The sequence below is a fragment of the Variovorax durovernensis genome (genome assembly GCF_977011995.1).
On record NZ_CDRNCW010000003.1, the window covers coordinates 220,855 to 332,447 of the forward strand.

General features: G+C 63.5%; 116 protein-coding genes, 13 tRNA genes and 1 pseudogene (2 of these 130 only partly in view). 66 read left to right on the forward strand and 64 right to left on the reverse strand.

The window, feature by feature from the left end:
* The 4 genes from ACWV14_RS38240 to ACWV14_RS38255 form a co-directional block, all read left to right on the forward strand.
* Nucleotides 1–278: the 3' portion of a Dabb family protein gene (locus ACWV14_RS38240; protein WP_341767570.1), read on the forward strand. Its footprint begins 28 nt before the window's first position; the window shows 278 of its 306 coding nt (coding positions 29–306); the start codon falls outside the window, past its left edge; its stop codon occupies nt 276–278.
* 166 nt (nt 279–444) lie between these two features.
* Complete coding sequence (locus tag ACWV14_RS38245) at nt 445–1,026, forward strand: TRAP transporter small permease (protein ID WP_279992356.1); 582 nt, start codon at nt 445–447, stop codon at nt 1,024–1,026.
* Nucleotides 1,023–2,354 carry a TRAP transporter large permease gene (locus ACWV14_RS38250; protein ID WP_454909782.1) on the forward strand — a complete coding sequence of 444 codons (1,332 nt, stop codon included), beginning with the start codon at nt 1,023–1,025 and terminating at the stop codon, nt 2,352–2,354. The genes ACWV14_RS38245 and ACWV14_RS38250 overlap by 4 nt, the downstream gene beginning before the upstream one ends.
* Nucleotides 2,355–2,407: 53 nt before the next feature.
* Nucleotides 2,408–3,442, forward strand: coding sequence for a TRAP transporter substrate-binding protein (locus ACWV14_RS38255; RefSeq protein ID WP_244387038.1), 1,035 nt, complete (start codon nt 2,408–2,410; stop codon nt 3,440–3,442).
* A 145-nt stretch (nt 3,443–3,587) separates the two neighbouring features.
* On the opposite strand, the gene ACWV14_RS38260 is transcribed toward ACWV14_RS38255, so the two are convergent.
* The 5 genes from ACWV14_RS38260 to ACWV14_RS38280 all read right to left on the reverse strand — a co-directional run bounded on the left by ACWV14_RS38260 (nt 3,588) and on the right by ACWV14_RS38280 (nt 7,598).
* Entirely contained in the window at nt 3,588–4,385 is a 798-nt protein-coding gene (locus tag ACWV14_RS38260; RefSeq protein ID WP_225782449.1) for an IclR family transcriptional regulator, read from the reverse strand.
* Between the two features lie 30 nt (nt 4,386–4,415).
* Nucleotides 4,416–5,426, reverse strand: a complete 1,011-nt coding sequence (locus ACWV14_RS38265; RefSeq protein ID WP_225785504.1) for a 2Fe-2S iron-sulfur cluster-binding protein — start codon at nt 5,424–5,426, stop codon at nt 4,416–4,418.
* A gap of 111 nt (nt 5,427–5,537) precedes the next feature.
* The gene (locus tag ACWV14_RS38270; RefSeq protein ID WP_225782447.1) at nt 5,538–5,867 is read right to left on the reverse strand and encodes a Rieske 2Fe-2S domain-containing protein; all 330 of its coding nucleotides are present in this window, start codon (nt 5,865–5,867) and stop codon (nt 5,538–5,540) included.
* A gap of 11 nt (nt 5,868–5,878) precedes the next feature.
* Nucleotides 5,879–6,352, reverse strand: coding sequence for a nuclear transport factor 2 family protein (locus ACWV14_RS38275; protein WP_225782446.1), 474 nt, complete (start codon nt 6,350–6,352; stop codon nt 5,879–5,881).
* Entirely contained in the window at nt 6,345–7,598 is a 1,254-nt protein-coding gene (locus tag ACWV14_RS38280) for an aromatic ring-hydroxylating oxygenase subunit alpha (RefSeq protein WP_225785502.1), read from the reverse strand. Before ACWV14_RS38280 ends, ACWV14_RS38275 begins: the two co-directional genes overlap by 8 nt.
* Nucleotides 7,599–7,734: 136 nt before the next feature.
* Here ACWV14_RS38280 and ACWV14_RS38285 point away from each other — a divergent pair.
* Nucleotides 7,735–7,998: pseudogene (locus ACWV14_RS38285) on the forward strand (IS6 family transposase); the annotation flags it as partial.
* Between the two features lie 82 nt (nt 7,999–8,080).
* Here the strand turns inward: ACWV14_RS38285 and istB (ACWV14_RS38290) are convergent.
* Nucleotides 8,081–8,884 (reverse strand): IS21-like element helper ATPase IstB, encoded by an 804-nt coding sequence (gene istB, locus ACWV14_RS38290; RefSeq protein WP_454901618.1) that lies wholly within the window; start codon nt 8,882–8,884, stop codon nt 8,081–8,083.
* A complete protein-coding gene (gene istA / locus ACWV14_RS38295) occupies nt 8,874–10,463 on the reverse strand; it encodes an IS21 family transposase (RefSeq protein WP_454901620.1) in 1,590 nt (529 codons plus the stop codon). Before istA (ACWV14_RS38295) ends, istB (ACWV14_RS38290) begins: the two co-directional genes overlap by 11 nt.
* Before the next feature lie 92 nt (nt 10,464–10,555).
* Here istA (ACWV14_RS38295) and ACWV14_RS38300 point away from each other — a divergent pair, with 92 nt between their 5' ends.
* A complete protein-coding gene (locus ACWV14_RS38300) occupies nt 10,556–10,963 on the forward strand; it encodes a DUF4326 domain-containing protein (RefSeq protein WP_454909783.1) in 408 nt (135 codons plus the stop codon).
* 11 nt (nt 10,964–10,974) lie between these two features.
* Nucleotides 10,975–11,763, forward strand: a complete 789-nt coding sequence (locus ACWV14_RS38305; RefSeq protein ID WP_454909784.1) for an 8-oxoguanine DNA glycosylase — start codon at nt 10,975–10,977, stop codon at nt 11,761–11,763.
* A 67-nt stretch (nt 11,764–11,830) separates the two neighbouring features.
* Here the strand turns inward: ACWV14_RS38305 and ACWV14_RS38310 are convergent, their stop codons facing one another.
* Nucleotides 11,831–12,502, reverse strand: a complete 672-nt coding sequence (locus ACWV14_RS38310) for a hypothetical protein (protein ID WP_454909785.1) — start codon at nt 12,500–12,502, stop codon at nt 11,831–11,833.
* A gap of 499 nt (nt 12,503–13,001) precedes the next feature.
* Here ACWV14_RS38310 and ACWV14_RS38315 point away from each other — a divergent pair, with 499 nt between their 5' ends.
* The 6 genes from ACWV14_RS38315 (at nt 13,002) to ACWV14_RS38340 (ending at nt 18,675) form a co-directional block, all read left to right on the forward strand.
* The gene (locus ACWV14_RS38315; protein WP_454909786.1) at nt 13,002–14,111 is read left to right on the forward strand and encodes a hypothetical protein; all 1,110 of its coding nucleotides are present in this window, start codon (nt 13,002–13,004) and stop codon (nt 14,109–14,111) included.
* A gap of 88 nt (nt 14,112–14,199) precedes the next feature.
* Nucleotides 14,200–16,197 (forward strand): hypothetical protein, encoded by a 1,998-nt coding sequence (locus ACWV14_RS38320; RefSeq protein WP_454909787.1) that lies wholly within the window; start codon nt 14,200–14,202, stop codon nt 16,195–16,197.
* Nucleotides 16,194–16,556, forward strand: a complete 363-nt coding sequence (locus ACWV14_RS38325) for a hypothetical protein (RefSeq protein ID WP_454909788.1) — start codon at nt 16,194–16,196, stop codon at nt 16,554–16,556. The genes ACWV14_RS38320 and ACWV14_RS38325 overlap by 4 nt, the downstream gene beginning before the upstream one ends.
* Nucleotides 16,557–16,615: 59 nt before the next feature.
* Nucleotides 16,616–17,149 carry a hypothetical protein gene (locus tag ACWV14_RS38330; RefSeq protein WP_454909789.1) on the forward strand — a complete coding sequence of 178 codons (534 nt, stop codon included), beginning with the start codon at nt 16,616–16,618 and terminating at the stop codon, nt 17,147–17,149.
* A gap of 9 nt (nt 17,150–17,158) precedes the next feature.
* A complete protein-coding gene (locus ACWV14_RS38335) occupies nt 17,159–18,301 on the forward strand; it encodes a hypothetical protein (protein WP_454909790.1) in 1,143 nt (380 codons plus the stop codon).
* Nucleotides 18,298–18,675 carry a hypothetical protein gene (locus tag ACWV14_RS38340; RefSeq protein ID WP_454909791.1) on the forward strand — a complete coding sequence of 126 codons (378 nt, stop codon included), beginning with the start codon at nt 18,298–18,300 and terminating at the stop codon, nt 18,673–18,675. The genes ACWV14_RS38335 and ACWV14_RS38340 overlap by 4 nt, the downstream gene beginning before the upstream one ends.
* Before the next feature lie 35 nt (nt 18,676–18,710).
* On the opposite strand, the gene ACWV14_RS38345 is transcribed toward ACWV14_RS38340, so the two are convergent.
* The 4 genes from ACWV14_RS38345 to ACWV14_RS38360 form a co-directional block, all read right to left on the reverse strand.
* A complete protein-coding gene (locus tag ACWV14_RS38345) occupies nt 18,711–18,965 on the reverse strand; it encodes a hypothetical protein (protein ID WP_454909792.1) in 255 nt (84 codons plus the stop codon).
* Entirely contained in the window at nt 18,966–19,682 is a 717-nt protein-coding gene (locus tag ACWV14_RS38350) for a hypothetical protein (protein WP_454909793.1), read from the reverse strand.
* A 170-nt stretch (nt 19,683–19,852) separates the two neighbouring features.
* Nucleotides 19,853–20,266 carry a hypothetical protein gene (locus tag ACWV14_RS38355; protein WP_454909794.1) on the reverse strand — a complete coding sequence of 138 codons (414 nt, stop codon included), beginning with the start codon at nt 20,264–20,266 and terminating at the stop codon, nt 19,853–19,855.
* Between the two features lie 199 nt (nt 20,267–20,465).
* Nucleotides 20,466–23,657: an error-prone DNA polymerase gene (locus ACWV14_RS38360; RefSeq protein ID WP_454909795.1), complete on the reverse strand. Its 3,192-nt coding sequence runs from the start codon at nt 23,655–23,657 to the stop codon at nt 20,466–20,468.
* A 118-nt stretch (nt 23,658–23,775) separates the two neighbouring features.
* On the opposite strand from ACWV14_RS38360, the gene ACWV14_RS38365 reads away from it, so the two are divergent.
* The 6 genes from ACWV14_RS38365 to ACWV14_RS38390 all read left to right on the forward strand — a co-directional run bounded on the left by ACWV14_RS38365 (nt 23,776) and on the right by ACWV14_RS38390 (nt 27,350).
* On the forward strand, nt 23,776–25,176 hold the full coding sequence (locus ACWV14_RS38365) for a type II toxin-antitoxin system HipA family toxin (protein ID WP_454909796.1): 1,401 nt from the start codon (nt 23,776–23,778) through the stop codon (nt 25,174–25,176).
* Complete coding sequence (locus ACWV14_RS38370) at nt 25,169–25,522, forward strand: helix-turn-helix domain-containing protein (protein WP_454909797.1); 354 nt, start codon at nt 25,169–25,171, stop codon at nt 25,520–25,522. Before ACWV14_RS38365 ends, ACWV14_RS38370 begins: the two co-directional genes overlap by 8 nt.
* A 44-nt stretch (nt 25,523–25,566) precedes the next feature.
* Entirely contained in the window at nt 25,567–25,869 is a 303-nt protein-coding gene (locus ACWV14_RS38375) for a hypothetical protein (protein WP_454909798.1), read from the forward strand.
* A 6-nt stretch (nt 25,870–25,875) separates the two neighbouring features.
* Nucleotides 25,876–26,502: a hypothetical protein gene (locus tag ACWV14_RS38380; protein ID WP_298705483.1), complete on the forward strand. Its 627-nt coding sequence runs from the start codon at nt 25,876–25,878 to the stop codon at nt 26,500–26,502.
* Nucleotides 26,499–26,750: a hypothetical protein gene (locus tag ACWV14_RS38385; RefSeq protein ID WP_454909799.1), complete on the forward strand. Its 252-nt coding sequence runs from the start codon at nt 26,499–26,501 to the stop codon at nt 26,748–26,750. Before ACWV14_RS38380 ends, ACWV14_RS38385 begins: the two co-directional genes overlap by 4 nt.
* A gap of 321 nt (nt 26,751–27,071) precedes the next feature.
* Nucleotides 27,072–27,350 carry a hypothetical protein gene (locus ACWV14_RS38390; RefSeq protein WP_454912939.1) on the forward strand — a complete coding sequence of 93 codons (279 nt, stop codon included), beginning with the start codon at nt 27,072–27,074 and terminating at the stop codon, nt 27,348–27,350.
* On the opposite strand, the gene ACWV14_RS38395 is transcribed toward ACWV14_RS38390, so the two are convergent.
* Both ACWV14_RS38395 and ACWV14_RS38400 read right to left on the reverse strand, forming a co-directional pair.
* The gene (locus ACWV14_RS38395) at nt 27,347–27,961 is read right to left on the reverse strand and encodes a hypothetical protein (protein WP_454909801.1); all 615 of its coding nucleotides are present in this window, start codon (nt 27,959–27,961) and stop codon (nt 27,347–27,349) included. The genes ACWV14_RS38390 and ACWV14_RS38395 overlap by 4 nt on opposite strands.
* A gap of 28 nt (nt 27,962–27,989) precedes the next feature.
* A complete protein-coding gene (locus ACWV14_RS38400; protein ID WP_454909802.1) occupies nt 27,990–28,505 on the reverse strand; it encodes a hypothetical protein in 516 nt (171 codons plus the stop codon).
* A gap of 93 nt (nt 28,506–28,598) precedes the next feature.
* Between ACWV14_RS38400 and ACWV14_RS38405 the strand changes: the two genes are divergently transcribed.
* Nucleotides 28,599–29,522, forward strand: a complete 924-nt coding sequence (locus ACWV14_RS38405) for an SOS response-associated peptidase family protein (RefSeq protein ID WP_454909803.1) — start codon at nt 28,599–28,601, stop codon at nt 29,520–29,522.
* Between the two features lie 74 nt (nt 29,523–29,596).
* Here ACWV14_RS38405 and ACWV14_RS38410 read toward each other — a convergent pair whose 3' ends face one another.
* Nucleotides 29,597–30,127 carry a hypothetical protein gene (locus ACWV14_RS38410; protein WP_454909804.1) on the reverse strand — a complete coding sequence of 177 codons (531 nt, stop codon included), beginning with the start codon at nt 30,125–30,127 and terminating at the stop codon, nt 29,597–29,599.
* Nucleotides 30,120–30,350 (reverse strand): hypothetical protein, encoded by a 231-nt coding sequence (locus tag ACWV14_RS38415; RefSeq protein WP_454909805.1) that lies wholly within the window; start codon nt 30,348–30,350, stop codon nt 30,120–30,122. The genes ACWV14_RS38410 and ACWV14_RS38415 overlap by 8 nt, the downstream gene beginning before the upstream one ends.
* Before the next feature lie 231 nt (nt 30,351–30,581).
* Between ACWV14_RS38415 and ACWV14_RS38420 the strand changes: the two genes are divergently transcribed.
* From ACWV14_RS38420 to ACWV14_RS38440, 5 genes are all read left to right on the forward strand, one after another.
* On the forward strand, nt 30,582–30,923 hold the full coding sequence (locus ACWV14_RS38420; RefSeq protein ID WP_454909806.1) for an H-NS histone family protein: 342 nt from the start codon (nt 30,582–30,584) through the stop codon (nt 30,921–30,923).
* Nucleotides 30,924–30,961: 38 nt separating this feature from the next.
* Nucleotides 30,962–31,774, forward strand: coding sequence for a GIN domain-containing protein (locus tag ACWV14_RS38425; RefSeq protein ID WP_454909807.1), 813 nt, complete (start codon nt 30,962–30,964; stop codon nt 31,772–31,774).
* A complete protein-coding gene (locus ACWV14_RS38430; RefSeq protein WP_454909808.1) occupies nt 31,771–31,971 on the forward strand; it encodes a hypothetical protein in 201 nt (66 codons plus the stop codon). The genes ACWV14_RS38425 and ACWV14_RS38430 overlap by 4 nt, the downstream gene beginning before the upstream one ends.
* A 183-nt stretch (nt 31,972–32,154) precedes the next feature.
* Nucleotides 32,155–33,186 carry a hypothetical protein gene (locus ACWV14_RS38435; RefSeq protein ID WP_455342753.1) on the forward strand — a complete coding sequence of 344 codons (1,032 nt, stop codon included), beginning with the start codon at nt 32,155–32,157 and terminating at the stop codon, nt 33,184–33,186.
* Nucleotide 33,187: 1 nt separating this feature from the next.
* Nucleotides 33,188–34,300 (forward strand): hypothetical protein, encoded by a 1,113-nt coding sequence (locus tag ACWV14_RS38440; RefSeq protein WP_454909810.1) that lies wholly within the window; start codon nt 33,188–33,190, stop codon nt 34,298–34,300.
* Between the two features lie 6 nt (nt 34,301–34,306).
* Here ACWV14_RS38440 and lysA read toward each other — a convergent pair whose 3' ends face one another.
* From lysA to ACWV14_RS38490, 10 genes are all read right to left on the reverse strand, one after another.
* Nucleotides 34,307–35,593: a diaminopimelate decarboxylase gene (lysA, locus tag ACWV14_RS38445; RefSeq protein ID WP_454909811.1), complete on the reverse strand. Its 1,287-nt coding sequence runs from the start codon at nt 35,591–35,593 to the stop codon at nt 34,307–34,309.
* Nucleotides 35,590–35,841 carry an LPS translocon maturation chaperone LptM gene (gene lptM / locus ACWV14_RS38450; RefSeq protein WP_298705527.1) on the reverse strand — a complete coding sequence of 84 codons (252 nt, stop codon included), beginning with the start codon at nt 35,839–35,841 and terminating at the stop codon, nt 35,590–35,592. Before lptM ends, lysA begins: the two co-directional genes overlap by 4 nt.
* Before the next feature lie 145 nt (nt 35,842–35,986).
* Complete coding sequence (locus ACWV14_RS38455; RefSeq protein WP_454909812.1) at nt 35,987–36,631, reverse strand: GmrSD restriction endonuclease domain-containing protein; 645 nt, start codon at nt 36,629–36,631, stop codon at nt 35,987–35,989.
* Between the two features lie 19 nt (nt 36,632–36,650).
* Nucleotides 36,651–37,001: a hypothetical protein gene (locus ACWV14_RS38460; RefSeq protein WP_454909813.1), complete on the reverse strand. Its 351-nt coding sequence runs from the start codon at nt 36,999–37,001 to the stop codon at nt 36,651–36,653.
* Nucleotides 37,002–37,083: 82 nt separating this feature from the next.
* The gene (locus tag ACWV14_RS38465) at nt 37,084–37,623 is read right to left on the reverse strand and encodes a hypothetical protein (protein ID WP_454909814.1); all 540 of its coding nucleotides are present in this window, start codon (nt 37,621–37,623) and stop codon (nt 37,084–37,086) included.
* Nucleotides 37,624–37,743: 120 nt separating this feature from the next.
* Nucleotides 37,744–38,448 (reverse strand): hypothetical protein, encoded by a 705-nt coding sequence (locus ACWV14_RS38470; protein ID WP_454909815.1) that lies wholly within the window; start codon nt 38,446–38,448, stop codon nt 37,744–37,746.
* Between the two features lies 1 nt (nt 38,449).
* A complete protein-coding gene (locus tag ACWV14_RS38475; RefSeq protein WP_298705543.1) occupies nt 38,450–38,800 on the reverse strand; it encodes a hypothetical protein in 351 nt (116 codons plus the stop codon).
* Nucleotides 38,797–39,672 (reverse strand): MqnA/MqnD/SBP family protein, encoded by an 876-nt coding sequence (locus ACWV14_RS38480; protein WP_298705546.1) that lies wholly within the window; start codon nt 39,670–39,672, stop codon nt 38,797–38,799. The genes ACWV14_RS38475 and ACWV14_RS38480 overlap by 4 nt, the downstream gene beginning before the upstream one ends.
* Nucleotides 39,673–39,700: 28 nt before the next feature.
* Nucleotides 39,701–40,264, reverse strand: a complete 564-nt coding sequence (locus ACWV14_RS38485) for a hypothetical protein (protein ID WP_454909816.1) — start codon at nt 40,262–40,264, stop codon at nt 39,701–39,703.
* Nucleotides 40,242–41,504 carry a 3-deoxy-7-phosphoheptulonate synthase gene (locus tag ACWV14_RS38490; protein WP_454909864.1) on the reverse strand — a complete coding sequence of 421 codons (1,263 nt, stop codon included), beginning with the start codon at nt 41,502–41,504 and terminating at the stop codon, nt 40,242–40,244. The genes ACWV14_RS38485 and ACWV14_RS38490 overlap by 23 nt, the downstream gene beginning before the upstream one ends.
* A gap of 303 nt (nt 41,505–41,807) precedes the next feature.
* On the opposite strand from ACWV14_RS38490, the gene ACWV14_RS38495 reads away from it, so the two are divergent.
* Genes ACWV14_RS38495 through ACWV14_RS38510 form a run of 4 tightly spaced genes read left to right on the forward strand, consistent with a single transcriptional unit; the run spans nt 41,808 to nt 43,064 of the window.
* On the forward strand, nt 41,808–42,173 hold the full coding sequence (locus tag ACWV14_RS38495; protein ID WP_454909817.1) for a hypothetical protein: 366 nt from the start codon (nt 41,808–41,810) through the stop codon (nt 42,171–42,173).
* A 26-nt stretch (nt 42,174–42,199) separates the two neighbouring features.
* Entirely contained in the window at nt 42,200–42,550 is a 351-nt protein-coding gene (locus ACWV14_RS38500; protein WP_454909818.1) for a hypothetical protein, read from the forward strand.
* The gene (locus ACWV14_RS38505) at nt 42,547–42,753 is read left to right on the forward strand and encodes a hypothetical protein (RefSeq protein WP_454909819.1); all 207 of its coding nucleotides are present in this window, start codon (nt 42,547–42,549) and stop codon (nt 42,751–42,753) included. Before ACWV14_RS38500 ends, ACWV14_RS38505 begins: the two co-directional genes overlap by 4 nt.
* 35 nt (nt 42,754–42,788) lie before the next feature.
* Nucleotides 42,789–43,064, forward strand: a complete 276-nt coding sequence (locus ACWV14_RS38510) for a hypothetical protein (RefSeq protein WP_454909820.1) — start codon at nt 42,789–42,791, stop codon at nt 43,062–43,064.
* A gap of 74 nt (nt 43,065–43,138) precedes the next feature.
* Here ACWV14_RS38510 and ACWV14_RS38515 read toward each other — a convergent pair whose 3' ends face one another.
* The 16 genes from ACWV14_RS38515 to ACWV14_RS38590 form a co-directional block, all read right to left on the reverse strand.
* The gene (locus tag ACWV14_RS38515) at nt 43,139–44,044 is read right to left on the reverse strand and encodes a hypothetical protein (protein ID WP_454909821.1); all 906 of its coding nucleotides are present in this window, start codon (nt 44,042–44,044) and stop codon (nt 43,139–43,141) included.
* 72 nt (nt 44,045–44,116) lie between these two features.
* Entirely contained in the window at nt 44,117–44,722 is a 606-nt protein-coding gene (locus ACWV14_RS38520; RefSeq protein WP_454909822.1) for a hypothetical protein, read from the reverse strand.
* A gap of 629 nt (nt 44,723–45,351) precedes the next feature.
* Nucleotides 45,352–47,823, reverse strand: a complete 2,472-nt coding sequence (locus ACWV14_RS38525) for a Helicase associated domain protein (RefSeq protein WP_454909823.1) — start codon at nt 47,821–47,823, stop codon at nt 45,352–45,354.
* Nucleotides 47,820–50,408, reverse strand: a complete 2,589-nt coding sequence (locus ACWV14_RS38530) for a Helicase associated domain protein (protein WP_454909824.1) — start codon at nt 50,406–50,408, stop codon at nt 47,820–47,822. The genes ACWV14_RS38525 and ACWV14_RS38530 overlap by 4 nt, the downstream gene beginning before the upstream one ends.
* 1,205 nt (nt 50,409–51,613) lie before the next feature.
* Entirely contained in the window at nt 51,614–53,977 is a 2,364-nt protein-coding gene (locus ACWV14_RS38535) for a hypothetical protein (protein WP_454909825.1), read from the reverse strand.
* Nucleotides 53,978–53,979: 2 nt separating this feature from the next.
* The gene (locus ACWV14_RS38540) at nt 53,980–54,936 is read right to left on the reverse strand and encodes a hypothetical protein (RefSeq protein WP_298705582.1); all 957 of its coding nucleotides are present in this window, start codon (nt 54,934–54,936) and stop codon (nt 53,980–53,982) included.
* Nucleotides 54,937–54,938: 2 nt separating this feature from the next.
* A complete protein-coding gene (locus ACWV14_RS38545) occupies nt 54,939–55,625 on the reverse strand; it encodes a hypothetical protein (RefSeq protein ID WP_298705584.1) in 687 nt (228 codons plus the stop codon).
* Nucleotides 55,626–55,725: 100 nt separating this feature from the next.
* A complete protein-coding gene (locus ACWV14_RS38550) occupies nt 55,726–56,244 on the reverse strand; it encodes a helicase associated domain-containing protein (RefSeq protein WP_454909827.1) in 519 nt (172 codons plus the stop codon).
* Between the two features lie 41 nt (nt 56,245–56,285).
* Nucleotides 56,286–56,576: a hypothetical protein gene (locus tag ACWV14_RS38555; protein WP_454909828.1), complete on the reverse strand. Its 291-nt coding sequence runs from the start codon at nt 56,574–56,576 to the stop codon at nt 56,286–56,288.
* Between the two features lies 1 nt (nt 56,577).
* Nucleotides 56,578–57,117 (reverse strand): helicase associated domain-containing protein, encoded by a 540-nt coding sequence (locus tag ACWV14_RS38560; RefSeq protein ID WP_298705592.1) that lies wholly within the window; start codon nt 57,115–57,117, stop codon nt 56,578–56,580.
* A gap of 88 nt (nt 57,118–57,205) precedes the next feature.
* Entirely contained in the window at nt 57,206–57,943 is a 738-nt protein-coding gene (locus tag ACWV14_RS38565; RefSeq protein WP_454909829.1) for a hypothetical protein, read from the reverse strand.
* 29 nt (nt 57,944–57,972) lie between these two features.
* A complete protein-coding gene (locus ACWV14_RS38570; protein WP_298705598.1) occupies nt 57,973–58,452 on the reverse strand; it encodes a hypothetical protein in 480 nt (159 codons plus the stop codon).
* Nucleotides 58,449–58,895 carry a hypothetical protein gene (locus ACWV14_RS38575; protein ID WP_454909830.1) on the reverse strand — a complete coding sequence of 149 codons (447 nt, stop codon included), beginning with the start codon at nt 58,893–58,895 and terminating at the stop codon, nt 58,449–58,451. Before ACWV14_RS38575 ends, ACWV14_RS38570 begins: the two co-directional genes overlap by 4 nt.
* Before the next feature lie 35 nt (nt 58,896–58,930).
* Complete coding sequence (gene gyrA, locus ACWV14_RS38580; RefSeq protein WP_298705604.1) at nt 58,931–61,411, reverse strand: DNA gyrase subunit A; 2,481 nt, start codon at nt 61,409–61,411, stop codon at nt 58,931–58,933.
* A 60-nt stretch (nt 61,412–61,471) separates the two neighbouring features.
* A complete protein-coding gene (locus ACWV14_RS38585; RefSeq protein ID WP_298705608.1) occupies nt 61,472–61,834 on the reverse strand; it encodes a hypothetical protein in 363 nt (120 codons plus the stop codon).
* Nucleotides 61,831–63,858, reverse strand: a complete 2,028-nt coding sequence (locus ACWV14_RS38590) for a DNA gyrase/topoisomerase IV subunit B (RefSeq protein ID WP_298705611.1) — start codon at nt 63,856–63,858, stop codon at nt 61,831–61,833. The genes ACWV14_RS38585 and ACWV14_RS38590 overlap by 4 nt, the downstream gene beginning before the upstream one ends.
* A gap of 120 nt (nt 63,859–63,978) precedes the next feature.
* Here ACWV14_RS38590 and ACWV14_RS38595 point away from each other — a divergent pair, with 120 nt between their 5' ends.
* From ACWV14_RS38595 to ACWV14_RS38655, 13 genes are all read left to right on the forward strand, one after another.
* Complete coding sequence (locus tag ACWV14_RS38595; protein WP_454909831.1) at nt 63,979–64,722, forward strand: hypothetical protein; 744 nt, start codon at nt 63,979–63,981, stop codon at nt 64,720–64,722.
* Nucleotides 64,723–64,894: 172 nt separating this feature from the next.
* On the forward strand, nt 64,895–66,142 hold the full coding sequence (locus ACWV14_RS38600) for a DNA methyltransferase (protein WP_454909832.1): 1,248 nt from the start codon (nt 64,895–64,897) through the stop codon (nt 66,140–66,142).
* A 133-nt stretch (nt 66,143–66,275) separates the two neighbouring features.
* Complete coding sequence (locus tag ACWV14_RS38605; RefSeq protein WP_454909833.1) at nt 66,276–68,132, forward strand: hypothetical protein; 1,857 nt, start codon at nt 66,276–66,278, stop codon at nt 68,130–68,132.
* A 301-nt stretch (nt 68,133–68,433) separates the two neighbouring features.
* Complete coding sequence (locus ACWV14_RS38610) at nt 68,434–68,970, forward strand: hypothetical protein (RefSeq protein ID WP_454909834.1); 537 nt, start codon at nt 68,434–68,436, stop codon at nt 68,968–68,970.
* A 1-nt stretch (nt 68,971) separates the two neighbouring features.
* Nucleotides 68,972–70,531, forward strand: a complete 1,560-nt coding sequence (locus ACWV14_RS38615; RefSeq protein ID WP_454909835.1) for a methyltransferase — start codon at nt 68,972–68,974, stop codon at nt 70,529–70,531.
* Between the two features lie 38 nt (nt 70,532–70,569).
* Complete coding sequence (locus ACWV14_RS38620; protein WP_454909836.1) at nt 70,570–71,076, forward strand: hypothetical protein; 507 nt, start codon at nt 70,570–70,572, stop codon at nt 71,074–71,076.
* Nucleotides 71,077–71,079: 3 nt separating this feature from the next.
* Entirely contained in the window at nt 71,080–71,811 is a 732-nt protein-coding gene (locus ACWV14_RS38625) for a hypothetical protein (protein WP_298705629.1), read from the forward strand.
* Between the two features lie 25 nt (nt 71,812–71,836).
* Nucleotides 71,837–72,532, forward strand: a complete 696-nt coding sequence (locus ACWV14_RS38630; protein WP_454909837.1) for a hypothetical protein — start codon at nt 71,837–71,839, stop codon at nt 72,530–72,532.
* A gap of 15 nt (nt 72,533–72,547) precedes the next feature.
* Nucleotides 72,548–73,231: a hypothetical protein gene (locus tag ACWV14_RS38635; RefSeq protein WP_454909838.1), complete on the forward strand. Its 684-nt coding sequence runs from the start codon at nt 72,548–72,550 to the stop codon at nt 73,229–73,231.
* A gap of 25 nt (nt 73,232–73,256) precedes the next feature.
* A complete protein-coding gene (locus ACWV14_RS38640; RefSeq protein WP_298705638.1) occupies nt 73,257–74,132 on the forward strand; it encodes a hypothetical protein in 876 nt (291 codons plus the stop codon).
* A 39-nt stretch (nt 74,133–74,171) separates the two neighbouring features.
* Complete coding sequence (locus ACWV14_RS38645; protein ID WP_454909839.1) at nt 74,172–74,753, forward strand: hypothetical protein; 582 nt, start codon at nt 74,172–74,174, stop codon at nt 74,751–74,753.
* A gap of 45 nt (nt 74,754–74,798) precedes the next feature.
* Nucleotides 74,799–75,581, forward strand: a complete 783-nt coding sequence (locus tag ACWV14_RS38650; RefSeq protein ID WP_454909840.1) for a hypothetical protein — start codon at nt 74,799–74,801, stop codon at nt 75,579–75,581.
* 206 nt (nt 75,582–75,787) lie between these two features.
* Nucleotides 75,788–76,438: a DUF6988 family protein gene (locus ACWV14_RS38655; protein ID WP_454909841.1), complete on the forward strand. Its 651-nt coding sequence runs from the start codon at nt 75,788–75,790 to the stop codon at nt 76,436–76,438.
* 8 nt (nt 76,439–76,446) lie between these two features.
* Here the strand turns inward: ACWV14_RS38655 and ACWV14_RS38660 are convergent, their stop codons facing one another.
* Complete coding sequence (locus ACWV14_RS38660) at nt 76,447–76,821, reverse strand: hypothetical protein (protein WP_075123338.1); 375 nt, start codon at nt 76,819–76,821, stop codon at nt 76,447–76,449.
* 625 nt (nt 76,822–77,446) lie between these two features.
* Between ACWV14_RS38660 and ACWV14_RS38665 the strand changes: the two genes are divergently transcribed.
* The 19 genes from ACWV14_RS38665 (at nt 77,447) to istB (ACWV14_RS38755) (ending at nt 86,878) form a co-directional block, all read left to right on the forward strand.
* Nucleotides 77,447–77,525 (forward strand) — tRNA-Gly (locus ACWV14_RS38665).
* Nucleotides 77,526–77,675: 150 nt separating this feature from the next.
* Nucleotides 77,676–77,760, forward strand: a tRNA-Leu gene (locus tag ACWV14_RS38670).
* Between the two features lie 10 nt (nt 77,761–77,770).
* Nucleotides 77,771–77,846, forward strand: a tRNA-Trp gene (locus ACWV14_RS38675).
* A 9-nt stretch (nt 77,847–77,855) separates the two neighbouring features.
* Nucleotides 77,856–77,932: transfer RNA gene (locus ACWV14_RS38680), tRNA-Thr, on the forward strand.
* A gap of 104 nt (nt 77,933–78,036) precedes the next feature.
* A tRNA-Met gene (locus ACWV14_RS38685) sits at nt 78,037–78,115 on the forward strand.
* A gap of 6 nt (nt 78,116–78,121) precedes the next feature.
* A tRNA-Gln gene (locus tag ACWV14_RS38690) sits at nt 78,122–78,198 on the forward strand.
* A gap of 16 nt (nt 78,199–78,214) precedes the next feature.
* Nucleotides 78,215–78,291 (forward strand) — tRNA-Pro (locus tag ACWV14_RS38695).
* A 94-nt stretch (nt 78,292–78,385) separates the two neighbouring features.
* Nucleotides 78,386–78,474: transfer RNA gene (locus ACWV14_RS38700), tRNA-Ser, on the forward strand.
* 16 nt (nt 78,475–78,490) lie between these two features.
* Nucleotides 78,491–78,566, forward strand: a tRNA-Ala gene (locus tag ACWV14_RS38705).
* 9 nt (nt 78,567–78,575) lie between these two features.
* Nucleotides 78,576–78,650: transfer RNA gene (locus ACWV14_RS38710), tRNA-Asp, on the forward strand.
* A gap of 7 nt (nt 78,651–78,657) precedes the next feature.
* A tRNA-Phe gene (locus ACWV14_RS38715) sits at nt 78,658–78,733 on the forward strand.
* Nucleotides 78,734–78,740: 7 nt separating this feature from the next.
* A tRNA-Ser gene (locus ACWV14_RS38720) sits at nt 78,741–78,830 on the forward strand.
* Between the two features lie 11 nt (nt 78,831–78,841).
* Nucleotides 78,842–78,931 (forward strand) — tRNA-Ser (locus ACWV14_RS38725).
* Between the two features lie 157 nt (nt 78,932–79,088).
* A complete protein-coding gene (locus ACWV14_RS38730) occupies nt 79,089–79,388 on the forward strand; it encodes a hypothetical protein (protein ID WP_454909842.1) in 300 nt (99 codons plus the stop codon).
* Between the two features lie 14 nt (nt 79,389–79,402).
* Nucleotides 79,403–80,545, forward strand: coding sequence for a tyrosine-type recombinase/integrase (locus ACWV14_RS38735; RefSeq protein ID WP_454909843.1), 1,143 nt, complete (start codon nt 79,403–79,405; stop codon nt 80,543–80,545).
* 199 nt (nt 80,546–80,744) lie between these two features.
* On the forward strand, nt 80,745–82,388 hold the full coding sequence (locus ACWV14_RS38740; protein ID WP_454909844.1) for a hypothetical protein: 1,644 nt from the start codon (nt 80,745–80,747) through the stop codon (nt 82,386–82,388).
* Entirely contained in the window at nt 82,378–84,321 is a 1,944-nt protein-coding gene (locus tag ACWV14_RS38745) for an integrase (RefSeq protein WP_454909845.1), read from the forward strand. The genes ACWV14_RS38740 and ACWV14_RS38745 overlap by 11 nt, the downstream gene beginning before the upstream one ends.
* A 174-nt stretch (nt 84,322–84,495) precedes the next feature.
* Entirely contained in the window at nt 84,496–86,085 is a 1,590-nt protein-coding gene (gene istA, locus ACWV14_RS38750) for an IS21 family transposase (RefSeq protein WP_454901620.1), read from the forward strand.
* Complete coding sequence (gene istB, locus ACWV14_RS38755; RefSeq protein ID WP_454901618.1) at nt 86,075–86,878, forward strand: IS21-like element helper ATPase IstB; 804 nt, start codon at nt 86,075–86,077, stop codon at nt 86,876–86,878. The genes istA (ACWV14_RS38750) and istB (ACWV14_RS38755) overlap by 11 nt, the downstream gene beginning before the upstream one ends.
* A gap of 67 nt (nt 86,879–86,945) precedes the next feature.
* Here istB (ACWV14_RS38755) and ACWV14_RS38760 read toward each other — a convergent pair whose 3' ends face one another.
* From ACWV14_RS38760 to ACWV14_RS38815, 12 genes are all read right to left on the reverse strand, one after another.
* The gene (locus ACWV14_RS38760; protein WP_454909846.1) at nt 86,946–87,395 is read right to left on the reverse strand and encodes a hypothetical protein; all 450 of its coding nucleotides are present in this window, start codon (nt 87,393–87,395) and stop codon (nt 86,946–86,948) included.
* The gene (locus ACWV14_RS38765; protein ID WP_298705685.1) at nt 87,379–88,020 is read right to left on the reverse strand and encodes a response regulator transcription factor; all 642 of its coding nucleotides are present in this window, start codon (nt 88,018–88,020) and stop codon (nt 87,379–87,381) included. The genes ACWV14_RS38760 and ACWV14_RS38765 overlap by 17 nt, the downstream gene beginning before the upstream one ends.
* 32 nt (nt 88,021–88,052) lie before the next feature.
* Entirely contained in the window at nt 88,053–88,475 is a 423-nt protein-coding gene (locus ACWV14_RS38770) for a hypothetical protein (RefSeq protein ID WP_298705687.1), read from the reverse strand.
* 357 nt (nt 88,476–88,832) lie between these two features.
* A complete protein-coding gene (locus ACWV14_RS38775) occupies nt 88,833–89,546 on the reverse strand; it encodes a hypothetical protein (RefSeq protein WP_454909848.1) in 714 nt (237 codons plus the stop codon).
* 60 nt (nt 89,547–89,606) lie between these two features.
* On the reverse strand, nt 89,607–90,620 hold the full coding sequence (locus ACWV14_RS38780) for a hypothetical protein (protein WP_454909849.1): 1,014 nt from the start codon (nt 90,618–90,620) through the stop codon (nt 89,607–89,609).
* A gap of 60 nt (nt 90,621–90,680) precedes the next feature.
* Nucleotides 90,681–91,157: a hypothetical protein gene (locus tag ACWV14_RS38785; protein WP_298705695.1), complete on the reverse strand. Its 477-nt coding sequence runs from the start codon at nt 91,155–91,157 to the stop codon at nt 90,681–90,683.
* 5 nt (nt 91,158–91,162) lie between these two features.
* Complete coding sequence (locus tag ACWV14_RS38790; RefSeq protein ID WP_298705698.1) at nt 91,163–91,714, reverse strand: hypothetical protein; 552 nt, start codon at nt 91,712–91,714, stop codon at nt 91,163–91,165.
* A gap of 37 nt (nt 91,715–91,751) precedes the next feature.
* Complete coding sequence (locus ACWV14_RS38795; RefSeq protein ID WP_298705700.1) at nt 91,752–92,936, reverse strand: hypothetical protein; 1,185 nt, start codon at nt 92,934–92,936, stop codon at nt 91,752–91,754.
* 10 nt (nt 92,937–92,946) lie between these two features.
* On the reverse strand, nt 92,947–93,957 hold the full coding sequence (locus ACWV14_RS38800) for a hypothetical protein (RefSeq protein WP_298705703.1): 1,011 nt from the start codon (nt 93,955–93,957) through the stop codon (nt 92,947–92,949).
* Between the two features lie 13 nt (nt 93,958–93,970).
* Entirely contained in the window at nt 93,971–94,381 is a 411-nt protein-coding gene (locus ACWV14_RS38805) for a hypothetical protein (RefSeq protein ID WP_454909850.1), read from the reverse strand.
* Nucleotides 94,374–95,477: a hypothetical protein gene (locus ACWV14_RS38810; RefSeq protein WP_298705709.1), complete on the reverse strand. Its 1,104-nt coding sequence runs from the start codon at nt 95,475–95,477 to the stop codon at nt 94,374–94,376. The genes ACWV14_RS38805 and ACWV14_RS38810 overlap by 8 nt, the downstream gene beginning before the upstream one ends.
* Nucleotides 95,478–95,484: 7 nt before the next feature.
* Nucleotides 95,485–96,018, reverse strand: coding sequence for a hypothetical protein (locus ACWV14_RS38815; protein WP_298705713.1), 534 nt, complete (start codon nt 96,016–96,018; stop codon nt 95,485–95,487).
* A 235-nt stretch (nt 96,019–96,253) separates the two neighbouring features.
* On the opposite strand from ACWV14_RS38815, the gene ACWV14_RS38820 reads away from it, so the two are divergent.
* From ACWV14_RS38820 to dnaG, 5 genes are read left to right on the forward strand one after another with little or no spacing between them, the layout of a single operon-like run.
* Complete coding sequence (locus tag ACWV14_RS38820; protein WP_298705716.1) at nt 96,254–98,779, forward strand: ATP-dependent DNA helicase; 2,526 nt, start codon at nt 96,254–96,256, stop codon at nt 98,777–98,779.
* 4 nt (nt 98,780–98,783) lie between these two features.
* Complete coding sequence (locus tag ACWV14_RS38825) at nt 98,784–99,509, forward strand: hypothetical protein (protein ID WP_298705719.1); 726 nt, start codon at nt 98,784–98,786, stop codon at nt 99,507–99,509.
* A gap of 30 nt (nt 99,510–99,539) precedes the next feature.
* Nucleotides 99,540–99,950: a hypothetical protein gene (locus ACWV14_RS38830; protein WP_454909851.1), complete on the forward strand. Its 411-nt coding sequence runs from the start codon at nt 99,540–99,542 to the stop codon at nt 99,948–99,950.
* Nucleotides 99,940–100,170, forward strand: coding sequence for a hypothetical protein (locus ACWV14_RS38835; RefSeq protein ID WP_298705725.1), 231 nt, complete (start codon nt 99,940–99,942; stop codon nt 100,168–100,170). The genes ACWV14_RS38830 and ACWV14_RS38835 overlap by 11 nt, the downstream gene beginning before the upstream one ends.
* A 6-nt stretch (nt 100,171–100,176) precedes the next feature.
* Entirely contained in the window at nt 100,177–102,033 is a 1,857-nt protein-coding gene (dnaG, locus tag ACWV14_RS38840; RefSeq protein WP_454909852.1) for a DNA primase, read from the forward strand.
* 370 nt (nt 102,034–102,403) lie between these two features.
* Here the strand turns inward: dnaG and ACWV14_RS38845 are convergent, their stop codons facing one another.
* From ACWV14_RS38845 to ACWV14_RS38885, 9 genes are all read right to left on the reverse strand, one after another.
* A complete protein-coding gene (locus ACWV14_RS38845; protein ID WP_298705732.1) occupies nt 102,404–103,423 on the reverse strand; it encodes a Bug family tripartite tricarboxylate transporter substrate binding protein in 1,020 nt (339 codons plus the stop codon).
* A gap of 183 nt (nt 103,424–103,606) precedes the next feature.
* Complete coding sequence (locus ACWV14_RS38850) at nt 103,607–104,791, reverse strand: hypothetical protein (RefSeq protein WP_455342754.1); 1,185 nt, start codon at nt 104,789–104,791, stop codon at nt 103,607–103,609.
* 33 nt (nt 104,792–104,824) lie between these two features.
* Complete coding sequence (locus tag ACWV14_RS38855; protein ID WP_298705738.1) at nt 104,825–106,321, reverse strand: hypothetical protein; 1,497 nt, start codon at nt 106,319–106,321, stop codon at nt 104,825–104,827.
* 12 nt (nt 106,322–106,333) lie between these two features.
* Nucleotides 106,334–107,530: a hypothetical protein gene (locus ACWV14_RS38860; RefSeq protein ID WP_455342755.1), complete on the reverse strand. Its 1,197-nt coding sequence runs from the start codon at nt 107,528–107,530 to the stop codon at nt 106,334–106,336.
* Between the two features lie 211 nt (nt 107,531–107,741).
* A complete protein-coding gene (locus ACWV14_RS38865; protein WP_454909854.1) occupies nt 107,742–108,092 on the reverse strand; it encodes a hypothetical protein in 351 nt (116 codons plus the stop codon).
* Between the two features lie 12 nt (nt 108,093–108,104).
* Complete coding sequence (locus ACWV14_RS38870; protein ID WP_298705747.1) at nt 108,105–109,418, reverse strand: hypothetical protein; 1,314 nt, start codon at nt 109,416–109,418, stop codon at nt 108,105–108,107.
* A 35-nt stretch (nt 109,419–109,453) separates the two neighbouring features.
* Nucleotides 109,454–109,987 carry a hypothetical protein gene (locus tag ACWV14_RS38875; protein WP_298705750.1) on the reverse strand — a complete coding sequence of 178 codons (534 nt, stop codon included), beginning with the start codon at nt 109,985–109,987 and terminating at the stop codon, nt 109,454–109,456.
* Nucleotides 109,950–111,311 carry a hypothetical protein gene (locus ACWV14_RS38880; protein WP_298705753.1) on the reverse strand — a complete coding sequence of 454 codons (1,362 nt, stop codon included), beginning with the start codon at nt 111,309–111,311 and terminating at the stop codon, nt 109,950–109,952. Before ACWV14_RS38880 ends, ACWV14_RS38875 begins: the two co-directional genes overlap by 38 nt.
* Nucleotides 111,308–111,593, reverse strand: partial view of a hypothetical protein gene (locus ACWV14_RS38885; protein ID WP_298705756.1) — the 3' portion only. Its footprint extends 206 nt past the window's final position; 286 of the gene's 492 nt are visible here — the last part of the coding sequence; the start codon falls outside the window, past its right edge; its stop codon occupies nt 111,308–111,310. Before ACWV14_RS38885 ends, ACWV14_RS38880 begins: the two co-directional genes overlap by 4 nt.

Below are 111,593 nucleotides of genomic sequence, written 5' to 3' on the forward strand. Positions count from 1 at the left end.
ATGTGCGCGGTGAGCGCAGCAGCGCCACGCATCGTGCCAACATGCGCACACTGAAAGAAACGTTTGAGGCGCTGCGAGGGCAGATTCCGGGTCTGCTGACAATAGAGGTTGGCCTCGACTTCAGCGCGGTCGATTATGCATGCGACGTAGTGCTGGTATCGGAATTCGAAAGCCTTGAGGCACTGCAGGCCTACCAGCAGCATCCGGCGCATCTGGCGGCCAGGAAGCACGTCGGCGACCTGCGCATAGCAAGACATCAGGTCGACTATTTTTTATGACGGGGCGCTTTCTCATGACAGTAGCGATCGGCTTCCTGTATGGAACGGGCGTCACGCGAACGCCATTCGGCAACCGATGGTCTATCTGGCAGGTTTGACCAGGTAAAGACCGCATATCCGCTGTGCCGTTGTGACGGCTTTCGTTAGGAAACAGGGAGGAGACAATATGCACTCGAGTGCAAACGCGGAACTAGAGGCAGACATCGTGAATTTGCATGATCCGGCAGGTCACAGGGAACTGTCGGCGCGCGGACCATTTGGGCAGCCGCTATATCAGCTTTCCAAGGGGTTTGCCTTGACGGGCGGCCTCCTTTTCCTCGCGCTGGTCGGAATGTCGCTGGTATCGATTGTCGGGCGCAAATTGTTTGCAATGCCAGTGCCGGGCGACATCGAGATGCTGCAGATGGGCACGGCTGTGGCGTCGGCGACACTGCTGCCCTACTGCGAAATGAACCGCAGCCATCTGCGAGTGGACTTCTTCACCATCAATATACGACCGCAAGCCAGGGCACGCCTGGACGCGATCGCCCACTCTCTTCTGGGCCTATTTGCCGCTATCATCGCGTGGCGCACCTTGGCGGCAACGGAGTCGCTCTACGAATCCGCCGAAACTTCGATGATGCTGGGGTGGCCGATATGGCCGGCGCTGGCATTCATTGTACCGAGCTTCATCCTGTTGACACTGGCCGGTTTCTATAATGCGTTCCAGCTGTTCAATGCAGGCAACGACAACGGAGGGTCGAAATGAGCGGGATGACAATCGGCCTCACCATGTTCGCCATCCTGATGATGCTGCTGGTCTTGCGAGTCCATATCGGCATTGCGATGTTCCTGGTAGGCGCCGGCGGCTATGTCGTGATGACTGGCGGTGAATGGTCGCCACTGCTGAATTCGCTGAAGAACCTTGCCTACGCGCGCTTCTCCAATTATGACTTGGCGGTGATCCCGCTATTCATGCTCATGGGGCAGTTCGCGACCAACGGCGGTCTTTCCCGCGCACTCTTCGGATGCGTCAATAATTTCATCGGCCACTGGCGTGGCGGCGTAGCCATGGCGTCGGTGGGGGCATGTGCTGCGTTTGGCGCAATTTGCGGCTCGTCGCTTGCCACGGCAGCGACCATGGGGCAGGTCGCTCTGCCCGAACTGCGTCGCTATAACTATTCAGGGGCCTTGTCGACCGGTGCGCTCGCCGCGGGCGGTACGCTAGGCATCATGATCCCGCCGTCCGTGCCGCTAGTAATTTATGCGGTGCTGACCCAGGAGTCGATCGGCAAGCTATTCATGGCGGCGATCATCCCGGGCATTATTGCCATGCTCGGTTACATGCTGGTGATCCGAATAGTGATCACGCTCAACCCATCGGCCGGGCCGGCAGGTCCCAAGGTTCCGTTCGCCGCAACCTTGCGCTCGCTGGTCGGCGTTATACCGATCGTACTCGTGTTCCTCGTCGTGATCATCGGCATTTACGGTGGATGGGCCAATCCTACTGAAGCAGCGTCGATCGGCGCTGCATGTTGCGGGATACTGGCAGTCATCACAGGCGGCATGCGCATGGAAGGCCTGGTCAAAAGCCTGCTCGGCACCGCCGAAGTCACAGCGCTTATTCTCCTGGTGCTGCTGGGCGCCGACATGCTCAACTCCGGTCTGGTCGTCACGCAGATGCCGGCCGAACTCGCCAATTGGGTCAAGGAAAGTGGTCTGCCGCCCCTGTCGGTGATGTTTGCCATCCTGCTGATCTATATTTTTCTCGGCTGCGTGATGGACTCGCTGGCAATGATCCTGCTGACCATCCCAATCTTCTACCCAGTTGTTATGGGCCTTGACTTCTGGGGTATGTCGCAGGGCGACAAGTCGATCTGGTTCGGTATCCTTGCATTGATGGTGGTCGAGATCGGGCTGGTGCATCCGCCGGTCGGGATGAATATTTACATCATTAACAGCCTGGCCAAGGATGTGCCACTGAAGGAGACTTTCAAGGGCGTGATGCCATTCCTAGTCTCCGACCTTCTGCGCATCCTGCTTTTGGTGTTCTTTCCGATTATTACGCTGTACCTTGTGCGCACTTTCGGTAACTAACCGGAGGCGCTTCTTCGATCTTATAACTAAAAACCAAACTTCTGGAGATGAATATGAATCTGACCCTGGCTTCCATATTTAAAGCGGTGCTGCAGATCTCGTTGCTTGCCCTCACGGCAGGTACGGCCATTGCTCAAGACGTGGTGACGTTGAAAGTGCATCACTTCCTGCCGCCCAGCTCCACTGCGCATGCGAAGTTCATCGTTCCATGGTGCGACAAGATCGCCAAGGAATCGAACAACAGGATGAAGTGTCAGATTTACCCAGCGATGCAGCTCGGTGGCACACCTGCACAGTTATTTGACCAGGCCAAGGATGGCGTAGCCGACATCATCTGGACGGTGCCGGGCTACCAGGCGGGGCGCTTCACGGTATCCGAAGCATTCGAGTTGCCGTTCATCGTGACGTCAACCGAAAAAGGCAGCCGGGCATTGTGGCATTACGCAACGAAGAATGCGATGCAGGAATTCAAGGGCGTGAAGCCGATCCTGTTCCATCTGCACGACGGCAATTTGCTGCATACAGCCAGGAAACAAATCAAATCACTCGAAGACTTCAGGGGCGCCAAGGTGCGTGCGGCGACACGCCAGTCGACCAAGATGCTCACAGCGCTCGGGGCGACACCAGTGCCAATGCCGCTGCCGCAGACCCCCGAATCACTGGCCAAAGGAGTGATTGATGGCGCGTTGATCCCATGGGAAGTTTCGCCCGCGTTGAAGTTGGAGGAAATCGCACAGTTCCACACCGAACTGGATCCATCGTCGGGCCAGATCTCAAACTCGGTATTCATCTTTGCAATGAACCCGGCCAAGTATAACAGCCTGCCGCCCGACTTGAAAAAGGTTATCGACGCAAACAGCGGGCCCGAGGCGTCGGCTTGGGTAGGAAGGGTGTTCGCCGAGTCCGGGCTGCCCGGACGCAAGATCGCCGCGGATCGCAAGAATATCTTCTACACAGTGCCGGCTGCGGAAGTTCAACGCTGGCAAGCGGCTTCTGAAGGTGTCGTGGCCGAATGGGTGAAGGACGTGACTGCTAAAGGCTATGACGGGAAAAAACTGCTCGAAGAAGCTAAAGCCTTAATGAAATAAACAGAATGCCGGTAGTCACGACACTCACGCGCGGCTGCCGGCGCAATCCCCGGCATCTCCAGCGAAACGGGACTGATGCAAGTCGCCGCCATCAATCGCGTGGTCTGACTCTGCCGGTGACGCAGGTCCTGTCCGAGATCCGCTTTCAAGCGTCTTTATACGGTTTATGGCCAAGGCTACGGGAAATCGATTCTGCTGTTCGCAAGGTGAGTGGCACAAGCGCTTCGATCTGCCCTTCTGTAATCCGTGCGGACGGTCCGACGACGGCAATTGCCGCAATAACCGTGCCGTTGAAGTCGAAGACCGGCGCCGCGATGCCCCGGATGTCGGCAATGAATTCTTCCCGTTCGATGCAGTAGCCGGCTTGTCGGATCTCGGCAAGCTGACTGCGAAGCACGGCCGGGTCGACGATCGTATTTTCCGTGTATCGGGCTCGGGGCGCGCGCAGCGCTTCTTCGATCACTTCATTAGGCTGAAAGGCGAGCAGGACCTTTCCGTTTGCCGTGCAATGCAGCGGCGCCCTTCCTCCTATGCGCGCCGCCACGCGCACCGGCTGGCTGCTCTCGATCTTTTCGAGGTAGAGCAGTTCGTTGCGATGGAGGATCGCCAAATGGGTTGTTTCGTTTGTCTCATGGGAAAGCCGGGCCAGATGAGGTCTTGCCACATGGGACAGCTCGCTTTGGGCCAGTTTGGTGCCCGCAAGCACGATGATGCCGTGACCAAGGGTATATTTCTTGGTGTCGGAAAGCTGCTCGACCAGGCTGTGTGCTTCAAGTGTCTTGAGCATATTGAAAACGGTCGCTTTGTTGAGGCCGAGCCTTGTCGCGAGCTCCGTGATCCCGAATGCCGGCGCCTCGGGGGTAAATTGCTCAAGAAGCGTCAATGCATTGTCAAGCGACTTCATGAGGGCGCCCTTTGCCTGGCCCTTGCTGTCCTGTTCCATATGCTTGTCCCATCATCTGATCCGTGAGGATTAAGCGAATTTGTCGAAGCGAATCTGGGATCGCTTAACCCGTGACTTGAGCAGCAAACGTACCATGGCATCAATCATGGCGGGCGGCCCCCCCATATAGACCTGGCGCGCAGAAAGGTCTCCCGCACTGCGGGCGACCACCTCATGTACATAGCCGCGTTCGCCTTTCCAATCCGCGAACTCGCCCGCTTCCGAAATGGCCCAGGTAACTCGCACCGCCCCTCCAGCCGCCTCAATGAGCTCTTGGAGGGACGCGGTCGCGAAAATGTCGGCGGGCGTCCTTACTCCGATAAAAATATCCAGACGCTGCTTGCGAAGCAGGCCGCGGGATAGCGCATCGCGCGCAATCGACAGGATAGGCGCGAGGCCGGTACCGCCGGCGACGCAGAGTATATCGCGCTGTGCGGTCGCATCGATGAATGCGTGACCCACCGGCACCACCAGGCGCAAGGGGATGTCGCGCGCCCCGAGCAGAATTGGCGATGACACGCCACCCGGGACGCGGCGGATATAGAACTCGAGAGTGGAGGTCAGCGTATTGCCGGTGTTTGCCATCGAGTAGGCGCGATATCCTGTGACGCCGGGCACTTCAAACAATGCGTATTGGCCGGCGAGGAAAGTAATCGGCTCGTCGAGTTGAACCATCACGCGTGCGATATCGCTCGTCTCAGTTTCCGCGCTTGCCCGGCCCTTCACGATGCGGACCGGGGGTAGACTCGCGTCCCGCGATTTACATAACGCGTCCGGCAATCTACAGTCACTCTGTGGTAATGCCTGGCACAGGAGCACATGGCCCTCTTGGCGCTTTGTCTCGGGCAGCCCGGGCGCATCCGGCCAGCGGACGACGACAGCACCTTCAATGATCTGGGTACGGCATGAGCCACAAGTTCCTGTCGCGCATTCATACGGAAGCGCATAGCCTGCCCGCAGGCCTGAAATCAGGAGCGGTTCGTCCGTTGCAGCGTCGAAGCCGTTGGCGGCGTCAAAATGGATTCGATGAGGCATGGTCATTAGTCGAGAGTCCGGCAGTTGGTGATGAGGATTCCACTAGTGCGGAAAGAAATGGGCGATATCCGCCTTTATTGCCTGGTCTTGCTGGTTCTATCCGGCAAGACCAGGCAATTACTCGGCCGCTTCCGGGAGTTCGACGAACACCTCGTCGCCGATGACGCTCACAGGATACTGTTGCAGTTTTGCGTCCTCGGGTTCAATCCCGGCGCCCGTCTGTGCGTCGAACTGCCAAAGATGTTCTGTACAAGTGATTACTTCACCATCAAAGGCGCCTTGGCAAAGCGGGATGTCCATATGTGGACACTTGTTCTGGAAGGCACGGATTGCTCCTTTGGTAGAGACCAAGAGCAGGCTGTTGTCAGTGCCCGGGACGGACATTTCGATCATCTCACCCTCCGGAATGTCGGTCCTGGCACATAGCTTGATCGGTTGCGTATTCATCAGTTATCTCGTTAAAGCGGCAAGGGGGTTGGCACTGTGAACATGCGCGTATGGAGCCGTACTGTCCGGCTGTCGATGAGCCAGGTGTCTCCGTTTTTCACGAGCCGATCCTCATAGTGGCCCACGGCGAACAGGTCGCTCTGTCCCTTCATGTCAGTACGGAACACTGAAAAGGTCGACCGCGCCAATGCCTCGCCTTTTTCGAGGCTGATTTGATCCACAGTGATCTGATGCGTCCGGTCGGCCAGGTCATGCACATGTTCCGCCGACTCCTTCAACAGGCGTAGAAGCTCGGCGCGTTTAACCGACATCCAAATCATTTCCTTGCCAATCTCGGGACTGTATGCGCGCAACACATAGCTCCCCGGTTCTGCAAAGGAAGCGATGACGGCAGCAAAATCCTTAGTGTCAAGCAGCCGCCCCACGCGCGCAATCAGCTCGCGTATCGCTTCACGCTCGAAGAGTTGGCTTGCGACGTCAGACATTGGTGATCTCCTTTATTGAATGAGAAACATCGGTATCCACATTACCGTGCCTGAACGGATCATTCGGCGCGCGTCCAAGGCACCGACCCCATTCCTGATAGAAGGCGCGGAGGTTGGCATCGTCCTGCGGTTTCAGCCCTTCTTCCCTGGCAAAGAGGCTGTATCGCGATCCACCCTGGACCATGGTCTCCCACTGCGTTTCGACGGCGGCGATATCCTCTGGGAGATTGCGACCGGCCGGTCCCCATACCTCATTGTGGTGCTGGATCCGCATTGCGCGGACGTCCGGTGTATCGGACTTGAGCCCTACGCCGCGCCATTCGACGAGGGTCTTGCCGGGTGCGAGTGGCGTCATTGTGTCTATACGCATCACGGTCGCGCGAATATTGAGCATCACGTCAGGAAACAGCAGCATGACGACCATGCCGTTCGGCTGCATTCCCGGCAATGCGCCCTCGCTCCGCTCCCCCAGCCCGTAACTGTCGTAGTGAATTACACCCTGCTGAATGATGTTGTGGGAATTCTGGTAAAGCAACCAATTGCGTTCGTGATAGCTCTTGTGTGCGACGGCGGTGCGCCGGTTCAGCACATGCAGGAATTCATGATAGAGCTCGGAGTTGTTGTCTACGAAGAGCTTCCAGTTCGTATTGATGATCGCGCGATGGTAATGGAATACCTCAAGCTCTTCCTGGCCAAGGTGGGTCTTCATATGGTCCGCCATACCACCCAAGAATTGCTCGAGTGGTGGCACGTCGTCCTTCAGGCAAACGAACACCATGCCGCAGAAGATTTCCGTTCGGACAGAGCGCAGTCCAACGTCGTCTTTTTTCAGACTGCAGCCGTCATATCCCTTGCTTCGGGTGATGCTTGTGCACTTACCGTCGAGCGCAAACGTCCATAGATGATAAAGGCACTGCAGGCCCTTCTTCGCATTTCCACGCTCGTCGCGCACTAGGCGCGCGCCCCGGTGTGGGCAAACGTTAAAGAACGCCATAATCGACCGGTCCTCGCTGCGCAGGATGACAACCGGTACCCCGGCGATTTCCTTCGCCCGGTAGTCGCCGGGTTCTGGCAGTTCCGATTCGTGACAGACAAGCCGCCACGTTGCAGCCAGGATTTTCTCTCGCTCTTCCTCGAAAATCACCGGATCCGTATAGATTCGGTTATCTACATAGTGCGTAGACGGAAGCTTAGGGGCAGTAGCCCAGGGACTGACATGATCCATTGCGTTCTCCACATGATCCATTGCGTTCTCCGTTTAGGTATAATAAACATCATTTATTTATAATAAATGATGGCATGTGTACCTCAAGCTGTCAACCACCACACGACGGTTGTGGTGCAAATAGCGGCATCGGTTAGAATCGGTCGATTTGACTGACATGGCCAAGCGCAAGACCATCGAAGAGCTGTTCAAGGGCAGACACTTTGAGCGGGAGATCATCATTCTGTGTGTGCGCTGGTACTTGCGCTTCAAGCTTTCATCGCGCGATCTGGTGGAAATGATGGCCGAGCGCGGTTTGACTGTCGCGCATACAACCATCCTGCGTTGGGTGCAGCGCTTCGTTCCCGAGTTCGAGAAACGCTGGAACCGGTATGCCACTGCAGCCGGCTCCGCTTGGCGCGTCGACGAGACATATGTGAAGGGCCTTGTCTGTTGAGTTCCATGGAATCCTGACCCGCGATTTCCATCGAATATTGACCCACCCTCTTTGCGAGCCAGCCGGCTCACGGTGTGGATAAGTTCTTGGCTTTCTCCTTTTTAGGTTGGACTGCTTGAACGGGTTGAGCCGAGCTGTGCTTGAAGCGGAAGCTGTCGTTTCCGGTCTCCAGAATATGGCAGTGATGCGTGAGCCGGTCCAGCAACGCCGTCGTCATCTTCGCGTCGCCGAAGACGCTGGCCCACTCGCTGAAGCTCAAGTTGGTTGTGATCACCACGCTCGTGCGTTCGTAGAGTTTGGACAGCAGATGGAACAACAGCGCGCCACCTGATGCGCTGAACGGCAGGTAGCCCAGTTCATCGAGCACCACCATGTCCGCGTACATCAGTCGGTGCGCGATGTGGCCGGGATTGCCACTGGCCTTCTCTTGCTCGAGTGCGTTGACCAGTTCTACCGTCGAGAAGAAGCGCACCCGGCGGTGTTGGTGCTCGATGGCCTGCACGCCCAGCGCCGTGGCGATGTGGGTCTTGCCGGTGCCCGGACCGCCCACGAGCACCACGTTCTGCGCATCGTCCATGAACTCGCATCGGTGTAGCTGACGCACCAGCGCCTCGTTGACCTCGCTGTTGGCGAAGTCGAAGCCAGCGAGATCGCGATAGGCTGGGAAGCGAGCGAGCTTCAACTGGTAGGCCACCGAGCGTACCTCCCGCTCGGCTGTCTCTGCCTTTAGCAACTGCGAGAGCATCGGTTGGGCCGCCTCGAAGGCCGGCGATCCCTGCTCGGCCAGCTCCGCGACGGCCTGGGCCATGCCGTGCATCTTGAGTTCGCGCAGCATGATCACGATGGCGCCGCTGGCAGGGTCATGTCGCATGGCGCACCTCCTGGCTACTCGACTTGGAGTTCAGCGGCCCGCGCAGGCCGCCAGCAGCGCTGGCACGCCCCCGGAGCGTGTCGTAGCGCAGCACATCGGCCTTCGGCTCGTTCATCAGGCGCAGTGCCTGCGGTGCCGTGACAGGCGCCGGCGCAATGGGCTTGGCATCGAGCAGTCGGTGCAGCACATTCAGCACATGAGTCTTGCTGGCCACGCCGGCTTCCAGCGCCAGTTCGACCGCGGTCAGCACTGCCTGCTCGTCGTGGTGCAGCACCAGCGCCAGGATCTCCACCATCTCGCGGTCTCCGCCTGGCTGCTTCAGCAGCGCGGCCTGCAGCCGCCGGAAGCCCTGCGGCAGCTCGCTGAAGGGCGCTCCGTTCCTGAGCGCTCCTGGCTTGCGTTGCAGCACTGCCAGGTAGTGCCTCCAGTCGTAGACGGTCTGACCTGCGGTGTCGTGGCGACGGTCAATGATGCGCGTGTGCTCGCACACGATCTGGCCCTCGGCCGCCACGACGAGGCGTTCGGCGTACACGCGCAGGCTCACTGGCCGGTTCGCGTAGGAGGCCGGAACGCTGTAACGGTTGCGCTCGAAGTGCACCAGGCAGGTGGGCGAGACGCGCTTGGTGTGTTCCACGAAACCATCGAAGGGTCTGGGGATCTGCAACAGTAGTGGCCGTTCCTGCGCCCAGACATCGGCTACGGTCCCTGGCAGCTTGCCGTGGACGATCTCGCCCCACAGCGCCTTGCAGCGGTCCTCCAGCCAGTCGTTGAGCAGCGCCAGCGTGGCGAACGCCGGCACAGGTTGCCACAACCGGTGGCGCGCATCACGCACGTTCTTCTCGACCTGGCCCTTCTCCCAGCCCGAGGCCGGGTTGCAGAACTCGGCCTCGAACAGGTAGTGACTGACCATGGCGCTGAAGCGCGCGTTGATGTCGCGCTCCTTGCCGCGGCGTACCTTGTCCACGGCGGTCTTCATGTTGTCGTAGATGCCGCGCCGAGGCACGCCCCCGAGTACCTCGAAGGCCCGGTTGTGCGCATCGAACAGCATCTCGTGGGTCTGCAACAGGTAGGCGCGCACGATGAACGCACGGCTGTGGCTGAGCTTGAAGTGCGCCACCTGCAGCTTGGTGCGTTCACCAGCGATGACGGCCCAGTCCTCGCTCCAGTCGAACTGGAATGCCTCGCCGGGACCGAAGGCCAGAGGCACGAAGGTGCCGCGCCCGGTCGTCTGCTGGACCTCGTGGAGATGCGCATGCCACGCTCGTGCAAAGGCCGCCACGCGGTTGTAGGAGCCCTGGTAGCCCAGCGCCACCAGATCGGCGTGCATCTGCTTGAGCGTGCGCCGCTGCTTGCGTGACTTAGACGCCTCGCTCTTGAGCCAGCCGCCGAGCTTCTCGGCGAACGCGTCGAGCTTGCTCGGGCTGATGCGCTTCGCGTAGCTGGGCGCCGCCTCGCCCTCGCGAAGGTACTTGCGGATGGTGTTGCGAGACAAGCCCGTGCGCCGGGCTATCTCTCGGATGGACAGTTGCTCTCGCAGTGCCCAACGCCTGATGACACTCAGTGTCGCCACGTCAATCACTCCTGTGCTCCTGCTGCTAAAAGCAGCAGGTTAGGGTTATCACGTGGGTCAGATTTAGATGGAAATCACCGGGCCAAGTGGGTCACTTCTGGATGGAAATCAACACCTACGAGGCATTGACTACTTCCCGCATCCAACTCAGCCGCGCGAAAGGCTGGCGCATGCCTGCGCGCGCGAAGAAGGTTGACCGCAGCACGCGCTGGGGCAATCCGTACCGCGTCGACGTCTTCGGCCTGGCGCGCTCTCTGGCTCTCTTCGAGAACACCTTGCGCGGGGTGTGGATGCCGGCGCTGGTCGATGGTGACCAGGACGCACTGCTGCGCGAGGCCTACGCCCTTCACCAGGCGTTTCTCAAGCGCCACCAGCACCATGCGCTGGAGAACATACGCCATGAGCTCGGCGGGTGGGATCTCGCCTGCTGGTGCAAGTTGCCAGTGAACGGCGAGCCCGACCTGTGCCATGCGGAGGTGCTCCTGAAGTTCGCACGGGGGCCCGGTTGACTGCGTCCGCCTTGGCCGAAGCACCCCAGCGGACAGCGATCTTTCTGGAGCGGGCGACAGTACACCTTGAGTTCCCGCCGCCGGCGCACGAGGTCCGTCCGGGGCTCGCCTGGGGCGCGATCGACGCATTCCCGACTCCAGCCTACTGGTCCTGCCAGGTGCTGAGCCGGCGAGTCACCGGCGCGAGCATGAAGTACCGACTCGGCGCGACACTCACTGAGGAGGTCGCTGCCTGCCTGCTCGGTGGCCACGGCATCCCTGCAAGCATCGGCCTTGCAGCATTCCAGCACCTGAGGCGGACGGGCCTGATCCAGGATGGCCGGGAGATGGCTAGCGAGCCGGAATTGCTTGAATGCCTGTCCGCCCCCATGGCGCTCAACGGAAAGCTGGTGCGTTACCGCTTCGCGCGCCAGAAGGCCCGGTACCTGCGATCGGCGCTCGAAAGGCTGGCTGCGGAGCCGGCACCAGAGGGCAGCGGCCGCACGCTGCGCGACTGGCTCCTGCCCGTGCAGGGGATCGGCTACAAGACCGCCTCCTGGATCGCCCGCAACTGGCTGGATGCAGACGACGTTGCGATCCTGGACATCCACATCCTGCGCGCCGGCGTCCTCGGGGGCTTCTTCGAGGAGGGTCTGAGCGTGGAGCGCGACTACCTGCTACTCGAGCAGCAGTTTCTTTCCTTCGCGCAGGCATTGGGTGTGCGAGCGTCGGAGCTCGATGCACTCATCTGGCACGAGATGGCTTCGTCGCCCCTCACTGTGCGCAGGCTCCTGCGGGATCGAGCTGCGTCCGCAGGATGATCAACCCTGGGGCCGCGAGGTGGCGTCCTGCTCAACTTCTTTTCAATGCGCGCCTTGGCCTTTGCGATTAGGCGATCGTGATGTGCCGCAGGTCGGGCGCGAGCTGCAGGCCCCCTGCCCTCTTAACTGCCTGGTTGACGATCGTGCGCACATTGCCGAGATCCATCTGCACCATGGTGTCCACGCAGTCGAGTAGCGCGTTGCGCTCCATCATGCCGGCATAGGGCTCATCGATGTGGCCCAGGCCGGCCACGAGCTCGCCGCCCGTGAGGCGGTACAGCAGGACGATCCAGTGGTGAAAGCTCGGCAGCGAGGCCTGCGGCACCTGGGCCATCGTCGCGCCGTACGCCGGCGACATCGCCACCGCCGTCAGCGCCGCGCCGAAGGCACTCAATGTCTCAGGGGTGGCGGTGGCCAGGCCGTTGACGCTGGCAGCCGCCAGAGCTTGTGCAGCGCGCTCGCGCTCTGGACTGCCGCCACCCTGCCCGGTACCACGTTCTTCGAGCAGCACGGCCAGCTGCTCGGGCGAGATCGCAGCGCTCGCGAGCCACATGTTGGCGGTGTCGACCAGGTAGATGAAGCTGTCGACAGACAACGGCGCACGGTTCGAGTTCAGGTCCAAGCCCCAGATCGGGCCCGCCTGGCTGAAGTTCGCCACCACGCCGCGCCAGAAGGCGTTCTCTGTCTCCGGCCCGTCGGCGTACCGGCGCAGCAACGCATTGATGTTCTGGGTGGTCACGTTAGCAGTCTGGTGTCAGGTGCCCGTATGGTACGTCGTGCGCCGCCGCTCACTTGCAGGGCAGTGCACAAGGATCGGGCCGGCGCCGGCCGCGGCGATCGCCGTTCTCGCCATCCAACGGCCCACTTCATCGTCAAGGCACACCTGCCCGCACATTCTGCGAGCTGGAGAGCGCAGATTTTGCGTACTGAACCTCAGGGAACCCGCATTGGCATTGGGTTTGCGGAGGGCGCCTCCGTTTTCGGCGGAATCGGAATGCGCGCGCGGCTTGTACAGGCCGCCATCGGACCTCCGCCACTTCCGCCGCTGCGCGAGTGGTCGCTCCGAATTTCATAGCGGCCAGATCTGCTGCTGAATTGAGCTCGGACGTTTTGAATCCCGGCTACAAAGCGGACCGTTTCCCCGACGAATTCAGAGCATGTGCGACCCCAAGTGCTGCTTTATCGTGAGTGCACCGAAATGACAAATTCCACCGCATGCGAAGGAGAGAGCAAAACATTTGCCCGATTTCGACGCCTCGATGATTCAATTCCAAGGGATGCAACCCGCCGACTTCCCCCTCTTGCGCGCCACGGCCCGCCGCCTCGAGCGGCTCGACTTGGCGATCTCCACCGTCGCCGAAGCCATGGCCTCCGGCAGCATTCGCAACGTCAAGCTGCAGGAGGTGAAGTCCACGCTGTCTGGCGCCGTCGAGCGTGCCTGGGATCAGCACGTCGGGACCAAGTTCTTCGGCGGTGATGCGTGGCGCGCGGGCCTAGTCACCGACGGGCTGCGCGATCTCTACTACAAGATCAGCGTTTACGGCCTGCATGACGTCCACGCGGCGGCAAAACGGGTGGCGGCGACCCAGGAAACGGGCCCCGCGATCGATGCCATGCGTGCGCTGATGGCCGAACTGCTGCCGCTGGCCGTGGCGGTCACCGGCCTCAAAGACAAGGTGGTGATGGGGCGCGCACCGGCACCGGTGAAGCCGCCGGCAAATCCCGATCAGTTGCGCATGACCTGCGGTTGCTGCACGCGGCCGATTGCAGTGCTGGGTGGCACACCCACCGGGCGAATGGCCCATCACGGGTATGAGCGTCCCGGAGAAGGCTGGCAGACTGCCAGCTGCCCCGGCATCGGCTTCATGCCGCTGGAGACGACCGATGACGGGCCGATCTACCTGAAGACCTCCTACGAGGCCCGCTTGGCTAAAGTGCGAGAGAGTCTCGCGAAGGCTCCCGGTCTCATCAGCCTCAATGTCGTCATCAGCTTGCGAGGCGTTCGATCCCTCAAGGAGCTCACGCCCGCCGATACCGAATGGCCGCGTGCACACGCCGCCCACATCGCGAAGCTTCAGCACGAGATCTCGGCACTGCGCCACGGTATTGAGCATGTGACGAAGACCATCGCGAACTGGAGACCGCAGACCGACGCCGCTAAGGCGCTGCTCATCGAGCGCTACGGCGTCATCCCAGAGCGATACCAGGCGCCCGTGTCGACCGCCGGCGCCCCCGCTGAGGCAGACGATACCGCCGCGGCCATTGCTGCAGATCCGCCCGTCGCCACTCCATTCCACGAGGAGGACGAGCCGGAGGACGAAGCGCCGAGCGAGCGCATGACTGGTTGAACCGGGTCGCCGGTTCCGCATGCGTCATGCCTTTTCATTTGCCAGCCAACCTAGACGGATCCGCGGCCCGCTGCCTAAGCTGTTCGTCATGAATCAACTTGCCACGCTCCTCCCTGCGGACAGTACCCTTCCCCCGGGCACCATCGTTCTCGATGATGGCGGCGGCGTGCGCTCCCCTGACGCGCGCAATGCGCCCAGTGGCTTCGACGCCGGCCCGGTACTGGGCGAGTGGTACTGGGTGGCGATGGACAAGACACCGCATGCGGACGAAGACGACTTCTGCGAAGAAGCGCGCGCCCGCCTTAAGCGGGACCGCGAAGACTGGCTCGGCTGCGCCATGAGGGTCGGCTCGAACTACGTCCTGGTGGAATCGCCTCCCGACCATCGCGGCTCTTCGCGCGCCATCCGCGTTCACTTCAAGGATTTCTGGACACGGCTGCGCCACGAGCCCAACGCCGACCAGGTGATCCGCGCCCGGGTCGCGCGCCATCAGCGCGAGTCCCAGCGCCTCATGGCCGAGGTGCAGGAGGTGACGCAGCGCCTGGGCATGTCGAACACGGCCGCGATCACGCACTCGCCCGCGGCGGCAGGCAGCGCCGGCGGCGCGTTGATGGTCCTGTCGAGCCAAGCCGATCCGCACGCGTACAGCAAGGCCCTCAAGCTGGCGAAGCAGACCACCCTCCCCGAACTATTCAAGGCCATCAAGCTCGAGCACGGCGAGCTCGCCTGCTGGATGAAGGCGCCCTCGATGGCCATGCGGGCCATGGTCGCCGACGAGAGCGAGATCATCGAAGAAATTGACGACCGCATTTTCAGCGTCGCCCTGTACGCCGGCCTGGCCGAGGATGCGACCAAGGTCGCCGACGGCGCGCCGGCCGAGGTCACGGACCGCCTGCACGTCATGCAGCGCATGGCCTACATGGACGAGGAGGCACTTGCCCGCTGGAACGAAGGGGGAATGGAGTTCAAGGACATCGGCGCCTTCGACACATGGCTCAGCGCGCCCGAGAACCGTGACCGCATTCTGCCGTTCCCACGCACGCTCGTGGCCATGCGCGTGCGTCGCAACGAGAAGCATCGGGACGCCGAGGGCAGCATCAGCAAGGCCCTCGTGAACATGGAGCTGCGCGAGTTCGACAAGTCGACCTTCCTGTACGTGCGCAACGGCGAGCAGCTCTGGCGCATCACCACGGAGATCGACTTCGATCCGACGATCTTCCCCGATCCGTCCGTGTTCAACCCAAATGAGCCCAAGATGTACAAGCCCCATGGCTTCAGCTCCGACCGCAAGTTCATGTCTGTCGCGGAGTGGGAGCAGGAGGTCGCCGATCAGAAGGCACGCCGGGCCACGAGCAAGGGTAACCGGTGGCCTCACGAGAATTTCCGCGCTAACGACTGGGAGCCACTGGATCACAGCAGTGTCTATCACGACGACGGAATGAAGCTGGTCGAGCGTCAGATGAAGGACTACAACCGCGTGGCGTTGATCATCCAGGGTCTTTTCGACCGCAGCATGACACTGCATCCGCACCCGCCCGTACAGACCTGGACCGCAGACGGCTTCGACCGCGCGGTGAAGCTCGTCTACGACGCGACCGGCGTGCTGCACCACGGTGAGGCGCCGGACTTCGAGGCCTATCGAGCCCGCTGCAACGCGACGCTGGGCGTGGGCTCGATCGTCGTCGGCCAAGAGGACTTCTGGCTACGAAAGGAAGGTGAAAAGGAGAGCCGTCGACGTGCCAACAACTGGCGCGACAAGAGCGACTACCGCCCCGAGCGCTTCAAACCTCACGGCAACCCGGGCCCTGGCTACGTGGCGCGCGCAGAACGCTGGTCCAAGAGCAACGGCGCAACCTTCGTCTGGGAACGCGAGCGCGCTCGGGACTACTACGGCCGCCGCCTTGACCAAAGCCCCGTGACCTGCACAGTGACCGTGCCAGCACACGAGCTGCTCAACGTTGACGCGTACGAGCTCGGCGACTTCAAGCTTTTCTTCAATGATCCGCGCACCAGAGCCCAATACATCAAATGGGCACCGCTGCTGATCGCTGCCGAGCAACACCATCTTTCAAAGGCCCGCAAGTGAGCGATCCCTCGGCATCCAGAACCAATACGACCTCGTCAGTCTGGAGCCGATTCTGGAGCCCGGCCAGCTACCTGATCGGCGCCGCGCCCCATGACGATCAGGCTCAGGCCAAGGCAAAGCGGCGCTCCAACAGCGCATGGCTGGACAAGTGGCTGCCGAAGTACATCGTGCGTTGGACATGCGCGTGGGTCGGATCGCAGTGGTTCCTGGCCCTGGCCAGCGACCTCGACTCCATGATGCTCATGACCGCCGGAGTCGTGTTCCTCGCGCGAAGCTCAATCCAGATCGGAGTGCTGTTCGGGATGCTCGTCAGGGCCCGCATGGTGCTTGCACAAGGCCAGGGCGACAGGCGGCCCTGAGCAGGGCCCGGCCGCGACGAACCTTCTTCTTTCAGCAATCTCCCGACCAACCTTTCCCCATGACCACACCATCCAGCCTGACACGCTCCCCCCTTTATGCAGCCTGGGAGACCAAGGTTGCCGAGGCCCTCGCCAAACTCATCGGCTGCGACTACGGCGATGCGCAGGCCATCATGGCCGCCCGGCCCGACGTTCTGGCCACGTCCTGGACATTGCGGGAAACCGCCGATGTGGCGGCCGCCGCGATCGACGCCTCGAGCAAAGCATCCCCTGCCCCTGCACCACCCTGGACGATGCGGCAGTTCGTAGACCAGGTGAAGGTGCTGCTGCGCTCACAGCCACCAGGCACCCGCCTGCAGGACGGCGATACTGGCGGCTACTTTTTCCTGAACGGCGAAGCGGTCTTTGCATGTCAGCTCGATGGCGACCGCGACGCGGACTCGGTCGACCTCGACGAAAGCGCCTGGGACTTCGCCCGCGGATGCTGGGAAGACAGTACGCCAGAAGTGACCATGGCCACGGTCCTGAGCCCCGTCCTGCTACCTCCAAGCGATGGCCATCCGGAACACCCCGCGCCGGCGGGTGTGGCCTGAGAGCCCAAGATGTCCATCGCGATCTCAAGCAAAACCGCGACCAAGGGATCTGCTCAAATTGCGCGTGGCACTGTGCGAGGTGCCGGCGGGTTCTCGGTCCAACAGCTGGTGGCACTGCAGGCGGCCCTGTCGGAGGCGGTCTCAATCCACAACCAATACGTGACCGCGCGCGCCGGCGTGGGGGTCGCGGCAAGATCGACCGTGCTCAGCCTGGCTGGCGAGGGCTACCTCGAACACCGCGGCACGAGCGCCGAGGAATGGGTTGCCACGCCAAAGGGAATCGCCATGGGACGGCACCTGGGGCTCGACCAGCGTTTCACCGGTGCCGTCCCAACTGCGCGGGCGCGGGCAATCATCTTGCGCGCGCTCACCATGCCCGATCTCTATGCCGTCGGCGACGTGGACGCGCATTCACCGCGCAGGCTTCGCATCGGCGCCACTCGCGATGACATGTGGATCGAACGGCTGGGCTACGGCACGCTCGTGCGAGAGGTTGATCGACGCCACGGTTGGTTCATGACCCTGATGCTCACCACGAAGGGCCAGGAGTTGGTAGAAGCTACGGACATGCCGATCAAGCTGGCCCTGACCGATGAGGAAGAGGATGCCGTGCGCACGGGCACGATGAAGTTCGGCATCGTGCCGGACCCGACCGTGGTCCAGCGTGCCAACTTCCAGATCGAGTCGGACTGGCTTCAGTCGCCGCGCGATCTCTATGCGCGACTGCTGGACCCGGCTGCGATCTATCCTGGCACCCGCATCGAGCTTGTCCGCGAGCGTGGCGGCGCCTTGATCGGGACGGCGGCCGCGGGCCCATGGAATCGGGTCTGCCTATCGTTCCTGCCGGCCAACGCGAAGCCGCATACTCGCGACTGGCACTTCGATGCCACCTTTGAATACCGGGAACAGGCCTTCGGCGCACCCATCGATCGCCGCGTCTGGGCACCATTCCCCGAGAACCATTCGTACAAGCCTGTACGCCCTGATGCTCAGGCGAAGAAGTTTGCGCGCGACTGCGGCTTTGCGAGCCTGGCAGCGATGCGCTCCACCTGGTTGCGCCGCTCGCACCTCGCGTCAGTGCGCCGCGGCTCAGGCATGCGGGGCTGGGTGAAAGGACTCGTGGTCGAGCTGCAGCACTTGGATTTCTCGTGATTCTGCTCGCCGGCGGTCAGGACCACCGCATCATCGACGCGGCCAAGGCAGAGTGGGTATTCGAGATGCATCCCACGTGTGGCCCTGCCGTCCTGGACCGTCACGGCGCGGTTGCCGATCGACAGCCTGGGTCGCGCTCGCCGTTCTGGCGCGCCGTGACTCTCTGGGCCATGCAGGGCCGGCGCGTCGACACGGACGGTCGCTGCATATGGGACGAGCCCCCACCGATCCGCGTAGCCCATGTGGCAGGACGGCAGCATGTCGTCCTGCCAGAGACGCCGGAAGCCATTGCCGCGGGCTCGGGTCTGTATCCGATGGACCTTCGGCGCATCGAAGTTCTCGTCTCGCCGCAGCAAAGAAGCAGCCAGCATTGAACTGCAACGCTGTTAAAGGGGGGCGGCGTGCTTCATCACCCAGCAGCGGACGGCGCATCCACCGCCTGCTCGTGCGCTACCAAGTCCAAGTAGCGTCGCGCGACGTAGTGCAGTTTGTAGAAATCGTCTGAAGCGAAGGTTGCGACCATATCCGAAAACTGGCCTGTCCCGTATTCGGGATCGTGATACTCCGGATACGCCACGAAGACGGCCCGCAACTCGGCCTCGAGCTGCTCGGACAACAGACCTTCCGTCTTCGTGTAGTTCTCGTTGAGATACTGGTAGTGCATTCAGTTCCATCCTGACGCGGAGGCGCGCTTCGTCTTCATGAAGTTCGCGTAGGCCCACTTGTTCCGGATCTTCGGCTTGCTCTTGGTCGAGCGAGATGCCTTGCGGGGCTTGCTCGAGCGAACACCACTTTCGCGAGAAACATGCGCGCGGCCGCGGCGCGTGTTGAGCCCGCACATCCCCGGCCATGCAGGCTCCGCCGGCACCAGGCCAAGCACTTCGGCCTTCAAGGTCGAGGGGGTGAGTGCGTCGTAGCGAGACTGCACGCGCTCGGCAGCGGCGCAGTAGCCGGCCTGGACGCCCCGCGGCTGAGCCATCAGCCACTCGAGGTCCGCGACCTGATCAATGCTCACGATGGCAATGCCAAGTTCGCGCGCGAGCTCGAAGCCGCTGCGCAGGTCCGAGCCTGAGCGCATGGCATCGAGCAGCTCATACGGCATGCGGTCCTCGGAAGCCAAGCACCAGTCGATCACGTCCTGTACGGGAATGCCCGACAGGGCCATCGACATGAACTCGACCCATTCTTCAGTGCCCTGTTCAAAGACGAACGGCCCGACTTCGCTCAAGTGGCGCAGCACCGATACCGGTTCGCGCCGCAGCACCTGGGCTGTTTCGTGAACATCGAGCCCGGCATTGATCGATTGGCTCAATGCCTTCTCGTCGGTCTTGAGCCAGGCATTCAGCGTACGGGATCTGTCGCAGTGGGTGGCGGTGGTCATGCGAGCCATCATGGACATGTGGCGCCGATTCCGTCTAGGTTGAGCGACCATTGCGGCCGATATTGCGGCTGCAGCGCGTGCGGCGGCAGGTTGCGCCAGATCGGCCAGGACGTCTCAGCACAACGGAGAATCCATCTTCCAGGCGCCAACGCCGAGCCGGCCCGTCCATCCTAGCCCGCAGACGGACACGGCTGCCCAACGGGCTCCGGGTCATCTCCAGCGTCATCAAGCGGCTCTGAGAGCAGCGCCTTGATGCGCATGGCGTAGGTCTGGTGGATCTGGGCTTCCGCTTGCCGCGCGAAGCGGTCGACCTCGACCTCGATCGCCGCCTGGTCGGCGTCCGCGGGGATGGTGCCCCAACAGGTCGACAGCGCGTTGCGGCCTTCACTCTGGTAGTCGCCGCTGAGCATGTGGTGCGGGCCCTCGCTCGAGCGGCGGCAGTACACGACGGCGGTGCGGCCGCCAGCGGCGGTCTCAAAGTCCTTGCTTACGACATCCGTGCGCACACGGTCGCCGGACCAGCCATGGGCGACCATCCGGGCCACGAAGATGGCCATCACGGCCGAAGAAAGTTGGGAGCTCATGTTGGGGACTTGTTGTGCAAAGGAGCAACCATGCCACTGGATGAGCGAGTCCGCGCATTTTTTTGGCCCGCGCTTCGCGGCGCACCAAAAGCAAAAGTGGATGAGAAAGAGCGAAATCTTTCTCACCCACTTCTGGAGTGACCAGCCAGAAAATTCTACCGGCTATGGTGCTCTCAAGCGCTTCTGTTCAGCGCACCGATCAACGAAAGTCGCGGCTCGCCGTGAGCAGCTTGCCCAGCTGCGCGGTGTGGTCGACCAGCTTCATCGCCACCAGCGACTGCACGCCCTTTTCGCTTTGCCAGGTGCCCTCGACGCTCAGCAGTCGTGCGGCGAGCAGCGCCGCGCGGTGCGCCTCCGCAACCTGCGGCCACACGATGATGTTGACCGTGCCCGTTTCGTCCTCCAGCGTCGCGAACACCACGCCTTTCGCCGTGCTGGGGCGCTGGCGGTGCGTGACGATGCCACTCGCGCGCACCTGCTGGCGATCGAGCGCGTTCACCCTCAGATCCTCTGCGGTGCGGATGCCCCACCCGGTGAGCTTGGGTCGGATCAGGGCCAGCGGATGCCGCCGCAGGCTCAGGCCTGTGGTCGCGTAGTCGTCGGCTATCTCCGCACCTTCCTCCGGAACAGCGAACCCGAACGCCTCCTCGACGGTGCGCGCCTCGCGCAGCATGCGAGTCGGCCGGGTGTCGACACCCTTGGCTGCCCACACCGCGTCAGGCCGGTGCCCTGCGATGCTCAGCAACGCGTCCGCGCTGGCCAGGCAGGCGAGGTCGTGCGCGTCGAGCTCAGCGCGCATGGCCAGGTCTTCTACCGTGGCGAAAGGGGCCGCGTCTCGCGCAGCAACGATGCGCCTGGCAGCCTCCTCGCGCATGCCAGCGATGCGCGATAGCCCCAGGCGCACGGCACGCAGCGGCATGGCGTACCTCGTGTCCCAGCGCGATGACGCCGTCGGGCTGCGCGCGGGCTCTTCCAGGGTTGTCTCCCACACGCTCACGGTCGCGTCGACCGGCCGGACGAGCACGCCGTGCTCGCGCGCATCACGCACCAACTGCGCCGGCCCGTAGAAGCCCATCGGCTGGCTGTTGAGCAACGCGGCCAGCATCGCATCGGGATGGTGGCGCTTGAGCCAGCAGCTCACGTAGACCAGCAGCGCGAAGGAAGCGCTGTGGCTCTCCGGGAAGCCGTAGCTGCCGAAGCCCTTGATGCTCACCAGCACCTGGTCGATGAAGGCCTGCTCGTAGCCCTTCCTGGTCATCCGCTCGGTGAGCCTGCGCTCGTGCACCTCGAGCCCCCCGCGCTTGCGCCAGGCACCCATCGCGCGGCGCAGCTGGTCAGCCTCCCCCGGGGTGTAGTCCGCACACACCATCGCCAGCTTCATGGCCTGTTCCTGGTAGAGGCAGATCCCCAGCGTGCGCTCGGTGACTTCGCGCACCGCATCGTTCGGATACCCGAAAGACTCTTCGCCGGCGCGCCGGCGCAGGTACGGGTGGACCATGCCGCCCTGGATCGGGCCCGGCCGAACGATCGCGACCTGGATCACCAGGTCGTAGAAGCATCGAGGCTTGATCCGGGGGAGCATGCTCATCTGCGCCCGGCTCTCGATCTGAAAGACCCCCACGGTATCGGCCTTGCAGATCATGTCGTAGGTGGCCACGTCTTCCGGCGGTACATCCTGCATCCGCATCGGCGGTCCGCCAGCCTTCTCGCCGGCGAGGTCCAGCGCGCGGTGGATCGCAGTGAGCATGCCCAACGCCAGGATGTCGACCTTGATGAGCCCGGTCGCGTCCAGGTCGTCTTTATCCCATTGGACGATGCTTCGGTTTTCCATCGCGGCGTTCTCCACCGGCACCAGGCGACTGATCTTGTCGCGGGCGATCACGAAGCCGCCGGGGTGCTGGCTCAGGTGCCGCGGAAACCCCCGCACCGTCTCGGCGAGCTGCAGCCAACGCGCCACCTTCGGGTCGGTAACGTCGATCCCGTTTTCCTGCAGGCAGCTTTCGCTGATCCAGTCCTCATCGTCGCCGTAGGCACTGCCGGCCAGCGCCTCGACCTGGTCCAGCGGCACACCCATGGCCTTGCCCACGTCGCGCAGCGCGGACTTCGTGCGGTAGCTGATTGCCACTGCGGTGAGAGCCGCCCGCTCGCGGCCGTACTTCTCGTAGATGTACTGCATCACCTCTTCACGGCGCTGGTGCTCGAAGTCAATGTCGATGTCGGGTGGCTCGCGCCGCTCCGCGCTGATGAAGCGCTCGAACAGCACGCTCATGCGCTCGGGATCCACCGAGGTGACGCCCAGGCAGTAGCACACTGCGCTGTTGGCCGCCGAGCCTCGACCCTGGCAGAGGATGCCGCGGGCGCGGGCCCAGTGCACGATGTCTGCCACGGTGAGAAAGTACGGCTCGTAGCCCAGCTGCGCGATCGTCGTGAGCTCGTGCTCGATCTGGGCGCGCACTTTCTCGGGCACGCCCTCGGGATAGCGACCCGCCGCACCGTCCCAGGCGAGCTTGCGCAGGTGCGAGGCGGGCGTCTCGCCCTCGGGCACCACCTCGCGCGGATATTCGTACTGCAACTCTTCCAGCGAGAAGGTGCACAGGCTGGCCACCTTCACCGTCTCTTCCATCCAGGCGGCCGGTACCTGCTCGGCCAGCACCGCTCGCCCACGCAGGTAGGCCTCGGCGTTCATCTGCAGCGCAAAGCCGGCCTCGGCCACCGTGGTGCCGATCCGCACGGCGGTGAGCACGTCCTGCAGGGGCTTGCGGTGTCGCGTGTGCATGACGGGGCTCGCGCTGGCCACGATGGCCAGGCCGGTGCGCTCGGCAGCCTGCTCGACCAGCCACAGCCGCAGTTCGTCGTCCAGGCCGAGCGGGCGCGGAGCGACGATCCACGCACGCCCAGGAAACCAGGTCTTGAGCCACATCGCCTGGGCGAACAGCGACTCGGCGGTGGCGTCGGGCTGCGGCAGCAGGAGCACCAAGCAGCCGGGCATGCCCGCCAGGTGCGGTGCCTGGATGTTGCGGCCCTCCACATCCGTCACCAAAGCCGTGTAGCGGCCCTTGGCGGCCCGCCGGCGCGCGAGTGTGATGCACTCGCACAGGTTGCCCCACCCCTGCTTGTTCTGCGCCAGAATCACCACGCGCGCATGGGCGTGACCACGCTCGGTGGTGAGCAGGATCTCGCTGCCGCAGATGAAATGCAGGCCGGATTCCCTGGCATGCAAGTGCGCTCGCACAACCCCCGACACAGAACACTCGTCCGTGAGCGCCAGGGCTGAGTACAGCTTGGCGGCCGCACGCTCCACCAGTTCCTCGGGCTGCGAGGCGCCGACGAGAAAGGTGAATGCCGAGCGGCAATGCAGCTCGGCATAAGGCGGGGGTTCAGCGGGATACATACTGTGTTTAAAACCAGTATTCTGAACGCTTTGGGGCATCTCGCCCACCCCGGTGCAATGCCTATCCCGGCGCCGTGTCCTATTCTCCTAATTTCACCATTGCAATAGACAGAGCGCCTTGCTCGACGTCTTTATTTTTACTATCATGATGGGCAATATGGCAAAGAGCAGCGTCCTTGCGCAGTCCACGCAAGCCCCTACCACCATTGTCGAGATTCATACCGGCGGGGTGTGGCGCCCTGCGGCCACACTGCAGGCGCTTGGCGCGGATCGGTGCCGCTTCGAGTACCTGACCGAGTACGTCTTCGACGAAGCCCCACTCCCCATCGCGCTGGGCCTGCCCATCGGGTTCGAGCCCGACAGATTCATCGAGGGCCCGACGGGCCCAGAGGCTGACCGACGCCCGCCGGCCTTTCTCTACGACCTGGTGCCCCAGGGAAAAGGCCGCAAGTTCCTGCTGGAGCGGCTGGAGCTGGCCGACAGCGACACCCTCATCATGCCGCTGGTGATGGCTGGGGCCTTCAACCCGATCGGATGCCTGCGGTTCACGAGCGCGCTGGAGTTCTTTCGCAACGAGGCCAAGCGGCATCCTGATCCCGAGACGGCCGAAGGCTTCGACTTCGCGGAGGTCCTTCACCGAAGCCAGGAATTCACGGACCATCTCTCCTTGCACGCGATGCTCGCTTCGGGCACCACCGGCGTGCAGGGCGTCGCGCCCAAATTCCTGCTGACCTCTGATCGGGACGGGCGATGGTTCGCCGACATGGCGCTGCCAGATGAGCGTGCGCACGAGCATTGGCTTCTGAAGTTGCCACGAGGGAAAAGCGACGCTGATCGCGCGGTGCTGCGTAACGAGGCCGGCTTCCTCCGGTTGGCCGAGAAATGCGGGATTCGGACCTTCGCGCCGCCGCAGCTTCACAACGAAATCCTTTTCGTTCGCCGCTTCGATCGCCAGGTGATCGACGGCAAGCTGCACAGGCTGCATCAGGAGAGCCTGGCGAGCATCTGCGGGCTGCGCGGATTCGGCATCCCCAAGAGCCAGCAGCTCCTTCTTGAGGGCTTGCGCGACGCTGTTTCCGAACCGCTGGCCGAGACGATCGAGTTCATGAAGCGAGACGCACTGAACATGGCGATGCGCAACACCGACAATCATGCGCGCAACACGGCGGTGCAGCGGCTGGTCGACGGGACCATCCAGCTCACGCCAGTGTTCGATTTCGCGCCCATGTACCTGGATGCCGAGGTCATTGTTCGTGGCTGCCACTGGCGCGACGCGAGCGGCACGATCCAGCGGACCTGGGCCGAGGTCGTCGAGACCCTCGCGGTCCCGGACAGCGAGCGCAAGAGCATCGCAGGCGCACTCGCGTCCTTTGCCGACGTGGTCGCCGCTCTCCCTGACATCGCGAAGGATTGCGACATCGAGCCCAGTGTGATCGAGGCCTGCCGCGCGACAATCGCCGCACAGGCCGAGCAGCTGCAAGCACTGGCGCCCCTGGGCCTGGGAGGCCGCCATGGATAAGCGCCGCACGCGGTCTAACGCGGCGCGCGAGTTGCAGCTACGCGATGCGCTCTACCGCGCCATCACGTCCGGGGACATGTCTACCGGACAGGCTGTCGCCTCGCTACGGCGCATCAGCAAGCTGACCCAGCCCGAGTTCGCCAAGCACCGGAACCTGAGCGTTCAAAGCCTACGCGCGATCGAGGCCGACAACGCAAATCCGACGGTCGACACCCTCAACAAGGTCGCGGCCATCTTCGGCTTGCAGGTGGGCTTTGTTCCAAAAGGGAAAGGCTCGAGCTCCTGGCGCGAGATCGAACAGGACTTGGCGAACGCAGCTCCTGGCGTCGATCCGAAGAATCCGTAGCGAGAGCAACGGCGCCGACAAACCCAACGAAGAGAAACGCGACCATGACCCAACAAGCAAGAGGCTCGGCCAAAGTACCCGGAGATCTCACATTCGAAACCACCGTCTTCGGCCTGGTGGTGCTTTCCATGGGTGCGTTCCTGCTCTACACAGCGTGGTCCGCGGATCAAGAGGTCACCCCGTTGAAGCTTTCACAAGCCCCGGCTGGTTGTATCGCCGACCGCCTGAGCAAGGAGGTTCAAATGAGTGCCAAGCCGCTTACGAACCAAGCATATGACGCCATCAGACGCCAGTGCGACGCTGATGAGAAACTAAAGGAACAGCGCGATGCCTTACCACGGCCTTGAAATCAAGTGATCTTCGTCTTCTCCTTCTGGATTCTCCTCATCAGCCTCGTCGTAGCAGGCCGCCCCGCGCAGCCAGGCTGGCAACGCGCCTGCGCTGTCTCCATTGCCTTCTTCCTCAGCCTGACCTTCCTGCAAGCAATGGGCATGTTTTCCCCAAGGGGTGTCGAAGGCAATGCGACGAACTTCACCCCGGTTCTGATCCTCCTCCTGGGCGCAGGCACCCTCGTCTTCTTCGTCGTCGTATTGATCTCCCTGCGCCCGCCCGCAAAGCCGAGTCATGTGCAAACCGGAACGGCAGTCCTCTCGGCAGTGATCGGCGTCTACTTGATGTTCGTCGCTGTCGATCACTGGTGGTTCTTTCGGGGCGACGACGAGAAGAACGGTTGGACTTCTCCTGCGGCGCTCGGAGTCAAGGAAGTCACTTGCGACTTCGCGTTGGCGCGCGAGGAAGGCAATGCCATCGCATACCGCTGCCCGCACCTCTTCATCTTCGGCAGAGCCTACGCACACCCTTTCGTGCCATGGCCCTCCTACACATCAGGCACCAGCGTTGAACTGAAATCAAGGCTGGACGAGCTCATGCGCGAGGCTGACAGGAATGCTCAATCCGCGGGATCCGGAGGACGACCATGACTACATCGCGTTTGCACGATCTCACCACCCTTGCCGCCGTCAAAGCGTTGGATGGCCGCATCTACGCCCTACTGACCGAACAAGAGCTCGAGCTCCTTTGGTTGTTCGCAGCGCAGGGCCGCAAGGTTGGCGTTCGGGTCACAGTCGGTGGAGAGCCGATCCTCTCGGTGCGCACCCAGAACGAACATGATCGCCTGCGATCAAAAAACCGTGTGGTGGCAGTGATCGCCGAATCGATTTCATCGTGAATCTGTTCATCGTCATCGATATCACCATGACCGTCTCAGCCATCACCCTCGTGGGTGGTTTGATAGTGCGCGACGTGCGTCGTTGGCTGCGCGAGCAATCTGACCTGTGAGGCGGTCCTGAAGAAGTCCGCGAAGTATTCCAGGATCCCCAGCGCAGCAGATCTGGCCGCGTTTGGGGGCATGCACTGCTCGCAGCTACATCGAGAAGCAGTCGCGAATGGATGGCGTTGTCCTTCGTGCAACCGCAATGCCAATGAGGTCGTGCGATGGACGGAAATCCTGGGGCCGTCCTGGCGTGAGAAGTTCGCCGACGAGTTCGGCATGGGATTCACAACCAGCCTGGTGTACCACCATTGCCATAGCGAGTCGCTGTCGCCCAGATTTCCGCGCACGCTGATCTGCGGAGACTGCAACACTGCAGACGGCGCCGCGAAGCGCAAGCTCGGCCTCCCTGCTGATTGGTCGTTCTCTCCTGCCGAGCTTGCGCGTTTCGTGAAGGTGCTGCCGCACTCGGGCAAGGCCTCGATCAACTATGCAATCGCACACCAGATCTACGACGCGGCCAAGCGTCCCTCGAACACTGCGAAATTCTGGGACTAGCGTGGCTCGACGCTTGTTTCCACCAGCTTCCCGCCGCTGAAGTAGCAGACTGCCTTGAACGTCAATTCGCCTGCGTCGAATGGAATCGTCGCCATGGCATTCCCGAGGGCAACCGTGCTTCGCTCCACTCGCTCGCTCGCGGGATAGCGCTTCATGGCGGATGAGCGGCGCAGCTTTTGCCGGGCGGAGTCAGCACACGCCGCCGTCATCTGCGCGTCCGAGGTAGCCTCTGCGCCCGCCCTGTCCGAGTGGGGCACCGTACCAGAGCGAATGTCAGCCTCAGTGACGTAGAAACGAGTGAAGGCGATGCCCTGCCCCTGGGCACCACAATCCGCGAAGAACACGACCTTCTTCGATCTCGCATCCGATCGATGATCCGAAAGGCCGATCCCTTCGAGAACGACACAGTCCTTTGACCTTCGAACCAGTTCGGCCGCAGGCTCCATCAAGTCGTTGATCTTCCGGAAGCCCTCCTTGCCCCAAGCCGCGAATGCCTTCGGGTATCCAGCCTTGTCCATTCGCCACATCGAAACATCCACTCCGGCCTGCACTACTGGCGCAATTGCTCCCACCACGAAGGCGAACAGAGCACATCGCTTGATGCTGATCATGGGCAACTCCTTGTCGCGTTCTGGACGTTCAGATCTTCGGCCTCGTTGCCTTGCAGGCCTTCTCCCATTGCCACGTGTAGGGCAAGTCTCCGCCGTGCTTTGACTTCCAGGAAGCCATCACGTCTTTCGCCAGGTAGGCCGTGTAGATCATCTTTCCCGAGATTCGGTTGATGTCCAGGACGTAGCTCTTACCGAAGGCCATCACGCGCGCCTCGATCTTGTTCGAGGTGATCTTGGCGTCCGTGAAGACCGGACCACTATTGCGCTCCGGAGAGCTGACCGTCTTGTCCTCCAGATTGACCTCCCATGAATCTGCCCTGTCCTTCAGGAGGTTGACCAGGTCGTACTCCATGAGCGCATCCTGCAAGAACTGGTCTTGAGGATTTTTCGGCACCTGCTTGTAGACCTTGGCGAAATCCACGCCAGAAAAGGACGTCGTCGTGCAGCTGAGGTAGATCGACTCGGCGTGCGCCGCGAACCCCGCGAGCGCAAGGCTGAGCGAGGACACGATTCGAAGTGACAGGGGCAAGCGAACGGGCTTCATGTTTGCGTGGCTGTGGCTGGGCGTGGCAACTGTAACCGCCGCCGCGCGCTCCCAGGGCCCCGTCAGCGAGCGCGTGCCGTGCACAATCTGCCCATGTGCTACTCCGCCCAGATCAGGGCCGACTACAAGCGATTCTTCCACCTCTTCGGTGGCGTGCTCAGCCTGCGCGAGTTCGTGAAGCTGTACGGCAAGCGCAAGGACGATCCCAAGATCAGTATCCCCAAGGCCGTCGACGCCGCATTCGGCGTTCCGCAATCCGACGAGGAGCGCGAGATCAAGTGGATGATCGATACCTTCAACGCGGCCCAGGCCTCCAGGCTTGAGCAGGACCTGTTCAAGCAGCGCAAGCGCCTGGCCGACGCGCAGCGCACGCTGCAGACCAAGGTCACGAAGAAGGCGAATGAGGACGTGCGCATAGCGACTGACAAGATCGCACGCGATCGCGCAAAGCTCGCGGACCTGAGCCGCACAGATCTACCGCCACGCGATGCCCGGATCTTCCCCGGCAGCTATGCCCCCGTCATGATCTGGGAGGATGGGCGTTTCGTGGTCGTGCCGATGCGCTACCAATGCAGGCCAGAGGGCAAGCCTGCGTTCTATGACACGAAGCTCCCTGGTCTCTACAACGCGCGACGCGACAACCTGGAGCGCTTCTGGAAGCAGCAGTTCGGGCACACGCACGCCATCATGGCGGCCGATCTCTTCTACGAGCACGTCATGCGCGACGGCAAGGACATCGTTCTGGAGTTCAAGCCCCAGCATCTGCCGGACATGCTGGTGGCCTGCCTATGGTCGCGATGGACCGGCCCGGACGGTGAGGAGCTTCTCTCGTTCGCGGCGATCACCGACGAGCCCCCGGAAGAGGTAGCTGCCACCGGCCATGACCGATGCATCGTTCCGATCAAGCCCGAGAACGTCGAAGCTTGGCTGCGGCCCGATCCATCTGATCTGGCGGCGCAGTTCGCCATACTGGACGACCGCGAGCGGCCCTACTACGAGCACCGCCTGGTGGCCTGAGCGGGAGGAGCGGTCGCGCTCCGGTGCCGTGCGGTTGGTCCTGGCTGCCACTGCGAGAGCGGCCCCGGCCCTTCTCACACCTGCTTGTCGACGAAGGCTGACCGGGCCTTCTGCTCACCTGCCGCCTCTGCGATCGCCCGCCTCTCTTGATGCACCCATCGATAAAGGTGCTGGAAGTCGATGCTGCCGTTTTCCCTCGTGCTCTCCTGCAGGTCCCGGTAGGCCTCTTTGTCGACCGGCGAGTAGTTCGCCAAGCTCCCGTAGATGAAGTCGTCGTAGGTCGTCTGCGCGGCGCTGAAAACCTTGACGCCGATGAACGTGCCCAGAGCTGCGAAAACTGGGAGCAAGAGGTTGAGCTCGGGTCCTGTCCAGGGTAGCTTTGGGAGGTCAACCCCCAAGGTCGCCAGACTGGCTTGGGCGGCCACGCAAAGGACGAACGCCCAGATGCCATACACCTTGGCCGCCTCACTGCGCGGCCCTTTGGATGACCATGGTCGATTCGCCACCCACTCCTCGCGCTTGTGCGCAGCGCGCTCGATCTGAAATACCCATTGGCGCTTCGTCTTCCAGATCACCGTTTGCGAGGGCGTGGTCATATCAATCATTCGTGCCACCTTGGACGTCGGAACTACCGCCATTGACAGCATCCGTGCGCCCATCGCGCAGGAACAGCCTGGTGGTAGTGGTGGCGAGCATCGCGTCGACAGTGGCCCCGTGCAGGGGAAGCGCTTCGGATGAGGCGGCCACGCCATTCAGGACCGTTTTTCCTTCTCGGACTGAAGCGAAAACCATGTTGTTGGGCTGGCTCTGGCTGTAGGGTGCGGGCATCGCTCTTTCCAGTGACTCACCATGGCAGCGAAAGATGGGCTGCTGCCGGCGCCGGTGTTCCAAGTTCAATTCTGTGGTGAGCCCGCTTCGAGTATGCCCATTCGGCGGACTACTGCGCTAGGTTGCGAGATCGCAGTCACCTCGTCATCCGCCCCAACCTTGCGCGAATCGGCCCGGAGTTCTCATACTGTCCGAGGCGCACTTTGCGTCGTCGAGCAATTCACCGAAATCATGACCAGTCTCCAAGCGATTAGCGACCAAATTGCGGAACACGAACGCCATGTGGCGGCGTTGCTCGCCCAGGCAGCGCCACTGCGCGCCGCAGCACGCTCTGACGCGATCGCGCAGGTACGCGCCAAGATCGTGGAGTTCGGCCTCACCACCCGTGAGCTGGGGTTCAGATTCGGCGGCTCCAGCAGGATTCCGAAGTCCAGCGCCGCTGCAACCGCTGGCCCCTATTTCCATCCGAACACTCACGAGAGCTGGTCAGGTCACGGGCGCCGGCCTCTGTGGGTCGAATCTGCCCTGGCCACGGGCTACTCGCTCAAGTCCCTGCAGCGCCGCCCGACGTGATTCAATCCACGCTGCACCGAATCATCCCCTCCCTTGCCATGAACATCTTCGACGCACTCACCACCGCCGGCGCGCGCCAGGCCTCAACCGCGTGGGCGCGCACGGCCGGCTGGGCGATGGAGGAGCGTCCCGTCGCTGGAGCCCACAAGATCGTCGTGACAGGCTCGGCCAGCATCTTCGTTTGCCGTGGCCAACAGGCACGCATGCTGGTGGCCACCGAAAGCCCCGACGACCTGGTGCGGATCCACACTGACATCGTTGGCTCAAAGCTCGTGATCGACCAGGAGCCCACCGTCATCTACGGCAAGGCAACAGTGTCGAGCGTGCGCGGGTCTGCAACCCAGTTCTTCCAGAACGTGGTCATCCACGGAGGCGTGGCCGCAAGGGACATCATCCACACGTACGGCGATCGACGCGGGGACTCCACGACCGTCGAGTCCAGCTCGGGGAGCAATATCGTTCACGGCGCAGGCCGCACCATGGTCGCCATCGTGGCTCCCGACATCGAGGCGATCTCGATCAAGGGCAGCGCCGAGGTGTTTCTGTTCGACCTGGACCAGGACGAACTATCGCTGGACGTCAAGGGCTCCGCATCGATCGAGGCCGCGGGGCGCGTGCAGCAGCTGGAAGTCGACGTCTCAGGCTCGGGCAACATCGATGCACGCGAGCTCGTTGCTCAGCATGCCGACGTTTCCGTGTCCGGCTCGGGTCATGTGCGAGCCCGCGCGGCCGAGGCGGTGCGGGCCAGAGTTTCCGGATCCGGCCGAGTGCGCATCTGGGGCAATCCACCCAAGCGCGATCACAAGGTCTCGGGGGTTGGTGACGTGCGCTTTGAAGAGGCCCGGCAATGACCGCGCCTGTCGCGTTCTGCTTTTCGGCCCTTTGGGCCCTCCTGGGGATGGGCGCCAGCGTGCTGGCAGACGGGGATCCTGTGCTCACGCTGTGCTCGGCCTCCGCGTTGATCCCGACGGTGGTCTTTTTCTGGGCGGGCATTCGCGCCTTCCGTCTGTTGCGCGCTGCGAACACGCCTGAGTGCGCCTCGGAGTGAACGTCGCAAGGAAGAGCGGGTGGGCCGCAACACGTGACGAGGTCGGACTGGAACGGATGACCGGTCCAGATCGGAACGGGTGACCAAGTCGGACTGGAATACGCACGGCCGACAGCCAGGAGTTTTCAGCAGCCGACCGTGTTGCTATTCTGTTGCCCCCGCTCCGGTAGTTCCGCTCCCACCTTGTCCATGCCTGCCTCCGAAACCTGCTTTGTCCACGGTGCCCAAACCAATACGTTGGCCGCCCTCGTTTGGACCGCGCTTCAGCGGCTTGACCTTGCTCTGCCCAACCTGGTCGACGAGGGTGTGGGCGAGTCTCGCGGTCTTACCATGCAGGTGAAGTGGGCGCGTAGCATGACCGAGCCGATGTTCGCCTGCGAGGTCCTGGACGCTGCGAATCGCGAGAGCTGGGAGCTCGGCCTGGCCGACACCGGGATGCCGCATCCTGTGGCGTTCTGGAGGCGTTGCTGGGGATCAGCGACAACCCCTCCGCTCCCGTGGGTTGAGATCATCGACCAACCTCACGTGCTCGAGCCTCACGCGCCACAGAACGAGCCGAGCTTCCTGAAGATGGTCTATGCCCTCGCAATGCGCGGCCCGGGGTTCTTTGCCAGCGACGACGGCCAGCGGCGCCAGCTCGAGGACGAGGTCACCTACTGGCGCGGCCAAACACGCGCACAAGCCAAGGCCCATCGAGCAGAACGGGCCCAGCTCGCCGCGCGACATTTGGTCGAACTGGGCCGCGAGCGGCCCGCGGATGAGCCCGCAGCGCCAGCTCGAGCGTGGAAGCTGGGCGAGATCGCGGAATGGGCTGCAGAGAACAGCGATCGCATCATCATCCTGCCGCGGGCGATCGCCGCGACGAAGAAGTCCGACTACCACCAGCATTCGCACGTCTTCGAGGCGCTCGAGGTGCTCGCCGAGGTTTATCCGGCCGTGAAAGCGGGCGCTTTGCCCCGCGACGAGCTGAAGCGACGGTGCACTGAGGCATTTCTCGATATAGGGGGCTCGGTTGACCGGAGCGTCGCCGGCGAGGCCGGGGACGAGTATTTCATCCGATGGCGCGGTGAACGAAGGTTCCTGGACCAGCACCTGGGCCGTGGCAATGCACGTGACCCCAGATTCTCAATGCGCATCTACTACACCTGGGACGAGATCGACGGCGTGGTCGTCGTCGGTTGGATGCCAAGTCACCTCACAGCAGGAATGACCTGACATGGCCAAGAGCAAGGCCGAAAAGGCAAAGGCACGCGAGAAGCGCAAGAAGGATGCGCGCAGGCGAGAAGATATGCGCCGCGCTTCATCAAAAACGATCAGGAATGCGATCCAGAGCGTCTTCGACGGAACCGCGACCGCGTCCGACCTGGCGCGAGTCCTGAACGCCGAGTCACGCCCACCACCCGCTCACCCGTTCGACGATGAACTCGCGTCGCAAGTGAATGAGCTGCGCAAAGAAGTCGATCGCTACCTTTTCGCCTTCATCGGTGCAATGGAAAGCGACTGCAGGGCATGGACCATGATCCCCGGCATCCTTGTAGGCGGCCTCCCAGGGGAGTCGGGCGATCCACCTGGTGCAATCGGAGAGTTCGATAGTGAGCCGTATCCCCTGGCATTTGGCTACGCCGGAAACCTCACGTTCGAGCCGGTGGAGGACTACCTGAACGATTGTCCTGAGGCGTTGGCGGCGACGTGGTGCATCACAACCAAGTTCGAAGAGATGATCGATGGGCTGCTCTGCATCGCGCTGAGCGGCAATCGCAACGGTGCCCGTGCCGTGCATGTCATCCGTGATGGCCGCTGGGTTCGCTTGCACGGTGTAAGTACCGTTGAACGGTTCTTCGTCGGCTCACTGAACGAAGTCATAGAACAGCATCATCCGGACGGTGTTCTTCTCGCCACAGCCGCCAGGATCGAGACGCTTCTTCGAGGAAAAACGACCCTCGATGATGCCCTCGGACAGATTGAGGGTGTCCCTGACGGCGAGTTGCAGGAGCGCATGAAACCGCATCTTGAGCATCTCCGACGTGGTCTGTTCGGCTATCACGACGATCTGATGTCCCTCGTCGACCACATCGGGTCCTCAAATCAAGCGAGTGAAGCTGCGATTCAGCTACTGCAGCAGCTTCTGCATTCGAGCAAAGCGACAGCGGACGAAGAAACGAGACGGGCTCAGGACGCCAGGCGCGAACTTGCGCTCCTGAAAACCAAGATTGCCACGTTGACCCGCGAAGATCGCAAAGAGACACCAGAGGCCAGCCTCGCCAAGCAACCGGAACACCACGGGCCGGCGCGCCCCCTTCGCGAGCGCCTCTCCGAGATCTTCAAATAGTCCGCTTCACTGAATGTCTGGTGCCAACTCGCTGCGTAGCTGGTCTTCCATCGTCTCGCGACGGCGGATCAGCTTGGCGCTGGCGCCGCTCACCAGCACCTCGGCGGCACGGCCGCGCGTGTTGTAGTTGCTGGCCATGCTCATGCAGTACGCACCCGCCGACAGCACCGCCAGCAGGTCGCCGGCCACCACGTTGAGGGCGCGGTCGCGGCCGATCCAGTCGCCGCTTTCGCAGACCGGTCCCACCACGTCGTAGGTCGGGGCGTCGCCGGCGCGCTCGCGCAGCGGCACGATCTTCTGGAAGGCCTGGTACATCGCGGGGCGCGGCAGGTCGTTCATGGCCGCGTCGACGATGCAGAAGTTCTTGTCTTCGCCGGGCTTGGTGTAGAGCACCTCGGTCACGCACACGCCGGCATTGCCGACCAGCGAACGGCCGGGTTCGATCACCAGCTTGCGCTGGCCGAAGCCGCGCGCGTCGAGCTTGGCGAGCAGCTGCTGCCAGAGGTCATCGGCCTTGGGGGGAACTTCGCCGTTGTAGTCGATGCCCAGGCCGCCGCCGAAGTCCAGGTGATGGATCGGCACGCCGGCCGCCTCGATGGCCTCCACCAGGTCGAGCACGCGGTCGCAGGCGTCCAGGTAGGGCGAGGCTTCGGTGATCTGCGAGCCGATGTGGCAGTCGATGCCGACCACTTCGAGGCCCAGCAGCCGGGCGGCGTGCTGGTAAGCCTGCACCGCACGGTCGTGCGCGATGCCGAACTTGTTGCCCTTGAGGCCCGTGGAAATGTACGGGTGCGTCTTCGGGTCGACGTTCGGATTGATGCGGATGCTGATCGGCGCGCGCACCTTCTCGGCCAGCGCCACCTCGTTGAGCACGTCGAGCTCGGCTTCGCTCTCGACGTTGAAGCAGGCGATGCCGGCCGCCAGGGCCTGACGCATCTCGGCGCGCGTCTTGCCGACGCCCGAGAAGATGATCTTCTTCGGATCCGCGCCCACGGCCAGCACGCGCGACAGCTCACCGCCCGAGACGATGTCGAAACCGCAGCCGGCCTCGGCGAACACGCGCAGCAGGCCGAGCGAGGAGTTGGCCTTCATCGCGTAGCAGATCAGCGCCTCGCGGCCCTCGAAGCCGCGCTGGTAGGCGGCCAGGGCGTCGAGCATCCACTGCTTCGAATAGACGAACAGCGGCGTGCCGTGCGCGCGCGCCAGCGCGTCGAGCGCGACGCCCTCGACGTGCAGGGCGCCGTCGCGTTGGGCGATGTGGGGATGGCCGGGCAGGGAGGTGTTCGTCGTCATTTCTGGGGAGAGGTGGGGGCGCTGCTCGCTGCGGCGGGCTTGGGGGCCGCTTCGTTGTCGGAGGCTTTGGAGCCGCCGGGCGTGAGCAATTGGGGCAAGGTGGCGCGCTGGGCGGCCGCCGGATCGGTCGGCAGGTAGAGCGCGCCCCGCTGTCCGCACGCTACCAAGCCTGCGGCGCTCAGAGCGAGGCAGGCCATCGATGCCGCGCGCCAGCGCAGCGTCACCAGGACATGGAAAACATTGGGCATGCAGGTTCTTTCTCGCAACAGAGCCGCCCCTGGGGACGCCACCTGCGGTTTCGGGCTCAGGATTCGATATTCCGTTCCAAATCAATGATTTAGGAAACGTCGCAAATACTACGACCCGAATTTTCTCATTCGCGCCCGACCGGATTCAAGCGCGCGGCAGATCGGGCACCTGCTCGTCCTCGAGAACCGAAGGCGCCAATGCCCGCTCATGCTCTTCGTGGGGCGTTCCCCCGAAGTTCATGCGGTCATAGAGCGACTTCAGGGCGTGTTCGTCCAAATCGCGGATCGTGCCGCGGTTGAACGTCGTGTTCCCGAACCGCCGGCGGTCAGGCACCCCAACCTCGGACCACAGGGCCGGCGCGCCCGAGGCGTCCGGCACGGCGAACTGATCGGTGAGGTAGAGCTCGAGCGCACGCAGGCGCTGCTGTCCATCGATCACGCAGTTCGACAGCTTGACATGCTCGACGTGGTCGACTCCGCTGACGAGGTCCAATTCGGTGAGGACATAGCTGCCCAGGTGCACGCCGGTCCAGATGCTGCTGACGAAGCGCTGGCACTGGCCCAAGTCCCATTTGAACTCGCGCTGCCAGGGCGCCAGTGGTATTCCCATGACGAACCGAGTCGCCCAGGGATACTCGCGCCGCGCTGCGGCCGCATCGAACCTCTCGAACTCGTGCATGAGCGAGCTGATCGTAGTCGGCGACATCACGGGTGCGAAGTGCGGCCGCGGCATGACCACCATGCCCGCGCGCGGGCGGGCCAAGTCAAGCACTTCGGTGGGCGAAGGCATGGAAAGCGGTCCGCCTAGCTCAGCCGCGCGGCGCCGCGCCTTGGTCGACCTCGGCGGCCTGGTCGCGAGCGGCCAGCGCCTCATCCCACAGTTGGGCCGGGATGATGTACCAGCCGCCGTGCGTCACGGCCCAGTCCACGCTCTGCGATTGCAGGCGCAACAGCTTCGAGAAGCACCCGTCGTGCGTCCCCCGGAACTGCTCCTGCCACCCGCAGTCCTGGGTGACCACGTACTCCTGGTAGCCGTCCACGGGCATGCTGCGGTCCCAGCCGAGCGCCTGGAGCGCATCCGCCAGGCCCGCGGGCGCGGCCTGGTATTCGTAGCCCGTTTCGGTGGTGCCGGCGCGTTTCATTTGGTCAATCTGGCTCATGTCTTTGCCTTTTCCCCTCTCGGGGGCTTCATTCGTTGAACGGTAACTGGATGGCGCGATTATCGAGTGACGACGTGAGCGGTCAGCATGCTGGGGCCGGGGTATCCTGCTTGGCTACCGCCAGCTCGATCGCTCGCCAGTGCAGCGCAGCCCCTACATCCGGGTCCAGGTCGGCGGGCCCGCGCGCGCCGCCGCAGCGTCGGTACAGCCAGTCCGGCGCCCAGGGTGCGTTGAAGCGCCGGTCCTGCGCCTGGCGCTGGTGTTCCGGAACCACCTCGTAGCCATTGGGGCCCCAGTGCGCGAAGATCTCCCAGTCGTCGTTGATGCCATTGCGCACCAGGTTCACGGCCAGGTCGATCCCATCGACGTGGAACGGACACAGCGACGCATCACCCCAGGAGACCGCCCGAAAGGTCGCTGCGTAGCTGCCGTTTTCCTCGCAAGCCCACTGAAGCAGCAATCCAAGGGCAGCCACGGATGAGGCATCTTCGAACAGCCGATCGTCTACAAAGCTCTTCCTGGGCGCGTGCCCCGCAATCTGCAGCGTCTCCTGGGCCACGGCCGCGCACCGCGCCAGCCATTGCCGGCAAAGGCCCGAGCTCATGAGTTCAAAATTGCGCATATGTCGTGTCGATAAGGGCTCGATGCGGAATTCTCCCCTGCCCTCTCGAATTCCAGCGAAGTGTTTTGGCCCGCCAGCCCCACGCCATCGCGGCTGGTGCTTGCCCCTTGGGGGTATGTGCTACGCGGCGCGCACGACCATCGGCGCGGAGCCGTCGGTGCTGCAGGCCCGCGGTGCGATCTCGGAATTGACCTCGTTCTGCCAGTACCCGCCGACTTCGAGCGTCACGTCGAGGGCTCTCAAGACGATGTTGGCCATGTGCATCGCCTCGACCAGATCTGGCACCAGCGGGTCGGAGGTGCAGAAGCTGTGCTCGAACGGTGCGGTGAAGTTGATCGCCTGGCGGCGTCCATTGCCATCTTCGAGGTCGAGTGCGAGCATTTGGCCGCCGTCCCATCGGTACGAGGAAAGGCTGGCTGTAATCGGACCATGCAAGCTCCCGCGCAGGCTCACCACCGCCGCTTCTGCCCAACGGAACACCCGCGTGTCCGTCTCGGTGAAGCCACTGGGCGGCAGCCTGCAAAGATGCGGTGGGTCCGTCTCGACTTCGTTGTTCTCGAAGGGCCCGTTCTCAGGCTTGCGCTCCATCACCGTTGCAGCAGAGCTTCCAGCCTCAACGCCGCCGGAGTAGAAGCCGGCGCGGCGCAAGTCGGCATCGATGGCTGCCGCCGACGCTCGCACATTGACCAGGACATCGTCCAGGGTCTTGAATTGCCCGGATTCGATAGCTCTCTCGATGTCGATGCTCTCCAGCATCCGGCCATAGAGCTCGTGCGCCTCATCGGGATTGCTCAGCGCTTTTTTTCCCGTGGCGGGTTCAGTCATTTCACTCGTCATGGTTTTTCTCGATGAAGCCGGCGAAACAGCGATGCCCCGGGAAGCGAGCTCGCCATGCGTCTACTTCCTCCTGTAGTTCAGTCCGCGACGCCGGCGCCGGCGCGCCGGTACCGGCAGCCTTGATGGCCCGAAAGGCTTCCGCGATCGCCACCGTCAGCCCTGGCGCCTGGCTCGACGCGCCGCCGGAGGTGCACAAGCGCACGCCGTCCGTCGCGCGGCCATGAGCGTCGGCGACCTGGACATACCAGTCACCGTTCCCACCCTGAAAGATCACGAGCGTACGAAGGTCTTCTTCGGGCAGATCCCGGTCGTCAGTGAGGTAGACGGCGGCGTCGGTCATGCGCTCACCAGTTGCGACGAAGACGTGCTGACCGGGGTGAACCCCGCTACTTCCCTGGGCAAGATCTCGCTCTGGCGTTCGATTCCCATTTCGGCCGCGGGGCCCAGCTCATAGTCGAAGTTCTTGTGGAGCAGCTCGACGTCTGCCGCGCTGCGGGTCCACCCGAACTTGGACCGGTGCTTCGCGACGGCCGCTGCAGGGTCGGCGCGGTAGTTCCGCATCGACGCCGCGACCAGGTCCTCCACGTGCGCGACGGCGGCAGGATCGAGATCGGCACGGTGAACCCAGATCGCCGAGACCAGCGGAAGGCCCTGCCACGAAAACCACTCTTCGCCGAGGTCGAACTCGTAGCGGAAGCGCCCGCGCGCGCGCTCTTCCATGGCTTGGTTCTGGATCAGCAGCCGCGGCGTGCGGTTGTCGTCGACGTCCACGTCGCGGCGCCAGTTGCCGATGCGCAGGCCGTACTTCTGGGTGAGCAGCGCCTGGAGCACGCGCACCGAGTTTTGCGTCTCGCCGCAAATGGCGACGTCCGCGCCGTCGAGCTCGCTCAAGGGCTCCTGGGAAAAGAACAGCACGCTGTCGGCGCGCCGCTTGATGGCAATGCCGCGGTTGCCCAGGCGCTTCCAGTCGTCCTTCAGCTCGATCCAGTCAGCCACCGCCATCGGGGTGACATCCAGGCGGCCGGCCTCGACCAGCTCGCGCACCCCGCTGGATTCGCAGCGCACCAGGTTCACCGGCCAGTGATCACTGCCGCAGTAATTCGGGATCCAGGGGACCGAAGTGAAGTGGCCCACGTTGATCGGCTGCGTCAAAGTGGGCGGTGTAAACGAGCGAGCGCCGAACGCCTCGCCTGCGAAGGAATTGGTGTTCATGTGCATTCCGGGCTATGGGGGGAACGACTCAGCTTCCGACCACGTATTCGGTCGGGTCGAACTCGACGGGCTTCTCCTGGGCCACCGCCACGCGGCGGAACTCGGGCGCGTGCATCAGGTCGCGAAGGATGTTGATCAGCCTCGCGACCTGCTCTGGCCAGATGCACACGAAGAGTTCGGAGTCGGGCGTGAAGCGATGGCTCTTGTGCGCGCCAGGAAGCTCGACTCCCTCGAAAGTGAGCATCGTGTACCGGCGGGGCTGGAAAGTTGCCCGTTCGCGTCCGAAGGAAAGCGCCAGGCCCAGGCCGTTGACACCCTCGAGTTTCAAGGGATCGTGCCCCGTCTCGAAGGCCTGCGTGAGGCTCAGGTGCGCAAGCAGCATCTCGCAATCGCGCCTGCCCAGGCGCACGGCGACCGGCACTCGCACCTTGCGATAGGGCCCGATACCGCTCCCGTTCGTGTCTATCGCGAGCTCCAGCGCGTTCCAGTCCTCGTCGGACTGCGCCAGATCCGCGCAGGTGTAGCGCACAAGCAGATGCTTGCCCTCGTCGCCGTAGATTCGGATCTCTTCACGCGGCTGGTTGAAGCGCATCAGCGGCTCCTTGCAAAGATGAAAGCGCGCCTGCCGCAGGATTGACCTCAGATGGGCGGTCCCCGTCGAGCAGTTGACGAAGCGTTGTGCTCATCCCACTTCCGGCGACGCCGTCAATCCGGATCTGCGAGTCAGCATGTTCCACCCGCACACCTGGACCCAGCGGACGAAACGCTCGTCGCCGTGCGGACACTGCATGCGACAGCATTTCCAGCACCTGCACCGAATCGTCCCAGCCGATGCACGCATCGGTGATACTCTTGCCGTAGTCGAGGCCCTCGATCTTGTCCACGCCGGGCGTGAACTTCTGGGCGCCGGCCTGCAGATGGCTTTCGACCATCACGCCGAACACGCGGTTCGAACCGCCGGCGATCTGGCCGGCGATGTCCTTGGCCACGTCGATCTGCTTCTGGTGCTGCTTGGAGCTGTTGGCGTGGCTGCAGTCGACCATCAGCGTGGGCGGCAGCTTGGCGGCTTCGAGGTCCTTGCAGGCGGCTTCGACGCTGGCCGCGTCGTAGTTCGGTGCTTTGCCGCCGCGCAGGATGACGTGGCAGTCGCGGTTGCCGTTGGTCTGCACGATCGCGACCTGGCCGTTCTTGTGCACCGAGAGAAAGTGGTGGCTGCGGGCCGCCGCCTGGATGGCGTCGGTCGCGATGCGGATGTTGCCGTCTGTGCCGTTCTTGAAGCCGACGGGGGCCGATAGGCCCGAGGCCAGCTCGCGGTGCACCTGGCTTTCGGTGGTACGCGCGCCGATGGCGCCCCAGGAGATCAGGTCGCCGATGTACTGCGGCGAGATCACGTCGAGGAACTCGGTCCCTGCCGGCACCCCCATCGCATTGATGTCGATGAGCAGCTTGCGTGCGGTGTGAAGCCCCTCTTCGATCCGGAAGCTGCCATCAAGATAGGGGTCGTTGATCAGGCCCTTCCACCCGACCGTGGTGCGCGGCTTCTCGAAGTACACGCGCATCACGATCTCGAGCGTGCCAGCGAAGTGCTCCCGTACCGCCTTCAAACGACGCGCGTACTCAATCGCGGCAGCAGGATCGTGGATCGAGCACGGCCCGATCACCACCAGGAGCCGATCGCTGCGGCCGATCAGGATGTCGCGTACTGACTGCCGGGTGTCGGAAATCAGCTGCTCATGCCTGGTGCCTGCGATAGGCAGGAAACGGATCAGGCTCTCGGGCGAATGAATACAAGTGGTAAGGCTCCGGCCTTCCACTCGATCAGCACTCATCATGTGGTCGTTCCTTGGTAGATGTTGGAGCGGCACATTTTCGTTCGTGCCGTGATATTTCTGCGGACGTGCCACTTTAATTCGACTTGCTGCACCACAGCAAGACGGACACGCATTGGTTGATACAAAAATCTGACAGCGGTGAGGAAGCGCACCAAAAAGAGTCTCGGCAACCTAGCGGGACTCGATTCCGGCTCCGTATAGTCGTGATCATCCGAAGCCGGACCGCAATTCCCCAAGAGGTACGGCGTCGGTTTCAGATCCTTCGCAAAGCGCTATCACAACGGGAATTAAGGAAAAAGCACTATGACTATCGCAATCCGCCGCCTCTCCGTCCTCATCGCCCTGTCTGCCGCCCTGCCCCTCGTCGCATCGGTGGCAAGCGCGCGCACCGCGCAGCCCGATTCGCCGGCGGTGGCCGCCTTCTACGCGCACCCTGAGCATTGCGTGGGCATGGTCTCGGTCATCGAGGACCAGACGCCCGAGCAGACCAGCGCCTTCGAAGCGGCGCGCACCCGTGCCGTCGCCGATCTGCTCCGCGCGCGGCCGCAGATCTCGGACCTCGAGGCACTGCTCACCCTTAAGGCCGGTTGCGACCGGACGCTGGCGGAGAAGGCCGGCGCCGGCGGCGTCAAGAACGCGGCGAACACCGCGGTGCCGCGCGCCAAGTGATGCATGCCGGGTCACCTCTCCAGCACGTGCAGGAGCGATCCACGGCCGATCCATGCGTGGCCGCGGGCTTTGCCTACATCCGCAGCAGGTACGGCGTCTCGGCCGAACTGGGACGCCGTGTGACGGTGTACGGACGGCCCGGGGTGATCGCGGCCGACTGTGGGCACTACATCGGCGTCAACTTCGACGACGCCAAACCCGGCGTGGTCGCCAACGCGCACCCAACGAGCGAGGTCGAGTACCTCGACATGGGCACCGTGCGAGCGCCCACCAGGTCGCAGTCGCGATACCAGCGATGGACCAAGGCCAGCATCTGCTTCCCGTCGTTCCGCGACTTCCTCATTCACGAATCCCGAGAAAAGAGCTGCCCGGCATGAAGCCCCTTCGCCTACTCCTCCTGAAGATTTCCCTCTGGATCTATGCAGTGACCGGCACGCTGTACTTCCTCCTCTACGCGGGCGGAACGGATGTGGTGGTGCGGCACGCGACGGGTCTTTTCTGGATACTGATGATGGCTTCGCCGGCGGTCCTCAGCGTGCTCGTGTTTTACCCGATCGCCAAGAGGTTCGACTTGCTCTGACGCACAGACGCAAGACGAACATGAAAGGAACGGCCATGCCCCAATCCTCCTCCTCATCCCCAAAGGTCACGCCGAGCGAGCGCAAGCCCCTTGGTTTCATGTTCATCGGCACCGCGCCGTGCGGGTGCCATACAGCGTGGGCATGGGACGATCCTGAATCCCGCAAGTCCAACGCCCAACTGGTCGCTCGGATCGTCAAGCGGGGCGATACCTTGACCCGCATCGAGCGGTTCACGGGTGACCTGCTTCCGCAAACCGTTTGCAGCACCCATCTTTCAGAGAAGAATGCGAAGCGCACGGCCGTCCGCTGACCTGCGCCCGTCTGCCGGACCGAACGCCCTGGGCCGTCAGCCGCCCCACACGTACCGGCATCCGAATCGGTCGGCTAAATGGAATGACGCGCGGCAGTCTCGATCAGAGACTGCCCAATGAGGCGAGCGCTCAGTCGCGCTTCCGCTTTCATATCCTCTCGCCGCCTATCGTCCCACGCATAACCCTGAAGCTCCAGATCGAAATAGGAATGCCTTTTGAGATGCCCGTCATTTCTCCCAGCGATGAAGATGAATTTCTCACCCGCGTGGACCTCGCCATTCGATCTCCGTACCCGTTCGTCTTCGAGCCACCGGGCATGCCGTTTTGCCAAGCTTGCGATTCTCGCTGGGGCTCGCGCCATAGCCACGGTCACGATTGAAGCTACGTCAGACGCGGCTACGCGACTGAGCCAGCCAAGAATCGAGTCGTGTACCTCAATGGTTTGAGTCGGCGTCTCATCAAGATCTCCTCCGCCGAGAGAATGGCCAGCTGTTGATCCCCACTCCTCGGCGTCCACGACCTGTACCGTCCCCACCTCACCGCGCTTGGCCGCCACCCCGCCATTGGGCCGCGTCGCCATCCGAAAGAGGACGTCACATAGGTAGCCGAAATAGTCTTCCGGTATCGCCTCGGCCGATTCCTCATAGCCCAGTGACCACATGTCAATCCAGAGAGTGAAGCAACTTCTGATCAACGTTCCAATCTCAACATCATTCTCTTCATCACTGCAGAGGTGATCATCGGGACGCAACTCGTGCAGCAGTACGAAAGGACCGATTCGCCTCGCGACCAGCAGAAGATCGACAGTCGCATTCTTTGAGAGATCGTAGATCGCCTCAGTGACTGGCTGGCATGACTCCGATCCAAGCGGCGCGTCAACGATGAACTGCAGCACACTGCTGTTCTCGTCAGCCTCACGCCACCCGTCAAATGGCCATTCGTCCCACGCCAATGGCGTTGCTTCAAATTCTGCAGACATGGCAGCAGCCCACTTCCGAAATTCCTATTTGATCAAGCGCTCCGTCACCAACGAGCGTCCCGGTCGATGTGGTCATGCCACCGACGCCACTGGCGGACGCTCCACATTGTCCTGCATCATCGCTTCACCCAGAAACGCCCGCAGGCGCATGAGCGAATCGTCGCGCGCCAGGTTGAACACCGGCACGTCGCGCAGCGACGCAAGGCGGATGGCTGTGCCGGTACCCCCTGTCTTCGAGTTCGTCTCTTTCGCCGTCTGCGCGCCATCGGAAGTCCAACACAAAACGAAAGCAGAGGGCGTGGCCAGATCGCGCCCCAAAATTTGCAAAGTGTTGCGCGCGTGCAGGGCGCGCGGGCCACGGCTCAGATTCATCCATGCTGGATGCAGCGTCGCAGCAAGTTCAAATGCCTCGCGTCCCGGCAGGTAGGTACACGAGTGCGCATCGGGATGTCGCCCCTGGAAGCCTGGCCACGGCAGGAAGATCGCCTTGCGGCCGCCCGCGCCATCGCAGCCTTGCTCGAATGCCGTGTCCGCGCCATCGGCCGCTCCCGACCGCAGCAAGTATCCCAGGCCGGCCAGCTCGGCTGCCAACTCGCGCATCTGCTCGAGCACGCGCGCCGGCGCGCTGCGTGACCCGATGCCCGTGTAGCACGGGCCACCATTGAGGGGCTGACTCATCGCGCGCATCCGCTTCAGCGCTACAGCTCGGACGGCCCGCAGCTGCTGCACAGGCCCGTCCGCTTCTCGCGATCCAGTTGAACCCACCAGCAGCCACCAGGGCAGGCTCGCCGGTCTGTGCAGCCGCACGCCGTGCACGTGGCGGGCCGGCTGACGTCGACGTCCAGCGGGCCCGCAGCCGACGGTGAAGCGGATGCGATCAGGCTCGTGAAGGGGGCCCTCCCCACGCGTGGTGCGCGCCCGGAGCGGCGCCCTTCTGGTGGTGAAGCGTAGTTGGTGTTCGAAGGCATTGAGACTCCCGTGAATGACTTCGCCAGTATGCGGAACAACGGGCCAATCGCGCTAGGTTGTTGCCACCGCGCATCCAAAAAAGAAAACCCGCCGTAGCGGGTTTAAGAGCAGCTCCAGAAGGAGGGAGGGAGGTGGAGAACGGAGCTGCTGATGTGACTCTATCAGTGCGCACGAACGTGAAGCAAGGTTGAGCCGTGTTTCTGCGTTGCGAAGATGGGATTCGGCGAATTTTGTCGCGGCATTGCGGGAACATTCAGGCCGATAGCTGCTCCCTTTGATCGAAACTCTCTCGGGATATCAGGAGAAGGCTCGCTTCGGCAGAAACCAGGAGCCCCCTTTCACCCGCGCGGAGCGTCGGCATCGCCTTCCTCCTCAAAGTCGTCGTCACCATCGGCTTCGGGCGTCGCCACCTGAACGCCCGCGCATTCGTTGGCAATGTGTTGCGACTCGGCGGGGGCCCGACCGTCATTCCGATCAACCGGCGATCCAGTTCTCGGCATACGCCACACGAATCCCATCGCATCGAGCCGGGCGCGGCGGTCTTCGGGGTAGCCGAGCTTCTTGGCGGCCTGGCGCTGCGTCGCGACCCATCGACCCAGGTTGCCCGGGTGCCAAAATGGCACATTGCAGTGGCCATGCTCCATCCTGTAGTTCTCAAGCTCCTCAAACCGCCTCTCGAGCACTGCGTCGACGTCGCGGACCACCCACGCGAATCCCATCGCATCAAGCCGAGCGCGGCGGTCTTCGGGGTAGCCGATCTTCTTGGCGGCCTGGCGCTGCGTTGCGACCCAAAGAGCTAGGCCGCCTGGCTGGGACCTCGGTACATCGCAGTGGCCGTGCTCCATCCTAAAGGCCTCGAGTTCCTCGAACCGCTTCTCGAGCACTGCGTCGACGTCACGGACCACCCATACGAACCCCATCACATCGAGACGTGCCCGGCGATCCTCGGGGTAGCCGGGCTTCTTGGCGGCCATGCGCTGGTCCGCTGCCCACCGACCCAGGCCGCCTGATCGCACATATGGGACGTTGCAATGCCCATGCTTCTTCCTGAAGTCCTCTAGTTCCTCGAACCAACGCTCTTCCCTCGCATCGACAACGTTCCACACGAACCCAATCGCATCGAGCTTGGCACGGCGCTCATTTGAATAGCCAGGGTCCTTGCCGGCTTGCCGCTGCATACTCATCCAGGAGGCTAGACGGCCTGGGTATGCCTGCGGCACTCTGCAGTGACCGTACTCTTTCTTGAACGCTTCCAACTCGATCACCCTCGCATCAAACCCCGGCCGAGCGAAATCAAGAATCCTTGCGCTGATCGCCGACACGATCCGCTGAGCATCGACATCATCAACGCCATCCGCGATCACTCGCAACAAAGGAGCCCCGCCGGCTCGCCTCCCCAGTGCCCCCGAAAGACGAGTCGTCCAGGGTTCATCCTCGCCGTCGTTTTCCGTCAGCGAACGCAACACCTCCATCACTCGCCGGAAATCGCTACGGTCGATCGCTTGCTCAACGGTTTCGCCGCCGGCGACATCGGCATACAACGGCACGAACATGTAGCCGAGGGTCTTGCCGTGCGCGAGGCGCAGCGCGCGGCCCCCGGCCTGAACGATGTCCGTCGAGCTCTCCTTCGGGTCCATGAACGCGACCATGTCGACCGTGGGCACGTCGATGCCCTCGGTCAGGCATCTAGCATTGGTCATGATGCCGTTCGAGGTCTCGCCGAACTGCTCGAGCTGGCGATCGCGCTCGCTGCTGCTCATCTCGCCGTTCACATGGAAGGTCGGAATGCCTTCGATACGCGCCATCTCCGCGGCGAAGGCCTGAGCGTCAGCTACTCGCGAGTGGAACGTGATGACCTTGCGCGCACCGGTGACCTTCATCGCGTGTAGCAACGCGCGGGTGTCGGCGATCATTCTGGCTTGGGGTGATGCGAGCTCCTGCATGCTCAAGCGCGCGTCGTTCACGTAGGAGGCCACGACCTGGAAGGGCGTGATCAGCCCGCGCTCGGCGGCCTCCGCGAAGCCGAGCTTGTAGGCGGTCGGGCCGTACAGGGACTCGTTGTCCATCGACACCACGTGCCCGTCCGCAGCGTCCTCGGCCGAAGTCGCCGCTTCCACAAGCTTCTCGGTGGCCGTGAAGAACAACCGCTGGCCGATAGACAGGTTCCGGTCGGACAGCGCGAAGGCGTTGCGCTTGCCTTCGACTCCCACCGTCTTGTGGGCCTCGTCGAAGATCGCGATGTCGATGGACGGGCCCTTGCTGGCATCGCCAACGGCCATGCCACGCAAAGCTTCGCCCACCACAGCGGCCGAGTCATAGGTGCAGAAGATCACCGACAGTGGCGCCGGCGACCCTGCCTCGTCCTGCGGTTCGGTGCTCAGGAACGCGCGCACCGCGGCAGGATCGGTGCTGGCCCTGAACTCTCGCCGCTCTGCGTCGCTCAGGACAACGTCGTCAGCCTCGGCGTCGACGCTCCGGTCCGAGCACACGCACATGTGGCGAAAGCCACCCGGGAACGTGTTCTCCGCGCGCCATGCCCGATAGGTCTGCGCCAGCAGCGCCAGGGACGGCACGAAGATGATGGCGGTGCGGGCCCCGTGCTGCTGAACCGCCCACATGGCCGTCAGCGTCTTGCCGGTACCGCAGGCCTTGATGACCTTGGCGCGGTTCGAGAGGGCAAGCACCTGGCTGATGCCGTGGAGGGCATCGAGCTGATGGGGGAGCGGTTGCTTCTTGAAGTTGGTCGACATGCGGGGCGGTGTGGGGGCGATGTCCGGTGGCGCGATAAGGGAGGGGACGTGGGAGTTCATGGGCGGGGTCCCTGGGGTTGTTGATCCTGGTCTTCGGCCGCTCCGCAGCTGAGGTCGGGATCGGCCCGCTCGGGTCGGGTGGCGTCCTTCAACGGGCGCCAGTCGAAGCCGAGAGCTTTGAGACGGACACGGCGTTCTTCGGGGTAGCTGTTTTTCTTGGCGGCGAAGCGCTGATTCGCCACCCAGCGGCCCAGGCCGCCGTCGTATCCATGGGGCACATTGCAGTGCCCGTGCACCTGCTCGTATGCAGCGAGCTCCTCGTATCGCCGCTCCCACGCTGTGTCCCGTACGGTCCACTCGAACCCCAGCGCATCGAGCTGCGCACGGCGGTCCTCGGGATAGCCGGGACGATTTGCGGCTCGGCGCTGCTTTGACACCCATTCGCCCAACCCACCAGAGCTGCGGGGCACATTGCAGTTGCCGTGCTCCCGCTTGTAAGCAGCAAGTTCCTCGAACCATCGCTCCGAGGATCGCTCCGAGGTGGCGTGACGTGTTCTCTCTCTTACCCCCCACTTGAGGCCCAGCGCATCGAGACGCGCGCGGCAGTCCTCTGGGTAGCTGGACTTCTTCGCGGCCTTGCGCTGCCTCGTGACCCACTGGCCCAGGCCCCCCGCCCGATTTGGCACGTTGCAGTGCCCGTGCTCCAGCTTGTAAGTAGCGAGTACCTCGAACCATCGCTCCCAAGCGGCATCAATGGGATTCCACTCGAAGCCCATCGCATCGAGCAGCGCCCGGCGCTCCTCCGGATAGCCGGGCTTCTTGGCAGCTAGGCGCTGCTCCGCCACCCAGTTGCCCAAGCCTCCTGGGCGCCTCTTCGGCACGTTGCAATGCCCGTTCGCTTTCTTGAACGCTTCCAGTTCACCGAGTCTTTGAGCGCTTCTATCGGCTAACACCCCCCAAACCATCTCCATGGCATCGAGTCGAGCACGACGATCCTCAGGGTAGCCGGGACGATTGGCAGCCCGGCGCTGCGCCGAGACCCATTGGCCCAGACCTGGATGATCCCAGGGCACATCGCAGTGCCCGTGCTCCCGCTTGAACGCCTCCAACTCCCTCACCCGCGACTCGAACCCTCCGTCCCCAAACAAAATCCGCGTGCTGATCGATTCCCGGATCCGCTCGACATCGATCGACGCCGGCGTCGATTCATCCGGCCCACCCAACCCCACAAGCCGCAGCAGCGGCGGCTGCCCGTCCTGACTCTCCAGCGCGGTGGCCAGGCGCGTGGTCCACGCGCCCTCCTCCCCATCGTTCTCCGTCAGCGAGCGCAGCACCTGGATGATCTGGTGGAAGTTGCCTCGGTCGATGGCCTGCTCGATGGTCTCGCCGGCGGTCAGGTCGACGCGCAGCGGCACGAGGATGTAGCCCAGGTCCTTGCCTTCTGCCTTGCGCATCGCCCGGCCCGCAGCCTGGCCAATGCCCACCACGTCCTGCTTCGGGTCCATGAAGGCCACCACGTCGACGGTGGGCACGTCCACTCCCTCGGTCAGGCAGTTGGCGTTGGTCATGACACCGGTGTCGGCGCGCCCGAAGGCGGCGAGCTGGCGCTCGCGGTCGCGGATCGGCATCTTCCCGTTGACATGGAAGGCCCGCACGCCGGGTGCGTTGATGCCCTGCGCGAACGCCAGGGCGTTATCGACGCGGCTGTGGAAGGTGATGGCCTTGCGCCCGCCGGTGACCTTCATGGCGTCCTGCAACGCATAGGTGTCGGCGATGCGCTTGGCATCTGGCGACGCCAGCTCCTCGGGCGTGAGCTTCTCGTTGTTCACGAACGTCGCCACGACCTGGAAGCGGGTGATGAGGCCGCGGCGCGCCGCCTCGGCGAAACCGAGGTGGTAGGCGGTGGGGCCGTACAGGGCCTCGTTGTCCATCGAGACGACCCGCATGGCATGCGGGTCGTCGGCGGTGGCCACCGTCTCCACGATCTTGGGTGTGGCGGTGAAGAACAGGCGATCCCGGATCGGCAGCTTCGCGTCCGTCAGGGCGAAGGCATTGAGCTTGCCCTCGGCGCCAACCGTCTTGTGGGCCTCGTCGAAGATGCCGAGATCGAAAGGCGACAGATCAAACGCGCCGTCAGCACCGAGCATGGCCTGCGCGACGACAGGCGCCGAGGCGTACGTGCAGAAGACGATGGAGCGCTGGCCATAGGAGCGCGCCTGGTCGGCGCCCATGAGGAACTGGCGCACCACCGCCGGATCGGTGGTAGGCGCGAACCGCATGTCGCCGGCCACGGCCCCGTGATCCAGGATGTGGTCCCCGTCAGCATCGCGCGCACTGCCGCCGGCGTCGACCGTCTCGTCGGAGCACACACAGAGGTCGCGGAATGTCAGATCGCCGCCTTGCTGCACGCGCCATTCACGCAGGCTCTGCGACTGCAGCCCCAGCGTTGGGAAGAACACGATCGTCACGCCCGCGTCGCGCCGCTCATTGGCCCACAGCTGCACCAATGTTTTCCCCGTACCGCAGGCCATGATGACCTTTGCGCGGTTGTAGGTGGCAAGGGCAAGGTCGATGCCTTCAAGGGCCTCGTCCTGGTGCTGATGAGGCAGCTTCTTGAGCGGAAGTCCCGGTACACGAGCATTCATTCTTCATCCTTTCATCTATAGTGTTTCACGTTCGCCATGTTGCATATCTCGTTTGCGTCCCATTTCTAGTACGGCGCAACGCATTTCCAAAGCATTAGTTCCCCTCTTTCTGTTCCGCCAAACCCCAGGAATTCGTCGCCGAAAGGACCTGAGGGGGTCAGGTGAAATCAGAAGAAATCAGAGGAACTCAGCCGATCGTTCAAAGACACAAAATGCCTGGGCCGAAACTGGTTCGCAAGCGTTGTGCACCCGATACACAATTTCGGCCAGAACCCAAAGCCATCGTGCCGGAAACGACGCGGACTGGGTGCCACACAAGTGCGACACGGGTGCGGCAAAGGCTCTTTCGGGGTTCACGCCCGGCGCGCTGCATCGCCTCGATGGTCGTTCCGGACGCGGGGTGCACTGAAATGACAAATTAGGCTGCCATGGTGCCCACTTCTGTCCGCAGAAGTGCAACCATCGCGCAACCATCGTGCAACCGGAGCGGCGCGAAACTCTCTTGCCGCCCTGGGTATTGACTGGGTCGTGAACATGGCCTCAATGCTGCCCGTCCTGGCGTTGAGTGAGTGCGCTCCGAGTGCGCTGCAAATGCATTTGCTTTCATGATGCACGCTCCAGCTCGAAGAAGCGTAGAAGAAGCGTAGTCATCGTGCAGCGATCGTGCAGTCGACAGAGAGCTGACTCCGATGTCCGCGCAAATGCTCTTCGGGCCTGTTCCTTTTTTGGGCAGCTTCTCCATTCCAAGATCGTGCCCAACTCCACGAGAAGTTGTGCCACAGATTCCAGCAGATAAGCAGCAAAAACAATGCAGGGCGCCACCCACACCTGCTGGAAACAGCAGGTCGCGATCTGTCGGAAGGGAAGCTGAAACAACGCGTCGTTCTCTGGTGTTTGCTGGCAGCTACCCATATTCCTGTTTGAGTCACGGACATGCCCTCGATGGTGCCCGTACCACTGCGAAGTGGGGTCGCTCTGAGGGAGCTTTGAGGCGCTATTTGCAGTGGGCGCCCGCAAGTCGGGTGCTTCGATGCTGCGCGTCGCTATGCACGCGTTCGGCCTGGCGCCGATGAGGCCCCCGCCGAGCCCCGGAAGTGCAGTCATGGTGCAGTCGGGGTGCAACGGAAAGCCGAACCACGGATTGAGGGTCATGGGCCTCATCGTGACGACTCGGCCGCAGCGCCAATCACCTGTTAAATGCCGCCCTACGAGTCCCCGCCGGCGAGGCGCCGGGCGATCGCAACCTGGATGCGCGACCAATGCTCCGCGCCGAGGCTGTCCCTTGAGGCACCGACAAACGCCAGAGCCTGCTTGACGAGCTCGCCGCGCGTCGCCGCATCGATATCGTCAAAGGCGACCAGGTCATAGTCGCTCATGCGAACAAATCGTTCGGCGAGGAGCTTTCTCACGCGCGCTTCACTCTCGCTCGGCTCCCCCTGGCCGCGGCGGAAGCGAGCACGCAGTGCCCTGAGGGTGTTGAGGTAAAACTTCGGCGTTGCGAGCCATCCAATCAGCAGGTCCACGAGTGGTGTGACGTCATCCTCGACAATCGGCGCCGCATCGCTCGATCGCGCCTCGGCCGCCGCGCGCTGGCGCGTCTGGGTCGCCGATTGCGGCGCGCTCGCAACGGGCGCGCCTTGCAGCTCTGCCACCAGCCATGCCGGCAGCTTGGCGCGCCGGTACCGAGACGTCTTCCAGTACAACCGAGCCCGGGCACGCACATCGTCCTGGTGGTAGTGCATACCGTTCAACTCCTGGCTGCGGCGGATCTCGCCAGCTTCGCCCCACCGCGCAAGGGTGGTTGTCGACACCCCAGCCATATGCCCGGCATCGGCCAGCCGAATCCAGTTCGCGTCGAGTCTGCCGCGCGGCACAGGCTTCCCGAACGCTTCGCGCAGCCGCGCCACCATCGGGTTGGTCAGGTACAGCCGATCGTCCCACTTGTTCCGCTTCACCGTCACGGTGCCGTCAGCGACGCGCTCCTCGATCCACTGAACCGTTGCACCCAGCTCCTCGCTGGCCTGCTCGAACGTCTTACCTGCCTGGCTCTGGAGGCGCTTGATCACGGCCTGCACCGTGACCAGCGGAATGCCCTTCGCGCCGCGCCAGTCCACGCCCTGCAATAGCTCCCGCATCTGCGGCACGCTGACTTTGGCTCGCATTGCGGCCTCCTCCTCCGAGAAGCCGACCCTCTCACGGTACTGGGCGCATTGCTGACGCAGCACATAGCGCCCTTTCGTTCCAATCTTGAGCTTGAACACTCCGCGGTCGCACAGGTCCACCAGATCCGCTTCGCTGAGCAGGTACTGCTTCTCAGCGGATTCAAACGACAGCCAGCTTTTCTCTGCATCACCCGTAGGACATCTGCGCGCGATCCAGCGCGCGGCGTCGGTCCGCGTGATGCGCAGCACTCCATCGACGAGTTGGGCAGCCAGGACCCCGTTATCGATCGAACGGCGGACATGGTACTCAGAGCGCAGGGATCGCTGCACCAGCTCCCCGACGGTCACGCCCGGGTGCCATACCATCGTGAGGTGCCGCTTGGCACCGTGAGCCAATGCCGGGTAGCGCTGGATGTACTCATCGAAGTCCGCCGGTGCGCCGGCCTTTCCCCAGATCTGCGCGCAGGTCGCGCAGTCCTTAGGGTGCTCGCGTTCCTGCCAAAGCCGGAACGTGACCTTGAGGTTGTCGAGAAGGGGCTTCCCGTGCCAAGGCATCGGGCGCCCTTCGCGTCGGTCGGCAAGGAGTTGATCCGCAACCGCCTTCGGCACGTACCAGCTGCCGAACTGCGTGGTGTTCATGCCCTTCGTCCCGAACGGCTTGCACTGAATAGCATTGGGGACGTAGCCCATCCTCGCGAATTCGGGGAGCTTGTCGCTAGAAATTCCGAGCGGCCCCTTCAGCGTGCTGAGCTGCACGAAGTCCTCTGGCGGCGCCTGGATCTTGGCCTTCCACGCCGCCCACGCCTTGTGTCCGATCATCAAGCGGGCTCCGATCTTGCGCGCCTCGAGTTCTCGGTTTCTGATTGCTTGGTGCACGAGCTGGTAGGAACCCACCTCGCGCGCGGCATCTGGGACGGCGATACCGCCCAACAGGTCCGAGCTCATCAGCCCCATGCGCGCGATCTGGTTCTGCACCGCCATGCGGCCCCGCTTCGCTCGAGCGTCGCCGGTGATCGTCTGCAGCCGAACCGTCAGCGCCTCAGCGATGTCCGTCACGGACAGCTGACCGACCAGCGTGGCCAGCACCGCGACCTCTGGCGCCTGCCACTCGTAGGAGCCTCGTTTCTCGTAGAAGAACGGAATAGGCCACTCTTCGTCGCGCGGAGGGCGACCGTTCCACTTCTCGAACAGCGCATCGAAGTCGCGGCCGCGCCAACCACGCTTCCCGCCCGAATGAGAGCGCTTGACGACTTCGATCTCCGCCACGGTACGATGGAGGATGTGCGCCAGCTCAGTGTTGCGCGCGCCCCCGCCATCAACAAGCACGAAGCGCTTCCAGGCCAGATCTTCGCTCGCAGCTCTTGCCGAGCCCGAGCCGGCATCCGTGACGTTCTCGTCCTTGGCCATGCTCAGCGCAACTCGAGTTCGTCCTGCAGTGCCGTCTGGCCTGCAAGCATCTGCTGTTGGGACAACCCCGCCACCTTGCCCAGCAAGGTCATCACCGGGTCGCTCAGCATGCCCAGGCGCTCGACTGGAATGGCACGCATGGCACGGTCCCACTGGCTGTAGGTGGCGGGCAAGCTGCGGCGCACGGCCGTCGCCGCCGGGGCCACACGCTTGAGCGCCTCGGCCATCGGCACCTTCACCTTCTCGATGCCACGCCGGCTGATGCAGAAGAACTCGCCTGGGGCCAGGGCGCTGAGGTCGCCGAAGCCGATGCCGGAGGACTTGAACTGCGGTGCCAGCGCCGACCAGGCCGCAGCATCTTCCTGGCAGCCCACGAACGTCAGGTTCTTGTTGGAGAAGATCAGGCGGTGCACGCTCCCGGTGAAGCGCAGCGCCGTGATGTATAGGTCCAGTGCGCGCTTGCGGCCGCGGCCGACGAACTCGTTGATGATGTCCGCGGCTTCGCCCAGGCTGTCCGAGCGCTTGTGGGAGGCACTGAACAACTGGCCTTCATCCAAGCACACGAACAGGGGCTTGCGCTCGCGGTCGGACACCTCGAGCACGACCTGGCCGTAGGGCACGAACTCCGACGCATTCGCAGCGCTCACCACCACGATGGGCTTGTCGCGAAGGATGAGCCGCTCGCGCAGTTCCTCGGGGCTCTTCACGGCGGCGCCGTACATCAACTCGATCTCCCGCTCGGGATCAAAAATTACGGTCACCCAGCCCTGCTCAGACAGCTGCTCGCCGATCAGCTGTCCGATGTTGGTCTTGCCGCAGCCTCGCGGGCCCACGCCCACAGCGACGAGGCCCGTGGTCGCGTACTCCGCAAGAGCGAGCGGCTGCCCGCCCACCTTGAGCGTGGCATTCAGCATCTCATCCCGACGCACCAGGGACACCTGTGTGTTTTCTTCCGTCATATTCAATCCTCCTTGGCGCCGAGCACGATGTCCTTGAGCTCGACCACCTGCTTGGCGTTGAGCTGGAAGACGACCGCGAAATCGTCGATGACCTGGTTGTTGATCTGTTCCAGCACGCCGGCGCGGCGGGCCTGTGCGAGCAGCTTGCGCAGGCTGGGCCAGTCGCGCCCAAGAGCGGTCGGATCCTTGGCCCCGTGCATGTCGGCGATAGCGGCCACCAGCTGCTCGATGCTGTAGGGGTCCTTGTCGGTGCCCAGATCGCACGCGCGTCGCTCGTTGAGGATCTCCAGCAGCTTGTGCACAGGCATGAACGCGCCGATGCGACGGATCAGGGCAAAGTCGGCATCGGTGAAGGAAACGGTCGGCGGTGTGACCGGTAGGCCTCCCCCCGTCACGTCGGCAACCATATTCGCGAAGGGGCCGCGCGAGGTCTGTGGCGCCGCCGCAATCGGAGCGACAGTCGGAGCCTGGAAGGAGGCATCGCTGGGCGTCACGAGTGGCAGCAGGTCCTTGGCCACTGGGTCGTCCTTACACGACGCGCAAAGGCGTCGCTCGATGTCGTCCCCGTCTTCACGCTTGAGCTTGTGAATGCACAATCGGCACAAGCTACCGGAGCCGAGCAGGATGCCCTGCATCGGCACCGATGGGGACCCACGTCTTGCAGCTGATGGAGATGGAGTGTGGTTCATGGTGCTGTCCTCTTCCGACCATCTTTGCATCGGCGACCCGAATCGCGCTAGGTTGGCGGCGCTTCCCTGCGAACAATTTTTCCGTCGCGAATCTTCGCGCTCAGCGCGGACTTTCCTGCACTGGCTCTTCGCCGTCCGATCCGAACGCTTCGCCGGGCGGCACAGAGAGGAAAATAGCTCGATCTGCGGCGAAGAGAGGGCCTCTCTTTAGCGGCTCGATGGGCACGCCAAGTGCTTCGAGATCGTGGACAAGGCTCTTCGGAACGATGCCATCCCGCGAATCCCGACGCGCTGCCCACAGCCACAGCTGCAGGTCGCGATCTTCTGGGCCAACCTTCCACGTCCCGTTCGCCTCGATGTAGCTCTGCAACTGCGTCATCCGCAGGCTCCACAACCTGTAGTTGAAGTCGGGCTCGAACTTGACGCCGAGGTCTTCAAGCATCTTGTGCCGCTTGGGCGAGTAGTCGGGCTTACGCGCCTCCCGGAGCTCCCGCTTGAGCCAGATCCCCAGCGGCCCACCTGGATCGACGTGCCCGTGTTTCGAGTGGAAGGCCTTCAACCGGGGGAAATTGCGGCGCCAGGCATCAATGCTCTGCCACAAGGAAGGGTTGGTGTGCACGATGTCGTTCTCAGTGTGGTGCTTGCACGGCGCGACCGCGCCTACTTGACGGTCGCGCGCGAACAGCGCGCAAGAAGGTAGGCCGTGGCCATCGTGAATGTGATGCCGGCCCAGATCGCGGCAAGGATCCCGGGCGTTGGAGGCGCAGCCGCACCTGCAGCCGCCATCACGCCCAGCAACAGCCAGGTCAGCAGCAGCGGCACGACGGCTCCGATCCCCGAGACGAGTGCGAGGCGGCCCGCGGCGCGCACGGACCGCAGGGCCAAGCTCACAGGAGGCCGCGCGACCGGATCACGCAGAGCCGCAGTGTCGGTGTTGAACAGGGGCAGCATGTCAGCGAGGACGCTCCACTTCCGGCGCTTCCCAATCGGACCCATACATCTCGCCGGAAGCACTAGGGAGACTGCGCACCCCGTGGCCATTCTTTGCTTTGTTCGGCAGCAGTGCGACCGACACGCCCAGTGCTTCCAGGTCATTCACAAGGTGCGGTTCAAGCAGGCCTTCGCGAGCGCTCTTGCGCGAGGCGTATAGCCACGCGCGAAGTTGTGGTTCGTCGTGGCGCACCCGCCAGGTGCCGTGATATTCGATGTAGCTTTGAAGTTGCGCAATCCGAAGCTGCCACAGGCGCGCGTTCACAGTGGGTGCCGTGAAGACGTAGCCTTGGGCCTCGAGCAGCTCGCGCCGCCTGGGTGGATAGTCAGACGATCTTGCCAGCCGGTTCTCCGTCATGAGCCACAGCCTCAAGGACTCATTTCTCCCGCCCGCCGGAACGTCGACGTGCCCATGCTCGGCGCGGAACGCCGTCAGTCGCGGGTAGTACCGACGCCAGGCTTCTAGCGTCTGGGCCGGTGTCAGTTTTCGCGAAAAGGGCACGGCGATGTACTCCCCTCATCTGGCGCGTCGGCTTCGGCCCGAAGCACCGCCACGTGCAGCGCCTGGTCGGCGGGATGGGTCAGGGTGGTCATCGGGCCAGCTCCTGCTTCGCGGCGGCCAAAGCCTTTGCCGCGGCGTCGGTGGGTTCCCCGGGCGCAATGACCTGCATCCGCGTGCCGCTGATGGGCCGCTGCAGGCCGTTCTTCTCCATGATCCTGTGGTAGAGCTCGGGGCCGGTGTCCGCCATGGCCATCCGCAGCTGTTCACGGCTGTCATGGGAGCGCGGATGCCGCCACAGTGCAGGATGCTCCAGGACATCGCTCAGGTAGTCGTCCATCGCGATCAGCTTGTAGAAAAGGGCCGAGACCTGCTGTCGCGAAAGCACGAGGTCGCCGTCGGCATTGGTCGTGAGGAGCAAGGCTGCTACGGTGCGGCACCGCTGGAGCTGCTTGCCGACACCGTACTGGCCTTGTGACCCCGTCAGAAGACTCGCCAGTCGCTCGAGCTCGCCCAGTTGGTTGAAGGGCGGGCAGTCTTCAGGTTCTTCCACACGGCGATCCTCCTCAATCGCGTTCCAGCGCTTGAACAACACGCCAGCGCCAGCACCGCCAGCGAATGCTGCAAAAACAATCACCGCCATCGACTGCCAGTCTAGGGAGGATCGCAGCCCCAGGGTCAGAGCAACGGTTAGGCTCGCCAACGCGACGACGATCGCGAAGATGAGAACGATGTCTCGACGCGCGCCAGCCGCCCGCCTCATCCGGGATACCTCCTCAGGAGCCAATGTGATCCCCGGAGGGAGGTGGAATTGCTTGGTTTTGCTCATGACGAAAAGCCTTCTCAAAGTGATCTGCTTTAAGGCCTCTGCGGTGGCAGAGACCGGTTCAAGGGCCGGCTGACCACCGCCTTCAACAACGTCTCGTCAGGGTCAACCAGCGTGGCCATGATCGGGAGCGCGAAGGCCGCGGCGCGCACGTCACGCGCACCCTGCTCGCCGTACCCCCACAGGTCTCCACGAGACATGGCCGGTGCAATCCAGTCAATGTGGAGGTGGTCTCCTCCGGTGATGTAATCGCGCATCGCTTCGGCCAGGCTGCGCAGGGTGCCACCGTGCGAGAAGCCGCGCCACTTGTTGCCGAACGGCGTCCTGTGCATGTAGATGCGCTTGCCGGTGTAGTCGTCCACCCACCAGATCCGGCCGCGCGGATCCCGTTCCACGCGCGCATGGCGCTGGTGCTGCGTGCTGTAGAAGAAGCGTCGGCCGTGAGCGGCGATCACCTGGATCAGCTGATTCGCGTGGTCCACGCGCTGGACGGGCGAGTGCGCGGCGGTCATTCGGCGACTTCCACTGCGACGGGCGGGCTCAACTTTCTCAACACCCATTGGCACGCGAAATGCCCAATGGTTGAGGTGATCATGAGGTACGACGTAATCACGAGGTACGCTGGGTTTGTAAAAGCCCACCCCAAGGCCAACACCAGGTCCAGTGCACTCGCCGGCCCGAGGGAAGCAAAGGCTCCAAGGGCCGACAGGGCCAACGCGACGACCAGCACCTTCCCGAGGTATCGAATCTGGGAATCAGCGGCCGCGTTGAGCTCTCGCTTCTCGACCAGAACCGCCGAGACCATGAGGGTCACGAATGCCGAGAAAGCCCACAATCTCAAGATATCCTCCGCCGGGAAGGCTGGCAACGGCGGCAGCACAGCACGAATCATCAGGCCGCAAACGATGAGCACGAACAGCGCATTGATCCCTGCAACGCCGATCGCAATGGCCACTTTGGCCAGCCACGGTCTACTCGAATGTGCCCGGGTCATTCCGAGCCTTCCGCTGCCGATACGGTTGCTTGCGGCTGCTCGAGTTCGTCTTCTCCGTCACGCACCGAGACCGTCGCGCTCACGAGCCGCGCACCCTCGTCGACGTTCATGAGGATCACGCCCGAAGCGGCGCGGCCCGTCTCCCGGATGTCCTTCACCGCGACCCGGTTGCTGACGCCGTTGGATGCCAACATGATCAGGTCCTGCGCTTCCGTGACGCCCATGGCTGTCACCAGCATGCCGGTCTTCTTGTTCGCCTTGAAGGCGATCACGCCACCGCCGGCGCGGCCCTGGACCGGGAAGTCATCCACCGGCGTGCGCTTGCCCACGCCGTTCTCCCCCACGCACAGCAGGTGCAGGCCGCTCGTCTGACCCTCGGGCAGGATGGCGGCGCCGATCAGGAGCTCACCGTCGTCGAGCTTGATGCCGCGCACGCCGCCGGCGGTGCGGCCCATCACACGCACGTCGGAGGCCTCGAAACGGATCGCTTTGCCCGAGTCCGAAACCAGCATCACGTCATCGCGATCTCGCACCGCGAAGGCACCCACCAGCGTGTCGCCATCGTCCAGCCCGACACCGCGGATACCGCCCTTACGGGTGGCGCCGTCGTAGTCCTCGATCGCCGTGCGCTTGACCTGGCCGCTGCGGGTCACAGTCAGCACGGTGATCTCGGGATCCTTCTCGGGCAGCGCGAGCACCGCCGAGATCTCCTCGTCGAGCCCCTCGATCACGTTGCGGATGTGGCGGCCCTTCGTTGTCAGCGTGCCCTCGGGAATACGATAGGCCTTGATGCCGTACACCTGGCCGCTCTTGGCGAACACCATGAGGCTATCGTGGCTGTGGCTCTGGCGCATGAAGCTGATGCTGTCGTCGTCGCCCAGCGCGAGCGCTGTCTTGCCGCGTGTGCCGCGGTTCTGGCTGCGCAGCGCGTTGGCCGGCAGGCGCTTCACGTAGCCGCCCTGCGTCATCGTGATGAGCACGTCCTCGCGCGGAATCAGGTCCTCGCGCGTGATGTCCGAGATGCCCACCCCGATCTCGGTGCGCCGGTTGTGTCCGTAGCGCGCGGCGATGTCGGTGAGCTCCTCGCGGATCACTGCGCGGATGCGTTCGGGGCTGTCGATGATCTCGGTCAGGCCCGCGATCTTGGCCAGAACTTCCGCGTGCTCGGCACGGATGCCTTCCAGCTCCATGCCCGTGAGCTTCTGCAACCGTAGATCGAGGATCGCTTGGGCCTGCAGGTCGTCGACGGACAACAACGCCATGAGGCCGCTCTTGGCTGCCGCCGGGTTCTCCGCTGCTCGGATGAGCGCGATGACCTGGTCGAGCATGCCCAGCGCGGCTAGGTACGCCTCCAAGATGTGAAGACGCGCGCGCGCCTGCTTGCGCTCGAAGACGTGGCGCGCGACCACCACGTCTTCGCGGAAGACGATCCACTTCAGGATGATGTCCTTCAGGCCGAGTTGCTTGGGGCGCCCGCCATCCAGCACCACGCAGTTGTAGGTGATCGATGTTTCCAGGTCGGTCTTGGAGGCCAGCTCGGCAAACACGGCCTCGGGCGACTCGTCCTTGCGCAGGGCGATCCACACGCGCACACCTTCCTTGTTGCTCTCGTCGCGCAGGTCCACGATGCCTTCGATTTTCTTCTCGCGCACGAGATCGGCGATCTTGGCCACCAGCTCGGCCTTGTTCACCTGGAACGGGATCTCGTCGATGACGATGGCCTTCGAGCCCCGGCCCCGGTCTTCCTCGTGCCAGCGAGAGCGCAGCTTGATGCGGCCGCGGCCGGTCTCGACTGCCTGGGCGAATCCGTCTAGACCGTGCACGATCGCAGCCGTGGGGAAGTCGGGCGCCTGCAGCAGCGAGACCACTTCGGCGGTGCTCGCGTCGGGGCGATCGATCAGCTCCAACGCGGTCATGCACACCGCCCGAAGGTTGTGCGGCGGGATGACACTGGCCATGCCGACGGCGATCCCGTCGACGCCGTTCACCAGCAGGTTGGGATAGGGCGCGGTGAGCACCGAGGGCTCCTCTTCCTGGCCGTCGTAATTCGGCATCCAGGCGATCGTTTCCTTGCGCAGGTCGTGAAAGAACTCGCCGGAGATCTTCGTCAAGCGTGCTTCCGTGTACCGCATTGCCGCCGGCATGTCGCCGTCGATCGAGCCGAAGTTGCCCTGTCCGTCAATCAGCGGCGTGGACATCGTGAACGGCTGGGCCATGCGAACCATCGCGGCATAGACGCTCTGGTCGCCGTGCGGGTGGTACTTGCCGATTACGTCACCCACGGTGCGCGCAGCCTTCCGGTAGGCCTTGTTGCTCGTGTTGGTGGCGTCGTACATCGCGTACAGGATGCGACGGTGCACCGGCTTGAGGCCGTCTCTCACGTCGGGAAGCGCGCGGTCCGTGATCACCGACATGGCGTAGTCGATGAAGCTTTGCTCCATCAGGGGTTGGACGAACTGGTTGATCAGGGTGGTCATGGAGAGTGATTCGTTCAGGTATCAGGCGGGAGCCGCGCACGCGGCGGGAGGGGTCCTTGTTCAGATCGGCATCTGGTTCGCGACGGGCATCTGCTCGTCGATCCAGCCCGGCAGGCCTGCTGCGACGCATGTAGCGACGCTCACATAGCCGTCCAGGTCCGGCAGTACGGGCACGAGCGAAACGCCTTGAGGGCGGCCGTTGTCCCACTTCGCCATGAACTCCTCCGCTTGCGCTTCGTTGTCGAAGGCTGGCGCGTGGTCCTGCCCCACCGGATCGAGCTTCGACCAGAATGCGAAGCCCATGGACAGGCCCAGGAACACGCCCATCTCCGGATGGCTGATGACGAAGCTTTGCCTGGCCTTGGGCGTCTCTGGCGCGGCAACGGTCTTGCCACCGACGGCAGTCTTGCTGGTGGTCTTCATACGTCGACCTGCGCGTACGTCGCTCGCGCCTCGATAAACGCGCGCCTCGGGGGCACATCCTTGCCCATTAGCAGCTCGAACACCTGGTCCTCGTGTTCGCCCACGCGGCGTGCCGGCGCCACAACCACGCCGTCCGGCCCGCTCAAGGGCGCTACGACCTGCTCATCCTGATCGAGCGCAACGGGCTGCGCATACTGCAGACGCACGAGCGTGCGAACGGCCGGATCGAGCGTGGTGCTCCACAACTGCTCAGCGCTCATCTCCCCCAGGCCCTTGAAGCGTTGCACTTCGTAGCCCTCGCGACCACCATGCGAGGCGAAGAATGCAGCGAGCGCCGCATCATCGCGAATCCACACCGGGTCAGCCTTGCCCTTGCGCACGCGAAACAGGGGCGGCTGGGCGACGTAGACGTGCCCCTGGACGATCAACTCCGGCATGTAGCGGTGGATCAAGGTGAGCAGCAGCGTGACGATGTGCGCACCGTCCACGTCCGCGTCCGTCATCAGGATGAGCTTGTGATAGCGCAGCTTCGTGATGTCGAAGGCGCTGGCCGCGCCACAGCCGAAGGCCTGGACGATGTTGTCGATCTCGTCGGACTGCAGGCCTTTGGCGACGTCATCCAAGCGCAAAACGTTCAGGGGCTTGCCCTTGAGCGCGAGGATGGCTTGCGTCTTGCGGTCGCGGCCCTGCTTGGCCGATCCACCCGCGGAGTCGCCTTCCACCAGGAACAACTCGCACAGCTCGGGATCGGTTTCCTGGCAGTCGGCCAGCTTGCCGGGCAAGGTGCCGACCGACAGCGGATTCTTTCGCTCCACCTGGTCACGGGCCCGATCGGCTGCAGCGCGTGCGCGCGCGGCGCGGTCGGCGCGCAGGATCGCCGTCTTGGCCTCCTTCGGGTTCTCCTCGAAGAATTTCATCAGCAGCTGGTAGGTTGCCGAGGCAACCGCGCCGTTGCACTCGGTGTTCGCCAGTTTGTCCTTGGTCTGGCCGGAGAAGCGTGGCTCGGTAAGGCGGACCGACACCGCCGCGACGAGCCCTTCCCGTACATCCTCGGCGACAAAGGCTTCCTTCGTGAGTTTGTTGTCCTCGGCATACTTGTTGTACGCGCGCAGCAGCGCCGAGCGAAACCCCGCATCGTGGCTGCCGCCGCTGGGCGTAGAAACGCCGTTTGCGAAGGACACGATGATGCTGGAGCGCTCCGCATGCACGCGGAAGGCGGCCATCACTTCGACCTCGCCCTCTTTCGTGGCGACCTTCTGGTGCGCGGACAACGCCCGCAACACCGGCGGATTGCGGTTTTCGGAGACGACGTCCAGGATCTCGCTGAAGCTGTCGGCCTTCCACTCGGAGGCCAGGCCGCTGCGCTCGTCGGTGTAGGTGATCAACAGCCCCGGGTTCAGGTGAGCACGCGTGCTCAGCGAGTGCACGATGATCCCATGGTCATAGGACAAGTCGCCTTCGCCCTCCTCCGGCTTGAAGATCGTGAGGTCCGGCCAGAAGCGGATCGTCGTGCCGTGGCCGTCGGCGCTGCCGATGCGCTTGAGCTTCTCGACCGGGTTGCCCCCGTTCTCGAACGCCTGGAAATACTGCCCGCCGTCGCGCTCGATCGTCATCTCGAAGCGGCTCGACAGTGCGTTGACTACCGACGCGCCCACGCCATGCAGACCGCCGCTCGTCTTGTAGGCGCTCTCGCCCGACTCGTTCTCGAATTTGCCGCCGGCGTGCAGGACGGTCATGACCACGGTGGCAGTGGCGATCTTCTCTTCTTTGTGAATGTCCACCGGAATGCCGCGCCCGTTGTCGGCCACGGATACCGATCCGTCGGCGTGGATGCGCACCGCGATGCGATCGCAATGCCCGCCCAGGTGCTCGTCGATGCTGTTGTCCAGGATTTCCCACACCATGTGGTGAAACCCCCGCTTCCCGGTGTCGCCGATGTACATGCCGGGTCGCTTGCGTACGGCCTCCAAGCCGCGCAGAACCTTGATCTGAGAGCCGTCATAGACGGTGGGCGTGGTAGACATCGGGGCCTTTCAATGCTGAATAGATGATGTGAATTCGCACGACTACCTTGTCGGCTTGTTCCTTTGTGCAATAGTATCGGCACAGAGGATAATTCCGCTAGGTTGTTTATGCGAAGTCTCTTGCCCGGCTCTTCGCCCGGCCCCACCACACCCGCCGCGCCGAGGCCACGCTTTGCCGCGGTAGCGCCCCGCCGGCTTCCTCTCCTGCTGGCCGCCTTCGCTGGGGCCGCATTCGCCCAGGCGCCCTCCCCGCCCACGACCCAGGATGCCCAGGAGGCTTACTCGCGCTTCGCTACCGCCTTTGTCGCCCGCCTCGCGGACGCCCACCAGACGAGCCCCCTCACCCCCGGCAAGATCTCCGAGATCAACGAATTCGCGCACCGCCAAGCGCTGCGTGGTTGCGACGAGCGCCGCCCCCCCGAACAGGATCCATTCGCCCCGGAGCCAAGCCCCGGCGATCGCCCCCCTCCTGTGGTCTTCCACTGCACCTGGGATTCCGGGGAGCGGATCAGCCTCACGTGGATCGCGAACACTGGAAGCTGGGTGCTGAGCGACGACGCAACCGCCGCCGCCGGCGCCGGCATGGTCCTCGGCGGCCCGCGCATCGAAGGCCCGCAGGTGGCCGCAATCCCGGTCACCCCCCTGAAGGACGCGCCCGCGACCGTGCCGGACCCGGTTCAAACGCCCGTTGCTGTGGCTTCCTATCCTGTCGCTCGTCAGCCCGTTTACATGGGCACCAGCCTTCAGGCGATGCCCAGCCCCTTCGTCCCACCGGCCAGGAACACGCCGGAGCCGGCCGCCCCCGCACCGGCCGCGGCCGCGGCCGGCGGGCCGATGCCCTCGCCTTATGCGACCGGGCGCTAGATGAAGCCCAGGCCTTCCCGAGCGACCCAGATTCTGGCCTCGCAAGGGGGCGATTGGCTCAGGGAGCCTGCCCGTGCAGGAACGAGCATTGAGAGGGATACCAAGGGCCGCAACCTAGACGGTTGATCCGCCGAAATGCAATCCTGCTCGCACACCCAATTTGATCGTTCACATGCAGCAACCCGACCTCTTCGAACCGCTCCTCGCCGCCTACCGCCAGGTCCAGATTCACGATGAAGGCATCTCCAACACCAAGCTATACGAGACGCTGAACGTAGCCAACGGAGAGCGCTCACCGGTTGGGCGAGCTCGCCAGCCGCACAACCTCGCACACCGCAGAGTGCGATGGCACCAGCAGACCATGAAGGCCATGGGCCTCATTGAGCGGGTGCCGGGGCAGCGAGGCACCTGGCGCCTCACTCCGCAAGCGCAGCAGGATCCGGAGCTCACGCCTGCGCCCGAGGGCGTCGCAATGGTGGCCTGCTCCACCAACTTGGGTTGCGCGATCTGGGTCCGAAGCGAAACCCTGACCAGCCAATTCACGGAGAGCATCCACGCGATCATCACTTCGCCGCCTTACCCGCTCCGCCATGCTCGCGCGTATGGAAATCCGTCCGAGGAAGCATTCGTCGACTTCATCTGCGGCTCGATCGAACCACTGCTGAAGAACCTTGTCAGGGGAGGCTGCATCGCGTTGAACCTCTCGAACGACATTTTTCTGGCTCGATCACCAGCCCGATCCTTGTATTTGGAAAAACTGACAATTGCCATGTCCCAAAAACTGGGGCTCAGCCTCATCGATAGGGTCGTGTGGGCGTCTAACAAGGCTCCGGGCCCGACCTATTGGGCCTCGATCACTCGCCAACAACTCTGCGTAGGCTATGAGCCTGTGCTTGTGTTCTGCAATGATCCGGTCGCCTGCATTGCAGACAACCGGCGCGTTCTTCAGCCTCACTCGCCGAGGCATGCCCAGCTGCTGGCGCGCGGCGGCGAACAACGCACCGCACGCTACGGCGACGGCGCGTACAAGTTGCGGCCGGGCTCCTTTTCAAATCAAACGCTGGGAACAATTCCCAAGAACGTTTTGAATATTCCTACCACGAGTAAAGAGGTTGCGCAATCCCGCAAACTGGCTAAAAGTCTTGGATTGGCCACTCATGGCGCATTGATGCCGGTGAAACTCGCCCGCTTGCTTGTCGAGTTCCTCACTCCGCCTGATGCCCTCGTCGTTGACATCTTTGGTGGTTGGTTAAGTACTGCACTGGCATGCGAAGAAGCGGGACGGCGCTGGATTGCGTTCGAGAAGATGGCCCAGTACGTTGCGGGCGGCTCGCTACGCCTGCAGCACTGCGAAGGCTTCATGGCCAGCTTCGATCTGCCGGGATGGAACGAGGCGCCGTTCCGCACAGTGGGCAACTGATACATGCGCCTTCAATTTCGTCGATCTTTGGTGCACTCGATTTTCGCCGAGGGCGAAAAAGTAAGTATCCTCCGGGGCCATGTCAACGATCCTCCCCCTCCCTCTTGGAATAGCACACGGCTTGCCGTGGAGGATGACCTTTCCCTCTGGTCGTGACTCCGCGAATCTCGATCGATTTTCCGACCCCGAGTTCGTCGCGTCCCTGTCGCCCGGCGATCGCAAGTACAGTGAGAAAGTCATACACGAGCATCTGGCAAAGATGCTCGAGGCACGGCACATCCCCCGCCGGATCGGCCGCCTACGAACCAACAAGGAAGTCTCGCTCAAGGTCCTCGAAGCGCGTCCAGCAACGAGCCTTCACGTCACCTTGGGCACCGATCGCTTCACCATTCTGGAATCCGCTGGCTGGATCGGCCTGAGCGTCGCCAACCTGCTCAAGGCTGCCGAGCCGGATCCCGGCATGCCGGCCCGGCGCTCCTCGCTCCAGTTCCATGCCGACGAGTACGAGTCGATCGGTCAAGACGAGGCGATGCCCGCCGCCGCCCAACACCCCCCCGTTCGCCGGCGGGTGGTATACGACCGTAAGCTGACGTTGAACCTCGAGCCCCGGGTCGTTGCCGGGCTGCATGCGGGTGACGCCTCGCTGCGTGTGCGCGCCGCCAACGGCCTCATCGTCACCGGCAACGACCTTCGCCTGGGATGGATGTTGGCCGAGGCAAACAAAGTGTGCCCGCTGGACGGCGGACACATCCTGGGCATCGACGAGGTGCTGGCCTCCTTGGCGGACAGCTGGGTGCCCAACGCCTCCGACTTGGGCCTTCTGCTGAAGAGGCGCCTGACCGAGCTTGAGCAAGCTTCCGTACCTCAGGAGATCCGCGAGATCCTCTCCGCCATGTTCGCGGCGGTGAAAAAGCCCGAGCCTTGGACTGAAGAGAGTCTTCACTGGGCGTTCGGAGTTTCTCAAAAGGCCACCCCTGCGTTCGACGAGTCTTTTTGGGGTTCAGACGCCGCGGCTCAGAAAACCGCTGTCGTGTTGCGTCGGCGCCTTCAGCCTCTGGCCGGACTTATGGCCACGCGCAGCGTCTACTCCCCTGCACTGCAGACACTGCGCAAGTCGATCGAAGGCATCAGGTTCATGGGAGCGTGGCACCTGCAAACCCGCCTGGCCCCGCTGATCGGCAAGGCCCATGTCATCGGCATCATGCATTTCCTGACCGACATGCTGGACCTGCGTGACGGAGCGATGGTGAGCACTCTGATCAATGGGGGCACTGCACGCGCGACCGATTTGTTCTTCTGGGTGCCGCATTCACGGGATGCTCTATGGGCGCACGTCGTCTGCATGCGGGCACGGGACCTATCAGTTGCGCAGGGAGCGTTCTCTCTCGCCGCGGTGCTCAAAGGAGCGAAGGCCGAGCTCGGCTCGCGCTCCTCAGGGCTCAGCGTGCTCAAAACCAAGGACTGCGAGGACATCCTCAATGAACTGCCCACAGTCCGCTGGCTGCTGAGCGAGGGATGGGGAGTGGTGCAGGACGCGACTCTATTGCCCCCGCTGATCGAGACAATGCTTGCCGTCACCCACCCCAAGGCACTGAAGATGGATGACGCGCGGAAATCACTCGAATGGGTGCTCAGCGGCAGCGTTGAGTTCCAATCTGCCCGCAACCGCCTTGGGGTCAAGAGTCTCGCGTCATCGCAGATTCTGATTCAGGCGCTGATCAATCAGGACGTGCGCGGCGACGCGGCAGCCGAGACACTGGCTCTGAAGCTTTCCCCGCCCCCCTCGTTCTGGAAAGCTCGCCCTCTTGAGGCGCTCATCATCGAGACGCTGCGCGCTGCCGGCGGCTCAATGTTGAACCGCCTGCTGTATAGCCGCCTGCGCGAGCACAAGGCCTACGATTCGCTGGCGATCGTCAACATCAGCAAATCCCTCCCGTACCTCTGGGCGCCCACCTCTCTCTCGACGGCACTTCGCGACTGGGCCCTCTGACCCCGCCTCGACCCGCCGGCCCGCGCCGGCGGGCGCGGCTGCCATAGCCTGCAGCCCGCGCCACAAGTCCCCCGTCCTCACCCCTCGATCTCCGCGCAGGCGGCTGCGTCTTGAAGACGCTCGCACTCGCATGCGCGCGGCCAGGCCGGCCGCGGCCGGGGCTCAGCCCGGCCGGTAGCCGCGCCAAGGGCGCAACGCCTGGGACCGACCGACGAAAACCGACGTCGACCCTGCAAGGCGAAGGTTGACTCGCGATCAAACAAATCTTCTATTGCTCCGCATTCGCCTAATAATGCGGACGATGAATCCAGCGCCAACAACGAATGCATTCCGTGCGTCTCTCTCCTGCCAGAACCTCGCCACCGAGGACGCCGTACGGCTGCTGAAGGCCGACCCATCCTTCTGGGCAGCGATCCGCCCAAGCTGGCTGGTCGATTCGACCTGGCGCCCCCGCATCGGGGCGTTCGCCCACTGGACACCTCCCGACGTGGGCGCCGAACAGGTCGCGGTGCTGGTGACCAGCCCCCCCCAACGCGCTGAAGACGACCCGCGCCAGCGCTGGTACTGCGTCGCAAAGGAGGCAGGCGGTGACGCGACGGTGCCCGCCGACCAGCTGAGCCCCTATCCCTACGTCCCCTGGGCCACCATCCGCCGCCACGCGATCCCGAAGCTGGCCACGGCCGGCATCGATGTGCAGGAGGTGAGTTGGGATGCCGTGTGCGACGCGCTGCACCAGGCAGATGACCCGGGTCCGGCCCAAGAACCGGACGGCCTCCCCGATATGCCCGATGCCCCCGACAACGAAACCGATGAGGCCTCAAGCGCCCCGAGGAACTGACATGGCCCGCGAATATCCTTTCACCCGCAATCCCTTGCTCAGCGCCGGCGAGATGGCCGAGCTGCTCGAGCGCGTCTGCCTCTGGGACACGCCTTCGCGAACGCAGTTGTCAGTCTTCCTGCCCAACCACGGCGACCGTTGGACCGGAAGCGGGTTTGCTGGCTTCGATGCTTCACCGGCGCTGATGGCCTTGCTCGGAACCCGCGCCATTTACTCGGTGGGATCGGGGGAAAAGGCCCGCGACCACTACTACCTTGAACTCGTGCGTCGAGTTGATGGCCCGCACGACCTCTATCTCAAGTACCAGACCATCCTCGGCGCACGTCTACTCGGCGGCCTGACGCCCGAGCAGGTCGACGTGCTGCGCGCTCGCCTTGAGGGTCGCTTGCCCCTGCCGGTGATCGGCGCACCGATGCAGCCTGGCGTTGCCGCTGCGCCCTCTCTGGCGCAGCGCATCGACAAGAACAACGCCAGGGTCAACCACCTCCTGGGCGACATCCAGAACGCGCTGGAGCCGCAGGGCACGGGCCGGGTCGAGGCGCCCGCCGCGACGGACTGCTCGGACGCACCGCCGGCGAAGACCCCTGCTGCGCGTGGCGGGAGGAAGGCCCCGAAGGTCTCGTCCGAGCTCACCCCCGAATCCGCACCGGAATCGACCTCACCGCCCGACGAAGCAGGTCGCGCGCGTCATGCGCACGAAACAGCGCTGCCGGACAACGCCGCATCGAAGGCGCGCGCGATCGACCCCGAGGTTCTGCGCGTGCTGCGCGCTGGCCGCACCGAGGACAACAAGTTCTTCCTCGGGCCCGAGCGGCTGGACCCGAAGCTCTACAAGAAGGTCAACGAAGTGCTCAAGGACCTAGGCGGTGCCTGGAAAGGCGGCAAGACGCAGGCGCACGTGTTTGCCGGGCATGCGGACGAAGCAGTGGCCGCGGTGATCGCATCGGGCGCGTATCTCACCTCCAAGGATTTCGGTTTCTTTTTCACCTCAGGCCCGCTGGCTGATGAAGCGGTCGCCAAGGCGCAGCTCGCGCCCGGTATGCGGGTCCTCGAGCCCAGCGCCGGGTCCGGCAGCTTGGCGTTGCGCGCTGCGGAGATTGTTGGCCTGGACAACGTGTTCACCTGCGAATACCTCGACCGCAATGTGGCAACACTGCGCGCTGCCGGCCTGAAGAATGTCGTGCACGGCGACTTCCTCGCGATGGAGCCCCAGCAGCTCTACGACGCCGTGATCATGAACCCGCCGTTCGGAAATCAGCAGGACATGCGCCACGTCGAACACGCAGCCAAGTTCCTCAAGCCCGAGGGCGTTCTGGTGGCCATCATGTCGCGCAGCTTCCAGTACCGCACCTCGTCGGTCGCCACGAAGTTCCGCGACTTCGCCGAACAGAGCCTGGCCGACGTGGAGGAAATCCCCGCTGGCGCCTTCCACGAGGCGGGCACCGAGGTCGCCACCTTGATGTTGCGCATGGATGCCGAGAACTTCCCCTGGAACCAGGTTCGGACCCTCGCCGAATACGAGGATCAAGACGAAGCAGTCGCCGAGGCGCCCCGCGGCTGAGCAAGCCCCGTCACTCAAATCCGCCACGCCCAAATCCCATGACCAGCCCATCCACCTGCGAATCATCCGCCCGCCCTGTGTCGACGTTCTCCATCGAGTACATGACCCAGGATCTCTTCAAGGGCAAGTCGCTCGCCACAGCCGCGCGTTCCTTTCATCGGAAATTCAACGGCAAGGACAACCTGTTCCTCGGCCGCGTGGATCACACCGTCGACGAGCTGATGCAGGCCGTCCTCGCCGACAAGGCCGGGGATGTCCTGCAGGCGGCCCGTCGCATGAAGCCGGGCAACGCCCTCATTGCCTTGCAGGGCAACTGCGCCCGCTTCAACCTGGACGAGCCCCAGCTCGCAGCCGCGGTGGAAACGCTGCTCGCCGCCCGGTATCCGGACATCGAGATCTGCGGCGCCACCCCGACCGAGCGCGCCGTAGCGCTCGTCAACGCCATCTGCAGCGCTCCTGCGCCGGCACCGCTCCCTGCGCCCCACGAAGCGCTGGAGGAAGCCCCGGAGGAAAGCGCCGCCAGTGAGGCCGCGCCGCGCGGCTGACCCATGGCGACGCTGCCCCCCCGTATCGTCTACCACGGCACCGAGGCCTGCTTCGAGGCCTTTGCGCCCAACGAGCGCGGCCTCTTCTTTGCCGAAAGTTACAGGCTGGCTGCTTCGTTCTCTGGCATCCGAAAGGCGGGTGCTCCGAGGGTCATCGCCGCTGCTCTGGACATCAGCAACCCATGGACGAGCATCACCTATGGCGATGACGTGCCGTACCGAGACCAGGTCGACCAGTCTCCGGCGGCGATAGAGGCCCAAGGCTTCGACGGCATCTACATGCCAGCGTCCCGCGTCTGGATCGCCCTGCGCCCCAACCAGGTCTCGGTGATCGACCCGAACATCGCGCGCGAAGGGTTCGTGCCCAACCTTCGCGCTGCTCTGGACGAATGGCCAGGCGCCGCGCAGCACTTCGCCCGGTCCGGCGCCTGGGGCATGGCGCTTGCGCTGTACGAGGCCGTGGGCGGCATGCTGGTCGTCCCCGCCGGTGCACGGGCCCCGTTCGTGCGCACTGCCAGCGCCACCTTCGACTGGCGCGGCCATGCCGACCTCAGCGGTGGCTACCCGGTCATGCGTGAGGACCTGATCCGCGAAGCCGTTCGCGCCGGCCTGACTCCGGCCCAGCTCGAGGAAGACCGGGAGCGCGCCATTCAATGCATCGAACTCGCGCGTGAGATGTCCCTGATCGCCCGCGCTGAGAAAGCACCGTGCGAGATCGCGGCTCCACAACCTTAGAAGTCCATCCCTTCAAAAGTCCGCAATGAAAACCTTTCACGCCCATTTCTCGCTTGTGGTGCTGCTGCGCCCAGATGTCACACGCGAGCAGCTCGCGGACGCGATCAGGCCCGTGTTCCCACTTCTCGACGAGTCGCCGCCCGCATCCGCACTCGGTCGCTCCGCGCACGCCGCCCACGCCTGGCTCGACGCCGACGGGGACCGGCTCCATCTCTTCCACAGCATGCCGGTTCACGCAAGCTTTGAGCTGATCGCGCTGGACCCGGTGGTGCGCTCCCTGGGTGCGCTCGTCGCGCAGCCATTCGCAGTCACGGTCACAGACTGCGATCTGGCCGAGGATGCGCCGCCAGTGATCAACCTCACAGGTGGCGAAGGCACGTTGATGCCTCAGATCGGCCCTGTTCGCCAGCTACTGTCCGTCGCGATGGAAGCCGCTTCGCTCACCAACGACGCAAGCCTTCGCGATCAGCTGCTCAAGGCCGTGGGCGTGTTCTGCGAAACCCGAACCACACTGGCCTGGACCGTCGAAGACGTGCTCGAGCGCAGTGAACGAGCGCTCACTGAATGGGAGGCCCGAGCGGTTCTCGACGGCATGCGAGGTATCGACGAAGCATCCGGCCACGAGACCGAGGACTTTCGCCACTTCATGGGTGAATCCATCGCAGCTCTCTTCCCAGGGCCGATCGAATCCGATGAGACCTCCTCCTCCCCTCGGGCCTGAGCGCAAGGACACCCCATGTCATTCAACGCCTACTGCCGCGTCGAGGTGCGCCTGCGCCCCGACACCACCAACGAACAGGTTCGAGAAGCCTGCCGCCCCTTTCTTGACTGGCGCGGGGACTCGCTCAAGCCCAACGACTCGGATCTTCACGAAACCGGGGTTGCCTTCGACCCCTACGACGCCCATTTCGTCCTGCAGGTGACCGGCTCCTGCCCGAACAGCTTTGCCCATGAGATCTTCGACCCACTCATCAAGGCCATCGGCAACCTGGCGGCCGAGGCCTTTGAAGCTCTGCTCATCAACGAAAGCACGTCGAGCGACGACGAGCGCCTCCACCGCTTGGTGTCCGGCCCTGCCGATCAGGTGGAGGAATTCCGCAGCCAGGCCGCCACGCGGAGCATCCGCGAGTGGTTGGCCGAGGTCTCGGCGCCGCCAGGATCGCGCGGCCCCGGCATGGATGCAGGGATGCCCGCCGGCTTCGAGATCCTGATGCGCAACGGCGCCGACAACTTGCAGCGGCCGCGCATCAGTGTCGATCTGGCCGGCCTGCCGCTGAGCGAACGCGAGCGCGGCCAGATCACGCGCCTGGCGGTTGTGCTTGCCCGGGTGATCGGCGGGCATGGGCCTCTTGAAATTCAAGCCCTCGGCGACGTAGCCGAGGCCGATGAGCCCGCGGCCAGCGACTCGCCGCGCGGCTGAATCAGCAACCAGAGAAGGATTTGATATGGGATACGACGCACGTGTGAGCTTCGAAGTAGCAGTGCGCGCCGGTGTGACGCGCGCGATGGTTGAGCAGGCGCTCCGTCCTCTGCTAGACGAGGCAGGAACCACCCTGAGAGTGACCGAGGACCCAACGGCCTCGAAGATGATCGCCCTGGACAGCCTGAGCGGCTTGATCATCGTGTCGGTAGAAGTCAACGCCTCGTGGAATTTTCGCAGCGAGATCTTCGAGCCGGTCGTGCTCGCGGTGGGCGAACTCGCTGCCACCCCCTTCGAGGCAACCCTGGAGGACCAGGACACGGGTGACGCCGATGAGCGCTACTTCACGATGCTCGAAGGTCCCCCAGGTCTACTCCCCGAGTACAAAGCCCGCGCCGCGCGCGCCGCCCTCCTGCTCGACGACATCGTGCTGCCGCCCGGCGCGCGCGGCTGGCCCATGGAGGACCTGACGACGCGCGAATGCATGTCGATCGCCACGATTGGCGCCGGCGAGACGACCAGAGACGCGGTCACCCGGGTGAGCGTCGACCTGGTCGGCCTTGACATCGACCTGGCCCGCCGGGAGCGCATCGCGCGCTTGACGGTGCTACTTGCCCGCGAGGTAGCCGGCGACGAGCTCGTGCTCTACCCGTTGCCAGGCTACGGCGCGGCCGAACGCGCGATCGACGCGATCGGCGAGATCCGCAACACCATCGACCGCCACGAACAAGCACTTGGCGGCGGTGGCGCCGACCATCGCGCGCCCGATGGCAGCGACTACGTAGCGCTGACCGAGAAGCTGATCCAGCAAACCGACCGCGTGCGCAAGGAGTTCGTCGCCCTCTCGAACAGCCGATACGAACCCCAGGCTCCGGACCAACCCGACGCGCCGCGAGGTTGACCTTCGCTGCTGCCTCGCCTTTCCCGACCACCCAGCACCATGACTCCATCCCAACAAACCCAAGCTCTCGTCGACGCTGTGTGCGCCATCCTCGGGACCGCTGCGCCAGCAGCCGGCACGCCCCGCTACCAGAAGCTCTTCGTCGACGCCGGACCGATGCTGGCTTCGGCTCGCACCGACCACGCCAGCTACTTGGCTGACTCAACCCGGGACGCCTTACTCGAAGCATTGGGCACCGATCGTGCGTCCGCGTCAGGCGACGGATTCGTGCACGAGGCAGTGCGCGACGGATATCACGGCTGCGCCTTCGCTTCGGACGACGAGTTGCTGGCGATGTGCGCAGGCCTGTCGATCGACCAGATTCTTTCAGCTGCCGCGTTTGTTGCCGCTGGTGCATCGCTGGGGACCACTGACAAAGCAACAGCAGCGGCTGCGCATGCAGAGGTGCTGCGCGACCTGTGCTTGCCAGCAGCAGTCGAAATCGTGGCCGCGATGCTCTATGAAACCGAGTTCGACGAGCTCCCCACCACGCTCAATGCTGCGCTCGAAAGAGGCAGCCTTCCGAATCCCTACGCCGCCCTGCTCGACCTGCATCACGACGCACCCGCAGATGCACCGTGACGCCCTGTGCACATCCTCCTGCGACCTACCTGCCCCCTTCAGATCATGACCACCCCTGCACCCGCATCACCAACCGTCGTTGCCGACGACATGCAGTTCCTCGCTCTCGCTTACAGCTGGGCCAGCGCCCTGAACGGCATGGCCACCGAACTACCGGCGCCCTACGGCCATCTTCGCGACCTGATCACCCCTTCAGACCTGACCTGGTTCGGCAACTCCACGCCCATGAGCGTGCGGAATGGCCTGTCGGTCGGCATCCGTCGCGCTGTGCACGACCAGAATGACCCGAACCAGGTCGGCGTCGAGATCCGCGTCTTCCCCCCGGAAGTGCAGATCGGCTCGCGCACGTTTCGGGAAGGAGAGAAGGAATGGCGATCCACCATCTGGGTCGACCAGGGACCCAATACGCTCGGGCGCCACCATAGCCTCTTGCTAAGCGAGTCCGATCGATTCATCGCCGCGCCGACGCTCGAAGGCCTGCTGGCCGCCGTCAAAACCCGCGTGGAAGAAGCAATGGAGCGCAGCACCGCACGCCGACAGGTGCAGCCCGATGCCGAGTTGCCTGCGGCCTACAGTCGAAGTGTCATGATGGTCGAAGTATTGACCGCAGCTGGGCACGAAATGGACAACCTCCCCGAGCTGGAAGAGGCAATAGCCAATGGCACCGCCTTGGCCTATGTCATTGGCGACACGGTTTCCACTTCACCGCTTGAACGAGGCGCCGCGGCTCAGCTGCTGCAGCAGAAGCATTTCGGTGAAGGCTTGCTCGACACCTTGACGCAGCGTGCGGTGGCGCTCGACGAAGCCTGGGCGCGCCCTGCAGGCTGATCGGCCGTCACCGCGCCAGGCATCGTTCAGGACCCGCCCGGGCAGCGCACCCGTTCCAAGCGCTTTGCAGCATTCGCCGGTCATCTGGCGCTTGCGCTCGGCCGAGTTGGCGGAGTCGAGGTCGGGGCGCGACACGGCGTGACGCCTAGGTTGGACGACGGAACTCGGGCAATATTCGCCAATCGCCACACTTCGCCCATCACCAAATGCCCATCGAACGCATCCTCAGAAGGTCCGACGAATTGGACGACGCCATCGTCCAATTGCTCGAGCCCGAAAGGTACCCGTCCTTCGATGACGCGCCACGCCTCGGGCTGAGCGCCACGGCCGCATCGCTCTCCATCGACCATGCCCGAGCACTGCGCTTGCTCGTCGCCGGCGGGCATCTCTCTTCTGCCGTCCCGGTCATGAGACTGCAGTTTGAAGCTACCACACGGGCGGTGTGGATCTTGTTCGCCGCGAGCGACGCGGCCGTCTCGTTGGCAGCGGCTCCCCTGACGCTCGAGTCCGACGAAGCAGCGAGGAAGCTGCCCGCGGCCAGCGAGATGATCAAGCAGCTGCAGAAGGCTTCCGCGCCGGCCGCTGCCGCCCCTGCGGCAATGCTGGGCCGCTTCAATGATATGCAGCGGCATGCGCTCAATTCCTTTGTCCATGGCGGCATCCATGCGCTGCGCCGCCACCAGGATGGCTACCCAATCGAATTGATTCGGCAGATCGTCGAATGCTCCAATGGGTTGGTCACCATCAACGCCATGACGCTCGCGATCCTTTCAGGTGACCGCCTGCTGACGACAAGAATGAACAGGGTGCACGTTGGCTTCGAGGACTGCCTCACACCGATCCTGTCCTCGTACTGATGCGCCGATCAGTCCTCGGGCGTCTCCAACTGCTCAAGAAGCAACGTTCTCAGCGCTCGCTTTCCTCGTGCGTTTCGCGATCGATAGGCCTTGCGCGCCAGTTCGATGAACCGCTCCTCTCCCGGATCAGGTAGCGGCTCCGCCCCCTGGGCCACATCGAGCCAATGAGGCGGCTTCCCCTTCAGGGATTCAATCTGGCGCGCGAGCTTGTCAGAGATCACCCGATCCTTCTTGATCTGACTCCACATGCTGGCCGAGATCTGCAGCGACTCTGCGAACTTCGCAGCCAATCCGATCGGCTCAGCTCCGTGAGCGGCATGTGCCGCGACGAACTCGCCAAAGAGGATGAGCGCGTTGCTACGACGGACTGTTGAAAGTGACATGGTTCAAGAGGTGAGAGGCATTCGATCGCGACCAGTCGTTTGCATCACGTTGAAGAAAAAAACAACTGCTGCAAAAAAAACCTTGCGCGGTTTAGTAAAGCCAGTTTACAGTACATCCATCGACGAAATTGCTTCGTCCCGCTTCAACCCTTTCGACACATCTAGAACTCGCACCGCACTGGACACACCGTGAAAGCAAACATGAACACATTGAACATTCGACCCGCATCGGGCCGGGTGTTCGTGCGCGTCGCGTTTTGTGGTGGTCGCAGTCTGACGTCATCCAAGATGAACTCGCAGCGGAGCTCCATGCCTTCGTCCCCGGCCGCCTTGTGGCTTGGGCAGTATGAGGATCAGCCGCCCCCGGGTGGAGGTAGCGCGTAGGCGCGTACCTTCCAAGCTCTCTCACCAGAGGCCCGGTTTCCCAAGTGGATTCCGGGCCTTTTTGTTTTTCCGTGCAGATCTCGTTCCGCACACAACAACCGCGAATGGCGCTTGCTGCCAGACGCCACTGCAGTGATCGCGCTGCCGTGAACTCACCCGCCGAGTGGCGCCGGTGCGTGATCCTTAAAAATTTGCCGCGAGTCGCGTCCCTCACTGGTGGGATCGGCGATTCGCAAATCATGCAGCCGTAGCTCAGCCTGGTAGAGCGCAACGTCGCCAACGTTGAGGCCCGTGGGTTCGAATCCCACCGCGCTGCTCCATTTCGGGTGTGCCTTTGCAGCACCACCAGTGGCCAACCGCGTCGGCGGCCTGGTGGGATGTGCTTGGTCTGGACCCAACCAATGTGCAGCGATGTCGACGTGAGTGCGCAAGCACTCGAATCGCGCAAAGACACAACCGAAATGGATCTCCCCCCGATGGCGGAATTGGTAGACGCACCGGACTCAGAATCCGGCGACGAAAGTCGTGCAAGTTCGAGGCTTGCTTGGGGGACCACCAGCTTCTCGAGTGCCTAGTTCAACTGGCAGAACACCGGTCTCCAAAACCGGCGGTTGAAGGTTCGACTCCTTCGGCGCTCGCCATCATTTCACGCCCTTGTAGCTCAGAGGCCAGAGCAGTTCCCCTGTAAGGAAATGGTCGTCCGTTCGAATCGAGACCTTGGGCACCACACACTACTTTTCACCTTTTTTTGTCCCGTTCGACTTCGGGTGAGGTCAGCAGGTCTTCACCCTGCGCAGGTGGGTTCGAGCCCCATACGGGACTCCAGTTTTTTGCGCGGTAGGGGAGCCTGGTTGTCCCCGCGAGTTTCATACGCTCGAGATCGCAAGTTCAAATCTTGCCCGCGCAACCAGAATGAAGGCGCTTAGCCAAGCGGTCTACGGCACTGGGTTTTGATCCCAGCATTCCAAGGTTCGAATCCTTGAGCGTCTGCCATTCATTCATCGTCCACCCGTGCTTGGCGCAGTCTGGCAGCGCATCTGGTTTGGGACCAGGGGGTCGCAGGTTCGAACCCTGCAGCACGGACCAACAAGGAGCGAGGACAAGCGACGCGAGTCGCCTTCTTGCGGAAATCGGTCTCAAAGATAGAGAGACGCCGGAGCCTCGTAACCGGAAATATCCTGGATCGTTGGTCGAGAGGCCCAAGACAGCGGCTTGCTAAGCCGTGGCTGCGAAAGTGGCCCGCTGGTTCGAATCCAGCACGATCCGCCATATTGTTTTTCTCCCTGGGGATGTAGCTCAGCCGGGAGAGCGCCCGCCCTGCAAGCGGACTGTCGACGGTTCGATCCCGTCCATCTCCACCACCATCACCAGCTCCGTTATTTCAATGGCCAGAATGGCTCACTGTCTATGAGCAAACAGGGGTTCGATTCCCCTACGGGGCGCCACTTCTTCGCCGAGGTAGCTCATCTGGTAGAGCAGTTGATTGAAGATCAGCGTGTGAAAGGTTCGAGTCCTTTCCTCGGCACCAGGATCACGGAAGGTTGGGCGAGAGGCCAAAGCCGGGTGCCTTGAAAGCATCAGTCCCTCACGGGGCACGCGGGTTCGATTCCACGCACCTTCCACCACCATTGAACAACGAGAGGTGCCGGAGTGGCCTAACGGCTCGCGTTGGAAACGCGATGTGCTGCAGCGATGTGGTGCCTGGGTTCGAATCCCAGTCTCTCGGCCGCAGATCGGCCTTGCCAACCAGATCAGGATGGGTGCCCGAGTGGCCTATGGGCGCTGATCTGATGGGCAAGTATTGTGAGTAAGATCGACAGGTGACTTGTATTTTGAATTTCCCGTCTCATAGAGACGAGTAGCAGGAGGGGGCGCGGGGGAGGATGCGGGCTGTGGATAACTCGACGCTGGAACGTTGGCGGGCGCTGGAGGCATCTCTGGTGCTACGCCACGTCGCCGACTATGTGAAGGTCGATCATTCCTTCAAGCCCGTGTCGGCGACCTCCACCGTGCTGGTACACGTCCATGCCGCAGGCGGCGAGTGGGAACTCCTATTGTCTGGCCCGAAGTGGTTCGACACTCGAGTTCGCAAAGGCGGAGGAGGTGCTGTCGATCTTGTCATGCACCTCTGGCGAATTCCCTTTGTCCAAGCGGTCAAGCTACTCAAAAAGAGCGATCTGTAAGGGCATCTTTGCGCTTGGTCTTCACCACACCCGAGTACGTCTACGCTGGTCGGCCACGTCCGGGATTTCCGCTGATCCTCGGCGAGGACATGCGGCCAGCACAGCCCTTTCACGATTTCTTGCATCACACGCTGCTCGCGCGTGGAAAAAAATTGGACGAGAAAACGTGGGATACATACGGTCGTCGCCTTTGGGACTTCGCCAGTTACCTGCATGCAAACGAGTTGGTCTGGGATCAACCGTTTGATGCGCCGGGAGAAGGGGTCGTCGTACGTTATCGAGATTGGTCTACAGGGGACTTGGAGCTCAATCCAAAGACTGTAAATGCCCGGCTCCGCTTTGTCGCCAAGTTCTATGAATGGGCAAGGAATGAGGGGCGAATTGACAAGCTTCCGTTCGGCTACGACGACTTGCGTGTGCTTGGAATCGATCACGATCTGAAGCATTTGGATGGTGGAAGCAAGGTCGTCAGCAAGCTCGATATTCTTCAAGACGAGTGGGAAGAAGAGCCGGCATTTTTGAGCGCCGATGAGATCAAGGTTGCGCGTTTGTCGTGCACCTCGCCGTCAAGGGCGCTGCTATTCGATCTGATGGTGCGAGTCGGCCTTCGATCATGTGAGGCCAGAACTTTTCCCTTGAAGTACGTCTTCAACCCGGCCATGCGCAAGGGATGCAGGCCTGGAACCATGATTGAGGTGAGGCTTGATCCGAAAGACATGGAGATCAAGTTCAAGAAGTCGCGGATCGTGCACATACCTTTCTCCCTCATGGAGAGTCTTCACCAGTACACGCTTTTTGAACGGAATCGCCTCGCCAGCTGTTCAGACATTACGCATCAAGCACTTGTCCTCACGGTCAACGGCCGGCCTTTCAGCAAGGATGCTGTCGGGGACTTCTGCCGGGATTTGGCAAAGAAGACGGGATTCCGCGTAGCGGCATTGATGCTGCGCCACAGCTACGCTATTCATACGCTGATCCGGCTACGGCTCTCCAAGGAATACCAAGGAGAACCGCTGCTATACGTGCGCGATCGGCTTGGTCATGAGTCCGTGCAAACCACTATGACTTATCTCAAGCAGATTGAGCGCCTCACTGGAGCCGTGGCGTTGGCGATGTCGGACGAGTTCGATCAGATCTTCGGGGCTGCCCTGCCCTAAAAAGAACCCTTGGAAACGTCGCTTGCCAAAAAAGAAAGACTATCGATCTCCCCCTCGGACACGTACGTCGGCTGACCGCGGGAGCCCGGACAAGGTGATTGGCACTGACGCTGCGCAAACAGTCTCGGACCGTGAAGCAAAGATCATTTTTTCGGAGGTTCTTGGCTCGAACGGCCGAATATCCGGAGAAGCAAGGTCAGTGGACTTCCGCGACTGTATAGGTCTTGGCATCGACGACTGGGTGTGGGCAACGATAGATGTGTTGCTGAATTTCCTCCGATCGCGTGCACGGTCCACCAGTTCGATAGCCGGGTATGGCGACGGCATGAAGGTGTTCTTCAGATATTTGACAGAGGGGCGTCCTCAACCTTTTGTTAGTTCACCAGCGGCGGTGTCAGCAATTCATGTTGCCCAGTACACCGTTTGGCTGGTGACCTATGGCCAAGCCAACGGTTGGGCTATCGACTGGCCGCGCAACCGGCGCAACCAGTTGAAGGCCGTTCTGACGAAGATGTTTGAACTAGGGCTAGTTCGGGGTGAGCCGAAACGTTATTTCCCTGTACGAAATTTGCAGAATCGACATGGGATGAAAGGCAGCCGTCACACATCCTATAGCGACCCCGAGCTTGCGCGGCTCGTGGGCGCCCTGAAGGCAGACCTCGTCGACTGTCACCATGGCCGCCTGACACTGAACCCATCGGAAGTGGTGGCGAACCGCTACCTGATTGTTGCAACGCGCTCGGGCGCCAACGTCACCCCGTTGCTGGAGATGAGCCGCGATGCACTCCTGCCCGGGCTGTTGCCAGGAACCATGCGCATGCGCACGGTAAAACATCGTGGCCGAAAAGTCCTCGATCGGATGGTCAAGGGCGTTATCGCTGCGGCTGAATCAGATAGCGACGAGGGCGATGATCTGATTTTCGCACTTGCCGAAGCGGCGGTCATCCAGCGCACCTTGGCCGACACCGTTGACCTGGTCAACGATGCGCCTGCGCGGATCAGGTCGCGAGTCTGGCTTTATAGATCGACGCAGAACTACACACGTGGAGAGGTTAAATGCCTGTCACTCGCGACGATAAGCAAGGCAGCGGAAAACATGATCAGACGACACAAATTGCTCGGCGATGACGGCCTGCCACTGCGCGTCAACTCGAGCCGTCTGAGAAAGTCGTTCGGCAAGCGTGCGTTTCGGATAAGCGACGGCGACATCGTCGTTGTGGCGAACCTGCTCGGAAATACCCCGAGGGTCGCCGATCTCAACTACATGACGATCGACGAGCAACTCAAGACGGACGGCGCCCGGTTCATAGGCCAAGAGCTAACCGTGCGCTTGCGCAGCGATGGGACACAGACCAGGGCCATTGCGATTCACGAAGAAAGTGCCACGAAAGAAGGAGAGCCTGGCAAGGTCGTCAATACGCCTGTCTCAGCCTGCCAGAACACGCTGCACGGTGCACTCGCACCAAACGATGGGAGCAACCATTGCGACATGTTCGTCATGTGCCTGTTCTGCCCCAGCTTTGCAGTGGTGGGCGAACCTGACGACCTTTGGCGCCTCTACAGCTATCAGATATTCGCGAAAGAAGAGTTGGGGCACTTGAATGCAATCGAGACCTCCAGCGATCCGCATAAGCAGCGCCTTCGGGATCTCTATGAACGGGCGATCCCCTTCATCGATGAGTTTCCGCCGCGCGCTTTCGGGGCGAAGTTGGCTGGTGATGCCAAGGCCAGAGCCTCGCACACTCTGCACCCATTCTGGGCATATCAGATCGAGCGAGCGCGCATTCGGCGCGGGCAATCCGAACTAGATGGTGACGAGGGGACACAACGCGATGGCAGGTAAGAAGCTGCAAGTCGTCAAGACAACCATGCGGGAAACGAAGCGCGCGTCGAGGCCGCCGCAGATCGCAGCGGCTCGTGCCAATGAGCTACTCGCGATGCAGCCCAAAAGCTTGATTGGCCTGTCCCGCGTGGAACGAGATCGCATTGTGGTTAGCGCGGTGGTGGATGACCAAGGTCGAGAGCACGTGGTTAGCCGCCTTGGTGACGAAGAATGGAGACTCGCGAGCGAGATTGCAACTCAAAATACTGCGGCAAGCTGGACCGCTGTCCGGTGGCCGGTTGATGTGCCGAGGAAGCTTCTGGATGGCGCAAAGGACGCGTTGTATATCTGGTTTCGGCAGGGCCGAGAGAACAAGTCACCTCCTGTCGCCACAACCCTTCTAGGTATTTGTCGCAGCTGCATACCGACATTGCGTCACCTTGCATCTGTCGGCGTCGAAGAATTCGGTGCGGTCCGCGCGATCCATCTCAGCGACCACCTGTCGATCCTAGAAAGAACCCTTGCCCGTAGCACGATTCGTAGCCAGCTTGAGGTGATTGACCTCGTCTGGACGTTCCGAGACGAGGTGGAATCGACGATGCGTGCGGATCCGTGGAGCGGGCAGAGTTTCGATGATCTGTGTAGCCGCGGCGCCGGCGATAGAGATGATGCCGGCCGGATAGGCAAGACGCCCGTCATCCCGCCTTCCATACAAGCGAAGCTGTTTGCCCATGCAGAAGAGCAATTGAAGAACGCAAGCAATTTGCTCGATCTTCGAGACCCGTCGTTGACCGGGAGGCAGTCTGCGGGACTGACGGCGGTACGCGACGCCGTGTTGTATCTGTTGCAGATCACCAGCGGTATGCGCAATGTCGAGGCTACTGGAGTGAAGAACAACGCGTGGCGAACAGAAGTCATAGACGGAGTCACCTTCCACTGGGTGGCAACAATCGATCACAAGACAAAGAAGGGCCACGTTGAGTTCCTAGTGCCGCCTGAGGCGATAGAGGCACTGAAGCTCGCTCAGCGTTACGCCGCCCCACTACAGCAAAGATTGCGACGCGAGATCGAGTGGTTGGAAAAAGTTCTCGCGGAGGCGTCCGAGAACGATGTTGTCGACGCGATACTAATGAACGGTATGACTCGAGTCGACTGTATCCAGCGACTTTCTACTGCGAGGGCAAGCGTCGACAACATCTTCCTTGGCGCATCTGCGTATGGTGACGACAATTCGGGCGGGTCGATGCAGATCACGGTCATGTCGAGCAAGGCATGCAGAGAAGCAATGGTGCGGTTGGCGAAGGCATCTGGGGTGAACTGGAAGCTCAGCAACCATCAGTGTCGGCGCACCTTCGCGTGGACTGTGGCAAACAGCCGGCTAGGGCGGACAGCGCTGGTCTTCTTGCGGTGGCAACTGAAGCACGCTAGCGTGGGATGGACCCAGCTCTACGCATCGAACCCAAGACAGGATAAAAGCCTCTACGACGAGATGTGGGAAGAATTCGTCCTGGCCCAGGGAGAGGTCATGGAGAGTTGGCTCGACCCCGATACCACCCTTAGCGGTGGCGCTGGTAAGAAGATCATGCAGACCCGGGCCATCCCCGTTGAGAACAAGTCTGCTTTGCTGCTGCACACGGCTCAGACAGTTACCATCCGCAGCACCGGCCATTCCTGGTGTCTCGCCGAGCAGCGGGGCTGTGTTGGTGAGGGCATATATGAAGCATCGCGGTGCACTGATTGCTCAAGTGGAGTGATTGATCAGACGCACGCTGGAACATGGCAGCGGATACACGTTGAGAATCTTAAGCTCGCTACCGTTACGGATTGCGGTCCCGGCGTCATTCATCGAGCGAAGCGAGAAATATCCCGATCGGAACAGACGCTGTTCGAGCTGGGCGTGAACATGCCGATGGCAAGTAGCACAGCAACCGCTGTGGAGGGGCGGGTGTTGTGAATACGGCAGCAAAGAAGCGCAGCGTGGAGCGTTCTTCGGTCGTCGAAACCAGGCGCCCGAGAAATAAGGTGTTGATTTCCATCCAGAAGTGACCCACTTGGCCCGGTGATTTCCATCTAAATCTGACCCACGTGATAACCCTAACCTGCTGCTTTTAGCAGCAGGAGCACAGGAGTGATTGACGTGGCGACACTGAGTGTCATCAGGCGTTGGGCACTGCGAGAGCAACTGTCCATCCGAGAGATAGCCCGGCGCACGGGCTTGTCTCGCAACACCATCCGCAAGTACCTTCGCGAGGGCGAGGCGGCGCCCAGCTACGCGAAGCGCATCAGCCCGAGCAAGCTCGACGCGTTCGCCGAGAAGCTCGGCGGCTGGCTCAAGAGCGAGGCGTCTAAGTCACGCAAGCAGCGGCGCACGCTCAAGCAGATGCACGCCGATCTGGTGGCGCTGGGCTACCAGGGCTCCTACAACCGCGTGGCGGCCTTTGCACGAGCGTGGCATGCGCATCTCCACGAGGTCCAGCAGACGACCGGGCGCGGCACCTTCGTGCCTCTGGCCTTCGGTCCCGGCGAGGCATTCCAGTTCGACTGGAGCGAGGACTGGGCCGTCATCGCTGGTGAACGCACCAAGCTGCAGGTGGCGCACTTCAAGCTCAGCCACAGCCGTGCGTTCATCGTGCGCGCCTACCTGTTGCAGACCCACGAGATGCTGTTCGATGCGCACAACCGGGCCTTCGAGGTACTCGGGGGCGTGCCTCGGCGCGGCATCTACGACAACATGAAGACCGCCGTGGACAAGGTACGCCGCGGCAAGGAGCGCGACATCAACGCGCGCTTCAGCGCCATGGTCAGTCACTACCTGTTCGAGGCCGAGTTCTGCAACCCGGCCTCGGGCTGGGAGAAGGGCCAGGTCGAGAAGAACGTGCGTGATGCGCGCCACCGGTTGTGGCAACCTGTGCCGGCGTTCGCCACGCTGGCGCTGCTCAACGACTGGCTGGAGGACCGCTGCAAGGCGCTGTGGGGCGAGATCGTCCACGGCAAGCTGCCAGGGACCGTAGCCGATGTCTGGGCGCAGGAACGGCCACTACTGTTGCAGATCCCCAGACCCTTCGATGGTTTCGTGGAACACACCAAGCGCGTCTCGCCCACCTGCCTGGTGCACTTCGAGCGCAACCGTTACAGCGTTCCGGCCTCCTACGCGAACCGGCCAGTGAGCCTGCGCGTGTACGCCGAACGCCTCGTCGTGGCGGCCGAGGGCCAGATCGTGTGCGAGCACACGCGCATCATTGACCGTCGCCACGACACCGCAGGTCAGACCGTCTACGACTGGAGGCACTACCTGGCAGTGCTGCAACGCAAGCCAGGAGCGCTCAGGAACGGAGCGCCCTTCAGCGAGCTGCCGCAGGGCTTCCGGCGGCTGCAGGCCGCGCTGCTGAAGCAGCCAGGCGGAGACCGCGAGATGGTGGAGATCCTGGCGCTGGTGCTGCACCACGACGAGCAGGCAGTGCTGACCGCGGTCGAACTGGCGCTGGAAGCCGGCGTGGCCAGCAAGACTCATGTGCTGAATGTGCTGCACCGACTGCTCGATGCCAAGCCCATTGCGCCGGCGCCTGTCACGGCACCGCAGGCACTGCGCCTGATGAACGAGCCGAAGGCCGATGTGCTGCGCTACGACACGCTCCGGGGGCGTGCCAGCGCTGCTGGCGGCCTGCGCGGGCCGCTGAACTCCAAGTCGAGTAGCCAGGAGGTGCGCCATGCGACATGACCCTGCCAGCGGCGCCATCGTGATCATGCTGCGCGAACTCAAGATGCACGGCATGGCCCAGGCCGTCGCGGAGCTGGCCGAGCAGGGATCGCCGGCCTTCGAGGCGGCCCAACCGATGCTCTCGCAGTTGCTAAAGGCAGAGACAGCCGAGCGGGAGGTACGCTCGGTGGCCTACCAGTTGAAGCTCGCTCGCTTCCCAGCCTATCGCGATCTCGCTGGCTTCGACTTCGCCAACAGCGAGGTCAACGAGGCGCTGGTGCGTCAGCTACACCGATGCGAGTTCATGGACGATGCGCAGAACGTGGTGCTCGTGGGCGGTCCGGGCACCGGCAAGACCCACATCGCCACGGCGCTGGGCGTGCAGGCCATCGAGCACCAACACCGCCGGGTGCGCTTCTTCTCGACGGTAGAACTGGTCAACGCACTCGAGCAAGAGAAGGCCAGTGGCAATCCCGGCCACATCGCGCACCGACTGATGTACGCGGACATGGTGGTGCTCGATGAACTGGGCTACCTGCCGTTCAGCGCATCAGGTGGCGCGCTGTTGTTCCATCTGCTGTCCAAACTCTACGAACGCACGAGCGTGGTGATCACAACCAACTTGAGCTTCAGCGAGTGGGCCAGCGTCTTCGGCGACGCGAAGATGACGACGGCGTTGCTGGACCGGCTCACGCATCACTGCCATATTCTGGAGACCGGAAACGACAGCTTCCGCTTCAAGCACAGCTCGGCTCAACCCGTTCAAGCAGTCCAACCTAAAAAGGAGAAAGCCAAGAACTTATCCACACCGTGAGCCGGCTGGCTCGCAAAGAGGGTGGGTCAATATTCGATGGAAATCGCGGGTCAGGATTCCATGGAACTCAACAGCCGATGCACATGAACAACTCGCGCACCGTCAACGTCGGACCGGCGAAAAGCGAGATGGTCCAAATCCAGTAGGAACACGCGATACCGATGATGGCCAGCGGGATGAGCTTGAGCACCAGCGACTTCTTCACCACGGCCGGAGGAAGCCTCGACAACGGCATGAAAAGTACGATTCGTACAGCCCAGGTGGTGAACGAGACCGCGAGCCAGACCCAAGTTTTCTCCGTGCCCAGAATTGGCGCACTCGCTTCAGCTACGAGGAGGCCAATGACGGTGATCCAGTAGGCGATCTGCTGAACGAGGAACTGCCGCCTGGCCAGATGCCGGTGCGCCGGCGTCACATTGATGAGCGAACGGGAGATCGCTCCCTGACTTTCGGTCGACCGAATGGAGGCTTGAATCTCCTCGGGCGAGGTCGGCCCCAAACTACTGAGCGACGTCATGCTTCGGAGCAAAATTTAGGGAAATGATGCCCAACTGCACGGCAATGTGAACGGCCTGATGTCGCGAAACTGCATTAAGAGCAGTCACAGCGGAATCGACGTGGTAGTTGATCGTCGCCGGATGCACTTTCCTTATTCGTGCAATTTCCTTTGTCGTAAGCCCCTCGCCAACAAGCTGCAGACACTCCCGTTGATGAGTGGTGAGTCGCACCACATCGGAGCCATGCGGCAAGAGGTTTTCATCAGGGAAAACCGACTCGCCAGCGATGACCTTTGCCAGGTTGCTCTCGAGCTCGCGAATCTCACTGGACTTGAGGATGTAGCCACGGAAACCTTCAGCCTTTACCTGCGAGATGTAGTCAGTGCGAAACGTGCCCGTCACGACGCAGGTGATCGCAGCCTTGCCGAGCTTCTTGATCTCCATCGCGAGCGAAAGCCCCACGGCGCCCGGCACATCCAGGTCGAGGAAGATGATCCCCCACCGATCAGGTTCCTCGTGCAATGTTTGCAAAGTCGATTCAGCCGTATTGCAAATCTCAATATGCCCGATTCCAGGCGTGAGGCGGAACTTCTGTGCGGTAGGTTCTGACACCACCGGCTGGTCTTCAACAAACAAAATATCCATAAATCGAAACTCGCCCAAGGAACCTTGGATTGCTAATAATCTTTACTCTCAAGCAAGGTGATCAATGCCGTGCCCACCTCTGGAATGGGGCGGCGTGCATACGCACTCAAAACTGAAGCAATTGCCTCACGTTGATCAGCAGGAATACTTCGCAATAACTCTCCCATGCGGCGAATTGTTGCTTCAACACTCGCAGGCGGGTTGGCGTATTTCTCTTGCCCTAAAGGCGGGTGCACGAAGGGGTCACCTTCGAGATTGAAAATCTTTTGCCAATTTCTTGCGCTTTTCTCACCGAAAGGTGCTTTCGAACCCTTGGTGATGAGCGAAGACAAATAACTCATGCGCGAAGGCGTGAGTTTGTACTTGGGCTCAATCACGCTGTAACCGCCTTCGTCCTCTACGAACCGGCGCAACGCTGAGCGCCTTGCTTCCCTTGCTGCGGTCAGTTCATCCATCCCGGAACTCTATTAAAAAAATCACTAAATTCCACTTGACAACTCAATCAGTAAACACTTTTTTGGACGACTCATCAACACTGCCGTCGGGGGCCGATCATGCGCTCTTCACGGCGGCCCTTCTGTGAAGCCCACAACGACGACGGCGCCTCACATCCAAGCCACTGCTCGGATGTGAAGCGCTGTACTCACAGATGTTGGAATGCGGCCGTGGGGCTTGTAGGCCGCTCAGAAGACGTGGGCTTGGCCGCCCCCGCCGGCAGCCGTTCACACTGGGCAGTCCGCTGCCCGCGATGCTTCAGCTACCTCAAATTCCCACACGACGACGATGCACAGGGTCGGCGAACCGACTGGCGATCATCCACGCGGGGACGTTGTCGGTGGCGCGCGCCAGTCTTCGAGCAAGTGCTCGAAGGGGCACGCCAGCATGTGGGATGCGAACCGCTGCTCGAGAGCGACCAAGGCGTCCACCAGGTCATCTTCGAAGTGCGTGTCGATCACATTCCGAATGACCGCCATTGCTTCATCGCTCGACAGGGACGCAAGGAAATCCTTCTCATGCTCCCCAAGCCAAACACCATCGTCTCCGATCAGATAGTCGAAGGGCACGCTGATGACGATTCGCTCCCAAAGCTGGGCGTCGTTTTCGTCGATCAAGCCTTTCTTGCCATGCAGCAAGATTTCGCGTCGCCATTCCTTTCCGAATGTGCCCGAATCGTTCTCGCTGTCGAAGATCGCCTGGTAGAGCCTCTCGCGCACTGCCAGACTGAAGAACTCCACGCGAGCCAGACTGTGGGCATTTACAGCATGCAACAGTCGATCCGCAAGGGTGTCCCGAGCGGGCGAGCCCTCCGCGGGCGCTGCGAGCCCCATCTCGCGGACCACGGCGGCCAGCACGCGTTCTCGCAAGGCCTGCTGAGAAGCTACCTCTTCCATCAGCTCGGCCCGCGCAGGGTCGCCGCCGGCCTGCTCGAAGTGTCTAGCTGCACGCTCACGAGCGGATTGCTTGTCGACCAGGGCTGCGTCCAGCGCCGGGGCACTGAGGGTTCTGGAAGAAGGTGGAATTGTCATCACGGGGAACCTGGGTGCAGTGGTGCAAAGGAGTGGTGCGCCGCCAGCGCGGCGGCGCGCTCAGGGCGCCGGCTGCTCAGCCGGCGCAGGAGCGTCGTCGACAAGGTCCGCGTACGGACTTTCCGCCCCGTACTCCGCCAGGCGCTGATGGATGACGGACAACATCCCGACCGGTTCAGGACGGGGCCGGGTTGACGACGCCGTCTCGATCGCAGCAACGCCAGCGGCGCTGGCAAGCGCATGCAGAAGCCGCTGCTCCATCGCTGGATCGATGTCATCGAACAAGATCTCACCCGGGTGATCGAGCAATGTCGCGCACAGATCCTCATCGCACTCGGCACCGTCGAGATGAACGTACGCGTCTTCCAGTTTTTTGGTGACGTACTCACGCACCTGCGAATCGAAGACCACCAGGCGATCCGAGCGGGTGTCTTCCACGGCGTTGCGCAGGATTCCCCGGAGCAGCAGCTCGTCCTCCGACCCGACGGCCGGGGCGCACGGTCCCATGGCCTTATGCACGGCATCGGCCACACGACTGAGCATCTGGGCTTTCTCCTCGGTGCGGGTCAACGCATGGTTCGAGGCCTCGTACCAATCCACCCAGCGGCCGTATTGGCCGGCGACGCCGGCGAAGAGCGCGTCCTGCGCCACGGAGCTGTGATACAGCGCCGCCTTCGCAGGATCCCGCGTATAGGGTCCGGTCTCCCTGGGGTCGGCGACGTAGCCCATGCCAGGCACTTCACGGACGCGCAGGTCGAACAAGCTCCCTCTGACCTCCAGGTCGCGCGCATTGCCCACCTGGGTGGCGTACTCCATCGCGTCTTCCTTCGTCGAGAAGTCGCCAATGCACACCACGCCGCCGCTGTCTTGGCGCAGGTACACGGAGCACAACGCCAGCGGCCCATCCTCCGGCGAGGCGATGATGCGGGCGAAGTAGACCGTCGAGCTGACATCGAGCACGGCGGCGATCGGCTCGACCTCCACCCACCTGAAACCGGACTTCGGGATGTCGCTGATCTCGGGGTACAGCAGCGAAGGCGTGACTGGAATCTCGGCGAAAAGGGAGGTTCGCATGGTGAATGCTCGCAGGTGTGTTGGTGGGCCCGGTGAATCGGTGATGGCGCCGGCGACGCGTCAAGCGCGCGGCGCTTCGCCGGCCTCGCTGGTTTCGAGCTGAGCGTCGGCCCAAGACGAGAGCCGCGCATCGATGGCAGCGGCCAGGCTCGTTGGCTCGAGCAAGGCCACGCGGCTCACGAGTTCCTCAGGGTCGGAGGTTCCCACCTGCTCGGAGTAGTTGAACGGGCACCAGTCCCCCAAAAATATGCCGTCGGGCGCGAGCGCGCTGAGCAGCAAGCCGCACTCGGGCTTGTCATCAGCCCGGCCGTAGCCGCGTTCGTCGCCATCGGTGAGCATGAACTCCACACAGATCGGGCCCTGCGCCGCCGGATGTTCGAGCTCGAATCCATAGCCGCGCTCGAAGTCGTGGTCGATCTTCGAAATTGGGGTGCACACGCGGCCCAGTGACGCAAGCGCATCGCGCATCGCCACCAGGGTTCGACGCATGACCGGTGCGGCGGGCTTCTCGAAGAAGAGGTATTCGTTGTTGTCCATGGAGTTCAACCTCGCGGTGCTTCTGCAGCTTCTTCCACCCAGCGCTGGGCGACCTCGAGCAGCTCGGGCGCCAGCTCGACCACGCTCAAGCTCCCCGCCGCCTGGCTCTGCAGCAGCGCTGCCGGCGTAACGAAGAACGCGGTCGCGTCTTCCAGGTACCCCCAGCCATCGGTGTCGCTCCAGTAGTGCTCACCATCGGCAGAGCGTGCCACCTGGGCGACGAAGGGCCCTCCGACGATCAAGGGCATCGCCGTGCCCACCGACTCCAGCCAAGCACCGACATCTTCGACGAGGTCTCCCCCGTTCACGTTCTTCTCGTCATCCTGGAGATCGCGGAACTTGATGAAGAAGGACTTCAGTGCGCGCAAGCCGGGCTCCTGATCACCAGCACAAAGCGCATAGAACGCATCGGCGTGCTCGCCCATCCAGGCGCCCAGTTGCTCGACCAGGTCGCCCCCGTTGATGGGGCGGTGCTCGAACTGGAAGTCGCCGAGAAAGTTGAACAGGTCGACCAGCATCGTGGCGGCCGTGGTCTTCTGGAGAGTGGGTTCTGTCATGGTCAGATGTCCTGATTGAAGGTCCGGATAAAGGGGTTCATGGCGCCGGTGCATCGGCTGCCTCGTCCTGGGGCCTGGGTGCAAGGAAGCCGCCCTCGCACAAGGACACGAGCATCTCGTCGCCGGCCAGGTCGGCCACCGCCTCGAGCGCTTCCACGCTACGGGGCAATGTCAGGATGGACACAAGCAACGCGCGGTGGCGCGCTGCCGCATCACCGGCGTCAGGCGCGTCGTAGGCCTGGAGCTTCTTGAAGGCCAGAGATTCCGCGGCGTGCATCGCATCCGGCAAGGTCGAATGAGGCTTGCCGTGGTATGTGAAAGAACCATCGCCCCCGGCCTCCGACGCTTCATGGCCAGCCAGGAACCCCTCCGCAAGGCGCGCGCAGATCGGGCGCACCTCGTGCCGGCCGTCAGAGCCCACGCTCCAGTCGCCCTTCCAGACGACACGGTCGACACTCGGGTCCATGATTTCGCCGTCGATCCCATCGGCCGCTGGGGCCTCATGGGGCTCGCCGCGCTCGAGCATCCGCTCCACGAGGTCTTCCACCCGGAGCGTCGCCAGCTCCTGCACCAGACGAGCGTCCGGTGCGATCTCAAGGCCGATGTGCCCGTCGCGCACGACCTCCCCAATCCAATCCTCGGTCACGTCGCCTTCACTCACCAGGTTGCCAACGATGGCCGAGAGGAGGACCTCGCGCTGAGCAGCTTTGAGAAAGCGCACCTGGTCACTTCGTACAGCCTCGATCAGTGGGAAGAGACCGGCACGCAGACTCTGACAGTGCTCCAACTGCTTTGGTGCCAGGTCGCCCATGGCCACCAGCACCGCCGCGACAGCGGACTCGGCGAGGCTGTCTCCCGAGTGGCTCAGGCCATGCTCCGACTTGAGCACCCTATTGCGCTCCATGCGAACAACGTCATAGTGGCGATGGTCAAGCGAGTCGTACTGCACGGCCCAGTTCATCTCGCTGCGACCGCCGTCACCCTGATCCCAGCCCGGTGCCTCGGCATCGACGTGCGCGGTCAGCGTGCGGGCCACCTGCTCGCGCAACATTTGCGAATCGACCAAGATGCCCTCGGCGTCCTCCATCAGCAGGCGCGCCGTGCGGCGCCCGTCTTGGCCCGAAACGCGGAAGCTGACGGACACGACGCCCACGTCCAGCAGTTGTTGTCGCGTCTGGGCGCGGGATATCCTCAGGACATCGGCTTGCACGATGGTTTGCATGGCGTCTCTTTCAACAGGAAGGGTGTTCGGCTTGCGGCTCGGATTCCTCGGGGACCTGCGGTTCGCATCGCACGTAGCCCACCCCGAACTCGGACACCAAGGGAACGCCAGCGGCGCCCAGGTACGCCTTCATGGCAACCTCGCACTGGCCGAGCGCGACACGATCGAGGAACCGCACCCGGACGGTGCGCTCGTACGGCTCGCCGGATTCCCCAGGCGCGCTGGTCAGGCCGAGGGTGTCGCGACAGGCGATCTGCTGCAGGCCCTCGACCAGATCGGCGAGGTGCCTTGCCCCAGAGAAGCCCCTAAGGTCGCTTCGGAAGGTGAGCTCGAAGAACGGCAGCTCCTTTGGGAACAGCCCACGCAACTCGAAGGGGAGGCTGCGGCGTGCGCGCTCCTGATCGGGGCGATCGTTGTAGACGCGCACACCGGCATTCCGAATGCGGGTTTCTCGCATGAGCGGCGTTTCGCCAAACCCACGATCGCAAAAAATTGCGTCCGCCGAGGCGGCGAACCGCACTGCGTCGTGGCTAGTGCCAACAGGCATTCGTTTGGAACCTACGAGTTCGTTGCCCTCGTACAGCCAGAAGGTGACGAGTTCACCAGGCGCCGGCGAAGCGACAGGAACGGGAGCGGTCGCTGCAACCGGCGTGGCGGCCACCTCGCCGCTCGGTACTTCGGGCACCCGGCCCTCCGGCGCTTCGTTCGGGTTCTCAGCGCTGCCGATACGATCCGCCCTCTTGCGGAATTCGTACACGCCCGAACGAAGACCTCGGGCGTGATCGGCTAGCACCTCGTCCGCACGCTCCAGATCCTGCTCGGACACCTCGTCGCCCTCCTCAACCTTCTGACGCAGCGCGTCCCGATCGTTCACCACATCGAGGAATCGCTCTGCCTTTCCAGCAAGGTAGTGGGCGAACTCGATCGCCTTGGCCTGCTGGCCGGCGCGGGCCGCAGCAGTTGCCGGATCGGGTGTGCCGGCGTCGCCGCCCGGGCGCATGGCATTGCTCTCGTTGCTCATCACCAGGCTCCTGTCAGCCAGCCATGGCCGGCCGATCCAGCTCGGGCGCCGGGTCTGCGTCGGCGATCTGCCGCAAGTCCAGGCCCATCCATCCCAGGTCGTGGTCGCTACCGGGGTAGTTGCGCATCGAAAGGGTCTGGTCGGAGCCGAGGATCCACTCCAGGGTGCCCGCAGAACGGCGCCACAGCGCAGGACCGCCAGGATTCGCATCCAGCTGCGACGTGGCGATGTGGCGCAGGATAGCGGCGTGCTCCGGCTGCACCTCCACGCAGGGCATGCCCGCAGCGTCCAGGAGCTGCGCGCATACGTGGTCGCCCTTGTAGCCAAACTTGACGATCGAGACGCCTTGGCTCTGCAGGAGGCGAAGCATGCCGGCGCGCTGGCCCTTGAGCTTGCGATCGATCTGGGAATGGTCTTCAAGCATTGGGGCGCTCCACTTCGAACTCGGTCTGCACCTCGTCGAGGGCCGGAGCGCACCAGCGCTGGTAGTCCTCGACCCATTGGTGGGTCCGTGCGAAATCCTCCTGCTCGTTGAGAAGCTCGCCGGCCTTCGAGACGAAGAGCACTTCGCTCGTCGGCCGCTCTGCGTGCCATTGCAAGAACAGGCTCACGGGAATGCGCGCGGACTCGAGGATCCGATCAGAGCTGGCCCGACCCCCCTCGAACACCACCTCCCAGTTGCTGTTGGCGTCGAGAGGAGTGAACGCGGCCTCATCGATCTCATGCGCAGCCCGGCTAGTTCCGGTGCCAAGGATCACTGGCGAGGAAGCCCCTCCCAGGCTGGCACTCCTGACTTGGCCGACGTTGTCGAGCACCGATTGGCTCAGGTGCAGCTCGACCCATTGAGTCTCGGCAACATCTGCGGGTTGCAACAGCTCCATCACCATCACGCGTGCCGCAACCGGGGAATCGATGGATTCGCCAACCCGCTGGGCGTCCAGAGCCTGCGATGCGTCCAGCCAACGCACCGGCCGCACCTGCACCTCGTGGTCGCGCAACTTGATCGACTGGGTCAGGATGTCGCGCTTGAGGTCCCAGTCGATGGTGCCGGTCCATGCGGGCGGCTCTTGGGGCGGCATCGCTTCGACCATCTCATCGTCGAGACGGCCGGCGAGGTGTCGCAGAGCCTCGGGGTTGATTCCCCGCGCATGGCGATCGATCTCGGCCATGTGCGCGTCGAAATACTTCAGCGAGGTCAGGTAAGGCTGGGCGTCGCCTCCCTCACGGGTCATTTCGATCACCACGCGGTGCACACCATGACCATCCAGAAGGTAGCCTCGAAGCTGGGCTACCTCCACATAGTCGTCGCCGGACTTCAGCACTTCCAGTGCGTCAGCGCCCGCCATCAGGGAGTTGCGCTGCGCGGCAGTCATCAAGCCCCACGCCGCACGCAGTACGTCCTCCAGGTCACCCACGTGATGCTCCGGCTCACCGGCGCCCAAGCCGTGTTGCTCGGCCGCGCGCAGAACGCGCTCGATTCGTGGGTCGCGATGCTTCGCGGGGGTTTTCTTGTCGCTCATGGCCTGGTCATCCATTCATCGTGTCGGTGGGGGAGAAGGTCTCTTCTTCGAGCCGCGGCGCCTCCAGCGCGCCCAGCCCGCGCAGCTGTTCTGCGATCGCCGCATGGGCGAAACGGGTCTGCTCGTCGATGTCGTTTCCGTACAGGGCCGCGCGCTCGATGGCGCCGTGGTCCAGGTCGGTGAGGAGCTCGCTCGCCATCGCGGCAAAAGTGGCACCGCGGCTGTTCACCACGTCCAATGCGTGCGCCTTCAGGACTGCCTCGACGTCCTCCTCGGAGATGCCGAATGCCGCGTGCATTCCATCATTCATGTTTATCTTTCGTTGCCTGAAACTTCCGACTGATTCCTCCGCATTATGGGTATGCTGCAACGCAATTGATATTTTGTTTGGAGTTTTCATGGCTATCAGCGCAAACAGTGTGGAAGACGACGCAATGGCTTCTCGGCCCGCGCCCAGCGCACCGCCTGCGCCCGCCTCGGCGCCGGTTCTGCGCTTCGGATCGCCTGCCCGCGCCACCCCCGCGCCGGCCGCTGTCCACACGCCTTCCCCTGCTCCTGCGGCCGTCCCAGCTGCTGCGCCCGCCGCACCGTCAGGCCCCGCCGGGGCCCGCCCGCTTTCCTTCTCGTTCCGTCCTGCGACTCCCCCCGCCCCGGCCATCGTCCAGGCTCCGCAGCCCGCCCCCGCGGCAGTAGCTCCCCTGGCCCCTGTACCGGCGCCCGTCCAGGCACCGCCGCCTGCACCGGTCCCAGCACCAGCACGCCTGGGCTTTGGCGCCGTGGCACCAACAGGCGCCGCCCCACTGGGTTTCGGCGCAGCACCTGTCGGTGCCCCTGCTGCCAACCAGGCCCAAGCCAGCTTCGGCTTCGGCGGCATCGCCTCCGATGCGATCGCCGCCAGCCAGTTCCGGCCCGCCGGCGACGAGACCTTCATCGGCGTCATCGAGCGCGTGTCCATCTATGGCGACTGGGCCCATGGCTCGATGAACACCGAGGAGCGTGAGTCGCTCAAGATCGTGGGCCCGCAGGTGAGCCACCTGAAGGAAGGTTGCGAGTACGAGGTGACGGGCCGCATCAAGATGCACCCCTCCCACGGCCGTCAGCTCGATGTCGTGACGTTCGCGCCGCACATTCGCCCAGACGAACCGTCGATCCTGCGATTCATCGCCTCCCACTACGAAGGCGTCGGCAAACGCACCGCCGAAAAATTCCTCGCTACGATCAAGGCCGAGAGCGGCCAGGAGGGCCTCGAGGCCCTGCGGATCAAGCTGATCAACGAGCCGTGGGCCGTGAGCTTCGAAGCGGTCACCAACCGCCGTACCACCTTCGGCGACAAGAATGCGCCGGCGGACGGTGGCGACGACAGCGATCGGCCTTCCATCGACGCGCCCGAGATCCCCTACATCCAGCGCACGCTGGCCACCAAGTTCGGCGCGCTGCGCGAGCTGCGCCCCGCCACGCTGAAGCTGCTGGCCGCGCACTTCTACGCCCTGGCCAAGGCCACAGGCGACAAAGAACGCCCGATCACCGAGGTTGCTGCAGCCCTGCTCGCCCAAGACCCCTATTCGCCAATGCGCAAGGTGCCGGGCTACGGCTTCCTTAGTGCTGACGCCATCGGCCGCGCCCTGAATGTCCCGCGGGACGCCTCGGTGCGCCTGAGCGCCCTGGCGGACTGGCTGATCACCGACGAATGTGACTCCAACGGCCACGTGTACCTGCGCGAACAGCAGTTGCGCACGCGCCTCGCCAAAAGCGAGCCCTGGCTGGACATGGAAGTGCTTCTGGACCACGCCGTGGCCAGCGGTGATGTGCGCATCGAGGAAGACGCCCGCGGCATGCGCCGGATCTTCCCCGCTGGGCTACATGAAACCGAGGTCCGTCTTGCAGAGGACCTGCACCGGATGATCACCTCCGGCAAACCGCTGCTGACCAAACGAACCTACGAGCAGTTCCGGACCAAGGCAGTCGAAGTCAGCAAGCGCATGCTGGGCTACGAACTGGACGAAGACCAGATGAAGGCGCTCTACGGCATCGCCACGAGCCCCTCGCGCCTACACGTGCTCACCGCTGGCCCGGGCTGCGGCAAGACCGCGCTGATGGAAGTCTTCAGCGCCATGATGTCGCACAAGATGTTCGAGTTCACCGCGCCGACGGGCAAGGCCGCCAAGGTGCTGTCCTCGCGGGTGGAGCGCGCCGGCTATTCGGCGTCCACGATGCACTCGGCGCTGCGCGGCAGTCCCGAGGGTGGCTTCGGGGTCAACCGGACGGATCCCCTGAATTGTCAGATCCTTGTGATCGACGAGGGCACCATGCCCACGCTCAAGCTGTTCGAAGCGGCGACTGCGGCCCTGCCCCTGGACGGCCACATGATCATCCTGGGTGACCCTGGCGTGAACGGCCTGGCCGGCCAGCTACCCTCGATCGGTGCCGGACGGGTTCTCAGCGACATCCTGAACATCCCTGGGGTGGACCACCATCACCTGACGGCCACGAAGCGCAATTCGGGCGGCATCCTGGAAGTGGTGAACGAGGTTCGCAACTACACCCTGGACTGCACGGACCGCGAAGGCGTCACCTTCTCCCACACGCTGCCGCCCGCCTCGATCTACTTCCCCGACGTGGCCGCGCGCTACATCGACCTGGTGCGGGAAAAAGGCATCGAGAACGTGGTGCTCCTCATGTCGCGCCGCTCGATGCGCTCGCAGGACGAGGACGATGAAGCCAGCTGGTGCACCGACTACGCCAATCCAGTGCTGCGCGAAATGGTCAACCCGAACGCGCTGCGCATCCCCGGCACCACCTTGCACGTCAAGGACCGGATCGTCATCCGCGACAACATGACGCTGGAAGACGACGAGGAAGGCCGGGAAGTGCGCGTCGTCAACGGCGACACTGGCACGATCACCAGCTTCCAGACGCACAAGGACGAAAAGCGCAAGGGCCCGCAGTACCTGATGATCAAGCTGGACGATGGCCGCCTGATCCAGTTCCCAGGTGACTCGACGAAGGACCTGCAGCTGAGCTACGCGGGCACGGTGCACTTCAGCCAGGGCAGCGAGTACAAGGACGTCATGCTGGTGATGACCCCGGGCCAGCCGTCGTTCGTGAACGCAAACATGTTCCTGACCGGCATGAGCCGGGCGCGCGAGGGCCTGTGGATCTACGGGCAGGACGCCGATCTGAGCAAGATCGCCGCCACGAAGCTCCCCGAGCGAAACACAGCGCTCGTGGAGCGCGTGAAGAACCTGGCCCTGGAGGCACAGGAAGACCTGGAGCGCGGCCCCGAAGACGCGCCGCGGGGCTAGCGCCGTGCTCGCGACGCAGCCCGGGCTGGGCTGGCGCATCTCGCGCTCGCAGCTGCCGGTGTTCGACATGTCGTTCCAGCGCCAGCACGTCGATGACTACGACGACATCAACGGCCGCGAAGTCGGGCGCGCCTTGATGGCATGCGGGTGGGAGTACCTGGGCTCCACGCTGCGCATCGACGCCCTTGCGCCGGCAATCCCCGCCGGCGGCCGCCGCAGGCAATGGACGGCGGTGGCCAGTGCCTGGGCCGGGCTGATCCAGTCGCAGGCGGGCCCAGTCGGGCTCAATCTCAGCTACGCCGTGGAGCCCGCGCACCGCGGCCAAGGACTGGCCCTGTTACTCAGCTGCTGCGCAGCCGTCGAATATGCGATGGCCGGAACATCGAGTTCCCGGACGCGCCCGCGCCCCACCTTCATCAACATCCAGTGCCGCACCACCAACGAAGCATCGCTGGCCACCGCGAACTCACTGGGCGTGCCGGCTTGCCCTGAGGCAGGATTCACGGTCACCCATGCGGGCCGGGACGACGTGGAATACCTCGGGTTCCGAGAGCCGATCGAGAACTTTCTGGACCGGGCGCGCCCGTTCGTCGCGGCCCGCCTCCCCGGCTATTGGCCTGGCGGCCTAGCCCACACGGATCAGCTGGAACTGTCCCCCCAGCTACCCTGGCTCCGGGAGGATGATGCATCCGAGGCGCTCAGCCTTACGGAATCGAGTCCGCACCAGTAGACTGAGCCGGAAGAAAGACATTTCGCCAAGATGACAAATCAATCGCCGCTGCTTGCGCACATCGAATCGCTCAAGGCCGAGATCGAGGACTCGGTCCAGGTCCTGAACCGGTCAGAGGCATCTGGCACGCTGGTGCTGCTGCGCCAGCAGACCATGCTCACCGACCTGTACGAAGCCGTCCTGAACAAGGTCGACGGCGTCGACCTGTCCTTCGAAGGCGAGTTCGATTCTGTGGCCGATGCCCTGGAAGGGGGCGACACGGACTACAGCCGGGCACTTGCAGAGCACAAGGAAGCCTTGCGGGCGATCACCCCGGTCATCGCTCTGGTGCGCGCCGAAGGGCTCGCCGTCCACACACCGGAGATCGACGAGCAACCGGAGCCGCCCCCCCAGGACCAGCAGGCCGAAGCCGTCGCGGAGGTGCGCCCCCATGGCATCTGAACGCCACGATCGCTTGCACGCCGCGGCCCAGATCTTTCGTCGCATGCGCGAGCGCCGGGCCGGCCCCCGCATCGGCACGCTGTCCGGCGTTCCAATCCACGACTTCATCGAGGCGGCCGACGGCTCGCGCTGGTTGTTCTCCGGAATGAACTTCCTCGGCCGCGTGCTCACCCCTTCGGACATCGTGCACCACCAGGCGGTCTACTCGCGCAATGGCTGACTTGCGATGAGCGCAGCGCCTGGCGACAACAGGGGGGGCAGCAAGATCCCCGATTCGGTCATCGACGAGATCAAGCGGCGCGTGGATATCGCCGAGGTCGTCGGCCGCCACGTCGAGCTCAAGCGTGCAGGCACGGCTTTCAAGGGGTTGTGCCCTTTCCATACCGAGAAGTCCCCCTCGTTCACAGTCTCGCCGCAGCGCCAGAGCTACCACTGCTACGGCTGCGGCGCGCACGGCGATGCGTTGCAGTTCCGCATGGAAATGGAGGGCATGCCCTTTCGTGAGACCGTCGAGGAAATGGCTTTGGCCGCCGGCGTGCCCATCCCGCCGCCCGAGCCTGGCGCGCCCGTGGTGCGCCGACCGGCTCCGGAGGTGCGCAACGCGATGCACATGGCAACGGACCTGGCCGCGGGCTTCTACGAGCGCACGCTACAGCAAGCCATCGCCCTACACCGCCAGCGGCCCGACGCGCCCGGCTTCCTGGTCGACGCCGCCCGCTACACCGTGGGCAAGCGCCGAATCCTGCAGTCGACGATCGAGCGCTTTCGCATCGGCCTGGCGCCGGACGGCTGGGAGACGCTTAAAGGCGTCGACTGGCCGCGGGGGACCTTCGGGCCAGGCCAGGGTGACGCCAGCTCGACACTGGCCGCCGTCGACCTGATACGGGCTCGTGAAGAGCGCGGCGACGGCGAGGGCTCGGAAGGCGAGGTACCTCACGCTCCTTCTCAGGGGCCCAAGTCCTTCTACGACACGTTCCGGGCCCGGCTGATCTTCCCGGTGCGCGACACGGCAGGCAAGGTCGTGGCCTTCGGTGGGCGCAAACTGATCGAGGACAGCACGGGCGCGAAATACCTCAACAGCGCCGAGACCCCCATCTTCCACAAGAGCAACGTCCTGTACGGCCTCTTTGAGGCGCGGGAGTCCATCCGCCGCAACAAGCGCGCGCTCGTCGTGGAGGGCTACATGGACGTCGCCATGCTGTCCCAGTACGGCGTCCAGAACGCCGTGGCCACCATGGGCACGGCCATGACGGAAACGCAGCTGCAGACGCTGCTGCGTTTCACCGACGCCCTGGTGTTCGTCTTCGACGGCGACGCCGCCGGCATGAAAGCCGCGCGCAAGGCCTCGGACACGATCCTGCCTCTGCTGCGCTCCAACCACGACATCCGCATCCTCACACTGCCCGATGGGATGGATCCGGACGACGCGGTGCAAAAGCTCGGCTCCGAGGCCTTCGAGACCATGGTGAGCGGCGCCCCCTCGCTGTCCTACTTCTTGCGCGACCAGCTGCTCGAGGAATGCGGCGGTCTGAAGTCGCCGGAGCAGCGCGCCCGCTTCCAGCAGCGCTTCCAGCAGGTGCTCAAGTGCATCACCAGCGACGCCACCCTGGCGAAGGAATACTGGAAGATGTTCCAGGAGGCCTTGACCGGGAAAACGGGTGCCCTTGGCTTCGGCAAACCCTCCTCGGGTCCAGGCGGTTCGCGCCCCCCGTTCGCGCCGGCCCGTCCACTGCAGGTGAGCGCCTCAGAGCGCTCCATCGTGGCGAAGTTGCGCGAGGCCGTACGCCTGGCGCCGGACATCGCTTTGCAGGAGCGCGAGTCCATCATCAACCTGGTCGATCCGCACGACCCCGCCGAGACCGCGTTGGTGAAGGATCTGGATCGCCTGGACGATGTCTTCCCCGTGCAACGCGCCGCCGAGAACACGCCTGAATGGCTGTTCGCGAGAGACGTGCTGCTCGCGCATGCGGACCTGTTCGAGCAGTATCGCAAGGACCAGGTCCGACTCGAGCTCAAGGCCCAGCGCGAAGCGGGCACCATCACCACTGCCGACTACATCCGGGAGCTGCGGGAGATCTGCTGATGGGGCCTTCCTCGGCCGCCGCGCGCCGCCAGCGGATCAACGTGGCGTCGGAACGTCCACGTCCCTCGACGCAGGAGGTGCCAAGTTCAGTGAATCCCGCAGTGAGGGCCTGGCCAGGACGCCTGACAGCGCTTCCTGCCAGGCCAGATCGGAGCCGTGACACTCGACCAGATCGGGATCCTGGAGCATCTGCTGCAACGCGAGCCGCTCGGCGCGAGAGAAGGAAGAAAGGGGTGCGTTCACGGGCGAAACTCTACCCCGAATTCGTCCCGAGCGCGATTTCGCTCAAGGTCGTGGGCACAGAGCCCGAGGTGCTGAGCTGGCGACGGCGTAGGTCCTGCGCCAGATCTCCCACGAAGGGGTCGGACTATCAGCCCTCTTTGATCCCACGGATGATGATCACCCCGCCCAACCGGTTCGTGTCTTTGCGGATGCGCCGGGCCAGGTCGATCGGCTCGCCGGCCATCGGGTGCCAGCCGCTCTTCTTGAGGGCATCGGCAACCGCCGGCGTGAGAAGCACCTTGCCCAGCGCGGCGTTGAGCTTGGTGACCGCGTGTTCCGGCATGGACACAGGCCCAGCCAGCGCCGTCCAGATCTCCAGCTCGGCGCCGTGCACGCCCATCTCCTCGAAGGTGGTGACGCCCTCGGCCAGGGGGCTGCGCTTGGGAGAGGTCACGCCCACCACCTTGAGCTTGCCGGTTCGCACGAGCGGCAGGGCCAGCCCGGGCGGCAGAAGTGCCATGTCGATCTTGTTTGTCAGAAGCGCCTCCACCACTTGGGGATTGCCGTCGAAAGACACCTGCTTCGCGAAGATCGCAGCATGCATCTTGAGCAATTCCATGCCCAGATGTCCCACGGTGCCGCTGCCCGGGGTGCCGTACTTTCCGTTCACGCTCAGCTCCCGGGTCCACAGCAGCAATTCCTCGGGCGTGCGGCCCGGGGCTCGGGCAGAAACCACAAAGACCAGGGGCGCGGTGCCCACCAGCCCCACCGGAGCGAAGTCCTTCTCGGGATCGAACGGCGTGGAGGCGTTGAGCATCTTCGCCACAGTCATGTTGCCGTTGATGAGCGCCCCGACGGTGTGGTCATCCGTCGCCTTTGCAACCTCAGCGGCCACGACGTTGCCGCTCGAGCCGGGCTTGTTCTCTACGTTGACGGGCTGCCCAAGAGCCAACGACAGCGGCGCAGCGATGGCACGGGCAGCCATGTCGGGCGCGGAGTCGCGGGGGAAACCAACCAGGAGCCGGACAGGCTTGGTCGGCCAGGGGCCCGCAGGAGCCGGCGTGCCGGCGGCGAGCGCCGCCTTGAGGCCGAATCCGGGGGCGGACAGGACCGCGGCCGAGGCCGCAATGGATTGAAGCAGACGACGTTTGCTGGAACTGGTGCTCATGGGTGCCCTTCGTTGATTGATCTGCGCGAAGAGGCGTAGCCATTGGCACATCGCTTATCCGCCGCGCAATACTACCTGCACGGGTTATTGATTGGCTAGGTTGCCATAGCCTGCGTTTTAGACGTTAAAGAGCAACGCACCGTTTAGGACGCCACCGCAATGGAACGCCCTGCTCGAAACGAATCAAGCCGCGCGCGGCGCCGGGCTCGTGGCGTCGCTCAGCGCCAGCGGATCACTGGGGACTGGCACGGCCAACGCCATCCGTTCTTTAGCGAGCTCCTGAGCCTCGAAGTGGCGCCACTGGGGCTTCAGGAAGGAGGCGATGGCCTGGGCATCGAAGCCAGGCGGTCCATCCCGCTGCATCTGCCCGACGGCAGCCGGGCTCTGAGCGAGCTGGGAACGCAAGTGAACAAGGAATGACGAGGTCTGATGTGAAGCTTCTTCGCCAGCCGCGCGCCACCTAGCGATCCCGTCCACCTGATCCAGAGTGATGCGGCCGCGGGCCAGCAGCGCAAGGACGGCGAAGCCGTCCGCATACCGTTCAGATGAGCGCATTTGCTCGACACTGGTCGACAGCAGCACATCTACGGTTGCCTTGGACTGCATCAGCTCCTGGGTACGCACGTCCAGTAGGCCTGAGGCGAAACGCTCCGGGCGCACCTTTCCAGTCGTCGACAGGTCGCGGATCGCGGCAGTGGTCTCGCTGAATTGGGCGCAGTGAGCCGCTTCGTGGCTGGCCACGAACTCGGCCGCAACTTCCCCTCCGATGCCTGCGATGCTGGTCAGCATCGCAATCTCGGGCACCTGGTTGTCGCTCATCAGAATGACGCAGCCGGTGCTGCTGGCCGCCTTGCTCGCATAGACCCACGCCACCGGCGTCGTCGTTCGCTGCGCCACGCCGCCCAGGTAGGCCGCTGTGCGTTCGAGGCCCCCCACCACGGGCGGGAGCATGCCAGGCGACCCCCGCACGAAGCGGTCGGCCCGTTCCTGCAGCTGTTCCTTGGTCATGGCGGCCGAGTAGTTGAAGGCAAATGCGGCCACCTCGGTGCTTCGAGTAGCCCGGGCGATATGAAACGCGCCTGAGCGTTCCAGCATCGCCTCGAAACGGGCCTCAACCGTCTGCAAGGGATCGGGGCTTTTCGGCGCCATGAGCGCGGCGCGAAGCTCCGCCCCCGGCCCGGCGCCTGGCGCTTCGTGCGCATGCGCCGCAAGTGCACCCATGCTAAAGGCCATGCCCGAGAGCAAAGCCCCCACCAGGTGACCACGCCAGCTACGGTCCCTGCCGTGCACCTCAACGCGCTCGGGGGCGGCGAGCATCGCCTCGAGCTCGCGGCGCTGCGCCGCGTCGATCATGCTGCCTCTTGCCATGTGCGTACCTCGAACGAGCGGGGGTCTTCCGGCTCAGCGCATGCGCGGGCCGCTGTCCCGGTTGTCGTCGCTGTCCACGCCCTCACGACCGAAGCCCAGGGACTGCTCGAGCGCCGAGCGCTGGCGCACAGTGCGAGCCGACGCCACACGGTCTCGGTTGCCTTCAAGCTCGCTCTCGCGCGCCTCGAAGCTCTTCCAGACCGGTTTCAGGAATGCAGCCACGGCCTGGGCATTGAAGCCGGGGCCGTCGTCAGCGCGCATGGCCTGGCTGGCGATGGGATCGCGCTGCGCCTGTTCGCGAACGAACTGCAGGAACCCCGAGGTGTCCTGAGTCTGGGCCGTGCCCATGCGCCACGCCCACACACCGTCCCACTGCTTGTCCGACAGCGGCTGGCGCGCATTCACCGCGAGCGCAGCGAACGCGTCGGCGTAGCGGTCTGCCGAGCGCTGCGCGCGCTGCTGGTCCACGGGGTTGCGGGAGCCGGCGCCGATCGCACGCTCGGAATGCACGTCCACCAGGCCCGTGATGGCGATGCGGGACTGCGCCTTGGCGCGGTTGCCGTTGGCGGCGTCGTACTGAGCCGCGACGGTCTCAGCCTGCTGGGTGCAGCGCGCAGCCTCGCGGATCAGCGAGAAGTCCATCGCCGTCTTCATCGGCATGCCGGAGATCCGCGACAAATCGCCGGTGTCGCCGGCCTTGCCGGCGTGCATCACGATCACGCACGCGGCGCTGCGCCGGTCAGAGCCAACGTAGACCGCGCCGTTCGGGCCGCCTTGGCGCCCCTGGTTCAGCATCAGGCCGTCGCGCACCAGTGCCTGTCCGCCAGCGCCGGCGGGAACGACCGAGGTGGCACGCACCGCCGCGTCGTTGAACTGCGCGAACTCGCTGTCGCCGCTCTGGATCACCACAGGGAACATGACGGGGCGCAGCGGCGCGGTCTGCGCGATCGCCGACACGTCGTTGCGAAGCATGGCGTCCCGCAGGCCTGCGGTGTCGCCGGGAACGTCCGAGCCGCCGAACCCCAACGCGCTCGCGAGGGACTGCCCCTGGTTGGAGACGTTCTGGAAGATGTTGCCGACGGCTGCAGGTACCTGAGGCATCTGTACCTGCGGCAGCACCTGCCCTGGCAGCGCACCGGTGGGCATCACCTCGCGCGCCTGTACGACCATCGGCTGGCGATCGCGCTGGTTGAAGACCGTCGGCGCGGGTTGCGCCGCTTGTTCCCCGGTCACGCCCCGCTTGATGCCGTCGACGCCGCCCTGGATGCCCTGGCGCACCAGGTTGCCGAGCGCCGAGGTCGCCGCATTCGTGGCGACGCTGGTCATGGTGCGCTCGAAGAGGCTGTCAGCATGCGCATTCGGCGCGGCCGCCCCCATGGTGAACGTCAGCGCCGCGGCCGACATGATCGAGCCGAGGAGACCATTGCGCCAGCTCGAATCCTTGCCGTGGAACTCGATGGTCTCGGGAGCCTCGAGCATCGAGGCAAGGGCGGCACGGTCCTGTGCCGAAAGGGCTTGCTTGTTGGACATGTTCAGTGGTCTCTAGTTGGAACGGGGGTTGACCCACGCGGACGCGTCGGCGCCTCGCAGGGTGGTGGCTGCGTCCGCCTGGCGGGCAGCCCCGGCGGAAATCGCATCGCGCAGGCCTGCGCTGCTCTCGCGGTAGGCCGCGAGCTCCTTCTGCTCGAACGACTTCCACCGCGGGCGCAGAAAGTCGCTGATCGCCTGGGCGTTGAAGCCCAGCTCGCCGTCCTGGCGCAGGGCGGCCAGCGCGACGGGGTTTCTGCGCGTCTCGTCGCGCAGGAAAGCCAGAAAGCTGGCGGTGTTGTGCGAAGACGCATCCGCCAGGCGCCAGGCGATCAGGCCTTCGATCTGCTGGCCGTTGATGCGTTGCTGTGCCATGAGCGCAAGCAACGCGAAGCCGTCAGCGAATCGCTCCGCCGACAACTGGTCGCTTCGCCCGGGCACCAGGCTGAGCATCAGCTCGCCCTCGCGGCCCGCGGCAATCAGGGACTCGATCTGCGCACCCAGCATCCCCGAGGCGACGCGCTCAGGCTGCACACGCCCATGCCGCACCAGGTCGTAGGACGCAGCAAGCACCTCACCCGTCTGGGCGCAATGGGCACTCTCGTGCATCAGCGCGAAGTCCAGCGCCGCTTCGTTGGTCAGGCCCGTGGCGCGCGCCAGCGCCCCGATGGCAGGCCCATGCTGGTCACTCACCATGAGCACGCAGCCAGTGCGTCCCTTCTCCTTCGCCACGTAGCTCCACGACTGCGGGCTCTGCGAACGCGGGATGTCTCCCTCGAGGTTGTTCTGCAAGCGCAGCGATCCGCCCAGGGCTGGCACCAGCACGGGGGCACCGAACACGAACTGCATCACGCGCTCGTGGGTCTGATCTTCGTTCATGCCGCCGCGAAATGGCAGGGCGTACACCTGGGGCTTGACCGAAACAGCAGTGCCCGCGATCTCCTGCGCGCCGACGCGGCGCATCAGTGCGGCCGCGCCGGCCTCGGTGACGGGGACCTCAGGCGAATTCGAGAAGAGCGAGCGCACTGGTGCGTCGATCCAGGGCAGGTAGCTCTGTGCGGCTTGAATCGGAGCCGAGCCGAAAGTCAAGCACGCGGCACTGAACACCATCGCGAGCACACCTGCGCGCCAGCCACGGTCACTGCCGTGTATCTCGACGCGCTCGGGCGCGTCGAGCAACTGGGCCAGCGCAATCCGGTCGGCCTCGCTCAAACGCTTTGAAATGTGTGATCGCATTTGGGAATGATCCCCGCGATTTCATTTTTTCGCGCAAATGTTTTTATGCGGTGTTCTTAGGAATTCGAATCGCATCTGCGACGCCATTGCCTCGACCCGTCGTGAAGCAAAACGAGTTGTGCCGGGCGGCGCGCAACGCGCACTGCCCTGCACAACTCGATGGAAAGCGCTCAGACGCCTCGGTCTCTCAAGCGCGCATGGCGTTGTCCCGAAGGATTGGAACTGCCACCATGTCGTCGATCGTGATTCGGCCCTTCACGATGTCGCCCGGGCCGTCGAACAGCGCAACGATGACACGTTCCACCCATTTCGTGCGAAAGCGCGGCTCAACGAAGAGCAACGAGCGCGCGGGAGGCTCCTCGAAAGTCAGTTCCAGCGCCTTCGCCAGCCAGCGCGCGCTGACAGGGGGCTTCATGCCCGGTTCGGCCTTGATGATGAGCGCCGCGGTTTCGCCGCGCTCCATCGTCGCGAAGTCCTCGATGGCGGGGCGGTTCGAGTTCTGGGGCCAGGCTGCACCCGGCACGGTCGTGGATAGCATTGACTTCGCCCCTCAGCGGTTGATGGCGCGGTTGTTCGCGGCGATCAGCTGGGGCATCAGCTCGGCGCGCACGGCGGCCTGCGCTGCGTTCGACTCGATGACCGAGGACACCACCTGGCGGTCAAGGCTCAGTGTCTGCAGCCAGGCGTTCTGGGCCATCATGCGCAGGTTCTCACGCGCAATGTCCGTGTCCGACATCTTCAGCACGCGCAGATGCCAGTCGGCATTCATGTAGCGCCGCTGCGTCTCCAGTGCGAGCAGCTCTGCCATCGAGATCCCTTTGGAGGACCAGTTCGGCACGTTCTCGCTCAGATAGCGCTGGACGAATGGCGCGTCCTCGCTCTTCAGCATCTGCTGCACCATCGGGATGAGCTCGGCCTTGGCGGCGAGCAAGCCGGCCTGAGCGTCTTGCGGGTACTTCGCCACACTCATCCGCGCCTGGAAAGCATCTTCCAGTGCCAGGTATTGGCGGCCGGCGTCGCTGTTGCGCTGGGCCTTGTTCAGGTCCTTGAGCTGCACGGGCTGATCCAGGTTGCGGATCAGCGCGCGCATGGCCGTGCCTTCCGGGCCGGCAAGATCGACGGTCAGCTTGCGCTTCACGCTGGCGCCTTCCGCGCTTGTCTGCGGGCCGTCGAACAGCGTGCTCGCACGTAGGTCGGCGTTGGGGAAGCCCGTGGAGTTCTGTGGCGAGAAGCCTGCGTCTGTACAGGATCGGCCGCGCACCCCACCGTCGCCGAAGCTCGAGCACGCCGCCTTCGCGGCCTTCACAGCTTCCACTTCGGGGGGACCAGCCGTCGTGCGGCGCTCGGCCACGTTCAGCACTTCATCCAACCCGCCCGAGCCGCCGGGCGCACCCCGCGGCGCTCCGCCACCCCCGCCGCCGCCCGAGGCGTTCACGGTGTTGCGGCTCGCCGTGGACGTGCCGATGGTGGTCACCAGGACATTGCACGGATCGACGCCGCTAAAGCGCTCTTCGTTGCGGATCGTGGCCTGCTCGGAGGCCGTGCGCTGCGCCGACTCGCCCACAGTACGGGCCGCGCCGCTGGACGCCTTTGAGGTGGTCTCCGCGGCACCCGAGATGGCGTTGACCACGGCCTTCTTGAGGTCCTCGACGTTCTTGTCGATGTTCTCGGTCAGCGAGTTGGTCTGCTCGGAAGTCGACTGCGAAATGGTCTGGGAGATCGTCTGCGCGGCCATCTGGATCTGCATGTACGCCCCCGGGTCGTACACCATCAACTGGGCATGCGCTGCGCCGGTGCATGCGAGAAAGCCGAGCACGAGCCCGATGCGCGTCATGCGCGCGGCAATCGAAGTATGAAGTTTCATGGAGTGTTCGCCTCTGTGTGCGGTTTCTCGGTTTCTCAGCAGCTACCGCTGATCGAGCACGAGATCCGGTCCCACACCGACCCCTGTGCTGCGGTACTGGCCTGATTCACGCCTGAAGTGACGTTGCTGGTGACGGTGCGACGCGCCGTATCGGTCACAGACTGGCCAACCTTGGAGTTGCCTCCGAGACCGTTCATGCCCTGGTTGATCCCGTTGTTGATGCCATTGTTGATACCGTTCGTGACCTGGTTGGTGGCCTGGTTGAGCGCCGAGCAGGCAGCACTGGAGAGCTGCTGGCTCATCTGGTTCACGATCTGATCGAGCATCGAGTTCGAACCGCTCTCCGCCATCTGGGGAATCATTCGCGCGATCGTGCTCGTCAGCTGGCCCTGGCAGTTCGCAGACTGCGAAATGGCTCGCGCAGCCGAGGTGTTGGCCTGTTCCTGGCGCCGCGCGGCTTGATCGCGCGCGTCCTGGCTGGCCTGGGTGGCGATGCCGCAGTAATCGGTGGCGGCCTGGGCCTGGCCCAGGTTACCCAGCGCGAGGGACAGCGCCAGGATCAGCTTCATGGACTTCAGCTTGCCCATCGGCATGGCCGAACTTGCGCTGGATGAAAGATTGAGCATAGTTTTCCACTTCCTGGATGAGGCTCAGCGCCTGGCGCTGAGCGAATTCGAGACGGTCAACGTCGGCACGCACTTCGGTCGAGGCCACGGGCGCTTCCATGATCGTGATCATCAGATCGACGCACCGCCCCAGACTGCCCTGGAGCCACGCGGTGCGCAGATCGAGCTTCGTTCCGGCAAAGGCTTCCGTCGCCTCGAGATGTCCCACGATCTCGCCCACCGCGGCCCCGGCGCGCTGGGGCTCGATGCCGTGGACACACAAGCGCCCAATCGCCGATGTGACCGAGACGTACAGACGCGCCTGTGCTGTTTCAACCGTATCGGCCACCACGTATCCATCGAATCCGACACGACCGGCGATCGCTTCGCCTTCGCGTGCGATATCAACGATTTGTACGGCCAAGCGCTCGTCGAAGGCTTCGATCTGCTCGGGCGCCATGCCGGCACTCAACGCCTCGCACATCGCGTCGGCCGCCGCGTTGACGGCCTGTGAGCGCATCCACTCGGGCGCCAGTCGAGCGCCCAGGCATTGCTGCGTCAGGGCTTCGCCCATGTTGACGGCCTGCAGGTGGCGCGATTGGAGCGCTTTGCTGCGTGTCTGCTCGCTGGCCATGAGGCCCGGATTGGTCGCCACCGACCCGAGAAGGCGCATGAGCAGCTTCACGGTCGAAATGTGAACCCGTGCTGCCTCGTTCTGGCGCGAGGCGGCGATGTCGGCGGCAAAGGACGGCCGCGGGGCCGCCTTGTCGCTCGTGCCTCGAGTCGGAGCTGCCGACGGCGACGCCGCCGGGGCGGCCATGCCGAAGGAGAACCCGGCGCGGACCGGGGCGGTCGAACCCGCACCGGCGGACGGGGCAGCTGCCGTGGCCTTGGCCGGAGCAACGGGGTAGGCGCTGGAGCTCGGACCAGGAGTCAGCGACGCAGCAGGGGCTGCGCCGAAGCCAAAGGGGCGGGTCACCCGGCCGGTCGCGCTCTCTGGCGGGGCAAACGCAGAAGCTGGCGCATGCGCCGCAGGGGCCGCGCTCAGACCGAGCGCCGGCTGCTCGCCGCTGGCAACCGGCGCCGCGGCCAAACTGTCGCTCGCCGACTCTGCGGGCCGCGCAGCAGGCGGCGCCTGATCCGCACCGGGGGGACGCCCTGCGCCTGCCGTCATCATCCGGCCCGTACGCATCTGGTGTTTGAGCAGCTTGCTCGCACCGAATCCAAGCGGACCCGCAGCAGGGCCGGCGCCGGCGTTGGGGTTGGTCGTGGAAACGTCGGTCGTCATGGCAGCACCTGCACACCTTCCTTGAGCACGTCCTGACGCACAGCCACGTTGGCCGCGTAGGCCTCGAGGAGTTCCCGTTCCTCGTGGTAGCCGTCGCTGTTGAAGCCATCGATCACCGCCTGAAGATCGACCACAGGCTGCTGGTTCCAGGCGAACAGACGCTCGGCGGCCTGCTGGAACAGCAGACCGCGCAGCACGCCCACTTGCACCACGCCCACTTCGTCGACGAGCGGGCGCACGGAGACGCTGATGCCGAACGGTGCTTCGCCCGGGCTGCAGATG

Coding starts and splice junctions, on each gene's coding strand:
- gyrA (WP_298705604.1), bottom strand. CDS start 61,411: ATGACCACCCTGATCAACCAGTTCGTCCAACCCCTGATGGAGCAAAGC.
- ACWV14_RS38505 (WP_454909819.1), top strand. CDS start 42,547: ATGAAGCCCCTTCGCCTACTCCTCCTGAAGATTTCCCTCTGGATCTAT.
- ACWV14_RS38835 (WP_298705725.1), top strand. CDS start 99,940: ATGGCATCTGAACGCCACGATCGCTTGCACGCCGCGGCCCAGATCTTT.
- ACWV14_RS38765 (WP_298705685.1), bottom strand. CDS start 88,020: ATGGATATTTTGTTTGTTGAAGACCAGCCGGTGGTGTCAGAACCTACC.
- ACWV14_RS38845 (WP_298705732.1), bottom strand. CDS start 103,423: ATGAGCACCAGTTCCAGCAAACGTCGTCTGCTTCAATCCATTGCGGCC.
- ACWV14_RS38770 (WP_298705687.1), bottom strand. CDS start 88,475: ATGGATGAACTGACCGCAGCAAGGGAAGCAAGGCGCTCAGCGTTGCGC.
- ACWV14_RS38480 (WP_298705546.1), bottom strand. CDS start 39,672: ATGAACACCAATTCCTTCGCAGGCGAGGCGTTCGGCGCTCGCTCGTTT.
- ACWV14_RS38370 (WP_454909797.1), top strand. CDS start 25,169: ATGGATAAGCGCCGCACGCGGTCTAACGCGGCGCGCGAGTTGCAGCTA.
- ACWV14_RS38410 (WP_454909804.1), bottom strand. CDS start 30,127: ATGATTGATATGACCACGCCCTCGCAAACGGTGATCTGGAAGACGAAG.
- ACWV14_RS38320 (WP_454909787.1), top strand. CDS start 14,200: ATGAATCAACTTGCCACGCTCCTCCCTGCGGACAGTACCCTTCCCCCG.
- ACWV14_RS38510 (WP_454909820.1), top strand. CDS start 42,789: ATGCCCCAATCCTCCTCCTCATCCCCAAAGGTCACGCCGAGCGAGCGC.
- ACWV14_RS38810 (WP_298705709.1), bottom strand. CDS start 95,477: ATGAGCGACAAGAAAACCCCCGCGAAGCATCGCGACCCACGAATCGAG.
- ACWV14_RS38405 (WP_454909803.1), top strand. CDS start 28,599: ATGTGCTACTCCGCCCAGATCAGGGCCGACTACAAGCGATTCTTCCAC.
- ACWV14_RS38345 (WP_454909792.1), bottom strand. CDS start 18,965: ATGCACTACCAGTATCTCAACGAGAACTACACGAAGACGGAAGGTCTG.
- ACWV14_RS38635 (WP_454909838.1), top strand. CDS start 72,548: ATGTCATTCAACGCCTACTGCCGCGTCGAGGTGCGCCTGCGCCCCGAC.
- ACWV14_RS38795 (WP_298705700.1), bottom strand. CDS start 92,936: ATGCAAACCATCGTGCAAGCCGATGTCCTGAGGATATCCCGCGCCCAG.
- ACWV14_RS38880 (WP_298705753.1), bottom strand. CDS start 111,311: ATGACGACCGACGTTTCCACGACCAACCCCAACGCCGGCGCCGGCCCT.
- ACWV14_RS38360 (WP_454909795.1), bottom strand. CDS start 23,657: ATGTATCCCGCTGAACCCCCGCCTTATGCCGAGCTGCATTGCCGCTCG.
- ACWV14_RS38620 (WP_454909836.1), top strand. CDS start 70,570: ATGACCAGCCCATCCACCTGCGAATCATCCGCCCGCCCTGTGTCGACG.
- ACWV14_RS38645 (WP_454909839.1), top strand. CDS start 74,172: ATGACTCCATCCCAACAAACCCAAGCTCTCGTCGACGCTGTGTGCGCC.
- ACWV14_RS38400 (WP_454909802.1), bottom strand. CDS start 28,505: ATGAAGCCCGTTCGCTTGCCCCTGTCACTTCGAATCGTGTCCTCGCTC.
- ACWV14_RS38465 (WP_454909814.1), bottom strand. CDS start 37,623: ATGCGCAATTTTGAACTCATGAGCTCGGGCCTTTGCCGGCAATGGCTG.
- ACWV14_RS38335 (WP_454909790.1), top strand. CDS start 17,159: ATGTCCATCGCGATCTCAAGCAAAACCGCGACCAAGGGATCTGCTCAA.
- ACWV14_RS38535 (WP_454909825.1), bottom strand. CDS start 53,977: ATGGCCAAGGACGAGAACGTCACGGATGCCGGCTCGGGCTCGGCAAGA.
- ACWV14_RS38525 (WP_454909823.1), bottom strand. CDS start 47,823: ATGAACTCCCACGTCCCCTCCCTTATCGCGCCACCGGACATCGCCCCC.
- ACWV14_RS38490 (WP_454909864.1), bottom strand. CDS start 41,504: ATGATGAGTGCTGATCGAGTGGAAGGCCGGAGCCTTACCACTTGTATT.
- ACWV14_RS38350 (WP_454909793.1), bottom strand. CDS start 19,682: ATGACCACCGCCACCCACTGCGACAGATCCCGTACGCTGAATGCCTGG.
- ACWV14_RS38775 (WP_454909848.1), bottom strand. CDS start 89,546: ATGACAATTCCACCTTCTTCCAGAACCCTCAGTGCCCCGGCGCTGGAC.
- lptM (WP_298705527.1), bottom strand. CDS start 35,841: ATGCCCAATGTTTTCCATGTCCTGGTGACGCTGCGCTGGCGCGCGGCA.
- istB (WP_454901618.1), bottom strand. CDS start 8,884: ATGCGACATGACCCTGCCAGCGGCGCCATCGTGATCATGCTGCGCGAA.
- ACWV14_RS38460 (WP_454909813.1), bottom strand. CDS start 37,001: ATGAGCCAGATTGACCAAATGAAACGCGCCGGCACCACCGAAACGGGC.
- ACWV14_RS38610 (WP_454909834.1), top strand. CDS start 68,434: ATGAATCCAGCGCCAACAACGAATGCATTCCGTGCGTCTCTCTCCTGC.
- ACWV14_RS38655 (WP_454909841.1), top strand. CDS start 75,788: ATGCCCATCGAACGCATCCTCAGAAGGTCCGACGAATTGGACGACGCC.
- ACWV14_RS38780 (WP_454909849.1), bottom strand. CDS start 90,620: ATGCGAACCTCCCTTTTCGCCGAGATTCCAGTCACGCCTTCGCTGCTG.
- ACWV14_RS38485 (WP_454909816.1), bottom strand. CDS start 40,264: ATGCGCTTCAACCAGCCGCGTGAAGAGATCCGAATCTACGGCGACGAG.
- ACWV14_RS38540 (WP_298705582.1), bottom strand. CDS start 54,936: ATGACGGAAGAAAACACACAGGTGTCCCTGGTGCGTCGGGATGAGATG.
- ACWV14_RS38390 (WP_454912939.1), top strand. CDS start 27,072: ATGGGATTCACAACCAGCCTGGTGTACCACCATTGCCATAGCGAGTCG.
- ACWV14_RS38585 (WP_298705608.1), bottom strand. CDS start 61,834: ATGAAGACCACCAGCAAGACTGCCGTCGGTGGCAAGACCGTTGCCGCG.
- ACWV14_RS38255 (WP_244387038.1), top strand. CDS start 2,408: ATGAATCTGACCCTGGCTTCCATATTTAAAGCGGTGCTGCAGATCTCG.
- ACWV14_RS38250 (WP_454909782.1), top strand. CDS start 1,023: ATGAGCGGGATGACAATCGGCCTCACCATGTTCGCCATCCTGATGATG.
- dnaG (WP_454909852.1), top strand. CDS start 100,177: ATGAGCGCAGCGCCTGGCGACAACAGGGGGGGCAGCAAGATCCCCGAT.
- istB (WP_454901618.1), top strand. CDS start 86,075: ATGCGACATGACCCTGCCAGCGGCGCCATCGTGATCATGCTGCGCGAA.
- ACWV14_RS38870 (WP_298705747.1), bottom strand. CDS start 109,418: ATGAAACTTCATACTTCGATTGCCGCGCGCATGACGCGCATCGGGCTC.
- ACWV14_RS38275 (WP_225782446.1), bottom strand. CDS start 6,352: ATGTCTGACGTCGCAAGCCAACTCTTCGAGCGTGAAGCGATACGCGAG.
- ACWV14_RS38280 (WP_225785502.1), bottom strand. CDS start 7,598: ATGGATCATGTGGAGAACGCAATGGATCATGTCAGTCCCTGGGCTACT.
- ACWV14_RS38760 (WP_454909846.1), bottom strand. CDS start 87,395: ATGACGTCGCTCAGTAGTTTGGGGCCGACCTCGCCCGAGGAGATTCAA.
- ACWV14_RS38470 (WP_454909815.1), bottom strand. CDS start 38,448: ATGACTGAACCCGCCACGGGAAAAAAAGCGCTGAGCAATCCCGATGAG.
- ACWV14_RS38430 (WP_454909808.1), top strand. CDS start 31,771: ATGACCGCGCCTGTCGCGTTCTGCTTTTCGGCCCTTTGGGCCCTCCTG.
- ACWV14_RS38520 (WP_454909822.1), bottom strand. CDS start 44,722: ATGAGTCAGCCCCTCAATGGTGGCCCGTGCTACACGGGCATCGGGTCA.
- ACWV14_RS38630 (WP_454909837.1), top strand. CDS start 71,837: ATGAAAACCTTTCACGCCCATTTCTCGCTTGTGGTGCTGCTGCGCCCA.
- ACWV14_RS38515 (WP_454909821.1), bottom strand. CDS start 44,044: ATGTCTGCAGAATTTGAAGCAACGCCATTGGCGTGGGACGAATGGCCA.
- ACWV14_RS38805 (WP_454909850.1), bottom strand. CDS start 94,381: ATGCTTGAAGACCATTCCCAGATCGATCGCAAGCTCAAGGGCCAGCGC.
- ACWV14_RS38330 (WP_454909789.1), top strand. CDS start 16,616: ATGACCACACCATCCAGCCTGACACGCTCCCCCCTTTATGCAGCCTGG.
- ACWV14_RS38530 (WP_454909824.1), bottom strand. CDS start 50,408: ATGAATGCTCGTGTACCGGGACTTCCGCTCAAGAAGCTGCCTCATCAG.
- ACWV14_RS38265 (WP_225785504.1), bottom strand. CDS start 5,426: ATGACCATGCCTCATCGAATCCATTTTGACGCCGCCAACGGCTTCGAC.
- ACWV14_RS38440 (WP_454909810.1), top strand. CDS start 33,188: ATGGCCAAGAGCAAGGCCGAAAAGGCAAAGGCACGCGAGAAGCGCAAG.
- ACWV14_RS38425 (WP_454909807.1), top strand. CDS start 30,962: ATGAACATCTTCGACGCACTCACCACCGCCGGCGCGCGCCAGGCCTCA.
- ACWV14_RS38270 (WP_225782447.1), bottom strand. CDS start 5,867: ATGAATACGCAACCGATCAAGCTATGTGCCAGGACCGACATTCCGGAG.
- ACWV14_RS38420 (WP_454909806.1), top strand. CDS start 30,582: ATGACCAGTCTCCAAGCGATTAGCGACCAAATTGCGGAACACGAACGC.
- lysA (WP_454909811.1), bottom strand. CDS start 35,593: ATGACGACGAACACCTCCCTGCCCGGCCATCCCCACATCGCCCAACGC.
- ACWV14_RS38475 (WP_298705543.1), bottom strand. CDS start 38,800: ATGACCGACGCCGCCGTCTACCTCACTGACGACCGGGATCTGCCCGAA.
- ACWV14_RS38650 (WP_454909840.1), top strand. CDS start 74,799: ATGACCACCCCTGCACCCGCATCACCAACCGTCGTTGCCGACGACATG.
- ACWV14_RS38640 (WP_298705638.1), top strand. CDS start 73,257: ATGGGATACGACGCACGTGTGAGCTTCGAAGTAGCAGTGCGCGCCGGT.
- ACWV14_RS38385 (WP_454909799.1), top strand. CDS start 26,499: ATGACTACATCGCGTTTGCACGATCTCACCACCCTTGCCGCCGTCAAA.
- ACWV14_RS38565 (WP_454909829.1), bottom strand. CDS start 57,943: ATGAGCAAAACCAAGCAATTCCACCTCCCTCCGGGGATCACATTGGCT.
- ACWV14_RS38415 (WP_454909805.1), bottom strand. CDS start 30,350: ATGCCCGCACCCTACAGCCAGAGCCAGCCCAACAACATGGTTTTCGCT.
- ACWV14_RS38395 (WP_454909801.1), bottom strand. CDS start 27,961: ATGATCAGCATCAAGCGATGTGCTCTGTTCGCCTTCGTGGTGGGAGCA.
- ACWV14_RS38590 (WP_298705611.1), bottom strand. CDS start 63,858: ATGTCTACCACGCCCACCGTCTATGACGGCTCTCAGATCAAGGTTCTG.
- ACWV14_RS38830 (WP_454909851.1), top strand. CDS start 99,540: ATGACAAATCAATCGCCGCTGCTTGCGCACATCGAATCGCTCAAGGCC.
- ACWV14_RS38245 (WP_279992356.1), top strand. CDS start 445: ATGCACTCGAGTGCAAACGCGGAACTAGAGGCAGACATCGTGAATTTG.
- ACWV14_RS38300 (WP_454909783.1), top strand. CDS start 10,556: ATGGAAATCAACACCTACGAGGCATTGACTACTTCCCGCATCCAACTC.
- ACWV14_RS38555 (WP_454909828.1), bottom strand. CDS start 56,576: ATGCTGCCCCTGTTCAACACCGACACTGCGGCTCTGCGTGATCCGGTC.
- ACWV14_RS38375 (WP_454909798.1), top strand. CDS start 25,567: ATGACCCAACAAGCAAGAGGCTCGGCCAAAGTACCCGGAGATCTCACA.
- ACWV14_RS38730 (WP_454909842.1), top strand. CDS start 79,089: ATGCGGGCTGTGGATAACTCGACGCTGGAACGTTGGCGGGCGCTGGAG.
- ACWV14_RS38605 (WP_454909833.1), top strand. CDS start 66,276: ATGACCTTTCCCTCTGGTCGTGACTCCGCGAATCTCGATCGATTTTCC.
- ACWV14_RS38790 (WP_298705698.1), bottom strand. CDS start 91,714: ATGACAGAACCCACTCTCCAGAAGACCACGGCCGCCACGATGCTGGTC.
- ACWV14_RS38875 (WP_298705750.1), bottom strand. CDS start 109,987: ATGAAGCTGATCCTGGCGCTGTCCCTCGCGCTGGGTAACCTGGGCCAG.
- ACWV14_RS38615 (WP_454909835.1), top strand. CDS start 68,972: ATGGCCCGCGAATATCCTTTCACCCGCAATCCCTTGCTCAGCGCCGGC.
- ACWV14_RS38625 (WP_298705629.1), top strand. CDS start 71,080: ATGGCGACGCTGCCCCCCCGTATCGTCTACCACGGCACCGAGGCCTGC.
- ACWV14_RS38800 (WP_298705703.1), bottom strand. CDS start 93,957: ATGAGCAACGAGAGCAATGCCATGCGCCCGGGCGGCGACGCCGGCACA.
- ACWV14_RS38850 (WP_455342754.1), bottom strand. CDS start 104,791: ATGGCAAGAGGCAGCATGATCGACGCGGCGCAGCGCCGCGAGCTCGAG.
- ACWV14_RS38785 (WP_298705695.1), bottom strand. CDS start 91,157: ATGGACAACAACGAATACCTCTTCTTCGAGAAGCCCGCCGCACCGGTC.
- ACWV14_RS38260 (WP_225782449.1), bottom strand. CDS start 4,385: ATGGAACAGGACAGCAAGGGCCAGGCAAAGGGCGCCCTCATGAAGTCG.
- ACWV14_RS38745 (WP_454909845.1), top strand. CDS start 82,378: ATGGCAGGTAAGAAGCTGCAAGTCGTCAAGACAACCATGCGGGAAACG.
- ACWV14_RS38495 (WP_454909817.1), top strand. CDS start 41,808: ATGACTATCGCAATCCGCCGCCTCTCCGTCCTCATCGCCCTGTCTGCC.
- ACWV14_RS38545 (WP_298705584.1), bottom strand. CDS start 55,625: ATGAACCACACTCCATCTCCATCAGCTGCAAGACGTGGGTCCCCATCG.
- ACWV14_RS38570 (WP_298705598.1), bottom strand. CDS start 58,452: ATGACCGCCGCGCACTCGCCCGTCCAGCGCGTGGACCACGCGAATCAG.
- ACWV14_RS38600 (WP_454909832.1), top strand. CDS start 64,895: ATGCAGCAACCCGACCTCTTCGAACCGCTCCTCGCCGCCTACCGCCAG.
- ACWV14_RS38355 (WP_454909794.1), bottom strand. CDS start 20,266: ATGAGCTCCCAACTTTCTTCGGCCGTGATGGCCATCTTCGTGGCCCGG.
- ACWV14_RS38455 (WP_454909812.1), bottom strand. CDS start 36,631: ATGCCTTCGCCCACCGAAGTGCTTGACTTGGCCCGCCCGCGCGCGGGC.
- ACWV14_RS38865 (WP_454909854.1), bottom strand. CDS start 108,092: ATGCTATCCACGACCGTGCCGGGTGCAGCCTGGCCCCAGAACTCGAAC.
- ACWV14_RS38660 (WP_075123338.1), bottom strand. CDS start 76,821: ATGTCACTTTCAACAGTCCGTCGTAGCAACGCGCTCATCCTCTTTGGC.
- ACWV14_RS38855 (WP_298705738.1), bottom strand. CDS start 106,321: ATGTCCAACAAGCAAGCCCTTTCGGCACAGGACCGTGCCGCCCTTGCC.